At 70.1% G+C, this 113,346-nt stretch carries 105 protein-coding genes, 3 tRNA genes and 3 pseudogenes (1 of these 111 running past the window's edge); 54 read left to right on the forward strand and 57 right to left on the reverse strand.

Annotated elements, in window-relative coordinates:
* A protein-coding gene (locus JOD52_RS02890) for a DUF3073 domain-containing protein (RefSeq protein ID WP_017822233.1) crosses the window boundary here: on the reverse strand, positions 1–4 show its 5' end (the start). 203 nt of this gene lie to the left of the window's left edge; only the first 4 of its 207 coding nucleotides appear in the window; the start codon lies at positions 2–4; its stop codon lies off the left edge, out of view.
* Between the two features lie 432 nt (positions 5–436).
* Here JOD52_RS02890 and JOD52_RS02895 point away from each other — a divergent pair, with 432 nt between their 5' ends.
* The 3 genes from JOD52_RS02895 to JOD52_RS02905 all read left to right on the forward strand — a co-directional run bounded on the left by JOD52_RS02895 (position 437) and on the right by JOD52_RS02905 (position 2,148).
* Positions 437–652 carry a BldC family transcriptional regulator gene (locus JOD52_RS02895; protein WP_017822232.1) on the forward strand — a complete coding sequence of 72 codons (216 nt, stop codon included), beginning with the start codon at positions 437–439 and terminating at the stop codon, positions 650–652.
* Positions 649–1,581, forward strand: a complete 933-nt coding sequence (locus tag JOD52_RS02900; protein ID WP_204408743.1) for an alpha/beta hydrolase — start codon at positions 649–651, stop codon at positions 1,579–1,581. The genes JOD52_RS02895 and JOD52_RS02900 overlap by 4 nt, the downstream gene beginning before the upstream one ends.
* 72 nt (positions 1,582–1,653) lie before the next feature.
* Entirely contained in the window at positions 1,654–2,148 is a 495-nt protein-coding gene (locus JOD52_RS02905) for a hypothetical protein (protein ID WP_204408744.1), read from the forward strand.
* Here JOD52_RS02905 and JOD52_RS02910 read toward each other — a convergent pair.
* Positions 2,127–3,311: a lysylphosphatidylglycerol synthase domain-containing protein gene (locus tag JOD52_RS02910; RefSeq protein ID WP_204408745.1), complete on the reverse strand. Its 1,185-nt coding sequence runs from the start codon at positions 3,309–3,311 to the stop codon at positions 2,127–2,129. The genes JOD52_RS02905 and JOD52_RS02910 overlap by 22 nt on opposite strands.
* A gap of 61 nt (positions 3,312–3,372) precedes the next feature.
* Here JOD52_RS02910 and JOD52_RS02915 point away from each other — a divergent pair, with 61 nt between their 5' ends.
* Positions 3,373–3,708, forward strand: coding sequence for a hypothetical protein (locus tag JOD52_RS02915; protein WP_017822228.1), 336 nt, complete (start codon positions 3,373–3,375; stop codon positions 3,706–3,708).
* A 104-nt stretch (positions 3,709–3,812) separates the two neighbouring features.
* Positions 3,813–6,572, forward strand: a complete 2,760-nt coding sequence (locus JOD52_RS02920; protein WP_204408746.1) for a UvrD-helicase domain-containing protein — start codon at positions 3,813–3,815, stop codon at positions 6,570–6,572.
* 15 nt (positions 6,573–6,587) lie between these two features.
* Here the strand turns inward: JOD52_RS02920 and JOD52_RS02925 are convergent, their stop codons facing one another.
* Both JOD52_RS02925 and JOD52_RS02930 read right to left on the reverse strand, forming a co-directional pair.
* The gene (locus JOD52_RS02925; protein WP_017822226.1) at positions 6,588–7,019 is read right to left on the reverse strand and encodes a hypothetical protein; all 432 of its coding nucleotides are present in this window, start codon (positions 7,017–7,019) and stop codon (positions 6,588–6,590) included.
* A gap of 69 nt (positions 7,020–7,088) precedes the next feature.
* On the reverse strand, positions 7,089–7,541 hold the full coding sequence (locus JOD52_RS02930) for an anthrone oxygenase family protein (RefSeq protein WP_017822225.1): 453 nt from the start codon (positions 7,539–7,541) through the stop codon (positions 7,089–7,091).
* A gap of 128 nt (positions 7,542–7,669) precedes the next feature.
* On the opposite strand from JOD52_RS02930, the gene JOD52_RS02935 reads away from it, so the two are divergent.
* Entirely contained in the window at positions 7,670–8,218 is a 549-nt protein-coding gene (locus JOD52_RS02935) for a TetR/AcrR family transcriptional regulator (protein WP_204408747.1), read from the forward strand.
* A 50-nt stretch (positions 8,219–8,268) separates the two neighbouring features.
* On the opposite strand, the gene JOD52_RS02940 is transcribed toward JOD52_RS02935, so the two are convergent.
* The 4 genes from JOD52_RS02940 to JOD52_RS02955 form a co-directional block, all read right to left on the reverse strand.
* Positions 8,269–9,276 carry a GNAT family N-acetyltransferase gene (locus JOD52_RS02940; protein ID WP_204408748.1) on the reverse strand — a complete coding sequence of 336 codons (1,008 nt, stop codon included), beginning with the start codon at positions 9,274–9,276 and terminating at the stop codon, positions 8,269–8,271.
* Positions 9,277–9,328: 52 nt separating this feature from the next.
* On the reverse strand, positions 9,329–12,280 hold the full coding sequence (locus JOD52_RS02945; protein ID WP_204408749.1) for a multicopper oxidase domain-containing protein: 2,952 nt from the start codon (positions 12,278–12,280) through the stop codon (positions 9,329–9,331).
* Between the two features lie 252 nt (positions 12,281–12,532).
* Entirely contained in the window at positions 12,533–13,240 is a 708-nt protein-coding gene (locus JOD52_RS02950; protein WP_150108248.1) for an RDD family protein, read from the reverse strand.
* Positions 13,241–13,284: 44 nt separating this feature from the next.
* A complete protein-coding gene (locus JOD52_RS02955) occupies positions 13,285–13,560 on the reverse strand; it encodes a hypothetical protein (RefSeq protein ID WP_017822219.1) in 276 nt (91 codons plus the stop codon).
* A gap of 209 nt (positions 13,561–13,769) precedes the next feature.
* Here JOD52_RS02955 and sucC point away from each other — a divergent pair, with 209 nt between their 5' ends.
* The 6 genes from sucC to JOD52_RS02985 all read left to right on the forward strand — a co-directional run bounded on the left by sucC (position 13,770) and on the right by JOD52_RS02985 (position 19,719).
* A complete protein-coding gene (sucC, locus tag JOD52_RS02960; protein ID WP_204408750.1) occupies positions 13,770–14,939 on the forward strand; it encodes an ADP-forming succinate--CoA ligase subunit beta in 1,170 nt (389 codons plus the stop codon).
* A 9-nt stretch (positions 14,940–14,948) separates the two neighbouring features.
* On the forward strand, positions 14,949–15,836 hold the full coding sequence (sucD, locus tag JOD52_RS02965; RefSeq protein WP_017822217.1) for a succinate--CoA ligase subunit alpha: 888 nt from the start codon (positions 14,949–14,951) through the stop codon (positions 15,834–15,836).
* 153 nt (positions 15,837–15,989) lie between these two features.
* Positions 15,990–16,868 carry a CPBP family intramembrane glutamic endopeptidase gene (locus tag JOD52_RS02970; RefSeq protein WP_204408751.1) on the forward strand — a complete coding sequence of 293 codons (879 nt, stop codon included), beginning with the start codon at positions 15,990–15,992 and terminating at the stop codon, positions 16,866–16,868.
* A gap of 72 nt (positions 16,869–16,940) precedes the next feature.
* Positions 16,941–17,660, forward strand: a complete 720-nt coding sequence (locus JOD52_RS02975; RefSeq protein ID WP_017822215.1) for a metal-dependent transcriptional regulator — start codon at positions 16,941–16,943, stop codon at positions 17,658–17,660.
* A gap of 188 nt (positions 17,661–17,848) precedes the next feature.
* Positions 17,849–18,811, forward strand: a complete 963-nt coding sequence (locus JOD52_RS02980; RefSeq protein WP_204408752.1) for an NlpC/P60 family protein — start codon at positions 17,849–17,851, stop codon at positions 18,809–18,811.
* Between the two features lie 80 nt (positions 18,812–18,891).
* Positions 18,892–19,719: a hypothetical protein gene (locus tag JOD52_RS02985; RefSeq protein WP_017822213.1), complete on the forward strand. Its 828-nt coding sequence runs from the start codon at positions 18,892–18,894 to the stop codon at positions 19,717–19,719.
* A 16-nt stretch (positions 19,720–19,735) separates the two neighbouring features.
* Here JOD52_RS02985 and hutG read toward each other — a convergent pair whose 3' ends face one another.
* The gene (hutG, locus tag JOD52_RS02990) at positions 19,736–20,761 is read right to left on the reverse strand and encodes a formimidoylglutamase (RefSeq protein ID WP_017822212.1); all 1,026 of its coding nucleotides are present in this window, start codon (positions 20,759–20,761) and stop codon (positions 19,736–19,738) included.
* A 210-nt stretch (positions 20,762–20,971) separates the two neighbouring features.
* Between hutG and hutU the strand changes: the two genes are divergently transcribed.
* From hutU to hutH, 3 genes are read left to right on the forward strand one after another with little or no spacing between them, the layout of a single operon-like run.
* Entirely contained in the window at positions 20,972–22,753 is a 1,782-nt protein-coding gene (gene hutU / locus JOD52_RS02995; protein WP_204408753.1) for a urocanate hydratase, read from the forward strand.
* Positions 22,750–24,027 carry an amidohydrolase family protein gene (locus tag JOD52_RS03000; RefSeq protein ID WP_204408754.1) on the forward strand — a complete coding sequence of 426 codons (1,278 nt, stop codon included), beginning with the start codon at positions 22,750–22,752 and terminating at the stop codon, positions 24,025–24,027. The genes hutU and JOD52_RS03000 overlap by 4 nt, the downstream gene beginning before the upstream one ends.
* Positions 24,028–24,081: 54 nt before the next feature.
* Positions 24,082–25,665, forward strand: coding sequence for a histidine ammonia-lyase (gene hutH, locus JOD52_RS03005; RefSeq protein ID WP_204408755.1), 1,584 nt, complete (start codon positions 24,082–24,084; stop codon positions 25,663–25,665).
* Positions 25,666–25,714: 49 nt separating this feature from the next.
* Here hutH and JOD52_RS03010 read toward each other — a convergent pair whose 3' ends face one another.
* A complete protein-coding gene (locus JOD52_RS03010; protein WP_204408756.1) occupies positions 25,715–26,923 on the reverse strand; it encodes a pyridoxal-phosphate dependent enzyme in 1,209 nt (402 codons plus the stop codon).
* Between the two features lie 103 nt (positions 26,924–27,026).
* The gene (locus tag JOD52_RS03015; protein WP_204408757.1) at positions 27,027–27,833 is read right to left on the reverse strand and encodes a CPBP family glutamic-type intramembrane protease; all 807 of its coding nucleotides are present in this window, start codon (positions 27,831–27,833) and stop codon (positions 27,027–27,029) included.
* Positions 27,834–28,107: 274 nt separating this feature from the next.
* On the opposite strand from JOD52_RS03015, the gene JOD52_RS03020 reads away from it, so the two are divergent.
* Entirely contained in the window at positions 28,108–29,388 is a 1,281-nt protein-coding gene (locus JOD52_RS03020; RefSeq protein ID WP_204408758.1) for a histidine kinase, read from the forward strand.
* Positions 29,385–30,104 (forward strand): response regulator, encoded by a 720-nt coding sequence (locus JOD52_RS03025; protein ID WP_204408759.1) that lies wholly within the window; start codon positions 29,385–29,387, stop codon positions 30,102–30,104. The genes JOD52_RS03020 and JOD52_RS03025 overlap by 4 nt, the downstream gene beginning before the upstream one ends.
* On the opposite strand, the gene JOD52_RS03030 is transcribed toward JOD52_RS03025, so the two are convergent.
* The 6 genes from JOD52_RS03030 to JOD52_RS03055 form a co-directional block, all read right to left on the reverse strand.
* Complete coding sequence (locus JOD52_RS03030) at positions 30,061–30,951, reverse strand: putative RNA methyltransferase (RefSeq protein WP_204408760.1); 891 nt, start codon at positions 30,949–30,951, stop codon at positions 30,061–30,063. The genes JOD52_RS03025 and JOD52_RS03030 overlap by 44 nt on opposite strands.
* Before the next feature lie 19 nt (positions 30,952–30,970).
* Positions 30,971–31,303 (reverse strand): MBL fold metallo-hydrolase, encoded by a 333-nt coding sequence (locus JOD52_RS03035; RefSeq protein WP_204408761.1) that lies wholly within the window; start codon positions 31,301–31,303, stop codon positions 30,971–30,973.
* A gap of 171 nt (positions 31,304–31,474) precedes the next feature.
* Complete coding sequence (locus JOD52_RS03040) at positions 31,475–32,221, reverse strand: ATP-binding protein (RefSeq protein ID WP_338124028.1); 747 nt, start codon at positions 32,219–32,221, stop codon at positions 31,475–31,477.
* Positions 32,218–33,780, reverse strand: coding sequence for an IS21 family transposase (istA, locus tag JOD52_RS03045; protein ID WP_204408388.1), 1,563 nt, complete (start codon positions 33,778–33,780; stop codon positions 32,218–32,220). Before istA (JOD52_RS03045) ends, JOD52_RS03040 begins: the two co-directional genes overlap by 4 nt.
* A 159-nt stretch (positions 33,781–33,939) precedes the next feature.
* A complete protein-coding gene (locus JOD52_RS03050) occupies positions 33,940–34,257 on the reverse strand; it encodes an MBL fold metallo-hydrolase (RefSeq protein ID WP_204408762.1) in 318 nt (105 codons plus the stop codon).
* 125 nt (positions 34,258–34,382) lie between these two features.
* A complete protein-coding gene (locus JOD52_RS03055) occupies positions 34,383–36,746 on the reverse strand; it encodes an ATP-binding cassette domain-containing protein (protein WP_204411455.1) in 2,364 nt (787 codons plus the stop codon).
* 178 nt (positions 36,747–36,924) lie between these two features.
* Here JOD52_RS03055 and JOD52_RS03060 point away from each other — a divergent pair, with 178 nt between their 5' ends.
* Positions 36,925–38,367: a mycothione reductase gene (locus JOD52_RS03060; protein WP_017822206.1), complete on the forward strand. Its 1,443-nt coding sequence runs from the start codon at positions 36,925–36,927 to the stop codon at positions 38,365–38,367.
* Positions 38,368–38,456: 89 nt separating this feature from the next.
* Here the strand turns inward: JOD52_RS03060 and JOD52_RS03065 are convergent, their stop codons facing one another.
* Positions 38,457–40,268: an LCP family protein gene (locus JOD52_RS03065; protein WP_338124043.1), complete on the reverse strand. Its 1,812-nt coding sequence runs from the start codon at positions 40,266–40,268 to the stop codon at positions 38,457–38,459.
* Positions 40,269–40,762: 494 nt separating this feature from the next.
* Between JOD52_RS03065 and JOD52_RS03070 the strand changes: the two genes are divergently transcribed.
* Together JOD52_RS03070 and galE are read left to right on the forward strand one after the other, a co-directional pair.
* On the forward strand, positions 40,763–42,223 hold the full coding sequence (locus JOD52_RS03070) for a GuaB1 family IMP dehydrogenase-related protein (RefSeq protein WP_204408763.1): 1,461 nt from the start codon (positions 40,763–40,765) through the stop codon (positions 42,221–42,223).
* A gap of 17 nt (positions 42,224–42,240) precedes the next feature.
* Positions 42,241–43,206: a UDP-glucose 4-epimerase GalE gene (gene galE / locus JOD52_RS03075; protein ID WP_204408764.1), complete on the forward strand. Its 966-nt coding sequence runs from the start codon at positions 42,241–42,243 to the stop codon at positions 43,204–43,206.
* 14 nt (positions 43,207–43,220) lie between these two features.
* Here the strand turns inward: galE and ilvA are convergent, their stop codons facing one another.
* From ilvA to JOD52_RS03090, 3 genes are read right to left on the reverse strand one after another with little or no spacing between them, the layout of a single operon-like run.
* Positions 43,221–44,498: a threonine ammonia-lyase IlvA gene (ilvA, locus tag JOD52_RS03080; protein ID WP_204408765.1), complete on the reverse strand. Its 1,278-nt coding sequence runs from the start codon at positions 44,496–44,498 to the stop codon at positions 43,221–43,223.
* Positions 44,499–44,542: 44 nt separating this feature from the next.
* On the reverse strand, positions 44,543–45,037 hold the full coding sequence (ispF, locus tag JOD52_RS03085; protein ID WP_204408766.1) for a 2-C-methyl-D-erythritol 2,4-cyclodiphosphate synthase: 495 nt from the start codon (positions 45,035–45,037) through the stop codon (positions 44,543–44,545).
* Entirely contained in the window at positions 45,034–45,330 is a 297-nt protein-coding gene (locus JOD52_RS03090; RefSeq protein WP_204408767.1) for a PTS sugar transporter subunit IIB, read from the reverse strand. Before JOD52_RS03090 ends, ispF begins: the two co-directional genes overlap by 4 nt.
* 80 nt (positions 45,331–45,410) lie before the next feature.
* Here JOD52_RS03090 and JOD52_RS03095 point away from each other — a divergent pair, with 80 nt between their 5' ends.
* Together JOD52_RS03095 and JOD52_RS03100 are read left to right on the forward strand one after the other, a co-directional pair.
* A complete protein-coding gene (locus JOD52_RS03095; RefSeq protein WP_204408768.1) occupies positions 45,411–46,163 on the forward strand; it encodes a 2-C-methyl-D-erythritol 4-phosphate cytidylyltransferase in 753 nt (250 codons plus the stop codon).
* A 10-nt stretch (positions 46,164–46,173) separates the two neighbouring features.
* Positions 46,174–46,479, forward strand: coding sequence for a hypothetical protein (locus JOD52_RS03100; RefSeq protein WP_017822197.1), 306 nt, complete (start codon positions 46,174–46,176; stop codon positions 46,477–46,479).
* A gap of 43 nt (positions 46,480–46,522) precedes the next feature.
* Here the strand turns inward: JOD52_RS03100 and JOD52_RS03105 are convergent, their stop codons facing one another.
* Together JOD52_RS03105 and JOD52_RS03110 are read right to left on the reverse strand one after the other, a co-directional pair.
* On the reverse strand, positions 46,523–47,212 hold the full coding sequence (locus JOD52_RS03105) for an IspD/TarI family cytidylyltransferase (RefSeq protein ID WP_239551757.1): 690 nt from the start codon (positions 47,210–47,212) through the stop codon (positions 46,523–46,525).
* A gap of 53 nt (positions 47,213–47,265) precedes the next feature.
* Positions 47,266–47,748 (reverse strand): CarD family transcriptional regulator, encoded by a 483-nt coding sequence (locus tag JOD52_RS03110; RefSeq protein WP_017822195.1) that lies wholly within the window; start codon positions 47,746–47,748, stop codon positions 47,266–47,268.
* A gap of 224 nt (positions 47,749–47,972) precedes the next feature.
* Here JOD52_RS03110 and JOD52_RS03115 point away from each other — a divergent pair, with 224 nt between their 5' ends.
* The gene (locus JOD52_RS03115) at positions 47,973–48,482 is read left to right on the forward strand and encodes a hypothetical protein (RefSeq protein ID WP_017822194.1); all 510 of its coding nucleotides are present in this window, start codon (positions 47,973–47,975) and stop codon (positions 48,480–48,482) included.
* Between the two features lie 102 nt (positions 48,483–48,584).
* Here JOD52_RS03115 and JOD52_RS03120 read toward each other — a convergent pair.
* A pseudogene (locus tag JOD52_RS03120) lies at positions 48,585–48,971 on the reverse strand (winged helix-turn-helix domain-containing protein); the annotation flags it as partial.
* A gap of 163 nt (positions 48,972–49,134) precedes the next feature.
* Here JOD52_RS03120 and istA (JOD52_RS03125) point away from each other — a divergent pair.
* From istA (JOD52_RS03125) to JOD52_RS17420, 3 genes are read left to right on the forward strand one after another with little or no spacing between them, the layout of a single operon-like run.
* Positions 49,135–50,697: an IS21 family transposase gene (gene istA / locus JOD52_RS03125; protein ID WP_204408388.1), complete on the forward strand. Its 1,563-nt coding sequence runs from the start codon at positions 49,135–49,137 to the stop codon at positions 50,695–50,697.
* A complete protein-coding gene (locus JOD52_RS03130; protein WP_338124028.1) occupies positions 50,694–51,440 on the forward strand; it encodes an ATP-binding protein in 747 nt (248 codons plus the stop codon). Before istA (JOD52_RS03125) ends, JOD52_RS03130 begins: the two co-directional genes overlap by 4 nt.
* 4 nt (positions 51,441–51,444) lie before the next feature.
* On the forward strand, positions 51,445–51,567 hold the full coding sequence (locus tag JOD52_RS17420; protein WP_275579081.1) for a hypothetical protein: 123 nt from the start codon (positions 51,445–51,447) through the stop codon (positions 51,565–51,567).
* Here the strand turns inward: JOD52_RS17420 and JOD52_RS03135 are convergent.
* Together JOD52_RS03135 and JOD52_RS03140 are read right to left on the reverse strand one after the other, a co-directional pair.
* Positions 51,554–51,862: pseudogene (locus tag JOD52_RS03135) on the reverse strand (response regulator); the annotation flags it as partial. The gene JOD52_RS17420 and the pseudogene JOD52_RS03135 sit on opposite strands and share 14 nt — an antisense overlap.
* 1 nt (position 51,863) lies before the next feature.
* Positions 51,864–53,069 carry a sensor histidine kinase gene (locus tag JOD52_RS03140; RefSeq protein WP_204411462.1) on the reverse strand — a complete coding sequence of 402 codons (1,206 nt, stop codon included), beginning with the start codon at positions 53,067–53,069 and terminating at the stop codon, positions 51,864–51,866.
* Between the two features lie 182 nt (positions 53,070–53,251).
* Here JOD52_RS03140 and phoU point away from each other — a divergent pair, with 182 nt between their 5' ends.
* On the forward strand, positions 53,252–53,926 hold the full coding sequence (phoU, locus tag JOD52_RS03145; protein ID WP_017822191.1) for a phosphate signaling complex protein PhoU: 675 nt from the start codon (positions 53,252–53,254) through the stop codon (positions 53,924–53,926).
* A gap of 94 nt (positions 53,927–54,020) precedes the next feature.
* On the opposite strand, the gene JOD52_RS03150 is transcribed toward phoU, so the two are convergent.
* From JOD52_RS03150 to JOD52_RS03185, 8 genes are all read right to left on the reverse strand, one after another.
* Positions 54,021–54,386, reverse strand: coding sequence for a DUF4235 domain-containing protein (locus JOD52_RS03150; RefSeq protein ID WP_259804548.1), 366 nt, complete (start codon positions 54,384–54,386; stop codon positions 54,021–54,023).
* Between the two features lie 54 nt (positions 54,387–54,440).
* A complete protein-coding gene (locus tag JOD52_RS03155) occupies positions 54,441–55,490 on the reverse strand; it encodes an LCP family protein (RefSeq protein WP_017822189.1) in 1,050 nt (349 codons plus the stop codon).
* Positions 55,487–56,299, reverse strand: coding sequence for a tRNA (guanosine(46)-N7)-methyltransferase TrmB (gene trmB / locus JOD52_RS03160; protein ID WP_204408770.1), 813 nt, complete (start codon positions 56,297–56,299; stop codon positions 55,487–55,489). Before trmB ends, JOD52_RS03155 begins: the two co-directional genes overlap by 4 nt.
* Before the next feature lie 24 nt (positions 56,300–56,323).
* A complete protein-coding gene (locus JOD52_RS03165; RefSeq protein ID WP_204408771.1) occupies positions 56,324–56,749 on the reverse strand; it encodes a Rieske (2Fe-2S) protein in 426 nt (141 codons plus the stop codon).
* Between the two features lie 29 nt (positions 56,750–56,778).
* Positions 56,779–57,345: a peptide deformylase gene (gene def, locus JOD52_RS03170; protein WP_017822186.1), complete on the reverse strand. Its 567-nt coding sequence runs from the start codon at positions 57,343–57,345 to the stop codon at positions 56,779–56,781.
* Complete coding sequence (locus JOD52_RS03175) at positions 57,342–58,475, reverse strand: YhjD/YihY/BrkB family envelope integrity protein (RefSeq protein ID WP_204408772.1); 1,134 nt, start codon at positions 58,473–58,475, stop codon at positions 57,342–57,344. Before JOD52_RS03175 ends, def begins: the two co-directional genes overlap by 4 nt.
* Before the next feature lie 61 nt (positions 58,476–58,536).
* Positions 58,537–61,077: a glycoside hydrolase family 65 protein gene (locus JOD52_RS03180; protein ID WP_204408773.1), complete on the reverse strand. Its 2,541-nt coding sequence runs from the start codon at positions 61,075–61,077 to the stop codon at positions 58,537–58,539.
* The gene (locus JOD52_RS03185; RefSeq protein WP_204408774.1) at positions 61,074–61,811 is read right to left on the reverse strand and encodes an HAD-IA family hydrolase; all 738 of its coding nucleotides are present in this window, start codon (positions 61,809–61,811) and stop codon (positions 61,074–61,076) included. Before JOD52_RS03185 ends, JOD52_RS03180 begins: the two co-directional genes overlap by 4 nt.
* Before the next feature lie 131 nt (positions 61,812–61,942).
* Between JOD52_RS03185 and JOD52_RS03190 the strand changes: the two genes are divergently transcribed.
* Positions 61,943–62,593 carry an SRPBCC domain-containing protein gene (locus JOD52_RS03190; protein WP_017822182.1) on the forward strand — a complete coding sequence of 217 codons (651 nt, stop codon included), beginning with the start codon at positions 61,943–61,945 and terminating at the stop codon, positions 62,591–62,593.
* Between the two features lie 57 nt (positions 62,594–62,650).
* Here the strand turns inward: JOD52_RS03190 and JOD52_RS03195 are convergent, their stop codons facing one another.
* Complete coding sequence (locus JOD52_RS03195) at positions 62,651–63,271, reverse strand: NAD(P)H-binding protein (RefSeq protein WP_017822181.1); 621 nt, start codon at positions 63,269–63,271, stop codon at positions 62,651–62,653.
* A 114-nt stretch (positions 63,272–63,385) separates the two neighbouring features.
* Between JOD52_RS03195 and JOD52_RS03200 the strand changes: the two genes are divergently transcribed.
* Positions 63,386–64,861, forward strand: a complete 1,476-nt coding sequence (locus JOD52_RS03200; protein ID WP_204408775.1) for an MFS transporter — start codon at positions 63,386–63,388, stop codon at positions 64,859–64,861.
* Here the strand turns inward: JOD52_RS03200 and JOD52_RS03205 are convergent.
* Both JOD52_RS03205 and JOD52_RS03210 read right to left on the reverse strand, forming a co-directional pair.
* Positions 64,794–65,339 (reverse strand): CarD family transcriptional regulator, encoded by a 546-nt coding sequence (locus JOD52_RS03205; RefSeq protein ID WP_204408776.1) that lies wholly within the window; start codon positions 65,337–65,339, stop codon positions 64,794–64,796. The two genes, JOD52_RS03200 and JOD52_RS03205, sit on opposite strands and share 68 nt — an antisense overlap.
* Before the next feature lie 232 nt (positions 65,340–65,571).
* Positions 65,572–66,126 (reverse strand): CarD family transcriptional regulator, encoded by a 555-nt coding sequence (locus JOD52_RS03210; RefSeq protein ID WP_204408777.1) that lies wholly within the window; start codon positions 66,124–66,126, stop codon positions 65,572–65,574.
* Positions 66,127–66,489: 363 nt separating this feature from the next.
* On the opposite strand from JOD52_RS03210, the gene JOD52_RS03215 reads away from it, so the two are divergent.
* Together JOD52_RS03215 and JOD52_RS03220 are read left to right on the forward strand one after the other, a co-directional pair.
* Positions 66,490–67,167: an ABC transporter ATP-binding protein gene (locus JOD52_RS03215; RefSeq protein WP_239551760.1), complete on the forward strand. Its 678-nt coding sequence runs from the start codon at positions 66,490–66,492 to the stop codon at positions 67,165–67,167.
* Positions 67,164–68,717 (forward strand): hypothetical protein, encoded by a 1,554-nt coding sequence (locus JOD52_RS03220; protein WP_204408778.1) that lies wholly within the window; start codon positions 67,164–67,166, stop codon positions 68,715–68,717. The genes JOD52_RS03215 and JOD52_RS03220 overlap by 4 nt, the downstream gene beginning before the upstream one ends.
* A gap of 20 nt (positions 68,718–68,737) precedes the next feature.
* On the opposite strand, the gene JOD52_RS03225 is transcribed toward JOD52_RS03220, so the two are convergent.
* From JOD52_RS03225 to JOD52_RS03245, 5 genes are all read right to left on the reverse strand, one after another.
* A complete protein-coding gene (locus JOD52_RS03225) occupies positions 68,738–69,370 on the reverse strand; it encodes a M15 family metallopeptidase (protein WP_204408779.1) in 633 nt (210 codons plus the stop codon).
* A gap of 7 nt (positions 69,371–69,377) precedes the next feature.
* Positions 69,378–70,580: an aminotransferase-like domain-containing protein gene (locus JOD52_RS03230; protein WP_204408780.1), complete on the reverse strand. Its 1,203-nt coding sequence runs from the start codon at positions 70,578–70,580 to the stop codon at positions 69,378–69,380.
* Between the two features lie 73 nt (positions 70,581–70,653).
* Entirely contained in the window at positions 70,654–71,175 is a 522-nt protein-coding gene (locus tag JOD52_RS03235; RefSeq protein ID WP_017822173.1) for a methylated-DNA--[protein]-cysteine S-methyltransferase, read from the reverse strand.
* The gene (locus tag JOD52_RS03240) at positions 71,172–72,158 is read right to left on the reverse strand and encodes a DNA-3-methyladenine glycosylase family protein (protein ID WP_204408781.1); all 987 of its coding nucleotides are present in this window, start codon (positions 72,156–72,158) and stop codon (positions 71,172–71,174) included. The genes JOD52_RS03235 and JOD52_RS03240 overlap by 4 nt, the downstream gene beginning before the upstream one ends.
* Positions 72,159–72,514: 356 nt before the next feature.
* Positions 72,515–72,585, reverse strand: a tRNA-Gly gene (locus tag JOD52_RS03245).
* A 242-nt stretch (positions 72,586–72,827) separates the two neighbouring features.
* On the opposite strand from JOD52_RS03245, the gene JOD52_RS03250 reads away from it, so the two are divergent.
* The 4 genes from JOD52_RS03250 (at position 72,828) to JOD52_RS03265 (ending at position 75,943) form a co-directional block, all read left to right on the forward strand.
* Positions 72,828–72,901, forward strand: a tRNA-Pro gene (locus JOD52_RS03250).
* An 86-nt stretch (positions 72,902–72,987) separates the two neighbouring features.
* A complete protein-coding gene (gene tig / locus JOD52_RS03255) occupies positions 72,988–74,592 on the forward strand; it encodes a trigger factor (protein ID WP_204408782.1) in 1,605 nt (534 codons plus the stop codon).
* 228 nt (positions 74,593–74,820) lie between these two features.
* Complete coding sequence (locus tag JOD52_RS03260) at positions 74,821–75,192, forward strand: PadR family transcriptional regulator (RefSeq protein ID WP_204408783.1); 372 nt, start codon at positions 74,821–74,823, stop codon at positions 75,190–75,192.
* A gap of 43 nt (positions 75,193–75,235) precedes the next feature.
* Positions 75,236–75,943, forward strand: coding sequence for a DUF5808 domain-containing protein (locus JOD52_RS03265; RefSeq protein ID WP_338124044.1), 708 nt, complete (start codon positions 75,236–75,238; stop codon positions 75,941–75,943).
* A gap of 83 nt (positions 75,944–76,026) precedes the next feature.
* Here JOD52_RS03265 and JOD52_RS03270 read toward each other — a convergent pair whose 3' ends face one another.
* Together JOD52_RS03270 and JOD52_RS03275 are read right to left on the reverse strand one after the other, a co-directional pair.
* The gene (locus JOD52_RS03270) at positions 76,027–76,857 is read right to left on the reverse strand and encodes a C40 family peptidase (RefSeq protein ID WP_204408785.1); all 831 of its coding nucleotides are present in this window, start codon (positions 76,855–76,857) and stop codon (positions 76,027–76,029) included.
* A gap of 300 nt (positions 76,858–77,157) precedes the next feature.
* The gene (locus JOD52_RS03275) at positions 77,158–77,976 is read right to left on the reverse strand and encodes a DUF4184 family protein (protein ID WP_204408786.1); all 819 of its coding nucleotides are present in this window, start codon (positions 77,974–77,976) and stop codon (positions 77,158–77,160) included.
* A gap of 278 nt (positions 77,977–78,254) precedes the next feature.
* On the opposite strand from JOD52_RS03275, the gene JOD52_RS03280 reads away from it, so the two are divergent.
* From JOD52_RS03280 to nrfD, 7 genes and pseudogenes are all read left to right on the forward strand, one after another.
* Complete coding sequence (locus JOD52_RS03280) at positions 78,255–78,830, forward strand: ATP-dependent Clp protease proteolytic subunit (protein WP_204411466.1); 576 nt, start codon at positions 78,255–78,257, stop codon at positions 78,828–78,830.
* Between the two features lie 83 nt (positions 78,831–78,913).
* A complete protein-coding gene (locus tag JOD52_RS03285) occupies positions 78,914–79,564 on the forward strand; it encodes an ATP-dependent Clp protease proteolytic subunit (protein WP_204411468.1) in 651 nt (216 codons plus the stop codon).
* 147 nt (positions 79,565–79,711) lie between these two features.
* Positions 79,712–81,109 carry an ATP-dependent Clp protease ATP-binding subunit ClpX gene (clpX, locus tag JOD52_RS03290; RefSeq protein WP_204408787.1) on the forward strand — a complete coding sequence of 466 codons (1,398 nt, stop codon included), beginning with the start codon at positions 79,712–79,714 and terminating at the stop codon, positions 81,107–81,109.
* Positions 81,109–81,453 (forward strand): chorismate mutase, encoded by a 345-nt coding sequence (locus JOD52_RS03295; RefSeq protein ID WP_204408788.1) that lies wholly within the window; start codon positions 81,109–81,111, stop codon positions 81,451–81,453. Before clpX ends, JOD52_RS03295 begins: the two co-directional genes overlap by 1 nt.
* A gap of 152 nt (positions 81,454–81,605) precedes the next feature.
* Positions 81,606–84,779: pseudogene (fdnG, locus tag JOD52_RS03305) on the forward strand (formate dehydrogenase-N subunit alpha); the annotation flags it as partial.
* A gap of 119 nt (positions 84,780–84,898) precedes the next feature.
* A complete protein-coding gene (locus tag JOD52_RS03310; protein ID WP_017822160.1) occupies positions 84,899–85,900 on the forward strand; it encodes a 4Fe-4S dicluster domain-containing protein in 1,002 nt (333 codons plus the stop codon).
* A complete protein-coding gene (gene nrfD / locus JOD52_RS03315; protein ID WP_204408791.1) occupies positions 85,897–86,997 on the forward strand; it encodes an NrfD/PsrC family molybdoenzyme membrane anchor subunit in 1,101 nt (366 codons plus the stop codon). Before JOD52_RS03310 ends, nrfD begins: the two co-directional genes overlap by 4 nt.
* Before the next feature lie 176 nt (positions 86,998–87,173).
* On the opposite strand, the gene selD is transcribed toward nrfD, so the two are convergent.
* Positions 87,174–88,160, reverse strand: a complete 987-nt coding sequence (gene selD / locus JOD52_RS03320) for a selenide, water dikinase SelD (protein WP_204408792.1) — start codon at positions 88,158–88,160, stop codon at positions 87,174–87,176.
* Positions 88,161–88,309: 149 nt separating this feature from the next.
* Between selD and JOD52_RS03325 the strand changes: the two genes are divergently transcribed.
* Positions 88,310–88,786, forward strand: coding sequence for a hypothetical protein (locus tag JOD52_RS03325; protein WP_204408793.1), 477 nt, complete (start codon positions 88,310–88,312; stop codon positions 88,784–88,786).
* Positions 88,787–88,886: 100 nt separating this feature from the next.
* Here JOD52_RS03325 and JOD52_RS03330 read toward each other — a convergent pair whose 3' ends face one another.
* Positions 88,887–89,633, reverse strand: coding sequence for an ATP-binding protein (locus JOD52_RS03330; protein ID WP_338124028.1), 747 nt, complete (start codon positions 89,631–89,633; stop codon positions 88,887–88,889).
* Complete coding sequence (gene istA, locus JOD52_RS03335) at positions 89,630–91,192, reverse strand: IS21 family transposase (RefSeq protein ID WP_204408388.1); 1,563 nt, start codon at positions 91,190–91,192, stop codon at positions 89,630–89,632. Before istA (JOD52_RS03335) ends, JOD52_RS03330 begins: the two co-directional genes overlap by 4 nt.
* A 204-nt stretch (positions 91,193–91,396) precedes the next feature.
* Between istA (JOD52_RS03335) and JOD52_RS03340 the strand changes: the two genes are divergently transcribed.
* The 4 genes from JOD52_RS03340 to selB all read left to right on the forward strand — a co-directional run bounded on the left by JOD52_RS03340 (position 91,397) and on the right by selB (position 95,400).
* Entirely contained in the window at positions 91,397–92,026 is a 630-nt protein-coding gene (locus JOD52_RS03340; protein WP_239551764.1) for a WD40 repeat domain-containing protein, read from the forward strand.
* Positions 92,027–92,114: 88 nt separating this feature from the next.
* Positions 92,115–92,209, forward strand: a tRNA-Sec gene (locus JOD52_RS03345).
* A gap of 33 nt (positions 92,210–92,242) precedes the next feature.
* On the forward strand, positions 92,243–93,613 hold the full coding sequence (selA, locus tag JOD52_RS03350) for an L-seryl-tRNA(Sec) selenium transferase (protein WP_017822155.1): 1,371 nt from the start codon (positions 92,243–92,245) through the stop codon (positions 93,611–93,613).
* Entirely contained in the window at positions 93,613–95,400 is a 1,788-nt protein-coding gene (gene selB / locus JOD52_RS03355; RefSeq protein ID WP_204411469.1) for a selenocysteine-specific translation elongation factor, read from the forward strand. Before selA ends, selB begins: the two co-directional genes overlap by 1 nt.
* A 28-nt stretch (positions 95,401–95,428) precedes the next feature.
* On the opposite strand, the gene JOD52_RS03360 is transcribed toward selB, so the two are convergent.
* Positions 95,429–95,905: a hypothetical protein gene (locus JOD52_RS03360; protein WP_204408795.1), complete on the reverse strand. Its 477-nt coding sequence runs from the start codon at positions 95,903–95,905 to the stop codon at positions 95,429–95,431.
* Positions 95,906–95,988: 83 nt separating this feature from the next.
* Here JOD52_RS03360 and JOD52_RS03365 point away from each other — a divergent pair, with 83 nt between their 5' ends.
* Positions 95,989–97,215, forward strand: a complete 1,227-nt coding sequence (locus tag JOD52_RS03365) for a hypothetical protein (protein WP_204408796.1) — start codon at positions 95,989–95,991, stop codon at positions 97,213–97,215.
* Here JOD52_RS03365 and JOD52_RS03370 read toward each other — a convergent pair.
* Both JOD52_RS03370 and JOD52_RS03375 read right to left on the reverse strand, forming a co-directional pair.
* Positions 97,199–97,684, reverse strand: coding sequence for a hypothetical protein (locus JOD52_RS03370; RefSeq protein ID WP_017822152.1), 486 nt, complete (start codon positions 97,682–97,684; stop codon positions 97,199–97,201). The genes JOD52_RS03365 and JOD52_RS03370 overlap by 17 nt on opposite strands.
* 36 nt (positions 97,685–97,720) lie before the next feature.
* The gene (locus tag JOD52_RS03375; RefSeq protein WP_204408797.1) at positions 97,721–97,981 is read right to left on the reverse strand and encodes a hypothetical protein; all 261 of its coding nucleotides are present in this window, start codon (positions 97,979–97,981) and stop codon (positions 97,721–97,723) included.
* A 114-nt stretch (positions 97,982–98,095) separates the two neighbouring features.
* Here JOD52_RS03375 and istA (JOD52_RS03380) point away from each other — a divergent pair, with 114 nt between their 5' ends.
* On the forward strand, positions 98,096–99,658 hold the full coding sequence (gene istA, locus JOD52_RS03380) for an IS21 family transposase (RefSeq protein WP_204408388.1): 1,563 nt from the start codon (positions 98,096–98,098) through the stop codon (positions 99,656–99,658).
* Positions 99,655–100,401 (forward strand): ATP-binding protein, encoded by a 747-nt coding sequence (locus tag JOD52_RS03385; RefSeq protein WP_338124028.1) that lies wholly within the window; start codon positions 99,655–99,657, stop codon positions 100,399–100,401. Before istA (JOD52_RS03380) ends, JOD52_RS03385 begins: the two co-directional genes overlap by 4 nt.
* 458 nt (positions 100,402–100,859) lie before the next feature.
* On the opposite strand, the gene JOD52_RS03390 is transcribed toward JOD52_RS03385, so the two are convergent.
* The 7 genes from JOD52_RS03390 to JOD52_RS03420 all read right to left on the reverse strand — a co-directional run bounded on the left by JOD52_RS03390 (position 100,860) and on the right by JOD52_RS03420 (position 109,174).
* Positions 100,860–101,021 (reverse strand): hypothetical protein, encoded by a 162-nt coding sequence (locus tag JOD52_RS03390; RefSeq protein ID WP_204408798.1) that lies wholly within the window; start codon positions 101,019–101,021, stop codon positions 100,860–100,862.
* An 87-nt stretch (positions 101,022–101,108) separates the two neighbouring features.
* Entirely contained in the window at positions 101,109–103,811 is a 2,703-nt protein-coding gene (valS, locus tag JOD52_RS03395; protein WP_204408799.1) for a valine--tRNA ligase, read from the reverse strand.
* Between the two features lie 196 nt (positions 103,812–104,007).
* Positions 104,008–105,066 (reverse strand): lipoate-protein ligase LplAB, encoded by a 1,059-nt coding sequence (locus JOD52_RS03400; protein ID WP_017822148.1) that lies wholly within the window; start codon positions 105,064–105,066, stop codon positions 104,008–104,010.
* Positions 105,067–105,142: 76 nt separating this feature from the next.
* A complete protein-coding gene (locus tag JOD52_RS03405; RefSeq protein WP_017822147.1) occupies positions 105,143–106,465 on the reverse strand; it encodes a hypothetical protein in 1,323 nt (440 codons plus the stop codon).
* A gap of 87 nt (positions 106,466–106,552) precedes the next feature.
* Positions 106,553–107,554: an ABC transporter ATP-binding protein gene (locus tag JOD52_RS03410; RefSeq protein WP_017822146.1), complete on the reverse strand. Its 1,002-nt coding sequence runs from the start codon at positions 107,552–107,554 to the stop codon at positions 106,553–106,555.
* Entirely contained in the window at positions 107,551–108,351 is an 801-nt protein-coding gene (locus JOD52_RS03415; RefSeq protein WP_259849847.1) for an ABC-2 family transporter protein, read from the reverse strand. The genes JOD52_RS03410 and JOD52_RS03415 overlap by 4 nt, the downstream gene beginning before the upstream one ends.
* Positions 108,352–108,379: 28 nt before the next feature.
* The gene (locus JOD52_RS03420) at positions 108,380–109,174 is read right to left on the reverse strand and encodes an ABC-2 family transporter protein (protein ID WP_204408800.1); all 795 of its coding nucleotides are present in this window, start codon (positions 109,172–109,174) and stop codon (positions 108,380–108,382) included.
* A gap of 166 nt (positions 109,175–109,340) precedes the next feature.
* Between JOD52_RS03420 and JOD52_RS03425 the strand changes: the two genes are divergently transcribed.
* Genes JOD52_RS03425 through JOD52_RS03440 form a run of 4 tightly spaced genes read left to right on the forward strand, consistent with a single transcriptional unit; the run spans position 109,341 to position 113,274 of the window.
* Complete coding sequence (locus JOD52_RS03425; protein ID WP_017822143.1) at positions 109,341–110,135, forward strand: AraC family transcriptional regulator; 795 nt, start codon at positions 109,341–109,343, stop codon at positions 110,133–110,135.
* A 19-nt stretch (positions 110,136–110,154) separates the two neighbouring features.
* The gene (locus tag JOD52_RS03430) at positions 110,155–110,559 is read left to right on the forward strand and encodes a VOC family protein (RefSeq protein ID WP_204408801.1); all 405 of its coding nucleotides are present in this window, start codon (positions 110,155–110,157) and stop codon (positions 110,557–110,559) included.
* Between the two features lie 40 nt (positions 110,560–110,599).
* On the forward strand, positions 110,600–111,382 hold the full coding sequence (locus tag JOD52_RS03435; RefSeq protein WP_204408802.1) for an SDR family oxidoreductase: 783 nt from the start codon (positions 110,600–110,602) through the stop codon (positions 111,380–111,382).
* Positions 111,383–111,441: 59 nt separating this feature from the next.
* A complete protein-coding gene (locus tag JOD52_RS03440) occupies positions 111,442–113,274 on the forward strand; it encodes an ABC transporter ATP-binding protein (RefSeq protein ID WP_204408803.1) in 1,833 nt (610 codons plus the stop codon).
* Positions 113,275–113,346: the final 72 nt, after the last annotated feature.

Below are 113,346 nucleotides of genomic sequence, written 5' to 3' on the forward strand. Positions count from 1 at the left end.
CCATGGATCTGACCCCCTGTGCGTCGGAGCGGGCGTGTGCGCCCGGAAGATGGCATTGATTCGGAACCCAAGCGTACATGCATCGCTCCACCCCCGGCGACAGCCTTGAGGAGACGTTGCTGACGTTCGAGGTCACAGAGACATAACGGGGCGCGTCAGTGGGCCGCTCGCAGGGCGGTTCGCCTGTCCGGGCAGTAGGATTAAGGAGTTTTTTTGACACCCGTCCGCTGTTGCTGGAGTCCCGGCGCAGGTCAGGGCGGGTCGTTCTGGGAACAATGACAGAAATGACGGTGTCGCAGCGTGACGCAGAGGCGATGTACGCAGGAGTGCAAAGTTATGAGCGCTAGGCTCTTCCCCTGCGCGGCACGCGCCGCCATCGTCGACACGACGCAGCACCACACGGAACCATAGTGACAACTGAAAGGTCGCACGCCTGATGATCAGCACCGAGGAGCCGCAGTCTCCCGGGCCCGGAGCCACCGAACTTCTCACCCCCGCCGAGGTGGCGAAGCTCTTCCATGTCGACCCCAAGACGGTCACGCGGTGGGCGCAAGCCGGCAAGCTCACCTACCGCCGCACTCTCGGCGGTCATCGCCGCTACCCGCGTGACGAGGTCATGCGGCTGCTCCAGGAGAGCGCCGACGGCGAATGATCACTGATCCGGTTTTCGGGGAGGGATACGTCGCTCACCGGATCGACCTCGGCGTCGACGCCGAGGGCCCGGTGGCCGCGACCCTCGTCCACCGCCTCCCCGAAGCCCCGGACGCCACCCCGATCCTGGTGGGCCACGGCTGGTCCGACTACGTGCTGGACCGTGAGCTGCTGGACCATCTGGGTGCCCGTGGCCTGGATGTGTGGGGGCTGGACCTGCGCAAGCACGGTCGCAGCCTTCTCCCGCACCAGACCCCCACCGAGATCGACCACCTGAACCGGTACGACGAGGAGATCGGTGCCGCTCTGCGGATCATCGGTCGTGATCGCCCCCCGATCCTGCTGGCCCATTCCACCGGCGGCCTCACCGCCACTTTGTGGGCCCTGCGGCACCCCGGCACGGTCAAAGCGCTGGCCCTGAACTCGCCCTGGCTGGAGATGCACCTGGGGGCAGCGGTGCGCCGTCTGCTGAGCCGTCCGGTGAGCAGGATCGCCCGGCGTCTCCATGTCCGGCCGCTGCTTCCCCAGGGCAGTGACGGATACGCGCGTGCGCTGCACCGTGAGTTCGGGGGACTGTACGACTACGACCTGGCGCTCAAGCCGGCAGGGGGGCACCCTTTCCCTGCCGACACGTTCGCGGCGGTCATCGACGGGCAGAGTCGCCTCGAGGCCGCCGGGCCCCTGGCGATCCCGGTACTGGTGATGCACTCTGCGCGGTCGGCGTTCGGGGTGGGCTTCACCGAGGCGATGCGCCGCGCCGACTCCGTGCTGGATGTGCGTGCGATCGCCGAGGCTGCCGCGCACCTCGGTCCCGACGTGCGGATCGAGGCCATCGAGGGGGCCCGCCACGACGTGTTCCTCTCCGATGCCGATGCCCGCTACCGGGCCATCGAGGTGCTCGACGACTGGCTCGACCGCCTCCCTGCCTGACGGCATACGATGAGCGAGCGCCGGGAGGGGCGGGCTCATTGCCCTCGGGCGCGGATCTCGGGAAGGAGCCGGATGACGTCGGACCCCCGCGCACTGCGCGACTACGCCGACGCCCTGCGACGGGCGGCTGACCGTGTCACCCTCCTGCGCCTGCGCGTGTCCAATGCGATCCTCGAGGTCACCCGGTCCGACGATGAGGACGCCCGGCGCACCGCGGAGGACGTCCATGAGCGCTGGACCACCGAGGAGTACACCCGGCTGGGGCGCATCGCGACGGGGCTGCGCACGAGTGCCCGTCAGCTGGAGGAGCAGGCCACCTCCCTCGAGCGGACCTCTGGCCGGCGCATGGGCGGCTACGGCGGGGCAGGGTTCCTGGGGCGCGGTGACGAGGCCCGCTACCACGTGGTCGATGTCGCCCGTTTCGTGGGCACCCAGCACGGTGCCAGCATCGGCGGGGATCCCCTGGTGCCTCAGGCAGGCCGCCTCGAGACCAGTGGTGGATTCCTGCCGCACCCCTCGGACACTCTGGGGGCACCCACCCCTGATTACGAGGACGAGGCCGACTGAGCCTGCGTAGCGCTGCCCCGGCTCACGGAGAGGACGGCTGCGAGCCCACCCGCGACCAGGGGCACCACCAGGGTCGCCACCGCCAGCAGCAGCATCGATGTGGCCGCCGCCGCCGACCCCAGTCCGAGCGCCACCAGCGCAGCCGCGCCGACCGTCTCGCTCACACCGGCGCCACCGGGAGTGAGGGGCACCAGCGACAGCACCCGTCCCAGGGCGAAGAGCGCCACCGTCAGCAGCAGTGGCACCGAGCCGCCCACCGCCTCGATCGCGAGCACCAGAGCCAGCCACTGCAGCATGCGAGCTGCGGCCGTGGGCGCCACCAGTGACAGCGGCCGCTCGCGCAGGAGGCGCACCAGTGCATCGCGCTGCTCCAGGACGAAGGGCACGAAGGAGGCAGTTCCCCCGGGGGTGTCCTTGTCGGTGCCGCCCATCCCGGTGACGGCCGATGCCGTCTCCAGCAGGCCGGTGAGCACGGGCCTGCGCAGCAGCACGGCGAACAGCCCCAGGGCGATCACGCCCCCGGCCACGGCGGCCAGGGCCGCCCACAGCGCCGCCGCGGGCAGGTCGATGCGGGCAACACTGATCATCCCGGCCAGTACATAGGCGATCCCGCCCACCAGTGGCACCAGGACGGTGGTCACCACGGTCTCGATCAGCGAGGCGGTGAGGATGCCGGCGATCACCACGGACAGGCCCAGCCCGGTACGACGCAGTACCCACCCCAGCAGGCCCATGCCGAGCATGCCGCCGCCAGGGACGGCCAGTGCGAGGGCGCTGGACGCGGCGTGTCCGCGCAGTGCGGTGCCGTACCGGGAGCCCGGAACGGCCGTGCGCACGGTCCATGCCTCCAGGGCGAGAGCACCGAGGCCCAGCAGCAGCATGGCTGGGACCGCCCACGGCGGCAGCCCTCGCAAGGAATCGATGATCTGCGGCCAGGTGGTACCGGCCGCCCAGGGGAGAGCCCAGGCCAGCAGCGCGATCACCAGCAGCAGCGACAGGACGGACAGCACGATGCGCCTGGCCCCCAGGCGAGGTGGTCGATCCACGCTGAGATCGGGGGTGAGGGCCTGCCACGGCGGCGGAGCCGGGTGGTCGCTCATGGCGTCCGGATCGGTGCCGGGGGTCCGATCGCCGGGCTTCGACGGCTGGCCGGGCTGTGACATGGGGGGATTCTCGCACGTGGTGGGGAGGGTGTTCCCAGGGCGGGACACGTAGGATGCCGACATGTCGTTCGTATATTCCCTCATCATCGTCATCCACCTGCTCTGCTGGGCGATTGCCCTGGGCACCTGGATCGCAGCCGCCCGTACCCGCGAGCCGAACCCCGGTATGGCGCACGCTGCCGCCGGGGCCCTGGCCACGGGCCTGATCCTGGCCTCGATCATCTCCATCACCGGTGACCCGAACCATATGAAGCTCGGCGTCAAGGCGCTGATCGCGATCATCGTCACCGTGCTCGCCTTCATCGCCCGCAAGAAGGGCCCGCAGACCTCCTCGGCCGTCTGGTACGCGATCCCCGCCGCGATCGTGATCAACGTGGTGGTCGCCGTCCTGGTGTGACGTCATCGACGTTCCCTCGGCGGGGTCGGGTGAGTCCTGGCCCTGTCCACATCGGGCCCGGCAGCGCGTGCGCTGTCGGGCCCGACGCCTATCCTGGAGCCCTCATGAGCTCACTGTTCGACGACCTCTCGCTGCCCGATTCCTTCCGCCGCCTGGAAGGCGTGCGGGTCGATGCCGACCGCGCCGTCGACGGACCCCCGCACCAGGGCGCGCCCCTGCCCCCGAGCGAGCCTCCCTTCGACGAGGCCCCGCCCATGGAGTCCCCCTTCGACGAAGCACCCCCGCCCTATGACGAGGTACCCCCGCCGGAGGACGAACCTCCCTACGGCGATGCTCCCGTGCCGGGGTACGGCAGCACCGATCGCTACGCCCCTCCTGCTCGGCCCTGGGCGGCGTCGGATCCCCAGGCGCTGGCGTCCTTGGTCGAGGGGCTGAACCCGCCGCAGCGTGAGGCGGTGGAGCATCGCGGCAGCCCGCTGCTGATCGTCGCCGGTGCCGGTTCGGGCAAGACGAGGGTGCTCACCCGCCGCATCGCCCACCTGCTGGCCTCCGGGGAGGCGATGCCGGGGGAGATCCTGGCGATCACCTTCACCAACAAGGCCGCCGCCGAGATGCGCGAGCGGGTGGCCGAACTGGTGGGCCCCGCCGCGCGCAGCATGTGGGTCTCCACCTTCCACAGCGCCTGCGTGCGGATCCTGCGCCGTGACGCTGCGGCGGCCGGGCTGAAGAGCTCCTTCACCATCTACGACAGTGCCGACTCCTTGCGGCTGATCACCACGATCGCCAAGGACCTCGAGCTGGACACCAAGAAGAACGCACCCCGGGCCATCGCCTCGCGCGTCTCCTCGCTGAAGAACGACCTGATCGACCCGATCGACTTCGCCGATCAGGCCGAGAGCGCGAAGAACCCCTTCGAGAAGACCCTCTCGCGGATCTACACGAACTACACCGAGCGCCTGCGGCAGGCCAATGCCGTGGACTTCGACGACCTGATCGGGCTGACCGTCCAGCTGTTGCGGGAGAACCCTGCGATCCGCGAGGGCTACCGGCGGCGGTTCCGCCACGTGATGGTGGACGAGTACCAGGACACCAACCCCGCCCAGTACGCGCTGGTGCGGGAACTGGTGGGGGAGGACCCTTCCGCAGATCTCACCGTGGTGGGTGACTCGGACCAGTCCATCTATGCCTTCCGCGGCGCCACCATCCGCAACATCGTGGAGTTCGAGCAGGACTTCCCCTCCGCCCGCACCATCGTGCTGGAGCAGAACTACCGCTCCACCCAGTCGATCCTCACCGCCGCCAACGCCGTGATCGAGGAGAACCAGGGCCGGCGCAAGAAGAACCTGTGGACCGATCAGGGTGCGGGCGACAAGATCACCCTGTACGTGGCCGACGACGAGGCCTCCGAGGCCCGCTACATCGGCCGCCAGATCGACGCTCTGGTGGACGATGGCCGCACCGCCGGTGACATCGCGATCTTCTACCGCGCCAACGCGCAGTCCCGCGCGCTGGAGGATCAGCTGATCCGCATCGGCCTGCCGTACAAGGTGGTGGGCGGCACCCGCTTCTACGAGCGCCGCGAGATCAAGGACGCCATCGCCTACCTGCAGGTGCTGGCGAACCCGGCTGACGAGATCAACCTGCGCCGCATCCTCAACGTCCCCAAGCGTGGCATCGGCGACCGCGCCGAGGCCGCGATCGCGATGCTCGCCGAACGGGAGCGGATCAGCTTCGGCGAGGCACTGCGCCGCGCCGAGGAAGCCCCCGGTATCGCCACCCGCTCCCTGAACGCCGTGCGGTCCTTCGTGGTGATGCTCGAGGAGATGCAGGAACTGGCTCAGCGCGGGGACGGCCCGGCCGAGGTGCTCGAGGCGATCCTGCAGAAGTCCGGCTACTACGCGGAGCTGCAGGGCAGTGACGATCCGCAGGACGAGTCCCGCCTGGAGAACCTGGCCGAGCTGATCAGCGTGGCCTCCGAGTTCGAGGCACAGATGGAAGCGGTCGACGCCGCGGCCAGCGAGTTCGAGGACGAGGAGTCCGACGCGCCCGCCCCGTCGTCCGCCGCCCCCACCTCCGATGACGAGGAGGTGGCATCCGCGGAAGCGGTCCTGGTGGATGCTGACGGCACCGACGCCCCCGAGGGCTCGCTCATCGACCGGTTCCTGGAGAAGGTCTCCCTGGTGGCCGACGCCGACCAGATCCCCGGGGCCGAGGACCAGTTCGTCACCCTGATGACCCTGCACACCGCCAAGGGCCTGGAGTTCCCGGTGGTGTTCCTGACGGGCCTGGAGGACGGCACCTTCCCCCACCAGCGCACCTTCGGCGATCCGGAGCAGCTGGAGGAGGAACGGCGACTGGCGTACGTGGGCATCACCCGCGCCCGCGAGAAGCTGTACCTCACCCGCGCGCAGATGCGCGCCACCTGGGGAGCCCCGCAGTTCATGCCCGCCAGCCGGTTCCTCGACGAAGTGCCCGAGCAGGTGCTGGACGTGGCCCGCGCCGGATCCACCCTCGTCGGCGGAGGCTACGGGGGCGGCTACGGCTCCGGTGGCTACGGCTCAGGCCGCTCCGGGGGCTACGCCGGCACGTCCGGCTCGAGCCGGGGCCCGGCCTACAGTGGCGGCCCCGGGGGAGGCCGGAAGGACGTGAACCGGCCCAGCTTCGGCTCCGGCCGCACCCCCACGGACGTCGCCAAGATGCCGCAGCTGGTGGTGGGGGACCGCGTCACCCACGACACCTTCGGTATGGGCACCGTCACCGAGGTGGCCGGTCAGGGCGAGAAGACCCAGGTCGAGGTGCAGTTCCGTGCCCCGCACGGGAAGAAGCGCCTGCTGCTGCGGTACGCCCCGATCACCAAGCTGTGAGTCCAGGTCCGGAGCTCACCCTTCGCCGTTGCGCAGTCCCTGCGCCACCAGGGAGCCGCCCAGGGTGAGCAGGCCAGCGCCCAGCACGACGCCACCGGCGGTGATCAGGACCTTCAGCCCGTTCGGCTCGTTGACGTCCTTCCCGGCGGTGGACAGGAAGAAGCCGGCCGGCATCAGGACGGAGGAAGCGGGGATCGCCCACCGTCCGAAATGCGCTGGAAGGCCTCGCAGGCCGGCTGCCTCGGTGAGGACGATGCCCGCCAGCCCCAAGGTAACCAGTGCTCCGGCGTGCCCGTGTCCCGCGCGGGCATACAGCAGTTGCAGGGGGGTGCGGGGGATGTCCCCACGGCTGACTTCCAGGACGTAGTGACCTCCCGTCTCGATGCCGATGGCGGCGAGCAGGGAGATACCGGCGGCGAGGCGGGCGGGGCGGGACAGCGTGGTCATCGGATGGTTCCTTTTCGCGGGGCGGGGCAGGCGTGAGGGCAGCGGGCGTGGGTGGCGGGTGAGAGGGGGTCAGGTCGTGGTCGGAATGAGCTGGGATACGGCGGCGCAGGTGAGCGCAAAGCCGAGCAGCTGGAGTGACCCCCGCACGACCTGGTAGATGTCCCAGTGCCGGCGCTTGGCACGGAACTGCTCGGGAACCTCGGTCCCACGCAGCCGGGACGTCCACAGATTGATCGGAACATTGCCGAGGATCGTCACGACAAGGGCGACGGCCAGGACGACGGCAGCACTGACCAGCCAGCCACTGCCGTATGCCACGGCCCCCATGACGGCCAGGATCGGCGCTGCGGTCATGAGCAGGGGCATGACCCGGCCGAAGGTGCGCAGCAGCCCCTTCTCCATGGTCATCTGCTCCTCGATGGGCAGTCGGCGGATCACGGGGTGCATCAAGGTCGCGGATGCGAACTCGGCACAGCCCACGAAGCCGGTGATCAGAAGCGTGGCGAGAAGGGTCAGGTTCATGGCTTCCTTCGAGGTCAGGAGGCTTCCATGTGAGCGGCGCTCACATTGATGGACGGTATCCTCGGAATGTGAGCACTGTCAACACTTCCGCGAAGCCTGCCTACCACCACGGGAACCTCCGTGCCGAGATGATCCGCCTGGCCACGGAGATGTCCGCGCAGACCGGACTGGACTCGGTGAGCGTGCGAGAGGTCGCACGGCAGGCAGGGGTCTCTTCCTCAGCCGCGTACCGGCACTTCTCGAGCCGGGACGAACTGCTGGAGTGTGTACGACGAAACGTCCTCGAGGAGCTGTCGGAGCGCATGGCCCAGGAACTGGGCTCGGTCGCTGAGGCGGACCCTCGGCTCCGTGTGCGGGCCGCGGGCCGCGCCTATGTGGCATTCGCCGTCGAGGCCCCCCTGTTGTTCGGCAGTATGTCCAGCGGGTTTCCGGCGCCGGAGGGCCAATGGGACGGGACTCCCCTGGGAGATCTGTCGGCCCTGGTGCGCGATGCGGTGCCCGAGGCGGAAGGGGGTGCGGTGGAGGCGCGGTCTGTGGCCCTGTGGTCGCTGGTCCATGGCTTCGCGATCCTGTGCACCCAGGGAGGGCTGCGAGAGCTGGCACCGCGGCGCCGGGAGGAACTCCTCGAGGAGGTGCTGGCTCTGGGGGTCCGAGGACTGCGCAGTGACGGGGACTGAGCAGCGACTGTGGACCGCCCGCGCGGGCGGCGTGCTCTCCGCATCAGACGTCAGTTCTCGACGACCACTTCCACCTCGATGCCCTCGGGATCCTCGGCGTACCAGGCCACATGGTCCTCCCCGCCGGCATGTGGGTAGCGCTCGGCGAACAGCTCCCGCCAGCCGTGCTCGGCGGCCGTTCCACGCAGGGAGTCCAGCAGCTCGCGGCCCGGGCAGGTGAGCGCGAGGTGGTTCATCCCGGGGCGCATTCGGTCGGACCGGTCACCGATCACGTCGTCGGACTGCTCCAGGACGATGTAGGACCCGTCGCGGTGCCGCCAGATCCTGCTCAGCTCCCAGCCCTCGACTCGTTCGGCCTGCCAACCGAGGGTGGTCAGCAGCCAGTGCCAGGCCGGTTCGGTGGTCGCCAGATCCGCGGTCCACAGCTCCAGATGGTGCAGTCCGGAGGGATGGCCGTCCCTGGCCGGGGCGCTCGACTCGTGGTCGCGGCACTCCTGGTCGCGGTTATCCCTGTCGCGGATCTCCCGTTCCCAGATCGTCGTGGTCATCTCGGCCCCCTGCAGTGCACCCTGCGGCTGGTGCGGGTGCACCTCTGCGGTGGGGCGGTACCCCATCCGCTGCCAGAACGGGACGGCGACCTCCGCGTTCGTCGAGACGATGCCGGCCCGGACTAGTCGGAGCCCCGCGTGCAGCCGGACCTGGGCCAGCAGGGTCTCGTGGAGCAGTCGCCCCAGCCCGGCGCCCTGGGCGTCCTGGCGCACCAGCAGCAGGCCGATGTGCGCGGTGTCTGGCTCCGGCCAGCCGTGCAGCACGTAGGCCAGGGCCAGCAGGGAACCGGCGTCGTCGCACAGACCCAGGACCGTCTTGGCGCGGGGATCGAGCCCGGGCGGGACCGCGGTGAGCACGCCGGTCCCGTCGGTCGGTGCCACGTCGCGCGCCTGGGTCCGACGGGTGTAGTCCGGCGCCGCCTCGAGCAGTTCCTGGACCAGGGGAGCGTCCGGTCCCGTCAGCGGACGGAGTGTGAAGGGGCCGCTCACAGGCGGGGGAGCTGTCGGCATGCCGGGAGTGTACGGAACCGGAGTTCACGCGACGAGCGCGCGATCCCCGGAGTCAGGCCGTGACGCGGATCAGGGCCCGGGCCCCGCGCTCCATGTCGGCGAAGGAGTGGTTCACCGCGGTGTAGGTGCCGGGCTCATCGAACACCAGCTCCACGAATCCGCCCTGGGCGGCGCCGAGGTGCAGGGCCTGGGAACCTCCACCGGTCTCGTTGTCCGGGCGCAGCAGGTACTCGCCCTCGAAGAACACTGTGTCGAACACCCCGCCCACCACGTGGAAGGAGATCCCTCGGGAGGGCCCGGCGGCGAGCACCCAGATCCGCACACGCTCGCCGACCTTCGCCTCCAGCGGGGCGTGCACGTACTGGTTGGCGTGGCCGTTGAACACGGTCATGTCCGGCCGCTCGACGGCGATCTTGGCGGGGCTTACGGGGCGTGCGCCCTCGTGCATCGCCTCGTCGTACCCGGTAGCGCCCTCAGGCACCAGGTAATGCTCGGACTGCACCAGCACGTACTCACGATCAGCCGCAGCAAGGTCCTGCGGGGGCACGATCAGCACGCCGAGCATGCCGGCGGCCAGGTGCACCGTCATCGGCATGGTCGAGCAGTGGTAGAGCCACACCCCGGCGTACTCCGTGGTGATGGCGTACTCCAGGCGCTCACCGGGCGGGATCGTGCGCATCACCTCATCCGGCGCCACCCGGCCGGCGTGCAGGTCCAGGGAATGCCCCATGGTGCCGTTGTTCACCAGGTCCACGGTCAGGCGGGCGCCCAGCTCCGAGCGGATCACCGGCCCCACCACGGTGCCGTTGAACGTCATCGCGTCCATGGCGATCCCGGGCGCCACCTCCAGGGCCGCCTCGGTGATCTCCAGGGTGAGCCGCTGCTCCGGGCCGGCGCTCGGCGGCAGTGCGGCGTCGCGCACCGTGTACCCGGCACCGGGTGCTGCGGCGAGGTCCAGCGGCACACGGGTCAGCTCATCCACGCCGCCTGCCTGTCCGGCCCCGGGGCCCTGCTCGGCGGGGGAGGCTGCGCCGGTGGCTACCACCTGCAGGGTCATGCCCATCGCTCGGTGGCCGACGATAGAGCACCAGCCGGCCAGGTCATGGCCGATCACCCCGGCCTCCACAGTGGTGGACCCGCCCGGTTGGAGCCGCCCGGAGACAGTGCCGTCGGCCAGCACCAGATCGTGCACGTCGTGGGCGTCATCGTTGGACAGCTCGATGATCAGGGTGTTCCCGGCCGGCACCTCGATCACGTCGGGATGGAAGCGCATCTCTGACATGCCGATAGCCACCGTGGTGGTCTGCCCGGTGGGGGCCACCGAGCCTGTCCCGTCGCCCGGAGGCGTCGCGCCGGTCGTCCCGGATCCGGCGTCGTTCCCGTAGGAGCCGTAGGCGCGGTCCAGTGAGGAGCCGATCGCGGTCACTCCCAGCACCGAACCGGCGCCCAGCAGGGCCCCGGTCAGGGCACGACGGTCCAGTCCCGCTGGTGCCGCAGGGTTCGGGGCAGCGCCGACGGAGCGCGGGGCATCAGGCGCTGCGTCGAGATCGCTTCCCTCGGTCGGGGTAGCGGGAGCACGAGTCGGCATGCCAAGGGCAGTCGTACCCGAAGCAGGGGTGGCGTGCCCCTCCATCAGAGCCCGGCGCTCACGCACACTGGTGCGCACCGCGATCCCCATCAGCACCAGGAAGCTCAGCAGCGCCGCGAAGGCCAGCAGCGAGGTGAGCACCCGCGCCCAGGAGCCGAAGGCCCCGGCATCGGTGGTGCCGAGGGTGAGACCTGCGAACAGGGCGCCGCCGACGGCGTTCCCAGCATCGGCCAGCACGAACAGGGCCACCACCAGGTTGTAGACGACCACGCGGGGGAGGGCGGAGCGACTCATCGCGGCCAGTGACGTGCGCACCGCCCGGGGCCCGCCGCCCATGGTGACCGGCAGCAGATAGCTCATCGCCCCCAGCAGCACCTGCAGCAGGAATCCGGCCACGAACGGCACGGTGAGGGCCTGCACATCGGCGGCCACGAGGGAGCTGGTGAGCTGTTCATCGGCCGATCCGCGCCACATCGCGGCCAGGCCCAGCAGCCCGAGCACGAACCACACCATGCCCGAGCCGATCGAGAGGATCGGGAACCACGGCAGCTCGATGCGGTGCTGCTGGCGGGCAGAGCGCACCCCGGCCCGCACCAGCGTCACCGCCACCCAGGCGAAGGACCCGGCATAGATCAGGACGAAGGCGACCCCCAGGCTCACTGAGGCGATGAGGGCGGCGAGCGAGGCACCTACCACGCCCACTCCCATCCCCACCAATCCGCCGGCCGCCTTCCTCGTCGCGACCGGATCGGCCTTGGTGCGCAGCACCGTGGGCCACAGGGTCAGCAGCGTGCCGGTGACCGTGATCCCCACGAAGCCCAGGATGTTGAGGATCTGGTGGGCCAGCAGAAGCCTGCCCTGCCATGGCTCACCGAGGCTGAAGGCCATCAGCGCGCCGAGCACGGCGCCGGCCGGCAGCAGGCAGGCCGCCATCATGTAGGCGCGCACGGTGAAGGCGAAGCGGGGGGCGATGGCCGCCCGCACCTGCGCGCCCAGGGAGATCGCGTACCAGAGCATCGCAGCGGAGACCAGCAGCGCACCGACTACCACCAGCCAGGGCCACGACGGCAGCATCCCCGCGATCGTCGCCACCACACCGGCGGTGAGCAGGTGGCTGCGGATCACCTGGCGGGCCCGACTCTCCTCACCGAGCCTGGTCTTCAGCAGGGCCTCGGTGAAGTGCTGGCCCCACACCATGATCGAGGTGGTGATCAGCCCCAGGGTGACCATGTGCACCATCAGCCAGCGCGCCTGCGGCAACCACTGATGGATCAGCACCACGACCACCAGTGCCACCATCCACCAGGTCACCGGGCGGGAGGCCCGACGATGCCAGGAGCGACGCCCACCGCTTCGTGGATCGGGGCGCGCGGCCATCGGCGGGGACGAGGACGGGCGATCGGTCGCGTCGGGCATGGCCACCTCGAGGCACTGAGGTGAGTCGGCCCCGAAGGCGGGCCGGCTCACCGGGGACGCCGATCGGGGGAGCGGCGCGGGTCGGACTGCGGTCCCTGCAAGGCTAGACGCGGGATGCCCCGGCATACGCGGCGAGAATGCTGGATCAGTCGAACATCACGTCAGATAAAGGCAGCGTGTCAGAAACGCGGACTCCACGTAGAGGTGTTCCAGGTGCGGGGCAGCCGCGTCAGCCGCATCGGCGGGGCTGGCTCAGTGCTCGCGGCGCCGCTTCTGCGCCGGCTCGGCGTGGTGCTGCTCCTGCTGGTCCATCGCCGGGTCGTACTCCCGTGACCGATCATGGTCCCGGGGGCCGGCAGTCGCGGCATCGGCCTCCGGGCTCGGGTCCTTGCTGGTGGTGAATTGGGAGAACAGCGCCCATCCGAAGCGGAGCGCCACGATGATGCCCACCACGATCAGCACCGCGGTGAAGGGGATCTGCACCCCGGTACGGGTGACCACGAACCAGATGACGAACAGCGACAGGCCCACCAGCAACGCATCCCGGAAGGCGGCGGTGATGCGCCGACCCAGCTGGGCCTTCTTCATGCGGCGTTCGGCGACTGCGGCGTAGGCGGCGGCGTCCTTGCGAGCCCGCTCCCCGCTGCGGCGGATGGATTCGCGGCTGTCCCGTGTGCCCTCGCCCAGTGCGCGGCGCGCGGCGCGGGCGTAGTCGCCGCCGCTGAGCGTCCGGCCTCGCGGAGTCTCCTGGCGAGTGCGAGCACCGGGCGAACCAGAGGAACTGCTGCGCGAGCGGGGTGCTGACGAGCTGGAGTGCGGCCGCTCCGATGCCGAGCTGGAGCGCGACCGCTCCGACGACGAACCGGTTCCGCGACGATCCTGAGAGGCTCGTGAGGCGCTCTGCGCCTGCCGCTTCGCAGTGTTGCGGGCGGCCTTCGCGTAGGTCTTCCAGTCGGCCATCTTCTCTCCTCGGCCAGTGGGGGTCCGGTGGGGTACGGGGCGCTCTAGCGCCGCTCGTCCTCGCGCCAGCGGATGTCGCTGTCCCGGCGGGTCCGGTCGTCATACGAACGGTCCTGCTGGGAGCGGCGGCGGGCCGAGTGCTCGCCCCAGTAGGACAGCCCTACGTTCAGCGCGATGGTGATCACCACCGACAGGAAGAAGCTCGAGAAGGTGGAGCGCACTCCCACCAGGCGCAGGATGATGAACAGCACGAGGATCGCGACCACGCTGAACCCGAGGGTGTCACGGATGCGCTGGGTGAGACTTCGACGGCGAGGCACGGGCCCACTGTAGTGCCCCTGCCCGGGAGAGGATCGTCTTCCCGGGGCGCGATGAACTTCCACTCAAGGAGGTCACAGTGGTCATCCCGGGTGGGACTGAGGTCCTCGGAAGGCCCCGGAGGCGATACGCTGGGCCCGTTACCTGGGACGGCCCCGAGGCCGGAGCGCGGCCTGCCGTCCTCTGTCGATAACGAGAGGACCCCCAACCCGTGGACCTGTATGAGTACCAGGCCCGCGACCTCTTCGAGAAGCACGGCGTGCCCGTGCTCGGAGGAGTCGTCGCGGAGGACCCTGCCAGCGCCAGGGCTGCAGCGGAGCAGCTCGGCACCCCGGTGACCGTCGTCAAGGCCCAGGTCAAGGTGGGCGGGCGCGGTAAGGCCGGTGGCGTGAAGGTCGCCAAGTCCCCGGAGGAGGCCGAGCAGCACGCCTCCCAGATCCTCGGCATGGACATCAAGGGCCACACCGTGCACCGCGTGATGATCGCCGAGGGCGCCGACATCGCCGAGGAGTACTACTTCTCCCTCCTGCTGGATCGCACCAACCGCAACTACCTGGCCATGTGCTCGGTCGAGGGCGGCGTGGAGATCGAGCAGCTGGCCGTGGAGCGCCCCGAGGCCCTGGCTCGCGTGGCCGTGGACCCGAACGTGGGCATCGACGAGGCCAAGGCCAAGGAGATCGTCGAGACCGCCCGCTTCGACGCCGAGACCGCCGCCAAGGTGGCCCCGGTGCTGCAGAAGCTGTGGGACGTGTACCGCGAGGAGGACGCCACCCTGGTGGAGGTGAACCCCCTGGTCAAGACCGGTGCAGGTGACATCATCGCCCTGGACGGCAAGGTCACCCTGGACGACAACGCCGGCTACCGCCAGGAGGGCCACGGCGAGCTGGTCGACACCAAGACCGAGGACCCGCTGGAGGCCAAGGCCAAGGCGCTGGACCTCAACTACGTCAAGCTCGACGGCGAGGTCGGCATCATCGGCAACGGCGCGGGCCTGGTCATGTCCACCCTCGACGTGGTCGCCTACGCCGGCGAGAAGCACGGCGTGAAGCCCGCGAACTTCCTGGACATCGGCGGCGGTGCCTCCGCCGAGGTGATGGCCAACGGCCTGGACGTGATCCTCGGTGACGAGCAGGTCTCCGCCGTCTTCGTCAACGTCTTCGGCGGCATCACTGCCTGCGACGCGGTCGCCAACGGCATCGTCGGCGCGCTGAAGAAGCTCGGCGACTCCGCCACCAAGCCGCTGGTGGTGCGCCTCGACGGCAACAACGTCGAGGAGGGCCGCCGCATCCTGGCCGAGTTCGCCCACCCCCTCGTCACCCAGGCCGACACCATGGACGGCGGCGCCGCGAAGGTCGCCCAGCTCGCCGCCGAAGGAAAGTGAACCGCACCCATGTCTATCTTTCTCGATGAGAACAGCAAGGTCATCGTTCAGGGCATGACGGGCTCGGAGGGCATGAAGCACTCCCAGCGCATGCTCGACTCCGGCACCGCGATCGTGGGCGGGGTGAACCCCCGCAAGGCCGGCCAGTCCGTCTCCTTCGAGGGAGGCCACGAGGTCCCCGTCTTCGGCTCCGTGAAGGAGGCGATGGAGGCCACCGGCGCGAACGTGTCCGTGGTCTTCGTGCCGCCGAAGTTCGCCAAGGACGCCGCCATCGAAGCGATCGACGCCGAGATCCCGCTCCTGGTGATCATCACCGAGGGCATCCCGGTCAAGGACAGCGCGGAGTTCTTCAACTACTCCAAGGACAAGGGGACCACCCGCATCATCGGCCCGAACTGCCCCGGCGTGATCAGCCCCGGCAAGTCCAACGCGGGCATCACCCCGGCGAACATCACCGGTGCGGGCAAGCTGGGCCTGGTCTCCAAGTCCGGCACCCTGACCTACCAGATGATGTACGAGCTCTCGGACATCGGCTTCACCACCTGCATCGGCATCGGCGGTGACCCGATCATCGGCACCACCCACATCGACGCCCTGGAGGCGTTCGAGAACGATCCCGACACCGTCGGCGTGGTGATGATCGGCGAGATCGGCGGCGACGCGGAGGAGCGGGCCGCCGCGTACATCAAGGACAACATGACCAAGCCGGTGGTCGGCTACGTCGCGGGCTTCACCGCCCCCGAGGGCAAGACCATGGGCCACGCCGGTGCGATCGTGACCGGCTCGGCCGGTACCGCGCAGGCCAAGAAGGAGGCCCTCGAGGCCGCCGGCGTCAAGGTGGGCAAGACCCCCACCGAGACCGCCGATCTGATGCGGGAGATCGTCAAGGGTCTGTGACCCCTTCTCGCCGCTGAGCAGCGCGCCCCGGTCCTCCTCGGAGGGCCGGGGCGCTTCGCTGTGCATCGTGGGGCGCCGGCCCGATCACATCATCCTGCCGATCTCCTCCCGATGGAGGAGGCGCCATCGGCCACTGTGGTGGAGGCTCGTCCCATGAGCGCAGCAGCCGAGACCAGCAAGCCTGTCGCAGATCGCCCGTGGGCCCTGGCTGCACTGACCGCGATCATGCTGGGAGCGGTGGTGGCCACGACACTCCTGAACCCCCAGGGGCTGGTCGTCTCCCGTGACCCCGGGTACGAGGCACTCCCCGTGCCCCTGCTGCTGGTCCCGACCGTCGCGGTCATCGTCATGACGCTCGTCCTGCCGCGCGGTCGCGGCGGCTCCGCGGTGATCGTGCGTCTGCCGTCGGCGCTTCGCAGTGAGACCGCCGGGCTGCTCGCCCTCGCCGTTGGCTTCCCGCTTCTGGGCGCAGTGATGCCCACGCCCGAGGACTGGGTACTGCTGAAGGCGGTGATGTTCCTGATCGTGCCGGGAGCAGTGCTCGCGGTGCTCGGGAGACGCCGCGGCCCCTCGGTGCTGATCTCCCGCCCGGTGGTCCCCGTCGGGATCATCGTGCTGCCGGCCCTGCTGCTGGGCGTGCTGACGCAGGTCGGCCCCTTCTCCCCGGGCGCTCCGGCCACGTGGCCGCCGCTGGCGATCCTGCTGATCGGCGCGACGGCCACGGCGATCACCGCCGGGCTGGGGGAGGAGCTGATGTTCCGGCGCTTCCTGCAGACGCGACTGGAGGCCCTGGCAGGGCGGTGGACCGGCATCCTGGTGGCCTCCATCCTGTTCGGGCTGATGCACACCTTCTCCCACGGGGACGGGGCCCTTGGTGAGAACGCCGTGCGCGCGATCGCCATGAACGGCACGACAGGTCTTGCCCTGGGGCTGATGTGGTCTCGCTGGCGCCGGATATGGGTGTGCGTACTGGCCCATGTGCTGCTCAACGGCTTCGGCGTGCTCCTCCATCTGGCGGGCCTGATCGGCTGACCGGGGATCGCGTGCGCCGCCTGCTCGGTAGACTCCTAGGGCCGACAGCGGCGCGGGCGCGAAGGAGGGACCATGAGCGGCGATCTCATCGACACCACCGAGATGTACCTCAAGACGGTGTTCGAGCTGCGTGAGGCCGGTGTGGTGCCGATGCGTGCCCGGATCGCCGAGCGCCTCGGGCACTCCGGACCCACCGTGTCCCAGACGGTTGCACGCATGGAGCGCGACGGCCTGCTGCACCTCGATGCCGAGCGCCGCATCCGCCTCACCGACGAGGGCCGGCAGATCGCCACCGCCGTGATGCGAAAGCATCGCCTGGCCGAACGGCACCTCCTGGACGTGATCGGCCTGGACTTCGCCCTGGTGCACGAAGAGGCATGTCGCTGGGAGCACGTGATGAGCCTGGCGGTCGAGGAGCGCATCGCGCAGCAGCTCGAACCGCCCTACGTGGATCCCTACGGCAACCCGATCCCGGGGCTGCAGAGCCTGGGGATTGCCGAGACCGCGATCACGCCGGACGGTAAAGACCAGTCCAACGCACTGGAGACCCTCGCTGACGTCGCCACCGCTGGCGAGCACGTGCGAGTGCGACTGGAGAGGATCGGGGAGCGGGCCCAGAGCGACCCCGAGCTGCTGGGCGAACTTGCACGTCACGGCCTGTTTCCGGGGGCCGAGGCCCAGATGGGGGAGCAGGGTGGTTCTGCGGTCCTGCAGGTCGGGGATGGTGACCCGCTCTTGCTCGACGACATCACTGCTGGTCAGCTCCTTGTGACTCGGATCGCTGCGGGGTAAAGCCTCCGTCAAGGTCTCCCCCAGAAGCCGCCCGGACGGGCGACGGCCAGGGGTGCTCGCCCCTAAGGTCGTACTCGTGCCCGGCGACCTCGCCGGGCATGTCCCCCGGGAAGCCCCGCTGCGCACCGGATCAGGACTGCGAGCATCATCGAGCGCACAGGCGAGAGCCTCGGGGCTGGGAGCCACACGTGTCGAACACTGCGAAGAACACCCACCGGCGCCAGGTGCGCACGGTGACCCCCGCCGTGCGCGCAGGCCGCGCCGCCGCCGGCGCCGCCATGGCTGCCGGGATCCTGCTCGGTGGCGCGAGCGCCGCGGTTGCGGAGCCGGGCGCCGATGCCCCGGCACCCCAGGCCGATGCCGCTGCCGCGCCCGTGCTGCTGCCCGTGGCCGCCCCCGCCGTGGGCATCCCCGCGGCCGAGGCTGCCGAGGAGGCCGCTCCGTCGCTGGCCCCCGCCGCCGGCGCCATCTCCGTCACGCTCCCCGAGCCCGAGCCCGAGCCCGAGCCCGAGCCCGAGCCCGAGCCGGAGCCCGTTGTCGAGGAGGAGCAGGCCCAGGAGGAGCAGGCCGGGGAGCGCACTGACCGCTCCGAGAACTCTGATCGCAGCGAGCGTGAGGACCGCCAGGAGCGTCGCTCCGACGACGAGCGCTCCTCTCACTCGAACGACCGTTCCTCCCGCTCCGACGACGAGCGCTCCTCCCGCTCGAACGACCGTTCCTCCCGCTCCGACGACGAGCAAGGTGAGGAGTCCTCGCGCTCCGAGCAGGAGTCCGAGAAGAAGAAGGAGTCCTCGAACTCCGGTGTCTCCGCCGGCAAGGGCAGCTCCATCCTCGCCACCGCTCGCTCCGGCATCGGCACTCCCTACGTGTTCGGTGGTACCTCCCCGTCCGGCTGGGACTGCTCGGGCTTCGTGCAGTGGGTGTACGCGCAGCACGGCATCAGCCTGCCCCGCGGTGCTTCCGACCAGGCCGCCGCCGGCCGTGTGATCCCGCGCTCCGAGGCTCGCCCCGGCGACCTCGTGTACAAGCCCGGCCACATCGGCATCTACGCCGGTGGCAACCAGTTCGTGGATGCCGGCAACAGCCGCGTGGACACCACCGAGCGCAAGATCTACTCCGGGAACTGGACCTTCATCCGCGTCGGCGGCTGATCGACCTCTCCTGCACGGCCCTGCACCCTTTCTGGGTGTGGGGCCGCTCCCATTCCCGCCGGAACCGATAGCGTGAGCCTGTGCATGCAGTTCGAGATCTCCTGGCCGCCGCCCTGCTGCTGGTGGCCGCTGTGCTGGGAGCACTGTGGGTCCCGGCCTCCTGGGTGGAGCGCACCGTCATCGACCAGCAGGGCTTCCTGGCTGTCACCCAACCGCTGGCCGATGACCCGGACTTCCAGCGCACCCTCACCGACAGTGCCGTCGCCGAGATCCTCGGCGACGAACGGGTGCCGGACTGGGTCTCCGAACGCGTCACGCCCCTGGCGGAGGAACAGGCTGCGCGGATCACGGGCACGCAGCTCTACGGCTCCCTGTGGGACGTGACCATGCGGGAACTGCACGGTGCCCTGTTCGCCCCGGGCCCCTCGGACCTGGACGTGGACCTGGGGCCCGCGGTGGACAGCATCCTCACCGGCCTCGAGGACCATCTGCCCTTCGGGATCCAGGTCCCGCGGCCCGATGATGCCACCGTCACCCTGGCCACCATCCCGGATGTGCCATTGCTGACGAAGGCCTCCGGCCTCGCTCCGTGGGCGGATCGGCTGGGACCCATCGCTCTGCTCCTGGTGCTGGTGGCCCTCACCGTGGCCGCTCACCGGCGCGTGATCCTCACTCTGGCCGGGGTGGGAGGGATCCTCGCCGGGCTGGCGGTGTGGTGGCTCGCAGGATCGATCGAGACCGTGGTGCCGGACAGTGTGGACCAGGCAGTGTTCCTGGGTCCCGTGGTGCAGGTGTTCCAGGAGCGGTTCGCGGCCGAGGTGATGCCGCAGGGCGTGATCATGATGGGTGCCGGTGCCCTGGTGATGGCGGTCGGTCTGGTGCTGCTCGGCCTGCGCCGCACCGCCTGAGAGGGGCTGTCGCCGTTCAGCCCTGGGGCGTGGTCGCGTCCAGGTGCTCGCGCACCGCCAGGTCGATCAGCCGTGCTGCGGTGCGAGCGGTGCGGGAGTCGATGTCGAGGCCCGGGTTCAGCTCCACCACGTCCAGCAGGGTGAGCTTCCCCGTGCCGGCGGCCGCACGGACTGCCTCCACGATCATCGGCAGTGGCACGCCGAGCCCGGCCGGGGCGCTCACGCCCGGGGCGGTGGCCGCCGGCAGTACGTCCAGGTCGATCGTGAGATACAGGATGTCCAGCCCGCGCGTGAAGTCCTCCACGAACGCCCGCACCGCCTCAACGCCGCCGTCCAGGCATTCCAGGTCGGTCATCCACCGCACCCCGTGCTCGCGTGCTGCCGAGAACAGGGTGCCGGTGTTGTTGGCCTCGGAGATCCCCAGCACCGCATACTGCAGGGTCCGGCCGGCGGCTCGCTCCGCCTCGGCCATCTGGAGGAACGGCGTGCCGGAGGTGGAGCGGGGCTCTCGGCGCAGGTCGAAGTGGGCGTCGAGGTTCAGCACGCCCCAGCGTGGGAACGTGGCCGCGGTGGCGGGGGTGCGGTAGCCAGGGCTTCGGGCCTCCAGTGAGCGCACCAGCCCCAAGTAGCTCGCCCAGGCGGTCTCATGGCCTCCACCCAGCACCACGGTCAGGACGGACCCGGGTGCCCGGAGGGAGGTGGTGATGAGAGCAGCGGTATCACGATGCCCGGCTTCGAGGTCCTCGCCCAGGGTCACTGCGTCCCCGTGGTCGACCAGGTCCACTGATCCGTCGGCGATCAAGGGGTGCGGCACCAGAGGCGACAGGGCCGAACGCAGCGAGGCCGGACCGTCGGCTGCGCCCACGCGCCCCCCGTTGCGGCGCACGCCTTCATCGGAGCGGAAGCCGAGCACTGAGACGTGCGGGTCGTGGGCACCATCAGCGCCGTGCACCCGTTGGTGCCAGCGCGCGTGCTCGGGGCCGTCGCCGTCGGTGCGTCCGGTCCAGGCGTCCAGGTGCTCAGAGGCATTGGTGGGTCCCATGGTGGTCCTCCCGAGGGGGTGACGGGGTAGCAGTGCGGGCGAGTCGGTGAGCTGGCCCCATGGTGGCACCTCCGCACCGTACATACCTCCCCCGGCCCCCGTTCCCTGTCTGTCCGGTATCCCGGACAGGACCCCGTCGTCAGCTCTCGCCCCCCTCCCGCCTCCGTGCTGTGCTGGTGGGGTCCCACCGCTGCGACCCAGGAGCACCCGATGAGCCTTCCCGGCGCCCGCCCCGTCCGCGCACCCCGCGGCACCGACCTGACCGCGAAGAGCTGGCAGACCGAGGCCCCCCTGCGGATGCTCATGAACAACCTCGACCCCGAGGTGGCCGAGCGCCCGGACGACCTGGTTGTCTACGGCGGCACCGGCCGCGCCGCCCGCTCCTGGGAGGCCTTCGACGCGATCGTGGAGACCCTCACCGACCTCGAGGACGACGAGACCCTGCTGGTGCAGTCCGGCAAGCCCGTGGGTGTGCTGCGCACCAACCCCTGGGCCCCACGGGTGCTGCTGGCCAACTCCAACCTGGTGGGGGACTGGGCCACCTGGCCCGAGTTCCGCCGCTTGGAGGCCGCGGGCCTGATGATGTACGGACAGATGACCGCCGGCTCCTGGATCTACATCGCCACCCAGGGCATCCTCCAGGGCACCTACGAGACCTTCGCGGCGGTGGCCCGCAAGCGCTTCGACGGCACGCTGGCCGGCACGATCACCCTCACCGGCGGCTGCGGTGGCATGGGCGGCGCGCAGCCACTGGCGGTCACCCTCAACGGCGGGGTGTGCCTGATCGCCGACGTGGACCGCAGTCGCCTGGAGCGCCGGGTCTCCAAGCGCTACCTCGACGAGATCGCCGACGACCTCGACGACGCCGTGGCCCGCGCCAATGCCGCCCGCGAGGAGAAGCGCGCGGTGTCCGTCGGCATCGTCGGCAACGCCGCCGAGGTGTTCCCGGCACTGCTCGAGCGCCACCGCGCCGGCGAGATCACCATCGACGTGGTCACCGACCAGACCAGTGCCCACGACCCCCTGTCCTACCTGCCGCTCGAGGTGGACGTGGAGCACTGGCAGGCCGAGTCCGAGGCCGATGCCGAGGGCTTCACCAAGAAGTCCCGCGAGTCCATGGCCCGCCAGGTGCAGGCCATGGTGGAGTTCCAGGACGAGGGCGCCGAGGTGTTCGACTACGGCAACTCCATCCGCGACGAGGCCCGCCACGCCGGCTACGACCGCGCCTTCGCCTTCCCAGGCTTCGTCCCCGCCTACATCCGCCCCCTGTTCTGCGAGGGCCTGGGACCGTTCCGCTGGGTGGCACTGTCCGGCGATCCGCAGGACATCGCCGTCACCGACGCCGCGATGAAGGAGCTGTTCCCGAAGAACGAGCACCTGCACCGCTGGCTGGACGCCGCCGGTGAGCTGGTGGAGTTCGAGGGGCTGCCGGCCCGGATCTGCTGGCTGGGCTACGGGGAGCGCCAGCAGGCGGGGCTGCTGTTCAACGAACTGGTGCGCGAGGGCAAGGTGAAGGCCCCCATCGTGATCGGCCGCGACCACCTCGACTCCGGTTCGGTGGCCTCCCCGTACCGGGAGACCGAGGGCATGCTGGACGGCTCCGACGCCATCGCCGACTGGCCTTTGCTGAACGCCCTGACCGCCACCTCCTCCGGTGCCACCTGGGTGTCCATCCACCACGGCGGCGGCGTGGGCATCGGCCGCTCCATCCACGCCGGGCAGGTGGGCGTGGCCGACGGCACCGACCTGGCGGCCCAGAAGCTCGAGCGGCTGCTCACCAACGATCCCGCACTCGGCGTGATCCGCCACGTGGACGCCGGCTACTCCCGCGCTGCGGACGTGGCACGTGAGCGCGGGGTGCGGGTGCCGATGGAGCCCACCATCCGCGACAGCGGGGACCGGAATGACACCGTCGACGGCAGCACGACCGATGGCTGCACGGTCGACGGCAGCACGGTCGACGGCAGCACGGCTGACGGGACTGCCCAGTGACCGCCACCCTGCTCACCGGCATCTCCGAGCTGTGGACCCTGGACCCGGCGCTGGAGGACCCGCAGGCCCTGCCCGCAGGCGCCACCGAGGGGCAGGTGATCGCTGATGCCGCCCTGGTGATCGACTCTGGCCGCATCGCCTGGACCGGCCCTGGCGCCCAGGCCCCCGCGGCCGACGACCAGGTGGACCTGGGTGGCCGGGCCGTGCTTCCGGGCTGGGTGGACTCCCATACCCACCTCGTGTTCGCCGGGGACCGCTCCGGCGAGTTCGAGGCCAGGATGGCAGGGGAGTCCTACGCCGCCGGGGGCATCGCCGTGACCACCGATGCCACCCGAGCCGCCAGTGACGAGGAGCTGCTGGCGCTGCTGCGCAGGCGGATCGTCGAGGCCGCCCGCGGCGGCACCACCTGCCTGGAGACCAAGACCGGGTACGGCCTCACCGTGGACGAGGAGGCCCGGGCTGCCCGCCTGCTGGCCCAGCTCCATGCCGCCGGTGAGATCGACGAGATCACCTACCTCGGCGCGCACCTGGTGCCCGCGGAGTACCAGGGCCGGGCGCAGGAGTACGTGGACCTGGTGGCCGGTCCCATGCTCGAGGCGGTGCGCGATGCGGCGGGGCCGGCGCTGCGCTGGATCGACGTGTTCTGTGAGGACGGTGTCTTTGACCCCGAGCAGTCCGCCCGTGTGCTGCACGCCGGCATCGAGGCCGGCCTGGGCCTGCGGGTGCACGGCAACCAGCTGGGCCGCACCGGCGGCGCACAGCTGGCCTGTGAGCTGGGGGCGGCGAGCGTGGACCATCTGAACCACCTCGACCCCTCCGACATCGACGCCCTCGCCGGGACCGCGAGTCTGCCCGTCGCGCCCGGAGCGGCCCCCGGGCAGCTCTCGGTACAGCAGGGCCCCACCGTCGCGACCGTGCTGCCGGCCTGCGACCTCTCCACCCGCGCCCCGCTCGCACCTGCCAGGTCACTGCTCGACGCCGGGGCCCAGCTCGCAATCGCCTCGAACTGCAACCCCGGCACCAGCTACACCTCCTCGATGGCCTTCTGTGTGGCCACCGCCGTGCTGCAGATGCGCCTCACCCTGGCCGAGGCCGTCCGCGCTGCCACCCGGGGCGGGGCTCTGGCTCTGCGTCGCGACGACGTGGGCCACCTCGGCGTCGGCGCTCGGGCGGACCTGCACGTGCTGGACGCCCCCGCCGCCATCCACCTCGCCTACCGTCCCGGCATGCCGCTCACCCACGCGGTGTGGCGGCGCGGCAAGCAGATCCTCTGACCCGTCGGCGCCCCATTCGCCTCGTCGCTTCCCCACCCAGCCCCAGGAGCACCCATGACCTCCCAGCCCGCCTCCCGCACCGCCTCCTCCGTTGCCCGGCAGCCCGTCACCCTCGGCACCGACGGTCTCACCGCCGCCGACGTCCTGTCGGTCGCCCGCCACGGCGCACCTGTGGACCTCGACCCCGCTGCACGGGAGGAGGTGGCCCGGGTGCGCGCCCACGTCGACGCGCTCGCCGCACCCGGTCACGCCCCCGTGTACGGCGTCTCCACCGGCTTCGGGGCGCTCGCCGACACCGCCATCGAGCCAGTGATGCGCGGTGCCCTGCAGCGCTCGCTGATCCGCTCCCACGCCGCCGGCGCCGGCCCTGAGGTGGAGACCGAGGTGGTGCGCGCCCTGATGCTGCTGCGCGCCCGCACCCTCGCCTCCGGCCGCACCGGCGTGCGGCCCGTCGTGCTGGAGAACATGCTCGCGCTGCTGAACGCGCACATCACCCCGATCGTCCACGAGTACGGGTCCCTGGGCTGCTCCGGAGATCTCGCACCGCTGTCCCACTGCGCCCTGGTGCTGATGGGGGAGGGGCGAGCCCGGGACCGCGACGGCACCGAGCGCCCCGTGCGCGAGCTGCTCACCGAGGCCGGCATCGAACCGGTGGAGCTCGCCGAGAAGGAGGGACTGGCGCTGATCAACGGAACCGACGGGATGCTCGGAATGCTGCTGATGGCCATCGCGGACCTCGATGACCTGGTGCGCCTGGCCGACGTCACCTGCTCGCTGACCGTGCAGGGCTTGCGAGGCCGCGACGGCGTGTTCCGCCCCGAGCTGCACGCCCCGCTGCGCCCCCACCCGGGGCAGGAGGCCTCGGCCGCGAACATCCTCGCGCTGCTGGAGGGCTCCCCGATCATCGCCGACGTCGCCTCCGAGGGGTCCCGCGTGCAGGACGCCTACTCCCTGCGCTGCGCACCCCAGGTCGCCGGCGGCGTGCGCGACACCATCGACCACGCCCGCACCGTCGCCGACCGCGAACTGGCCGCCTCCATCGACAACCCCGTCGTGCTCGAGGACGGCACCGTCACCTCCAACGGCAACTTCCACGGCGCCCCCGTGGCCTACGTGCTGGACTTCCTGGCCGTGGTCGCCGCGGACCTCGCCTCCATCGCCGAGCGACGCACCGACCGGATGCTCGACAAAGCCCGCTCCCACGGCCTGCCGCCGTTCCTGGCGGATGACCCGGGGGTGGACTCCGGCTTCATGATCGCCCAGTACACGCAGGCCGCCCTGGTCTCGGAGATGAAGCGCCTGGCGATGCCCGCCAGCGTCGACTCCATCCCCTCCTCGGCGATGCAGGAGGACCACGTCTCCATGGGCTGGCACGCCGCCCGCAAGCTCCGCACCAGCGTGGAGAACCTGCGGCGGGTGCTCGCGATCGAACTGCTCACCGCCGCGCGTGCGGTGGACCTGCGTGCCCCGCTGGCGCCCTCCCCGGCGGGCCTCGCCGCGATCGCCGTGCTGCGCGAGACGGTGCCCGGACCCGGCCCGGACCGGTTCCTGGCCCCGGACATCGCCGAGGCCGAGGAGCGGCTCCGGGACGGCTCGGTGCTGGCCGCCGTCGAAGGGGTGGTGGGGCACCTGCGCTGAGCCCCGGCAACATGCACTGAGCTACGGGCCGTGGCGTCCGGTCCGGGTCTCAGCGCCCCTCGGTGCTCACCAGCACCACCCGGGAGGTGGGCCCCAGCTCCAGCGCCTCGGGCATCGTGAGCATCGCGGTGACGGCGGCGGCCGAGGCCGCACCGCAGGGTCCGGAGCGCACCCCGTCGGCCTGCAGGTCCTCGATCGCCTGGGCAGTCTCCGCATCGGTGACGCCGATCCCAGCGTCCAGGCCGTCCTTGATCGCCGGCCACGCCAGGTCGGAGAGGGTGCCGCAGTTCAGACCCGCCATCGTCGTCACCACGTCGGCCGGGACCATGACGGGTTCCCCGGCGGCGAGGGACGCTGTCGCGCAGGCGGCGCTGACCGGTTCCACTGCGAGCACGCGCGGGCCGTCGGCACGGGAGCGGGCATGAGTGAGCGCGGCCTGCAGCAGGGACCCCACCCCGGTGGGCACCACCAGCAGATCGCGCGAGGTGAGCGGACCGCCGGCAGTCCCATCGAGTGCGTCGTCGATCTCGGCGAACAGGGTGGCGTACCCCTCGTTGATCAGGGCCGGGATCTGCTCGTACCCGTCCCAGGCGGTGTCCTGGACCAGCAGTTCGCGCTCGCCGATGCTCGCGGTGGCCTCCCGTACGGCGTCGTCGTACACCCCGCCGTGCTCCACCAGCTCGGCACCCTCGGCGCGGATCGCCTCCAGGGCCGGGGCCCCCACCCCGTCGGGTGTGTAGATGCGGGCGTCAAGGCCCAGCAGACGGGCGAGGTGCGCGAGGGCCCGACCATGGTTGCCGTCGGTCGCGGTGACCAGGGTGAGACCGCTCCCGTCGGCCGCGTCCTGCAGTTCCTCCCAGGAACCGGCGGGCCTGCGCCCCACCGCGGCGGGAACCGCGTGGGCCACAGCCCAGGATGCCCCCAGGATCTTGAACGCCGGCAGACCGAGGCGGGCGGACTCGTCCTTGACCAGCACCTCGCCCACGCCCCAGCGCTGCGCGAGACCCGTGGCGGGCAGCAGTGGGGTGGACGCGTAGCCGGGCAGGGAGCGGTGGAAGGCCGCGGCAGGAGCGGCAGCCTCGCCTGCGGCACGAGTCGTGCCGGCGGTGCCGGTGGTGTCGGCGGTGCCAGTGGCTCCGGCAGCGTGCTGCGCGCTCCGCACTGCTGTGCCGCGTCGCGCCCATGGGCGGCCACCGGGGGACCCCGCCGCGGAGGTGCTCGGTGAGAGGGGGGTGCGGTCAGCGTCGTTGCTGGTCATCTGTCACTCCTGCGATGAGAGGGCCTGCCTGGACCATACGGTCACCGGTGCCCCGATGCCAGTCACGGTGCCCCGATGCCGGTCACGGGTGCGCCGCTGCCGGTCACGACCCGTAGGGGCCGTGCTCGCGCACCTCGTCCCAGCGCCGGCGGGGGATCAGCACGGCGATCACCACCCCGACCGCCGTGTGTGCCAGGCCGAACATCAGCCATACCGCGGGCCCATCGGCCGTCAGGCCCAGCAGCATCGTGACCGCCATCGCCAGGTGGAAGCCGCCGTGGATGCCGACCGCCGCCCACAAGGATCGCAGGGCGATGGCCAGGAACCCGGCGCTGATCGCGAAGCCGAACGGGAGCGCCAGGTACAGCAGCCGCTCGACCGCGTCCTGCTGGCCGCCGCTCGAAGCCAGGTGCGGGATGGTGAACACGACCGCCGCGATCAGCACCGCGAGCACGGGCCGCCGACGCAGGGTCTGCAGCAGGTAGCCGCGGAACAGCACCTCCTCACCGATGCCCTGCAGCAGGAAGGAGCGCACCAGGCTCACCGCGATCACCGTGAGGAGGGAGACGCCCGCCATCTGGGCGGCGAGCTCCTCGGGCAGCACCGAACGGCCGATGCCCAGTGCCTGCGCGGAGCCCTGGACCAGCAGGGCGATCACCTGAGCGATGCCGTACCCGGCAAGCAGCGCGAACAGAGCCCGCCTGCCCGGGCGCAGCCCCAGGGACCGGAACGGCCTGCGATCCACCCACCGCACCAGCGCCCAGGAGATCAGCACATACGCTGCCAGCACCACGGCCGCGTAGACCGTGAAGGCGAGGATCGGCGTCAGCCCTCGCCCCTCCATGATGTCGGCGAATCCCGGCACCAGCATCAGGACCAGACCGGCCGAGGCGGCGGGCAGGAACAGCACGCCGGGCACGGCGGCCCGCGCCCATGCCGGCAGGCGCGGATGGGTGGGGGACGGTGGCGAGGGGGACCGGGTCGAGGAAGTCGGGAGCGGGGGAGTCGAGTCGGAGCAGGGCGTGGGTTCAGTTCTGGTGTCCATGGCCTCGACGCTACGAACGGGGTTGCACGCCTCTCGCGGCCCTGCGGTCACGATCCCGGCGACCGCAGGATGACCCGCGGCACCGTGATCATGACCCCGGTCATGGGTCCGTGCCGCAGCGAGGCTCTACGGTGGGATCGTGCCCTCCGACATGCCTGATGCGCCCCTGATCCGGCGGATGCTGCCCCCGCTGCAGCTGGTCTCGCTGGCGTGCCTGGTGCTGGCGGCGGTCGGGGTGCTGGTGTCCGAGCCGCTGTGGTCGCCCGGCCAGCTGCAGGTCGCAGTGGTGTACGCAGGGATGGCACCGGTGATCGCCATGGCATGGTGGATGCGCGCACGCGCCGGGACTGCCCGACGCAGGGCGATCCTCAGCGCGGCGGTCGCGATCGGGCTGATCCCGGTGGCCGTGTCCGGATCGGTCGGCTTCACCATCCCCGTCCTGGTGCTGGGGGTGGCGCTGCTGGTCGTGGACGTCGGTCGCTCCGCAGGCGCGGTGGCAGCGGCGGCGGTCGTGATCACCGGGACCGTGCTGCACGGGATCGGGGAGACCGGCTGGGTGGTAGGCCTTCTCAACTCGGTGCCGATCGCCATCCTGCTGGGCTTCGGCATCGCCCTGGGAGAGCTGTTTCGGGCCTACCACCAGGCCCACCATCGTGACCTGCGTGCCATCGCCGAGCGGGACGAGGCACTGGACAGGCTCGAGAGCGCGCTCGCGCGGCTGCGTCGCACGGCGGAGATCGAGAAGGAGCTGCTGCTGGCCGACGAACGAGCCCGCTCCGCCCGGGACCTCCACGACGGTCTCGGCCACCGGTTGACGCTGATCTCCATGAGCCTGGAGTTCGCGGGACGTGCGAGGCAGAACGACCCCGAGGCGGCCTGGGCCGAGGTCGCAGGCGCCGATGCCACCGCGCGCGAAGCGCTCGCCGAGATGCGCACCTGGGTGCGGGCACTGAGCCCCGTGAGGGATCCGGATGCGACCGGCGTCGCCGCACTCGAGGCGATCGCCGAGTCCTTCCGCGGCACCGGGCTGGAGGTGGACGTGGATGCCGAGGGCGAGGAGCCCGAGCTCGGTCAGGACGCCTCCCTGCTGCTGTACCGCGCCGCTCAGGAAGGGCTGACCAACGCTCTGCGCCACAGCCGGGCCTCCCGGGTGAGGATCAGCGTGGGCATCGAGGGGCAGGACGTGGTGATGCGCATGATCAACGACATCGCGCCGTCCCTCGGCCATGGCGTCCCCGTGGGCGCGGCCACTGCGGGATTCGGTCTGCGCGGGCTCGCCGCCCGGGCCGAAGCACTGGGCGGGGGCGTGACCGCGGCTCGTGAGGGCGACAGGTTCGTGCTGTGCGTCCGCATCGATCGGGGGCGTGCCGCCGGTTTCGCCGATGGCATGGCCGCGCGGAGCGAGGAGGCGGCGCGATGAGCCCGACGGTGCGGATCGTCCTGGTCGACGACCAGCAGCTGCTGCGCAGAGGGATCGCGATGCTGCTGTCCACCGTGGACGGTATCGAGATCGTCGGCGAGGCGGCCGATGGGCGCGAGGCTCTCGCCGTCATCGCCCGCTTCACTCCCGACGTGGTCCTGGCCGATGTGCGCATGCCCGGCATGGACGGCATCGAGCTGGTGGCCCGCTGCGCCGCGGAGCACCCCGAGCTGCCGGTACTGCTGCTGACCACCTTCGACGGCGAACTGGTGGTGACGGGAGCGCTGGCCGCGGGGGCGGCCGGGTTCCTGCTCAAGGACACCTCCACCGATGCGCTGGCCGACGCGATCCGGTCCGTGGCCGACGGCGGGATGGTGATCGACCCCCGCGTCGCGCGCATCGCGATGCGTCGGACAGGGCCGGAACGCTCGCCGAACGGCGGCGGCGAAGGAAGCGGGGGCGCATCGGGCGGCGAGGGGTCGGGAGCCCTGGCGGTGCTCACCCGCACCGAGCGCCTGGTGGCCGAGCAGGTGGCCGAGGGACGCAGCAATTCCGAGATCGCCGCCGAGCTGGTGCTCGCGGAGGGGACCGTGAAGAACCATGTCTCCTCACTGCTGCGCAAGCTCGAGGCCCGGGACCGCACGGCGCTGGCCCTGAGCCTCTACAAGGCGCTCAACGCTCCGGCAGCACCCGATGGGAGCTCGCCACCACGCTGACGGTCACCGTCAGGTCCGACGGCACCGCGGCCTCGAGCTGCCCGGCATCGACGTGGCGGGCACTGGGCGTCATCCTCACCAGGTCACGGGCGGATGCCGCTGTCAGGTCCACCGGGTACCGCAGCTCCTCGGTGCGCTCCGTGCTGAACAGGGGATCCAGCACCCGGTGCAGGCGCTCCTCCTTGTGCGGGTCCAGGGAGACCATCCCGGGGACCACGTCACGCAGCTCGGTGAGGTGCCCCGGTGCGGGCCGCACCACCACCAGCACGCCCTCGGGCGTCAGCACCCGTGCGAACTCGGCCGGGTTTCGGGGGGCGAACACGTCCAGCAGCACCTCCACGCTGGCGTCCCGCAGGGGGAATGGTGAGAACACGTCCCAGCTGGCCGCGGCGGCACGTTCATGGGCGCGGGCCGCGAACCGCAGGGCACGCGTCGAGGTGTCCAGCCCCAGCCCTCGCGCCGAGGGCAGGCGCTCCAGCAGCCCCGCCAGGTAGTAGCCGGTGCCGCAGCCCACGTCCAGCACGGCGGGAGGAGCGCCCGCAGCACTGCGTGCCCCCACTTGGCTGCCCACCAGCTCGGTGATCAGGTCCCGGATCGGTGCGTAGGCGCCGCTGCCGAGGAACCTGTCCCGGGCCCGCGCCATCTCGTCGTCGTCCCCGCTGGTCGCTGCGGTGCCGGTGAGCAGGGAGGCGTAGCCTGCCCGCGCCACGTCGAAGGTGTGCCGCACTGGGCAGCGCAGGGAGCCGTCGGCCGGGGCCAGCTGCTCCCCGCAGCGGGGGCAGCGCAGCAGGTCCAGCACCGCCGTCAGGGCTGCGGGCAGGGCGCGGGGACCGGGGGGAGCAGGCATCGCTCCAGCGTACGCCCGGTTATGTCTGCTCCCACAGTCCCCGGTCGTGGCTGTTGATGATCCGCACCGAGGGATCGACGCGCACCAGGGCGGAGAGCCGGCGCTGCGTGCTGCGCAGGGCTGGTTCGTCGTGCGCCAGCAGGCCCTGCCGCAGCCGCACGTCCGGTCGCATCGATCTCTCCTGCAGAGAGAGGGCCGAGTGGAAGGCGTCCCCGGCATGCAGCAGCCAGCCGTTGCCGGTGGGGAGTGCCACCCCGGCATGACCGGCGGTGTGCCCGGGCAGTGGCACCAGCAGCATCCCGAGCGCCACCGCCGACAGGTCGACGCATCCCTCGAAGCCCTTCCAGCGCACGGCTCCGGGCCGGTGCGGTGTGATCCGGGGGCCGTGCGCCCACTGGGAGGGGCGGTACTGAGTATTCGTAGTCGTGGGAGCCACCGAATCTTGCTCTTGGGGACCGCCGATCGTGCCGACGGGGGCCAGTAGCCGCCGCGGTGGGGACCACTGGCTCCCGCCGGCATCGGGTCACTGGGGCAGTGCGGTGTGTTCTCGCATGTTCCTGTCGCCGGTGTCGATCCAGATTGTGTTGTGCACGATGCGGTCCATGATCGCATCGGCGTGGACTGCTCCACCGAGCCGGGCGTGCCAGTCCTTCTTCGGGTACTGGGTGCAGAACACGGTCGAGCCGGTGTCATAGCGGCGCTCGAGCAGTTCCAGCAGCATCGAACGCATTCCCTCGTCAGGATGGTCCAGCAGCCACTCGTCGATCACCAGCAGCGAGAACGTGGAGTACTTCCGCAGGAACTTCGTCTGGCCCTGCGGCTTGTCCTTTGCCAGGGCCCAGGCCTCTTCGAGGTCGGGCATTCGGATGTAGTGGGCTCGGAGCCGGTGCTGGCAGGCCTGCTTCGCCAGCGCGCAGCCGAGGTAGGACTTCCCTGAGCCGGTGAAGCCCTGGAAGACCACGTTCTGTTGCCGCTGGATGAAGGAGCAGGTTGCCAGTTGCGCGATCACGTTCCGGTTCAGTCCCCGTTCCTCGACCAGATCCAGCCGCCGCAGGTCCGCTCCGGGATAACGCAGCCCCGCCCGGCGGATCAGACCCTCGACCTTTCCATGATTGAAGATGGAATGCGCCTCGTCCACGATCAGCTGGAGCCGTTCCTGGAACGACATCCCCAGCACGTGAGCCTCATCCTGGGCATCGATCGCGTCCAGCAGCGCGGTCGCGCCCATCTCGCGCAGCTTCCGCTTCGTGTCGTTATCGATCACGCTCACCGGACACCTCCGGCGTAGTAGTCGGCGCCACGGACGTATCCGCCGTCTTCCGCGGGTTCCTCGCGGGGTGGACGCAGGGCGGCGACCTTGTCCTGCCCGGTGGCCAAGATCGGGTGCAGATGCGCATAGCGCGGTGAACGGACCCGTCCCGTCAGCGCGAGTGCGCAGGCCGCCTCGACCCGATCTACGGAGAAGCGGCGAGAGAGCCGTAGCACCGCCAACGCGGGATCCAGGCCCTGTTCCACGATCGGCACGGACTCGAAGATCCGCTGGATCACGATCACCGTGGCCGGCCCGACCCGATCTGCCCACGCCCGCACCCTCTGCGCGTCCCAGGCCTGGAAACGCTCGCCCGCAGGTAGGTCCGCGTCGTTGGTGCGGTACTCATTGCTCGCGGTCTCCGGGAGCAGCAGGTGACTGGTCAGTCGCTGGCTGCCCTGATAGATCTCCAGCGTCCGGGCCGTGATGCGCAGATCGACCTTCGCGCCGATGTGCGCGAACGGCGCGGAGTAGAAGTTCCGCGCGAACGTGACGTGCCCGTTCCTGCCCACTCGTCGTCCGTAGTGCCATGTCGAGATCTCGTAGGGCACCGCCGGCAGCGGCGTCAGCAGCGGCCGCTCCTCCGCGTCGAACACGCTGGCGCGGGATCCGGGCCGCTTCTGGAACGGCTCCGCGTTATAGGCCTCCATCCGCTGCCCGATGGCGGCTGCAAGTTCGGGCAGGGACGTGAATCGCTGATCCCGCAGCCCGGCGATGACCCAGGTCGCGACGTGCGCGACGGTGTTCTCCACGCTCGCCTTGTCTTTCGGTTTCCGCACCCTCCCCGGGAGCACCGCCGCCGAGTAATGCGCTGCCATCTCGCGATACGCATCGTTCAGGACGATCTCGCCCTCGCGGGGGTGCTTCACCACACCGGTCTTGAGGTTGTCCGGAACGATCCTCGGGACCGTCCCGCCCAGCGCCTCGAACATCGCTACGTGCGCTCGCAGCCAGGACTCCTGGCGCATATCCAGCGCCGGGAAGCAGAACGCGTAACGAGAAAAAGGCAGGCAGGCAACGAACAAGAACACCTTCGAGACCTCGCCGGTGACCGGATCGGCCAGCTCCATCGTGGGGCCGGACCAGTCGACCTCCACGCTCTGGCCGGCCTTGTGACCGACTCTCGAAGCGGCACCGGTGACCATGACGTGGTGCTGGTAGGTGCGGCAAAACCGGTCATACCCCATCGCCGGATCCCCAGCCGCCGTGGTCGCGTCGAAGTACTCGCCGTGCAACAGCTTCAGCGTCACGCCGACCCTGGCCATCTCTCGATGGACCTGTTCCCAGTCCGGCTGTGCGAACACGCTCTCGTGCTCGCCCCGGCCCGGGAACAACCGGGCATACACCTGCTCATCGGCGACGTCCGCGATATCGCCCCACCCGATCCCTGCAGCGTCAGCGGCCTCGAACACCGCCCTCACGGACTTGCGGGACATGCCCTGCGAGGACGAAATCGCTCGCCCCGACAGACCTTCTGCGCGCAGCTGGAGCACCAGCTTCGCCCTGATCTTCCGTACCATTCCAGATTGCTCCTTCCGCCGCGTGCCCTATACACACGGCGGAAGGAGCGTAGACAGAGCGGCCCCAACGACACCACTGGTGGTCCCGAACGACGCCACCGCTACGGCAGCGACGTGGCACCCGAACCCTCGATCAGCGGACCCCAGCGAGGCGAATATTCAGTACCGCTGGGCCTCCAGCAGTCCCTGTGGATGCTGGATGGCGCGCTGCTCGGCCGCGAGCAGATGGACCCGGGCGTGCGGCAGGTCCACGAGGCCACCAGCATGGTCGAGGTCGCCGTGGGTGAGCACCACGTCGGTGACCGCGGCGGGGTCCAGTCCCAGGGAGCGGATCCGGGCAACGGCGGTCTCCTCCGGGCGCAGGGCCGGCCGTAGCAGGTGCCGCACCGGGCCCAGCCGGGAAGGGGTCAGCACGTCCGCGCTGCCGAACCCGGTGTCCACCAGCACCAGGCGCCGCCCCACCTCGATCAGCAGCACATGGCACACCATCGACTCGCCCGGGGGGGCGCAGCGTGCCGCAGTTCAGGTGGTGGATGCGCATACCCCACTCTGGCACGGCCGGCATCGCTGCCGCCCGGCCACCGTGGCCCTGCTGCGGCGATTCAGCCTCCGACGTACTCGCGCAGGTGCTCGCCGGTCAGCGTCGAGGCATCGGCCACCAGCTGGGCGGGGGTGCCCTCGAACACGATGCGGCCGCCCTCGGCCCCGGCACCGGGACCCAGATCGATGATCCAGTCCGCGTGCGCCATCACGGCCTGATGATGCTCGATCACGATCACCGTCTTCCCGGAGTCCACCAGGCGGTCCAGCAGGCCCAGCAGCGCCTCCACATCGGCCAGGTGCAGTCCGGTGGTGGGCTCGTCCAGCACGTAGATCCCGCCCTTGTCGCCCATGTGGGTGGCGAGCTTCAGGCGCTGCCGCTCACCTCCGGAGAGGGTGGTCAGGGGCTGGCCGATGGTGAGATAGCCCAGGCCCACGTCGTCCATGTGGACCAGCAGCTTCGCGGCGGCCGGAACCTTCGCCTCGCCGGAGGAGAAGAACTCGCGGGCCTCGGCCACGCTCATCGCCAGCACCTCGGCGATGTCCTTGCCGCCCAGGTGGTACCCCAGCACCGCCGGCTGGAACCGCTTGCCCTCGCACTCCTCGCAGGGGGTGGCCACCGTCTCCATGAACCCCAGCTCGGTGTAGATCACCCCGGCGCCCTTGCATGCTGCGCACGCGCCCTCGGAGTTGTTGGAGAACAGGGCGGGCTTGACCCCGTTGGCCTTGGCGAAGGCCTTGCGGATCGGCTCCAGCAGCCCGGTGTACGTGGCGGGGTTGGAGCGGCGCGATCCGCGGATCGGAGCCTGGTCCACCACGATGACACCCGCGTCCTTCGGCATCGACCCGTGCACCAGGGAGCTCTTGCCGGAGCCGGCCACCCCGGTCACCACCGTCAGCACCCCCAGCGGGATATCGACCGACACGTCGCGCAGGTTGTGGCGGGTGGCCCCGCGGATCTCCAGGGCACCGGTGCGCTCGCGCACCTGCTCCTTCAGCTGCACGGTGCGGTCAAGGTGCTGCCCGGTGAGGGTGTCGGAGGCCCGCAGACCCACCAGGTCGCCCTCGTACTGGATCTGGCCGCCGTGGGCACCGGCGCGCGGACCCAGGTCCACCACGTGATCGGCGATCGCGATGGCCTCCGGCTTGTGCTCCACCACCAGCACCGTGTTGCCCTTGTCCCGCAGCTCCAGCAGCAGTCGGTTCATGTTGGCGATGTCGTGCGGGTGCAGGCCGATCGTGGGCTCATCGAACACGTAGGTGACGTCGGTCAGTGCCGAGCCGAGGTGTCGGATCATCCGGGTGCGCTGGGACTCACCGCCGGAGAGGGTGGAGGAGGGGCGATCCAGGGCCAGGTAGCCCAGACCGATCATCACGAAGGAGTCCAGCAGCGTCGAGAGGTTCTCCAGCAGGGGTGCGACCCCACGGGAGGAGTTCTGCTCGCGCAGCCGTCGTACCCAGTCGGCCAGGTCCGTGATCGGCATGGCACTGGCATCGGCGATCGAGATCCCGTCGATCCGCGAGGTGCGGGCGTGCTCGGCCAGGCGCGTCCCCTCGCACTCGGGGCAGGTGATGAAGGTGACCGCCCGATCCACGAAGGCCCGGATGTGGGGCTGCATCGCGTCGCGGTCCTTGGAGAGCATGGACTTCTGGATCTTGGGGATCAGACCCTCATAGGTCATGTTGGCCCCGTCGATCTTGACCTTCACCTGCTCCTTGTACAGGAAGTCGTGCAGCTGGCGCTTGGTGAAGGAGGCGATCGGCTTGTCCGCGGGGAAGAAGCCGGAGGCGGTGAACAGCTTCACGTACCAGCCGTCCGCGGTGTAGCCGGGCACCTTGAGGGCGCCGTCGGCCAGGGACTTGTCCTCGTCGTACAGCTCGGCCAGGTCCAGGTCCGTCACCTGCCCCATGCCCTCGCAGCGTGGGCACATGCCGCCCACGCGGGTGTAGCTGGCCTTCTCGGCAATGGTCCTGTCCCCGCGCTGGACGGTGATCGCTCCGGAGCCGGACACGCTGGGCACGTTGAAGGAGTACGCGCCGGGGCCGCCGATGTGCGGCTCGGCGAGCTTGGAGAACAGGGTGCGCAGGTGGGCGCCGGCATCGGTGATGGTGCCGACGGTGGAGCGCACGTTGGCACCCATCCGCTCCTGGTCCACGATGATCGCGGTGGTGAGCCCGTCCAGGGAGTCCACGTCGGGCCTGGCCAGGGTGGGCATGAACCCCTGCACGAAGCTGCTGTAGGTCTCGTTGATCATCCGCTGGGACTCGGCGGCGATGGTGCCGAACACCAGGGAGCTCTTCCCTGATCCGGACACCCCGGTGAACACTGCCAGGCGCCGCTTGGGCAGATCCAGGGACACGTCCTGCAGATTGTTCTCCCGTGCCCCGCGCACCCGGATCAGGTCATGGGCATCGGCGGGATGCACGTCCCCGGTGCGGTCGTCATCGGCGGCAGCCGGACGCGCGGAGGAGGCTGCGGTGGAGGGGGAGGTGCCCGAAGGGTGATTCACGGGGCAACTGTACGGTGTGGTCTCCGCCGCGGGGTAGGCCGCCGTCACACCGGGAATCTCCTCAGGCACGCATGCGCCCGCGTAGCCTGGGGCGGTGACCATCGACGCGCAGCACTTCGACATCGCCCTGATCGGCTCCGGTTCCGCCAACTCGTTCCCGGGCCCCGAGTTCGCCGGCCGCAGCATCGTCCAGATCGACCGTGGAGTCGGCCCCGCCCATGTGTTCGGCGGGACCTGCCTGAACCTGGGGTGCATCCCCACCAAGATGCTGGTGCACACCGCTGACCTCGCCCACGCCCCGGCCGAGTCCGCCCGCTTCGGTGTCACCTCGGCACTGCGCCACGTGGACTGGCCCGCGATCCGCGACCGCATCTTCGGCAGGCTCGATGCGATCAGCACCGGCGGTGAGCAGTACCGCGCCGATCACGTCGACAACCAGAACCTCACCCTGCTGCGCGGCACCGCTCGTTTCACCGGGCCCCGCGCCCTGGCCGTCACCCTCGCCGACGGCACCGAGCAGCACATCACCGCGAACACCATCGTGATCGGGGCCGGGTCCCGCCCCGCGTTCCCCCCGATCGACGGTATCGACCAGGCCCGCGCCCACACCTCCGACACGATCATGCGGATCCCGGAGCTGCCCTCCTCCCTCGCGATCCTCGGATCCGGGGTGGTAGCTGTGGAGATGGCGCACATCTTCGCCTCCCTCGGGGTGGAGGTCACCCTCATCGCACGCTCCGAGCGGGTGCTGCGGCAGGCCGACGCCGATGTCTCCGAGCGACTCACCCGGGTGCTGGATGAACGGCTGCACCTGATCACGGGCATGACCACCACTTCGGTGCGCCGCGACAGCGAGGGCGTGCTGCTGCGCGGCACCCGCGACGGCGCCGAGGTGGAGGTGCGGGCGCAGGAACTGCTGGTGGCCACCGGCCGCATCTCCAACGCCGACCTGCTCGATGTGGACGCCGCCGGCATCGACACCCACCCCGATGGCCGCATCGTGGTGGACCCGTACCAGCGGGTCCTCGGGGGCGGGGAGGTCCTGGAGGGGATCTGGGCGCTCGGCGATGTCTCCAGCGCCCACCAGCTCAAGCATGTCGCCAACCATGAGCAGAAGACCGTGCGCCACAACGTGCTGCACCCCGGGAGCATGCTCCGTTCGGACACCATGCCGATCCCCAGCGGCGTGTTCACCGACCCCCAGGTGGCGTGGGTGGGGATGGACGAACGCGCGGCCACCGCTCACGCCGAGGCGAGCGGACGCCAGATCCGCGTGGCCCGGCAGGACTACGCCGGCATCGCCTACGGCTGGGCCCTCGAGGACACCGACGGCTTCGCGAAGATCATCGTGGACGCGGAGACCACGGAGATCCTGGGTGCCCACATCATCGGCGTCGAGGCCACCACCCTGATCCAGCTGCTGATCCAGGCGATGAGCACCGGGCAGACGGCGCGGGACATCGCCACCACCCAGTACTGGATCCACCCGGCCATGCCCGAACTGATCGAGAACGCCCTGCTGCAGGTCACCGACTGATCATCGGCTGATCACCGGCAGGACGATCCCCGCCCCGACGGTACTGACAGGCCTACGGGACCGCGGGCCTACGGGACCGCGGGCGGGGTTCAGCCCGCGTCGTCGGCGCCCGGCAGGCACGACTTCAGCGGGTCCTGCTCGATCTCGGGGGCCTCGGTGGTGGGCTCCTCGGAGGGCTCCGCGCCGTCGGTGGACTGCTGCTCGGTGGGGTCGCTGGACGGCTCCTGCGAGGGTGTCTCCTCGGCGGGGGTCTCCTCCGTGGTCGGGTCATCCCCGGCCGAGTCCGTGCCCTGGTCCGAAGGGGCCTCACCGGTGGGTGCCGGATCGGTGGATCCTGCCTGGGTCTCGCCCTTGACCGACTCCGGCTCGGTCTGCTTCATCGAGTCCTCGATGGAGGCCTGCGTCCATGCCTTGAGGTAGTCCCAGTCGGCGTTGCCGCTGAAGGTGACGTCCTGCGTGATCGGGTACGAGGTGAACCCGGCGTCCTTGATGCGCAGCGCCAGCTCCACGAAGGCGTCGAGGCGGCGCACCGGGATGTCGGTCTGGATGTTCTCCTCGGTGGCGTTGACCAGCCCCGGCACGGACATCGCGAGCGTGGTGGGATCGGCCTCCTCGGCCACCGCGCGTACGATCCGCTGCTGACGGCACATGCGGTTGAAGTCGTCGGAGCCCTCGCGCGAGCGGGCATACCACAGGGCGTGGAAGCCGTCGAGTTTCTGCTCGCCGGGCTCGATGTACCCCTCGATCTTGGCCGCGCCACCACCGATGGGGATGCGACGCTCCACCACCAGGTCCACGCCTCCGATGGCGTTGACCAGGTCCTCGAAGCCCTGGAGGTTGACCATCGCGTAGTAGTCCATCTCCAGGCCCAGGGTCTCCTCGACCGCCCACCGGGTGGCGGTGAGACCGGGCTCCGGATCGCCGGGGAACAGGTCGGGTCGGTCCTCGGCCCAGCTCCACACCGCGTTGATCAGGTCCTGGTTCTGGCCGAAGTAGCGGAACCCGTCGGGGAACACCTCGGCGGCGGGGGTGTCCTCCGGGAAGCGCACGTGCTCGAGGTTGCGGGGGATGGAGAACAGAGCGGTGCGGCCGGTCTCGGTGTCGATCGAGGCCACCATGATGGTGTCCGGGCGGGTGCCGGTGCGGTCCGCGCCGGCGTCCTGTCCCAGCAGCATGATGTTCAACCGGCCCACCCCGGCCCACGGGTCCTTGCCCTCCTTGAGTCGGCCGGTCTCCGTGCCCTGGCCGAACACCGTCTCCAAGCCCAGCAGGCCCTGGGCCGCCCACAGCGACTGCACGCCGCGGCCGAAGGGCAGTGCCACGGCCACCACCATCAGGGCCGCCAGGGCGAAGGCGATGTACCGCTTCGCGCCTTCGAGGCGCTGTCGGGCGGTGTGGGCGAGGTTCGCCAGTACGATCTGGATCGCCCAGACCAGCCCCACCAGCGCGACAGCGACCATCAGGCCCACCAGCACGTTGCGGTTGGCGAGCAGCTTGAGGCCGCTGCGCACAGGGTCCCCGAACGCGAACCAGGCCCCGGCGGCGGCGGTACCCACCACGAGGGTGCCCAGCAGGACCCAGCCCACGCGTCTCAGCGTGGTGGTGAGCAGACCGGTGCCAGGGGCCAGGGACGTGAGGACGGTCCAGAAGGCCACCACGGGAAGGGAGCCCTCGGGCCGGTCGGCCGCGCGGGAGCCACGGCGCTCGTTCGCCGAACGGGTCGCCAGCGGGCGCTTGGAGGTCTTCTGGGCGGGCTGGTCGGTCGGGCGGGGGGCGGACGAGTAAGGGTCCGAGCTCGCGGGCGCGGGCGAGACGGGGTCCGTACTCGCTGCGGAGGCGGAGGCGGGCGACCAGGCATCGCGGTCCTCGTCGTCAGAGCCCGGTTCGTCGGCGGGTGCCACGGGACGTGCTGCTCGACGGCCGTGACGTGGCGGGCTCAGACGCTCCTCGGCTGCCGACGGTGAGGCGGCGGCTCCTGCCCGGTCCTGCTCGGGTCGTTCCTGCTCAGGCTGTTCCTGTGGTGGGTCGAGGGCCTCGGCGGGAGCCTCGACGAGCGGTTCGGCGCTGGGCTGTTCGGCCATGGCCGGGTTCCGGGGGGCCGCGGCGGGGCTCGGAGGGGTCGAGGGGCTACCCACCCAGGACTTCCGGGTGGAGCCGAAGGCGGCGTCACGATTGGCGCGCGCGACGTCGGGGGACAAGGAGGACTCGGCGGCCGACCGCCCGGAATCCTTGTACTTTCCGCCCCGACGGCGCCTGCGCCACGAGGTCGAGGACGGGTCCGTCATGCGCCCATCCTAGTTTCACGGCCAGGATCGGCCCACCCGCCGCGTGTGAGGGCCTCGTGGAGGTCTGTGAAGGAGCCCCTGGCGGCGCCGCCGCGCCTATCCTGGCTCCCATGCGCCTGCTCCACGAACCCGCCACCGACCTCACCTACGACGACTGCTTCTTCCTCCCGTCCCGCTCCGCGGTCACCTCACGCTTCGACGTGGACCTCGCCAGCGATGACGGCTCCGGCACCACCGTCCCGCTGGTCGCCGCCAACATGACGGCCGTCTCCGGGCGCCGCATGGCCGAGGTGATGGCGCGCCGCGGCGGGCTCGCGGTGCTCCCGCAGGACCTGCCGCCGGAGCGGATCGACTCCATCGTCCGCTCGGTGAAGGCGCGTGACCTGCTGGTGGACCACCCCCTGACCCTGGCCCCCAGCGGCACGCTGGGCCAGGCCGATGCCCTGCTGCCCAAGCGCCCCCACGGCATCGTGGTGGTGATCGACGAGGATCGCCGTCCGCTCGGGGTGATCTCGGCCCAGGAGATCGCCGGCCGTGACATGTTCGGCGCGGTGGGCGAGGTGGCCAGCACCGACGTGCTCACCCTGGGACCCGAGGAGCTCACCGCCGAACCCGCCGTGCTGCACGCATGCATCGCCGCCACCCACCACGACGCCGCCCTGGTGGTGGAGGCCGACGGCACACTGCGCGGCGTGCTCACCGCCACCGGTGTGCTGCGCTCCACCATCTACACCCCCGCCACCGATGACCAGGACCGCCTGCGCACCGCTGTTGCCCTCGGGATCAATGCCGACGTCGCCACCCGGGTGCAGGACCTGCTGGACGCCGAGGTCGACGTGATCGTCCTGGACACCGCCCACGGCCATCAGGACCGCATGATCGAGGCCCTGCGTGCGGCCCGCTCCGTCCTGGGGGACCGCGCCGACACCCCCGTGCGCCTGGTCGCCGGCAACATCGTCACCGCCGAGGGCACCCGCGAGCTGATCGAGGCCGGGGCCGACATCGTGAAGGTCGGCGTGGGCCCCGGCGCCATGTGCACCACCCGCATGATGACCGGGGTGGGCCGACCCCAGTTCTCCGCCGTGCTGGAGTGCGCCGCCGAGGCCCGCTCACTGGGTGGCCGGGTATGGGCCGACGGCGGCGTGCGCCACCCGCGAGACGTGGCCCTGGCCTTGGCGGCCGGCGCCTCCAACGTGATGATCGGGTCCTGGTTCGCCGGGACCTACGAGTCGCCCGGCCAGATGCGCACCGACGAGCGCGGCCGCCGCTACAAGGAGAACTTCGGCATGGCCTCCAAGCGGGCCGTCTCCAACCGCACCGCCCACGAGGACGCCTTCGCCCGCGCCCGCAAGTCCCTGTTCGAGGAGGGCATCTCCACCTCGCGCATGTACCTCGAGGACGGCGCCGGCGGGGTCGAGGACCTGCTGGACACCATCACCGCCGGGGTGCGGTCCTCCTGCACCTACGCCGGAGCGCTCAGCCTCGCCGAGTTCCGCGAGCGTGCGGTGATCGGCCTGCAGAGCGCCGCGGGATACGCGGAGGGACGACCGGTGGCGACGTCCTGGAGCTGAGCGACTAGGCTCAAACCATGACGACTCTCGTGATCGGTGGTGCCGGGTACATCGGATCGCACGTTGTGCGACTGCTTCTGGAGAGGGGGCAGCACGTGATCGTGGTGGACGACCTGTCCACCGGGTTCCGCGAGCGCACCGAGGGCGCCGAACTGGTGGAGCTGGACGTCACCAAGCCCGACGCGGTGGACAAGCTGGCCTTCCAGCTGCGAGCCTCCGGTGCCGACTCGGTGATCCACTTCGCCGCCCACAAGCAGGTGGGCGAGTCCGTGCAGAAGCCGGAGATGTACTGGCACGACAACATCGCGGGCCTGGCAAACGTGCTGGCAGCCTGCGCGAGCGCCGAGGTGCGCGACGTGGTGTTCTCCTCCTCGGCCGCCGTGTACGGGATGCCCGACGTGGACCTGGTCACCGAGGATCTCCAGCCGCAGCCCATCAACCCCTACGGCGCCACCAAGTACGTGGGGGAGTGGATGCTGGCCGATGCCGAGCGCGCCCACGACATGCGCACCGTGGCCCTGCGCTACTTCAACGTGGCCGGGGCCGGCTGGCCGGACCTCGCCGACACCCTGGTGATGAACCTGGTGCCGATCATCCTGGACGCCGTGGAGGCCGGCCGTGCACCCATCGTGTTCGGCACGGACTACGACACGCCCGACGGCACCTGCATCCGCGACTACGTGCACGTGCTGGACCTGGCCGACGCCCACATCGCCGCCCTGGACTACCTGCGCGGCGAGGAGCGCCCCCACCGGGTGTTCAACGTCGGCACCGGCACGGGATCCAGCGTGCTCGAGGTCATCGCAGCGGTGGGCCGCGCCCTGGGCAAGGAGCTCATCCCCGAGATGGGCGAGCGCCGCCCCGGTGATCCGGCGCGCCTGATCTGCTCCACCGAGCGGATCGAGAAGACCCTGGGCTGGTCCTCCAGCAAGGGCCTGGACGATATCGTCCGCTCCGCCGTGGAGGCCCGTCGGCAGGACTGAGACCCCGCCGCAGCTCAGGTGAGGTAACGGTAGATCGGGTCGCTGGGATCGATCCGCTCGATCCCCATGTTGGAGGCGGCCATCCGCGCCATCAGCGGCTCGAGGTCCTCCCGGTGCCCGATCTCCAGGCCCACCAGGGCGGGCCCCTCCTCGCGGTTGTTGCGCTTGATGTAGTCGAACAGCACGATGTCGTCGTCCGGACCCAGCACCTGGTCCAGGAACCGCCGCAGAGCGCCCGGCTCCTGCGCGAACGTCACCAGGAAGTAGTGCTTGAGCCCCTCGTGCACCATCGAGCGCTCGAGGATCTCGTGGTACCGCGACACGTCGTTGTTGCCACCGGAGACCACCACCAGCACATCGCCCTCGGCCTTCACGGTGCCGGTGGCGACAGCAGTGGCGGCCAGCGCGCCGGCCGGCTCGGCGATGATGCCGTCCACCTGGTACAGCGAGAGCATCTCGGTGCACACCGCGCCCTCCTCCACCGCCACCAGCTCCGGCTCGATGGCCTGCACCATCGCCAGGGGGCCCGCGCCCACCCGGCGCACCGCGGCACCGTCCACGAAGCGGTCCATCTCGTTCAGCGTGACCGGACGGCCGGCCCGTACGGCGGCGGCCATCGACACGGCACCGGCCGGTTCCACGCCCATGATCCGCACCGAGGGCGTGCGCTCGCGCAGCCAGGCACCGCAACCGGCCAGCAGCCCGCCGCCTCCCACCGGCAGCACCACGGTGGACGGCTCCCGGCCGTGCTCGGTGCGCAGCTGCTCGATCGCCTCGAGCGCCACGGTGCCCTGCCCCGCCATCACCACCGGATGGTCGAAGGGCGGCACCAGGGTGGCCCCGGTGCGCTCGGCGTCATCGGCCGCAGCTTCGGCGGCATCATCGAAGGTGTCCCCCACCAGCACCAGCTCCACCCAGGGCCCACCGAGAGCCACGATCCGGTCGCGCTTCTGCCGGGGTGTGGTGCCGGGGACGTAGATGCGGCCGTGGATCTCCTGGACGGAGCAGGCCTGGGCCACACCCTGGGCGTGGTTCCCCGCACTGGCGGCCGCCACTCCGGCGGAGCGGACGCCTGCAGGCAGGGAGTCCAGGAAGAGGTGAGCACCGCGCAGCTTGTAGGAGCGCACGGACTGGAGGTCCTCGCGCTTGAGCCACACCGGCACCCCGGCGAGGTCACTGAGGCGACGGCTCAGGTGCACAGGAGTGCGACGCAGGACGGAACGGAGCTTCTCCGCCGCGTCCTCCACGTCGGTGGCCCCCAGCCGGGGACGGGTGCTCTCGCCGTTGCTCAAGGGGCCTCCTGCGTCGTTCGGTTCTCCAAGGGGAAGGGCCGGGTTCAGGCCGGGTGGCCCGGGACCACGAGGGCCGTGGCGATGGAGGCGATGCCCTCGCCGCGACCGGTCAGTCCCAGTCGATCGGTGGTGGTGCCGGCCACGGAGACGGGGGCACCGGCGGCCTCGCTCATCCGCGCGCAGGCCTCCTCGCGCCGGGAGGACAGCCGGGGGCGGTTGCCGATCACCTGCACCGAGATGTTGCCGATCTCGAAACCTGCCTCGCGCACCAGGCGTGCGGCCTCCGCGAGCAGCGTGGAGCCGGACGCACCGGCCCACTGGGGCCGGTCGGTGCCGAAGTGGGTGCCCAGGTCGCCGATCCCGGCGGCCCCGAAGAGGGCATCGCAGGCGGCGTGGGAGGCGACATCGGCGTCGGAGTGCCCCACCAGTCCGCGCTCGCCCTCCCACAGCAGCCCGGCGATCCACAGTTCGCGGTCGCTGCCCTCGGGGGCCACGGCGTGCACATCGACCCCGGTGCCCACGCGCGGCAGCGCCGTCATGCGCGGTCCCCGGCGATGCGGTCCAGCTTCTCGTCGATGTCGAGATAGGCCTGCTCGGGTCGGGTGCCCAGCAGCAGCGGCATTCCGGAGACACGGGGGATCCCCAGGGCGTCCGGCAGATCCACGGTGGAGACCACCAGGTCGGCGGTGAAATCTGGGGAGAGCAGGTCCATCACGGTGGCTTGGACCACCCGCAGATGCGGGCCCCGGGGAGCCACGTGCTCGCGCACCTGTCTCGCGAGCAGGGCGGAGGTGGCGATCCCCGCGCCGCACACGATGGCGATGGTGAGCATGTCGACTCCTGGGAGAACTGGTGGGACAGGGCAGGACCTCGATTCTGACATGCTTCCGGGGCGGCGACTACGATGCCCAGGTGACCCATCCTCGCCGCCACCGCCGCCCGCACCTGCGGGGGAAGGCCGCCGGCATCGTGCTCGCCGGCGGTTCCGGCACTCGTGTGGGTGCCGGGATCAACAAGGCGTTCCTGCCGCTGTCCGGTCGCAGCATCGCCAGTTGGGGCATCAACACGCTCGCCTCCGTGGAGGGCGTGGGAACCCTCGTGATCGTGGTGCGACCAGAGGATCTCGAGCACGCCAGGTTCGTGGCCGAGAGGGAGACGCAGCACCACCTCGAGATCATCATCGGCGGCGACACCCGGCAGGAGTCGGAGCTGATGGCGCTGCGCCACCTGGCCGATCGAATCGACTCCGGTGCGGTGGACACGGTTCTGATCCACGACGCCGCCCGGCCACTGGTCTCCCACGGCCTGGCAGCTGCGGTGCTTCACGCCGCACGTGAGCACGGTGGCGCGGTCCCTGGCATCCCCGCCGCCGACGTGGCCCCGGTGGACGGCCCGGACCGCTTGGCCGAGGGTCGGTTCGATCCGTCCTCCCTGGTGCGGGTGCAGACCCCGCAGGGCTTCCGTGCCTCCACCATCCTGGACGCCTACGAGGCGGCCGCGCGGGACGGCTTCGTGGGCACCGACACCGCCTCCTGCGCCGAGGAGTACACGGACATCCCGGTAAGCTGGGTGCGGGGCGAGGAGACCAACTTCAAGATCACCTACGCGCAGGACCTCCTCCTGGCGCAGGACGTGGTGGCCGCGCTAGGTTTGAGGACCGGGTGAGGAGGGGATGATGGCCGTCCAGGAGAGCTTCCTGCGCTGCACTGCCTGCGAGCAGGAGGCGGAGCACCAGGTCGTCTATGCGGGCCGCTTCGTCTCCGAGATCCAGTGCACCGGCTGTGGTGCGGTGACGCGGCTGGATGTCAGCGAGGACTACCTTCCGGATCTGCGCCAGCGGATCTCCAGCAAGCCCGGTCGCCTGGTCCGGCGCCTGCGCACCGATCCGGGGGAACTGGCCTCCAGCCTCCCGGTGCGCACTCTGTCCAAGCCCGTCAGGATGCTGCAGGAGTTCCGTGCTGTCTGGCGCAGCCGCAGCTGAACCGCCCACCCACGGCTGAACCGCCCGCCCGCGACCGAACGCCTCAGTGACGGCGGGTGAGGCCGTGACGGTGGGAGGTGTCCCGGGCCAGCCCCAACGCGATCTGGGCCTGCCACAGCCCCAGGCGGTCCACCACGGCGAAACCGGCGTGAGAGCCGTGCACGGTGCGCACCCGGGCCCCGCAGGCCAGTGCGGCGAGTATCTCGTCGGCCTCGTCGTCGGTGGTGGAGGCCAGTGCCTGCTCGAGCACCTCTCGGCGCAGCAGCCGGGGGCTCTGCAGGCTCGCCAGGGTGGAGCGGTCCACGTTGCGCAGCCCGGAACCCGAGGTGAGCTTGACCGAGTCGGTCAGCGGGATCACCGGCACCACCGCGTCCACGGATTCGTCCGCGCCGGACAGCACGTCGGTGATCACCGATGCGGGGGTGAGGGCGCGTTCCGCGTCCAGCACCATCACGGCATGCTCCTGGATCGAGGACAGCACCGCAGTCAACGCCCTACGCCGACCGCCCTCGGCCCCGCGCACCTCGATGCGGGGGCCGAGCACTCGCCGCATGCGCGGCACGGCAGACTCCCGGGTCAGGACCAGCGGAGCCGGCAGGGAGAACTGGGAGAGCGTTGTCAGCAGGCGCTGAACCAGGCAACTGCCGCCCAGCTCAGCGAGGGCCGGGATCTCCCCACCGGTCCCTCGGGCCTGCGGAGGCGCCAGGGCGAGCACGATGGGACGTGGGCGCAACGGGAGGCTCTGGTTCATGCCTGGGGCCGGGGGATGCTCGGTGAGGTGCTCGCTCAGGAGGCGAGGACCTCGTCGAGGATCGACTCGGCGTTGCCCTCGTCGGTCTTCTCCGCGAGAGCGAGCTCGGAGACCAGGATCTGGCGAGCCTTGGCGAGCATGCGCTTCTCGCCGGCGGACAGGCCACGGTCCTGGTCGCGACGCCACAGGTCGCGCACCACTTCGGCCACCTTCTTCACATCGCCGGAGGCGAGCTTCTCCACGTTCGCCTTGTACCGGCGCGACCAGTTGGTGGGCTCCTCCGTGTACGGCTGGCGGAGCACCTCGAACACCTCGGCGAGCCCCTCCTTGTCCACCACGTCGCGCACACCGACCAGGTCGACGTTGTCCGCAGGGACCTCGATGGTCAGATCACCCTGGGCGACCTTCAGCTTCAGGTAGGTGCGCTCCTCGCCCTTGATGGTGCGGGTCTTCACCTCTTCGATGAGTGCGGCACCGTGGTGCGGGTAGACGACGGTCTCGCCGACGGCAAAATTCATGTGGCTGGTCCCCTTTCCGGAGAACAGTCTAGCAGGGGGAGGGTGTGCTATTATACGCGGTTTTTCCTGGTGGGTAACTTCCAGGGCGGCCCGCACTCATGCGCTGGCGCATGCGGCGCAGGGGGAGTGGCGTGGCCGGTGTCGCCTGCGGACGAGGGTCCTGACGCCTGTCAGGTGGGGTACCCTGACAGGGCCCTCCCCGAGGAACCGAACAGGAGCTCCACGTGCGTCGTCCCCGTCTCGCGCTCGCCGCCGCCGCGGTCGGCCTCGCCCTTTCCGCGTCCGGCTGCGCCTACCTCAACCCGGTGCAGACCCACGAGTTCTACCAGGCTGCCGACGGCACCAACGCGAACCTCGAGGAGTCGGGCCGGCTGATGGCGGGTGTGCGCAACGCGATCGTCGTCCTCCCGGAGGAGGGTGACCCCGTCCTGTTCGGCGCCGTCGCCAACTACACCACCGAGGAGATGACCGTCGAGCTCGAGGGCACCTCCGAGGGCACCGTGGTGTTCTCCGGCCGCGTCTCCGTGCCCGCCGGCGCCACCGTGAACCTCGGTGTGGGCGAGAACGCCCAGCAGGTCCCGATCGGTCAGATCGACGTCCCCGCCGGCGCGAACATGGCCCTCACCGTCACCGCCAACGGCCAGTCCACCGAGATCACGCTGCCGGTCACCGACACCTCGCTGGAGTACTACCGCGACGCTGTCGAGGGCGCCGGCGAGGGCGCGACCTCCTGATACACCCGTCCTCCGGCGGCGCCCCTGGTCGCCCGCCGGACGGCCGGCGCCGCCCGCGTCCAGCCAGCGGGCCCGCACTTCAGTGACTGGCGGTCCTGCCCCTCAGTGGGCGGTGGAGTCGAACTTGTAGCCCAGCCCTCGCACCGTCACCAGGTGCACGGGGTTCTTGGGATCATCCTCGATCTTGGCGCGCAGTCGCTTCACGTGGACGTCGAGGGTCTTGGTGTCGCCCACGTAGTTCGCGCCCCACACCCGGTCGATCAACTGGCCACGGGTCAGCACCCGGTCCACGTTGCGCAGCAGCATCTCCAGCAGCTCGAACTCCTTCAGGGGAAGCGCGACCTCCTGCCCGCGTACCTGCACCACATGGCGTTCCACGTCCATCATGATGTGGCCGGCGTGGAGGGTGGGGTCCTCCTGGCCGTCGGCCGAGTCCTGACCGCGCCGCAGCACCGCCTTGATGCGAGCCAGCAGCTCGCGGGAGGAGTAGTGAATATTCGCCTCGCTGGGGTCCGCTGATCGAGGGTTCGGGTGCCACGTCGCTGCCGTAGCGGTGGCGTCGTTCGGGACCACCAGTGGTGTCGTTGGGGCCGCTCTGTCTACGCTCCTTCCGCCGTGTGTATAGGGCACGCGGCGGAAGGAGCAATCTGGAATGGTACGGAAGATCAGGGCGAAGCTGGTGCTCCAGCTGCGCGCAGAAGGTCTGTCGGGGCGAGCGATTTCGTCCTCGCAGGGCATGTCCCGCAAGTCCGTGAGGGCGGTGTTCGAGGCCGCTGACGCTGCAGGGATCGGGTGGGGCGATATCGCGGACGTCGCCGATGAGCAGGTGTATGCCCGGTTGTTCCCGGGCCGGGGCGAGCACGAGAGCGTGTTCGCACAGCCGGACTGGGAACAGGTCCATCGAGAGATGGCCAGGGTCGGCGTGACGCTGAAGCTGTTGCACGGCGAGTACTTCGACGCGACCACGGCGGCTGGGGATCCGGCGATGGGGTATGACCGGTTTTGCCGCACCTACCAGCACCACGTCATGGTCACCGGTGCCGCTTCGAGAGTCGGTCACAAGGCCGGCCAGAGCGTGGAGGTCGACTGGTCCGGCCCCACGATGGAGCTGGCCGATCCGGTCACCGGCGAGGTCTCGAAGGTGTTCTTGTTCGTTGCCTGCCTGCCTTTTTCTCGTTACGCGTTCTGCTTCCCGGCGCTGGATATGCGCCAGGAGTCCTGGCTGCGAGCGCACGTAGCGATGTTCGAGGCGCTGGGCGGGACGGTCCCGAGGATCGTTCCGGACAACCTCAAGACCGGTGTGGTGAAGCACCCCCGCGAGGGCGAGATCGTCCTGAACGATGCGTATCGCGAGATGGCAGCGCATTACTCGGCGGCGGTGCTCCCGGGGAGGGTGCGGAAACCGAAAGACAAGGCGAGCGTGGAGAACACCGTCGCGCACGTCGCGACCTGGGTCATCGCCGGGCTGCGGGATCAGCGATTCACGTCCCTGCCCGAACTTGCAGCCGCCATCGGGCAGCGGATGGAGGCCTATAACGCGGAGCCGTTCCAGAAGCGGCCCGGATCCCGCGCCAGCGTGTTCGACGCGGAGGAGCGGCCGCTGCTGACGCCGCTGCCGGCGGTGCCCTACGAGATCTCGACATGGCACTACGGACGACGAGTGGGCAGGAACGGGCACGTCACGTTCGCGCGGAACTTCTACTCCGCGCCGTTCGCGCACATCGGCGCGAAGGTCGATCTGCGCATCACGGCCCGGACGCTGGAGATCTATCAGGGCAGCCAGCGACTGACCAGTCACCTGCTGCTCCCGGAGACCGCGAGCAATGAGTACCGCACCAACGACGCGGACCTACCTGCGGGCGAGCGTTTCCAGGCCTGGGACGCGCAGAGGGTGCGGGCGTGGGCAGATCGGGTCGGGCCGGCCACGGTGATCGTGATCCAGCGGATCTTCGAGTCCGTGCCGATCGTGGAACAGGGCCTGGATCCCGCGTTGGCGGTGCTACGGCTCTCTCGCCGCTTCTCCGTAGATCGGGTCGAGGCGGCCTGCGCACTCGCGCTGACGGGACGGGTCCGTTCACCGCGCTATGCGCATCTGCACCCGATCTTGGCCACCGGGCAGGACAAGGTCGCCGCCCTGCGTCCACCCCGCGAGGAACCCGCGGAAGACGGCGGATACGTCCGTGGCGCCGACTACTACGCCGGAGGTGTCCGGTGAGCGTGATCGATAACGACACGAAGCGGAAGCTGCGCGAGATGGGCGCGACCGCGCTGCTGGACGCGATCGATGCCCAGGATGAGGCTCACGTGCTGGGGATGTCGTTCCAGGAACGGCTCCAGCTGATCGTGGACGAGGCGCATTCCATCTTCAATCATGGAAAGGTCGAGGGTCTGATCCGCCGGGCGGGGCTGCGTTATCCCGGAGCGGACCTGCGGCGGCTGGATCTGGTCGAGGAACGGGGACTGAACCGGAACGTGATCGCGCAACTGGCAACCTGCTCCTTCATCCAGCGGCAACAGAACGTGGTCTTCCAGGGCTTCACCGGCTCAGGGAAGTCCTACCTCGGCTGCGCGCTGGCGAAGCAGGCCTGCCAGCACCGGCTCCGAGCCCACTACATCCGAATGCCCGACCTCGAAGAGGCCTGGGCCCTGGCAAAGGACAAGCCGCAGGGCCAGACGAAGTTCCTGCGGAAGTACTCCACGTTCTCGCTGCTGGTGATCGACGAGTGGCTGCTGGACCATCCTGACGAGGGAATGCGTTCGATGCTGCTGGAACTGCTCGAGCGCCGCTATGACACCGGCTCGACCGTGTTCTGCACCCAGTACCCGAAGAAGGACTGGCACGCCCGGCTCGGTGGAGCAGTCCACGCCGATGCGATCATGGACCGCATCGTGCACAACACAATCTGGATCGACACCGGCGACAGGAACATGCGAGAACACACCGCACTGCCCCAGTGACCCGATGCCGGCGGGAGCCAGTGGTCCCCACCGCGGCGGCTACTGGCCCCCGTCGGCACGATCGGCGGTCCCCAAGAGCAAGATTCGGTGGCTCCCACGACTACGAATACTCAGTAGGGCTTGGTGACGTAGTCGTCGGCGCCGAGCTCCAGGCCCAGCACCTTGTCGAACTCGTCGTCCTTGGCGGTGAGCATGATGACAGGCACGCTCGAGGTGCGGCGGATCTCGCGGCACACCTCGGTCCCGCTCATGCCCGGCAGCATCAGGTCCAGCAGCACCAGGTCGGCACCGTGGGCGGTGAAGATCCGCAGGCCGTCGGTGCCGTTATCGGCGACAGCGACCTCGTACCCCTCCTTGCGCAGGGTGTACGAGAGCGGGTCCGAGAAGGACTCCTCGTCCTCGACGATCAGTATCCTGGTCATCTCAACCTCCCACACCCGGATCGATGTCCGGTTCCGAAGTACGCGACGGATCACCGCCGACTGTCACTGCGCCGGTATGCCCCATCTCGGGGATTCGCAGGGTGAACGTGGATCCCTGCCCGGCCATCGACCAGGCAGTGACCTCGCCACCGTGATCGGTGGCGATGTGCTTGACGATAGCGAGCCCCAGACCGGACCCGCCGGTATCGCGGGACCGAGCGCGGTCCACCCGGAAGAAGCGTTCGAACACCCGCTCCAGGTTCTCCTTGGAGATGCCGATGCCCTGGTCCTTCACGGACAGCTCCACCATGCCCCCGTCGCGCCGCACCGATACGCCGATGCGCGTGTCGGCGTCGGAGTAGGTGATCGCGTTGGAGATCAGGTTGGACATCGCGGTGGTGAGCATCGCCGAGGAGCCGAAGACGCGCAGACCACTGGTGCCCCCCACGGCCACCTCGATCCGCGAGCCCAGGGCGAAGTTGCGGTTCAGGGCCACCGCCTCGGTGATCACGTCGTCCACCTCGACCGGCTGACCGTCGGTGAGTGCGGAGTTGCCCTGCACGCGGGACAGCTCGATGATCTCCTGCACCAGGTGCGAGAGGCGCCGCGTCTCGGTCTGCATGCGGCCGGCGAAGCGGCGCACGGCGTCCGGGTCCTCCGCGGCATCCTCCATGGTCTCGGCCAGCAGGGTGATCGCACCCACCGGGGTCTTCAGCTCGTGGGACACATTGGCCACGAAGTCGCGCCGGGTCTCCTCCACGCGCACCGCCCGGGTGAGGTCGTCGGCCAGCAGCAGCACGCCGTTCTCGCCGAGCGCCCCGATGCGCACATCGATCACTGCGTCGGAGTCCCCCTGGCTGGAACGGCGGATGGTGAGCCGCTCGTCGCGGTAGCCGCCGTTGCGGCCCACATCAGCGGCCAGCTCCATCAGCTCGGCATTGGCCAGGCGGGGGTAGTCGCCGCCGGTGGCGCGAACGATCCCGTAGGAGTAGGCCAGCGGTGAGGCCCTCAGCACATCGCCGCTGGAGTCCAGCACCACGTAGGCGGAGGACAGGATCGCGAGCACCTCGGCGGCGGGCTCGGGAACCACCGGCTCCGGGGCCTGGGCACGGGAGCGGTCCCGCCGCTCGGACCGGGCCAGTGCCAGCGCTGCCGCACAGCCGATCACCAGGCCGATGGTGCCGGCCAGGAGCAGGAGGATCGTCATGGGCACCAGACCAGAGTAGGACCTCGCGCAGGTAGGATCGGACATCAGCCCGGTGTCGGGCGACACGGAACTGAGGAGTTCACCTCGACTCCGCTTCTCGTTCACCGAGGAGCGACGAACGTTCATCCGCGGTCGCCACACTCGAGAGCTGACGACCCCTCCGACGGAAAAGAGAGTGCGACATGCGCGAGGCCTATCAGAGCGATCTGCGGCATCTCGTCGACGACCTGGTCGACATGGCATCGATGGTGGGCAGTGCCCTGGAGGACGCCACCGCCGCCCTGCTGGAGGGCGACCTGGGCCTGGCGGAGCGGGTGATCGCCGCTGATCCCCACATCGACGAGCGCCAGATCGACCTGGACTCCAAGACCGTGGAGCTGCTGGCCCGACAGTCCCCGGTGGCCACCGACCTGCGCTTGCTGGTGGCCTCGCTGCGCATGAGCTCCTCGCTCGAGCGCATGGGCGACCTGTGCGCCCACGTGGCCCTGGTGGCCCGCCGCAGCCACCCCGAGCTGGCCGTGCCCGAGCAGCACCGTGCCCAGATCCAGAAGATGTCGGACCTGGCAGCGGCCGCCCTGCGGGACGCCGCCGTGGTGATCACCGACCGTGACCTGGCCCTGGCCGCCCAGGTGGAGAAGAACGACGACGAGCTCGACGATCTCCAGCAGCAGATCGCCCGCGAGATCGGCAAGGGGCAGGACTACACCAACACCCAGATCGTGGACCTCACCCTGCTGATCCGCTTCTACGAGCGCCTCGGCGACCACGCCGTCTCACTCGTGCGACGGGTGGGCTTCCTGGTCACCGGTGATGCGGTGGACACCCTGCACCAGAGCACGGACGTGCCCGAGTTCTGAGCGGCCCACCTGGCTGACACGGAGAGAGGGTCCCGGTCGCTTCAGGAGACTGAAGCGACCGGGACCCTCCCTCATGTCGTACGAGCAGCCGGCCTCAGCCTCGGTTGGGACGCGGGCGGCGGCGCGTGAGGCGATCGGTGCCCTTTTTCGCGCCGCTCTGGGCGGCCGTGCGCAGACCCTGCAGCAGGATGCCGGAGACTACCGCCCACAGCATGCGCTTCCACCACGGGACGTCGTCCGCCGGGTTGCGGATCTCATCGATCTCCGCCTTGCTCAGGCCGTCCTTCTTGGCCTGCTTCACCCGCTTCTTGGTCTCCTTCTCGGAGTTGCGGGTGAACTGGTCGTCCGGCGGCTCCTCGCCGAACACGGCCCCCCATCCGGCGTCGGCGATCCGCCGACCGAGCCGGGCGGCGACGAAGCCTGACGCGGTCACGGCGATCTTCACGAGCGGGTTGGCCACGATGTCCTCCAAGTGGTGCGGGGTGGAAGGGGCTGGTCGGAGCACCCTTGTGGGTCAGTACTTGCCGGCGTTCTCAGCGTAGTAGGTGCCCATGTCGTCCTCGCGCAGGGCCTTGCGCAGCTTGTCCATCTCGCCCTCCTCGGTGGCCACCACGCTGGCGCCACCGCTGGTGGTGTACGGGCCGCCGTGGGGGACCGAGAGGAAGTACAGGTCGTTGCTGCGCACCGACCGCATCGACAGGCCCAGCTCCACCATGGCGGTCGCGGTCAGGTCCTCGTCGGTGGTGAGGTACGGGGAGATCTGCGCGACGGTGTCCCGCAGCTTCAAGGGGTCGCTGAGGGTGTCGGCACTGATCAGCTTGTCGGCGATGCCCAGCAGGACCGCCTGCTGGTTGCGGTTGCGCTGGAAGTCCCCGTCGGCGAACTGCTTGCGCTGGCGCACGAACACCAGCGCCTCCTCGCCGTTCATCTGCTGAGTGCCCTCGGTGAACTGATGGCCGTCCGCCTCGAAGCTCTGCGGCACCATCACCTCAATGCCGCCCAGGGAGTCCACCAGGCCCTCGATCCCGTCGAAGTCGATCAGGGCCACGTGCTCGATCGGCACCCCCACGTAGTTCTCCACCGTGGAGACCGCCAGGGGGACCCCGCCGAAGGCGAGTGCCGCGTTGATGCGGTCCTTGCCGTGGCCCGGGATGTCCACGTACAGGTCGCGGGGGAAGGACATGACGTACACGTCCTGGCCGTCCTCGCTGACGTGGACCAGCATCATCACGTCCGAGCGCTGACCCACCACGCCGGAGGCCGCTGCCTCCTCCTCGGAGCGCTTGTCCGAGCCCAGCAGCAGGAAGTTCCGTCCGGTGCCCTCGATCTGCTCGGGGCGCTCACCGTCGGAGGTGCTGCGGGTGATGGTCACCGTGTTGCGCTTCTCGTACGCGTCACGCACAGAGAGCAGGTAGCCACCCACCACCACACCAGCGGCGAGCACCAGGGCGCAGATCACGCCCAGGCCGATCAGGGCCATGCGTCGCGAGGAGCGCCTGCCCGGTTCGGGCTGATCGCCGTCCTCCCAGTCGGAGGGAAGCTGAACATCGTCGGACGCGTTCATCCGTTCTCGTCCTCCTGACGGTGGGGCGCCCGGGTGTAGGCAAGATCCCATACTAGACGGCCCGCGGCGTGGGCCTTGGACTCGAAGCTGGTGAGCACCCGCCCTTCGAAGCGCGGGGCCCAGCCCGTGGCGGGCAGGTCACCCGGTACCTCGTCACTGGTGGTCCCGTCAGGTCGTGGGCCGTCCGGGTGGAGGGAGGCGAAGCGGGGGTCCGCCTCCATCACGTGGTGCATGTGGGCGGCGTACTGCGCCCAGTCGGTGGCCAGGCGCAGTACGGCACCCTCGCGCATCAGCGGTGCCACCGCGTCGAGGAACGGAGGGTTCACCAGGCGTCGTTTGTGGTGCTTGGACTTGTGCCAGGGATCCGGGAAGAACACCCACAGCTCGGAGACGGACCCGGCGGGCAGCAGCTGGGGGAGGCTGCGCTGGGCGTCCAGCGGCAGCAGGCGCACGTTGCGCGGGGACCCGGCCCGTTCGATGCGGTCCAGGGTCTGTGCCAGTCCCGGGACGTACACCTCCACGGCCAGATGGTCCCGCTCAGGCGAGGCCTGTGCCGCGGCGGCGATGTTCTCGCCCTGGCCGCTGCCCACCTCCACCACCAGCTCCGCACGGCGGCCGAAGACCGACTCGAGCTCGAGCCTCGCACCGGCGGCTGGGATCGTGTCCCTCTCACCGCGCGGCAGGTCGATCACGTAGAGCTCGGACAGGCGGTCCCAGGCGTCCTGGCGGCTGCGGGTGAGGCGGGCGCCGCGGCGCACGAAGGAGACCACCTCGCGCTGGCGGCGGTGGGGGCCGGAATGGGGCGTCATCGCGGTGCGTAGCTGCTGCGCGGGTCAGGCGGTGCGCCGCACGTGGCCGTCCTCGACCACCACGGGTACCTCGGGCAGGTGGATCGTTGCCGGGCCCACCAGCACCTCACCGGTGGTGGCATCGAAGCGGGAGCCGTGACACGGGCAGTCCAGCTCGGTCTCCACCTCGCGCAGGGCGCAGCCGTTGTGGGTGCAGTACCCGGAGTACCCGGTGACCTCATCCCCGCTTCCGCGCACCAGCAGCACGAAGGGGTGGTCGCCGCCGAAGTTCACCAGGGTGCCGGTGTTCTCCGGCAGGTCGGCCAGGGGGATCGCGCCGTCCGCCGCACGCACCGGAGTGCCGTTGCCGAAGCCCTCGTCCTCAGGGGCGCAGCCCGCCACGGCGGTCACCCCGGCAGCGGAGACGGGGAGCATCAGGGCACGGCGACGGGAGAGGCAAGGACGGTCCATCGCTCCAGGATAGACACTCCGGCTCGTGCTCAGACGTCCTCGGCGCTGGTGAGTCGGGGATCCCACGTCAGCAGGCCCTTGCTGCGCCAGCCGCGGGCGGACACGGCGTCCAGGGCCTCCCGGCGGTGGGCGGGGGAGAGCCGCTCGATGTACAGCGATCCCTCCAGGTGGTCCACCTCGTGCTGCAGCGCACGAGCCAGCACCCCGCCCTCGTCCTCGACCACGACCGGCTCCCCGTCCAGATCGATGCCGTGCACGCGGGCGCCACGGTGACGGGCGGTGGGGAAGCCCTCGCCGGGCACCGAGAGGCACCCCTCGATGGTCTCCTCGTCCAGCTCCAGCCCACCGAAGCGCTCCAGGCGGGGGTTGATCACCACGCCACGGCGCAGCGTGTCGGAGGCGTCGGGGCAGGAGTACACGAACAGTCGCCAGCGGGACCCCACCTGGGGAGCGGCCAGGCCCGCCCCGTCGGCGGCGTCGTTGGTCTCGAACATGTCGGCCACCAGCTCCCGGATGTCCTCGGTGATCTCGCGGACCTTCCGGGTGCGCTGCTCGAGGGCACGATGGCCGATGATCGTGATGGGCCGCACGCTCATGCGTCCTGGTCTCCTTCTTCTCGGGGCGAGGTGAGGGGCTTCTCGGTCGGGCTCACCGCGAAGGGGCTGTCGGCCTCGACGATCCACCGGCTGCGTCGCCGGCGCAGCGGCTCACCGTCGCGCGCGGACCCGGCGACCGCTCGGCCGATCTCCTCGGCGGTGGCGGCATCGGCGGCCAGGAAGTCGAGGCTGTGGGTGGCGTGGGGGTCCAGTTCGATGACGTGCCAGGCAGGCAGACCGGCCGCGATCTGGCGTGCGCGCAGGAACTCGGCATCCAGTGCGGCCCCGGCGACGATCACGATGTTGCCCACCCACAGCATCAGCAGGATCGCGATCAGGCCGTTCAGTGCGGTGAGCACCTCGGCGAAGCGCGTGGCGTACACCATCAGCTGCCCCAGGGTGAGGGCGGAGCCGAAAAGCACCAGCACCGTCATCGTCGAGCCCAGGGTGATCAGGCGGTACCGGGGGAGCTTCACGTTGGGGAACAGGTAGTAGGCCATCGAGACCCCGATGATCAGGATGAACAGCAGGATCGGCCACTTGACGACGTTCCAGGTGTCGAAGGCGATCTGCGGCACCCCGATCAGCCCGCCCAGGCGCTGCGATGCCTCGCCGCCCACCGTGAGCATCCCGATGCACAGCAGCACCACCGCGATGATCAGCACCGTCTCCCCGAACACGATCGTGCGGAACCACAGGAACGGCCTGCCCTCCCGGGTGTCGTACACCCGGTGCATCGCACGGTGGAAGGCAGCGACGCCGTTGGAGGCCGAGAGCAGCGCCCCCAGGGTGCCCAGGGCCAGGCCCCACGCCCCGCCGTCGGTGGAGGCGACCGCCAGGATCGCCCCGGTGAACGGGCGCGGGTCCAGGGTCGGGAAGATCTCGGTGATCAGGGCGGAGACGGTGTGGATGGTCTGCGCCTGGACCCCGATCATCGACACCAGGGACACCATCGCCACCGCCCCAGGGAACACCGACAGCACGGTGTAGAACGTCATCGTGCCGGCCACGTCCCACACCTGGATGTCCAGCAGCCGCATCCGCACCCGGTGCAGCACGTACAGCACACTGAGCCGGGGGCGCCGGTAGTCGACGACGGGCCGGTCCGTGCGTCGTCGCGAGCCGCTCACCGGTGGCCTCCTGGGGGTGCGGGGAGTGCCCGGCCGCGACTGCCACGGGGGCAGCCGCGACTCAGACGGACTCGATGATGTCGTCGGGATCGGTGTGCACGGGGTACTCCCACGGGTCATCGGGATCCTTCGGCACGAAGGAGGTCACGATAGACCCATCGGCGCGCTCGTCGCCAAGTCCGCGCGGGGAGGCCAGCACGGCATCATCCAGGATCGGGCCCTGGTCCGCCAGCGCGACCGTGGCACCGTCCCGAGTGACGCGCGCGCTCTCGCCGCGCACCGTGACCTCGAGCTCCTCGCCCTCCTCGAGCACGAAGGAGATCTCCTCACGGGTGATCCGCACCCGGAACCGCGACTCCCGCACCGTCAGCGGGAAGGAGAGCTCCGGCCAGGACTCCGGCAGGCGCGGGTCGAAGGACAGCGCACCCTTCTCCTGGCGCATACCGCCGAAGCCGTGCACCAGGGCGTTCCAGACGCCGCCGGCCGATGCGATGTGCACACCGTCGGAGGTGTTGCCGTGCAGGTCGCCCAGGTCCACGAACAGGCCTGCCCGGAAGTAGTCCAGGGCGGCCTTCTGGTGCCCCACCTCGGCGGCCATGATCGACTGCACCACGGCCGAGAGGGAGGAGTCACCGGTGGTGATCGGGTCGTAGTACTCGAAGTCGGCACGCTTCTCCTCGGCGGTGAACTCAGCGCCGCGAAGGAACAGTGCGAGCACCACGTCGGCCTGCTTGAGCACCTGGAAGCGGTAGATCACCAGGGGGTGGTAGTGCAGCAGCAGGGGGAAGAACTCCTCGGGGGTGCTGGGGAGGTCCCACACCTCGCGCTCCAGGAAGCGGTCCTCCTGAAGGTGGATGCCCAGTGCCTCGTCCTTGGCGATGAACATGCCGTCGGCGCAGGCCTCCCACTGCTCCAGCTCCAACATGTCCAGCTCCAGCTCGGAGACCAGGGCCTCCAGGCCGGCTGGGTCCGCCTCGCGCAGCTCGCGCACCGCGCGGGCGGCTCGCCGCAGGTTGTAGCGGGCCATCACGTTGGTGAACATGTTGTTGTTGACCACGGTGGTGTACTCGTCCGGGCCGGTCACCCCGTGGATGTGGAAGCTGGCGTCGCCCTCGGCGGTGACCCGCCAGAAGCCGAGGTCGGACCACATCCGGGCCGTCTCCACGAGCACCCGCACCCCGTCGCGGTGCTGGAAGTCGAGATCGCCGGTGATATCGGTGTACATGGAGAAGGCGTAGGCCACGTCGGCATTGATGTGGTACTGCGCGGTGCCGGCCGCGTAGTAGGCCGAGGCCTCGTCGCCGTTGATGGTGCGCCAGGGGAACATGGCGCCGCGCTGGTTCAGCTCACGTGCGCGCTCCCTGGCCTTGGGCAGCAGGTTGGAACGGAAGCGCAGGGCGTTGCGGGCCCAGGTGGGGGAGGTGAAGATCAGGAACGGCACCACGTAGATCTCGGTGTCCCAGAAGTAGTGACCTTCGTACCCGGAGCCGGTGACGCCCTTGGCGGGGATCCCCCAGCCGTCGGATCGGGCGGAGGCCTGCGCCAGCTGGTAGAGGCACCACCGGGTGGCCTGCTGCTCGGCGGGACGTCCGGGCAGCTGCACGTCCGAGCGGCGCCAGAAGTCCTCCAGGTAGGCGCGCTGGTCCGCGTACTGCGGCGCGAATCCCTCGGTGCGGATCCGGTCCAGGGTGCGGCGGCAGCGGTCGAACAGCTCGCGGTGGGGGACCGACCGGGAGGAGTGGTAGGCCACGGCCTTGCGCACCGTGATGCTCTGCCCCTCATCCAGGTTCGCGTGGAACACGGCCCGACCCAGGTCCGGCATGGTGTCCAGCAGGCGCTCCACCTCCGCCTCCGACTCCACCTCGTGGTCCGCGCCGATGGCGAGGGTCATCCCGGAGTTGGCCACCCGGTAGCCCAGCAGCATGCGCTTCTCGCTGTGCCAGTCCTGCTGCGGCTCCAGCACCCGGTGGGTGAAGGCGGTGGTCTGGCGGGGGTCGTGCTTGTCGGTGATGGGGCCGGCGCTGTTGCCGAACTCGTCCACGGAGTCCTGCCGGTTCACGATCTGGGAGGAGATCGCCACCGGCGCGGAGCCGTCCAGCATCGTCACCTCCATCTCCATCAGCGCCAGGTGACGCTGCTCGAAGGAGACCATGCGGCTGGAGCGCACCCGCACGTGCTTGCCGGCGGGGGTGCGCCATATCAGGTCACGCCGCAGCACGCCCTCGCGGAAGTCGATCCAGCGCTCGTACTCCACCATGTCCGCGATCGACAGCAGCAGGGGCTCATCGTCCACGTACAGCTTGATGGTGCTGCAGTCGGGCACCGAGATCATGGTCTGGCCCACCTTGGCGAGGCCATAGGCGGACTCGGCGTGGTTGATCCGCCAAGTCTCGTGGAAGCCGTTGAGGAAGGTGCCGTGGGCCTTGACATCGCGCCCCTCCTCGGGGGTGCCGCGCATGCCCATGAACCCGTTGGCGGTGGCGAACAGGGTCTCCAGCAGGCCCAGGTCCGCCCCGGGGCGGGACTCCACCAGCCGCCACTCGTCCAGCGGCAGGTGGGCGCGGTCGACGGGGTCCTCGGGGACGGAGCGCAGGCGGGTCATGTCAGTTCCTCCAGGTCCTGCACCACGAGGGTGGCGCCCGCCTCGGTGAGGGTGTCGGCACCCACGCCCCGGTCCACGCCGATCACGGCGCCGAAGTTGCCGGCAGCGCCGGCGCGCACACCGGAGACGGCGTCCTCGTAGACCACCGAGTCGGTGGTGGCCACCCCCAGCAGGGCGGCGGCGTGCTCGAAGGTGTCGGGGGCGGGCTTGCCGGGTAGGCCCTCGGCGGCGGCGACGTTCCCGTCGACCACGAACTCGAAGCGGTCGCGCAGGCCCGCACCGCGCAGCACCTCCTCCGCGTTGCGGGAGGAGGAGACGACGGCAAGGCGGGCACCTGCGGGCAGGGAGTCGAGGTAGGCGACGGTGCCGGGGTAGGGGGTCACCCCCTCGGTGCGGATCAGCGTGAGCACCAGATCGTTCTTGCGGTTGCCCAGGCCGCGCACGGTCTCGGAGCCGGGGACCTGGTCGCCGGGGTCGGTGTCCTCGCCCTCGGGCAGCTCGATGTCGCGGGAGGTGAGGAAGGTGCGCACGCCGTCGTAGCGGGGCCGGCCGTCCACGTGCGCGAAGTAGTCGGCGTCGGTGTAGGGCTCGGTGATGCCGCGGGAGGTGAGGAACTCACTGAACATCCGGGCCCAGGCCCGCATGTGCACCTCGGCGGTGGGGGTGATAACCCCGTCCAGGTCGAAGAGGTGGGCGGTGAAGTCGGCAGGTTGGAAGCGCGTCGTGTCGTTCACGGTTTCCACTGTACGGGGCAGGACGGTCCGTACGTGGCACGTCGGTCCGCGGTCCGATACGCTTCGGATCGTCCGCCCCCGCGCGCGTGCGCCGGTGCGGAGCAGTGCAGTACAGGCCTCCCGAGGAGAAGATGACTGTCACGGAGTCGCTGCCGTACGTCGAGGCGGTGCGTCGCCGGCTCGAGATCGAGGAGCACGGCGTGCATGTGCGCACCGCCCTCACCCTGACCACCAACCTGTCGCTCGCCCCTGCCCAGCTGTGGCCCCTGCTGGTGGACCGGGCCGAGCTGGCGCAGTGGTACGGGCAGCTGTCCGGCGCACTGGTGGAGGGCGGCCGCTACCGCCTCGCCGACGGCGCCCACGGCCAGGTGCTTGAACTGGTCGAGCCCCACAAGGTCTCGTTGACCTGCGAGAAGGACGGCTCCGCCGATCCTGTTCAGGTGCGGTTGGACCCCGAGGACGACGGCACCACCAGCCTGCGCCTGACCTGCACCACCCTGATCGAGCGTGAACGGTTCGACCGCTACGGTCCCGGTGCTGCAGCGATCCACTGGGAGATCGCGCTGATGGCGCTGGCCGCCCACGCCGATGGGTGGCGCGCCTGCGTCACCGTGCCCGTCCCTGCGCCCACCCGGGAGTGGTTGGAGAGCGCGGAAGGCATCGCCCACCTGCAGGCCTGGTCGGTGCGCTGGGCGGCTGAGGCGATCGCCGCCGGGGTGGACGAGTCCTCGGCGCGCCGCGGGGAGCTCGCGACCGCCCAGGCCTTCCTCAAGGCCCACTGATCCCGTGGGATGGACTGACCCTGCCAGGAGCGCCGATCCCGCGCAGCGCGCCGGACCTCAGACGGTGACGGTCAGCACCCGCGGCTCGGAGCCCACCGTGAGCGCCTGGTCCACGAGCGCCCGTGCAAGGTCCTCCCGGGGCAGGGCGCGGCTCCCCTCGTCGTGCCGGGTACCCACCGACTGCTCCCGGGTGCCCAGCAGGTCCGTGGGGCGGCCCGCTCGCAGCACCGTCCAGTCCAGGCCGCTGCCGGCCAGGAGCCGCTCGAGCCGGCGCAGGTCCTGCAGGCCACCGTGGTGCAGCCGCCTGCGCAGGGGGCCCAGCACGCGCGCCGGGTCCGCCAGCTCGATGCTCGAGACCGCCACCAGGCGCTCCACCCCGGCCGCGCGCATGGCCCGCACCGCCGCGATCGCCGCGTCGGTGGCCTGCATCGTGGGATCGGCCACCAGCTGCGGGGTCAGTGCCAGCACCACGGCGTCGGCGCCCTGCACCGCCGGTTCCAGATCGTCCTGGCTGCCCGCCTCCGCCCGCAGCACCTCGAACTCGGGGGAGAGCCGAGGGACCCGCTGGGGAAGGGGAGCGGTGCCACGCACACTGAGGCCACGTACCAGGGCCTCGCGCACCACCGCCTCGCCCAGCAGGTCATCGGCTCCGATCACAGTGAGGGTCTTGAACGCCATCGGGCCAATGTAACGGGCGCAGGGCCCGGTCCGCCGCGAGGACGGAAGCGCCGACCGCCGGATCCGCTGGGGATTCCGTTTGCCGGGCCCCGGGCGGGGTGGGAGACTCGACCAGTGTCCGCAGCCCCGCCCCCGCCGCTGGACGGCGAGGGGCGCACGGTCTCCCAGGTGATCCGGTCCCTGGCCCCCTCCATCTACATACCCACTCTGCTGCAGTTCATCGGGGTGGCCGCACTGATGCCGGTGATCACCCTGCTGGCGCTCGAGCTGGGATTCGCCACGGCACAGGCCGCCTCCCTCACGGTGGTGTTCGGCCTGGCGGCCTTCCTGGGGCCCATCCCCGCAGGGCGCCTGATCGGGAGGATCGGTGCCCGCGCGGCACTCGTGGCCACGGGGCTGCTGCTGGTGATCGCGAGCATGGCAGGCTACGCCGTGCTCACCCCGGCACTGGCCGACGATGTCGAGGCCGGGGCAGGTGCCCGGACGATGCTGATCGGCGTGCTGGTGATGATGGCCGCCTGTTCCCAGGTGTGGATGCTGGGCAGGCAGTCCTTCCTCGGCTCCGCACTGCCGCCGTCCATGCGTGCCCGGGGCATGACCATGTTCGGTGGCATGATCCGGGTGGGACAGGTGATCGGACCGCTCGCCGGAGCAGTGGTGCTGGCCGCCGGGTCACTGACCGGAGTGTTCGTGCTGAACGCCGCGATGACCCTGGCCGCGACGGTGATGGTGGCGGTGTTCCTGCCTGCGGGCGAGGTGCGCGCAGCACCGGTGCGCAGGCACCACCGCGAGCACGTGGGCCGCAGCCCGGCCCGCATCCGCCTCACCCGGGCGGTGCTGGCCCGGATGCTGATCGTGGGCCTGGGCATCATGCCGGTGATGATCGCCCGGGTGAACAACCCCGTGATCATCCCCCTGCTGGGCGCAGGGCTGGGGCTGGACGCGTTCTGGATCTCGATCGTGTTCGGCATCTCCGCGGTGGTGGACATCGCACTGGTGGTCCCCGCCGGCGTGCTGATGGACCGGTACGGCAGGGCCGCTGTGGCAGTTCCCTGCGCCACGATCATGGGGCTGGGATACCTTGCCCTGGCCCTTGCCACCGGGGGCGCCGCCGGCCACGGATTCACCCCGGCCCTGCTGGCACTGCTTCTGCCCGCGATGGTGATCGCGCTGGGCAACGGCCTGGGCTCCGGGATCGTGATGACCTTGGGCATCGACGTGTCCCCGGTGCACGGCCGCACCCGCTACCTGTCCTGGTGGAACACCCTGGTGGGAGCTGGTCGCCTGGTAGCACCGCTGCTGGTGGCCGGGATCGTGGTGGTGGCTCCGGTGGGCGCTGCTTCCGCGACCATCGGAGTGCTGTGCCTGGGGGGTGCGGCGCACCTGGGACGGGTGCTGCCGCGCACCACCCCGCGCGGCTGCAGACAAGCCCCTCGTCCCGACCGGCGGGCACGAACTGATAGGTACGAACTGACAGGCACGAGCCCCTCCGGGCCGTCCACCCGGACGGCCCGCAGCCCCCTCACGCGGCCTGAGCGTGCTCCGGCAGGGCCGCCGCGACCATCAGATCGCGTGCCTCGTCCAGGGTGATGCGGCGGGCGATGGAGATCTCTGCCGCCAGGGGAGCGAGGACCGAGCGCAGCAGGCGGCGCTCTGCGAGGCTCTTGGGGACCGAGCCGGACTCCCGGAGGATCTGCCGTACCACGCCCACCCGTTCGCTGAGAGCCCGGGACTGCACCCGCATCTCCAACTGCTTCATGCGCCGGGCCCAGGTCTCCTTGCGGGCCGGAGGCGGCGGCGAGGGCTGGGCGAGCTGGTCGAGGATCGACATGATCTGGTCTTCCTCGAGCAGGTTACGCAGCCCCACGTCCTCGGAGCGACCCAGGGGGACGGAGATCCGCATGGACTCCCCGATGACCTCGAGCTCGACGTACTCGGTGGACGTCCCACGGACCCTGCGGGTGCGGGTGGAGAGCACGCGCACCGGTCCGTGGAACGGGTGGGTGAGCACCGAGCCTGCTCGCGGGGCGCGGGCAGGGGCGGGGGTGGTGGCAGCAGCTGTGGGCACGGAGAACCTCCTCGACGGGACGAACGCTCCGCCGGCACTCCGGCTGCGGTGTCCGGGGCGGCTCAGCTTCCTGCGGTGCGGTCAGGATCGATCGGCGTGACGGAAGGAAGTGGCGCGAATGTCTGTCGGCCTGCGTGGTCAGGTCGACGGCACTTGTGACGGAGCGTGACCACCATCTCATGTTTCTGACGCGAAATCTAGGGGCTGACACTTCCGAGCGTCATGGGTGGCTTCACGCCGCGTGCGGACGCCCCGGCAGTGCCGCATCGATCAGCAGTTCGCGTGCGGCCTCGGGGCTGATGCCGCGGGCGATGGAGATCTCGGAGGCCAGGGGGGAGATGGCGGAGCGCAGCAGGTCGCGCAGTGCCAGGCTCGAGGGGATCTCCCCGGACTCCCGCAGGATCTGCCGCACTACGCACACCCGTTCGGTGAGCGAGCCCGACTGCAGCTGCATGTGCAGCTCCTTCATCCGATGGGCCCAGGAGTCCTTGTCCTGACGATCGGTCTCGGGTCCGGCCAGCATCTCGAGGATGTCGCAGATCTGGTCCTCCTCCAGCAGGTCCCGCAGGCCCACGTCCTCGGCGCGCTCCATCGGCACGGAGATGCGCATCGCCCCTTCGACGACCTCGAGGTCCACGTAGTCCTTCGCCGTGCCGCGCACCTGACGGGTGGTCGTGGCGACCACCCGGACCGGCCCGTGGACGGGATGGGTGATCACATCACCCACCACCGGGGTGCGGTCGCGGTACGTGGAGCGGGGGGTGATGGGGGTGTCGACTGCGGTCACGGGGAACCTCCTGGCGATCGTGCGCCCCGTCCGGCACCGGGCCCGGGGATCCCGGGACCACGGCGACCGGCCACCCGCGAAGTCCCGCGCCGAAGGGGCGGGGAGTACGCAGAGCGGATCGGTTCGAATGCCCGCCACCTGCAGGAACAGGCGCGCGACACTTACGGTGAGGCACCACCATTGTCTCATGCGGGCCGCGCATGTCCCGGCTGTGATCCCCGCCCCACCGGTGCGGGGCATCCGCTCGCAGCGGCTGTGGGGCACCCGCTCGCAGCAGCGCCGGGCAGGTTCGTCGACCATGGATCGAGGCCCCATCGACGAAGGTAGGTCCCTTTCCCGGCCCGCGTGCGATGGAATGGGCCCATGTTGAGTCCGCGCAGCCAGCCCGCCGACCCTGTCGCCGGGTCCGATCCCCCCGCTGTCCAGTTCGACGGCATCGGCGTGGTGCGTGACGAGGCGGTGCTGCTGCTGGAGGCCACCGGCTCCGTGGATACCGGAGGGATCCTCGCGGTCACCGGTCCGAACGGGGCCGGGAAGACCACGCTGCTGCGCACCGTCGCCGGGATCCTGGAGCCCACCTCCGGGCAGGTGCGGGTCAACGGCCGCGTGCCGGACGATCGCGACTGTGCGTTCCGCCGCAGTCTCGCCGCGCTGATCGGCCCACCGCAGACGGCCCGCGACCTCACCATCGCCGAGCACCTGCAGTTCATCGCCGCCACCTGGGGAGCCCGTGCCGGGCAGGCCCGGGAGCAGGCAGGCGAACTGCTGGCCGAACTGGACATCGCCCAGCTGGGCTCCCGCTACCCCCACGAGCTCTCCAGCGGGCAGACCCAGCTCGCCTCGATCGCGCTGACCCTGGCCCGTCCCTTCGACGTGCTGGTGCTGGACGAGCCCGAGCAGCGCCTGGACCCCGACCGGTTGGGACTGGTGATCGCCGCCCTGCAGCGCCGAACGCACGAGGGTGCGGCGCTGATGATCGCCAGCCACAGCCCTCGCCTGGTTGACGAACTGGCCACCGACGTGCTGGAGATCGACTGGTGAGCGCTCCGGCAGATCATTCCGACCTGCACCGGGAACAGGCGTCGATGGGCGCCATCCGGGAGATCTGGGCCTCCCGCCGAGGTGCCCGCACCCGCGCGGACGTCGCCTATCTGGTGTACCTGGTGGTGCTCAGCATCGCCATCCTGGTGGTGCCCGTCCTGCGGGCGATCGGGGCGGGGATGGCCAGACCGGACGTTGTGCCGGTTCTGCTCGCCGGTACCGCGCCGCAGGTGGTCACCGCCGTCGCCCTAGTCGCTGCCGGTGCGCTGGTGCTGACAGGCGCAACCCGCGGTCCCGCCCTGCTGGCTCCTTTCTTCACCGCCACCCTCGCAGCCGGCCCTCTGCGCCGCCGCGCGGTGCTGTGGCGTCCCTTCGCCCGTGCCCTGCTGGTGCCGGTGCTGGGACTGGTCACTGCGGCGGTGTTGATCGGCACCACGCTGGTCACCGTGGATCGGGCCGGGCTCGCAGGGGCCGGATGGTTCGCACTGGCTGCCGCGGGGTCGGGCCTGCTGCTCGGCGCGGCCTGGCTGCTGGGGGAACTGCTGCCGGGCACCTGGCGCCGCCTCCTCGCGATCGCCCTGCCACTGCTCGGGCTGGCGCTCGCTGCCCTCCCCGTGCCGGTCGGCCCCGGGGCCGCGTACCCGTTGGCAGGCGCGAGGGCGATGCCCTGGGCGATCGGCCTGACGCTCGCCGGGATCATCGCCGTCGCTGCGTGTATCCCTCTGCTGGACCGCCTGCGCGGGGAGGTGCTGCTGGAGCAGGCCGTGCGCTGGGAGGCCGCGACCACCACGGCCACCACCGGTGACCTGACCGGTGCCGCCGGAGCGTTCCGGGCGCGGGCCAGCACCGGCCGTCGCCTGCCTGTGATCGGCGGGGGACCGCTGCCGCTGGTCTACGCACGACGCGACGCGATCGCCTGGCTGCGCACCCCGGAGCGCACGGTGATCGGTCTGATCGGCGCCATCGGAGCGGCTGCGGCACTCGGGTGGGGGGTGCTCGCCACCGGGCCGCTGGCCTGGATGGCGATGGCCACCGGGATACTGGGGCTGTGGATGGCCAGCAGCGCACTCACCGACGGCATCCGCCATGCCGTGCACACCCTAGGCGCGCCCCCGCTGCTGGGTCAGACCGCCGCTGCACAGGCTCTCCTGCACTCCCTTGCGCCAATGCTGCTGCTGGCTGTCGTCGGCGGGCTCGGCGGGGCAGCGGTGGCACTGGGAACGACAGGGGCGGAGCAGGTGGGGCTGCTGCGTGCCGTTCTCGTCCCGGTGGCGCTCGCCCCGGTCCTGGTGGCACTGCGCGTGCACGCCGCGGCCAAGGGGCCGATGCCGCTGAAGCTCGCCACCCCGATACCCACCGCACAGGGTGACCTCTCCGTGATCCCCATGCTCACCTGGCAGTCCGACGCGATCCTGCTGGTACTCCTGGCCGGCGGCGTGCTCGTGCTCGCGTCCTGGCTGGGGCCACTGTGGATCGCAGGCGCCGTTGCGCTGCTGGTGCTCGGCATCGTGTGGCTCACCCGCTCCCGGTTCCGGGATCTGCGCGACTGAGCCGGCTCCCGCGGCTGTTCTCAGAGCGGTGCGTAGAGCGCGGACGGGGACACCGCCCGCGCGGCCCAGATGCGGTCCCCGTAGGACCAGTGCCACCACTCGGGCTCGTAGTTCACGAAGCCGGCCGTGTGCATGGCCTCAGCCAGGATCTGCCGTGACCGCCGGGCGCCCGGTGAGATGTTCTCGGCGGCCATGTAGCAGGCCCCCGCGCTGTCCTCCGGCGACTGGTTCACAGGCGTGCCCATGTCCACCTCGAGGCCGTTCTCGGTGAGGGTCAGATCGACGGCGGCACCGCACGGATGCGGGGCGACCTCGACCGGGGAGATGTACTGGCTGGCCTGGATGTACGCTGCTTGTGCGTCCAGCGTCGGGTCGGCCGCCATCAGATGTTCCAGGTGCTCGGTGAAGTAGCTCTCCTGGAGCCCCATCGGGCGGTAGCCCTCGATGAACAGCAGATCGAATCCATCGGGCAGTGCTCGACGAGCGGTCAGCAGGCGCTCGGCCACGCCTTGGCGCACCCGGCGCCACGCGCCTTCCGGGTCGGCCTTGCGATCGTCGATGGTCAGGTCGGGGACGTCCGCGAGATCGACCAACGGTTCGCCGGTGTCCACCACCAGTATCTTCAGCAGGCGAGGGTCCGAGAGCAGCAGCACGGCCTCACTATAGGTGGGCCGACCTTCCGGCGATGACCTCGCCCAGGCGCTGGATGGCGTCGCCGATGACCTCGGGGGAGTGGGTCACGAAGCTCAGACGCATGGTGGAGCGGTCCGGGTCGCTCGCGAAGAACGACCAGCCCGGCAGGTACGCCACGCCGGCATCGACGGCCTCGGCCAGCATGTCCTGGGCGTCGTAGCCCTCCCCGAGCGCCGCCCACAGGAACATCCCGCCATCAGGATGGGTGATCCGCGCATCGGCGGGCAGCAGGGGAGTGAGCGCGGCCGCCATCGCGTCGCGGCGCTCCCGGTGCACCGCACTGACCTGCTTCACATGGGCATCGAGATCTGCGGTGTCGAGGTACCGGGCCACCGTCAGCTGGTCCACCACGGAGGACTGCATGGAGATCGCGGCCTTCGCGACGGCGAGGGTGTCCAGGATCGGGCCCTCGGCGCGCATCCAGCCGATCCGCACCCCGGGGGCCATCAGCTTGCTCATCGAGTTCAGCAGCAGGGTGCGCTCGCTCATCCCCGGCAGTGAGGCGATCGGTGCCCAGGTGGCGCCGGTGAAGGTGAGCTCCCCGTAGGGGTCGTCCTCCACCAGCGGGGTGTCGGTGCGCAGCAGTACCTCGGCCACCGCCTGCCGGCGCTCCACCGGCATGGTGCGTCCGGTGGGGTTCTGGAAAGTGGGGATCAGGTACACGAACCGCGGGTGGTGGGTGCGGATGGCGTGCTCCAGAGCGTCCGGCACCACGCCGTGCTCGTCGGTCTCCACCCCGATCATGTGGGCGCCGTGCACGGCGAAGGCCTGCACCGCCGCGAGGTAGGTCGGAGATTCCACCAGCACCACGTCGCCCGGTTCCAGCATCGCCTGCGCGATCACGAACAGGCCCTCCTGGGAACCGGAGGTGACCCGGATCTGCGAGGCATCGGTGGGGACGGTGCGGGAGAGCCTGCGGGCGGCCTGCTCGCGCAGTTCCTTCTCGCCCTCGCTCACCCCGTACTGGAGGGCGCGGGTGCCCTGGTGAGTGAGCACCCAGTCGTAGGCCCCCTTGATGGGGGCCAGGTCGAACAGCTGCGGATCCGGGATGCCCCCGGCGAAGGAGACCACGTTCTCCCGGGCGGCGAGGGAGAAGATGTCCTTCAGCGGCGAGGACTCCATGCCCGCATAGCGGGCGGCGACGGGGAAGCGGAACGGCTGGGCGGTCATCGAACCATCGTGCCACGCGACGCACCCGCCGGGCAGCAGGCCCTCGGACCACCGGTGCTCGGCGTTCCATCCCTCAGCTCAGCAGCACGCCCTCCAGCCGCAGCAGCGCCTCCTTCGTCTGCGTACCGCCCGCGTAGCCGGTGAGGTCACCGCTGGAGGCCAGCACCCGATGGCACGGCACCACGATCGACAGGGGGTTGGCGCCCACGGCGGCACCGACGGCCTGCGCGGCCCGGGGGCTGTCCAGCGCCTCGGCGATCTTCCCGTACGTGGTGGTGGCGCCGTAGGGGATCGTCTGCAGCTGCTCCCACACCCGATGCTGGAACGGCGTGCCCACCGGTGCCAGCGGCAGGTCGAAACCGGTGCGCTCGCCGGCCAGATACGCCAGCAGCTGGGAGGCGGCCGCATCCAGCACGGAGTGCTCCTGCGGAGCCTCCTCGCCGAGGCGGGCCACTACGGGGAAGTGCTTCTGCGCCTCCCGCCACACGCCGATCAGGGCGTCGTCCCCGGCGGCCAGCACGTAGGTGCCCAGCGGGGTGTCAATGCGGCGATGGCGGATGGTGGCCATCGGCGGGGTGGTGCCGTGAGCGGTCATGGTGCGTCCTTCACAGGTGGGGCGGCTGATCGTCGCCTGCGGGGCGGCGGTCGGAGGGTCGAGTTGTGCAGCCACAGGTGCAGGGAAGCGTAGCTGCGCCAGGGTGATGCCGCCTGCAATGCCGCGAACAGGGAGCCGTGGTCATCGGCGATCCCGAGGTCGCGGGCGGCACCCAGCAGGGCCACGTCCCTGGCAGGGTGGGAGTCGGTGGCGCGGGCGGCGCGCAGCAGCACGTAGTCCGCGGTCCATGGCCCCACGCCGGGCAGGGCCAGCAGCTGGGCGCGCAGAGTGTCGATCGGCTGGCCCGTGTCGATGTCCACGGTCAGCGCGGCGACCAGGGCCCGTCGGCGGGCCCCTGGCCCGCGGAACCAGGCATCGGCGGTCCGGGCAGCATCGGCCGGGAGCACCGGCAGGCGCGTGACCGATCCGGTGCGCAGGCCCTCCGGCAGTGCCTGGCCGGCCAGGTCGGTGGCCCGGGTGATCTGATCGCGTGCCTGTGCGGTGGTGATCTGCTGGCCGACGATCGCCCACATCAGTGCTTCGGTGATGTTCGCGGTTCCGGGCAGGCGCACACCGGGGCGTTGCGCGACCAGGGGTGCCGGCTGCGGCACAGCGGCGGCCAGGTGGTGATCGATGCCCACGGGATCGGCGTCGAGATCGAGCAGCCGCCGCGTCAGTGCCACGGCTGCGGGATGGTCCCGCAGGTCCGCCAGGCGCAGGACGAGCGGGAGCGCCCCGGCGGCGCCGAGATCCACCTCGAGCACGGCCGGTCCGTGGGGGAGGCGCACCGCGCGGGTCCACACGAGGCCCTCCATGCTCTCCACCGCGGGCACTGCCCGGTGGGCGAACCAGGAGGCCAGTCCCTCACCGTCGAAGGGTCGGCCCACAGGCAGCTCGACGTGCACCGGCGCTGCACCCTTCGCAGTGTCGGCGCCCGCTGTCGCGGAGGCAGCGGGACGCTGATCATCCGTGAGCTCATGCATGTGTCCAGTGAACCGCTCCCACGGGGCGGTTGTCACTGGCTAGCGCACTGAGCCGCGGGGTGGGTCAGCGCCGATAGGCTCCAGCCGTGGCCTCGCAGTCGATCCCCTCCTACGCCGATCCGGTTCCCTCCGGCATGTCGATGGCGCAGGCGCTCATCGACCTGGTCGCGCGGCCGACCCGTGCGTTGAGCGGTGCTCAGTCGTCCGTGCCCTTTGGGTCCCAGATCCTCGAGCCCCAGGCCAGCAGACCACAGGGCACGGCCGTGGCGAGCAGGATGGACCCCGCGATCCAGTTTTCGGTGACAGATACGGAGAACCGCGACGGTCAGGTGACCGTCGCGGCTCAAAGAATTCGGAGCGGGCGACGGGAATCGAACCCGCGTAATCAGTTTGGAAGACTGAGGCTCTACCATTGAGCTACGCCCGCGTGACCAGGAGTGATACAGCTTCTGGGCCCGTATCGGACCGTTCTGCGCCATACCCGGTCAGGTGGTGACCCGTTCCCGTCCGGAGTGGCTCCGCGCGGTGGGGATCGCAGACCATTGAACCAGATCGCGGGCCCGGGATCACGCCCGGCGGGCCCCTGTGGGGCATGCATCTGCTCACAGGGGTGTCGGGCGGGCACAGCGCCCACAGCCGCGAGCGGGTAATATTCGGTGGGTTGCCCTCCGGGGTGTAGCTCAGCTTGGTAGAGCACCCGCTTTGGGAGCGGGAAGCCGCAGGTTCAAATCCTGTCACCCCGACTCCGCCGCAGGGTCGCTGCACCACCTGCGCCCCGTGGCGTGCACGTAGACCACCCGAACGACTCATCCACAGGGAGACCTGACCAGTGAAGACCGCGTCCGAGAAGCTCAGCCCCACCCGGGTCAAGCTCACCGTCGAGGTGCCCTTCGACGAGCTGAAGCCCGCCGTCGAGGCAGCCACCAAGAAGATCGCCGACCAGGTTCAGATCCCGGGCTTCCGCAAGGGCAAGGTTCCCACCCGCCTCGTGGAGCAGCGCTTCGGCCGTCCCGCGATCATGCAGGAGGCCGTGAACGAGGCCCTGCCCGAGCTGTACCAGAAGGCCGCTGCCGAGGTGGAGCTCAAGCCCGTCGGCCGCCCCGAGGTCGAGGTCAACGAGGTCCCGGGCCTGGACGGCTCCGAGGACGGCAACCTCGTGTTCGTCGTCGAGCAGGACGTGCGCCCCGAGTTCGAGCTGCCGGAGTTCTCCTCCGTCGAGGTCGAGATCGAGGAGCCCTCGGTCGATGACGACGCCGTCGAGGTGCGCCTGACCGAGCTGCGCGAGCGCTTCGGCACCTTGGTGGGCGTGGACCGTCCCGCCGAGGACGGCGACTTCGTGTCCCTGGACATGCTGGCCACCATCGACGACGAGGAGATCGAGTCCGTCGAGGGCGTCTCCTACCAGATCGGCCAGGGCAACATGCTCGAGGGCCTGGATGAGGCCCTGGAGGGCCTGTCCGCCGGGGAGACCACCACCTTCACCAGCGAGCTCGCCGGTGGTGAGCACGCCGGCCAGGAGGCGCTGATCAAGGTGACCGCTCAGTCCGTCAAGGTGCGCGAGCTGCCCGAGGCCGACGACGAATTTGCCGAGATGGCCTCCGAGTTCGACACCATCGACGAGCTCAAGGACGACCTGCGCAAGCAGGCCGCCGCCGATGCCGAGGGCAACCGCGTGGCCCTGGCCCGCAACGCCCTGCTCGAGAAGCTCCTCGAGGACATCGAGATCGCGGTGCCCGAGCAGCTGGTGGAGGACGAGATCCTCACCCACCTGCAGAACGAGGGCAAGGAGGCGGGCGACCCGCACGGCGAGGAGATCCGCGAGGACACCGTCAAGGCGATCCGCGCCCAGTTCCTGCTGGACGAGATCAACGCGACCCGCGAGGTCCAGGTCGGCCAGGACGACCTGATGAACTACATGACCCAGCTGTCGGCCCAGTACGGCATCGAGTCCAACCAGCTCCTGCAGATGCTGGCCCAGTCCGGCCAGCTCGAGCAGATCTTCGCCGAGGTGCAGCGCTCCAAGGCCCTGGACGTCGCCCTCGCGGACGTCACCGTCAAGAACGAGAAGGGCGATGTGCTCGACCTGGGTCTGACCAAGGCAGAGGAGTCCGAGGACGACTCCGAGGACGCTGAGGAGAAGCCGGCCAAGAAGGCGCCCGCGAAGAAGGCTCCGGCCAAGACCGCCGCTGCCAAGAAGGCGGAGGCTGCTGAGGAGTCCGAGGACGCTGAGGAGAAGCCCGCGAAGAAGGCTCCCGCGAAGAAGGCTCCGGCCAAGACCGCCGCTGCCAAGAAGGCGGAGGCTGCTGAGGAGTCCGAGGACGCTGAGGAGAAGCCCGCGAAGAAGGCTCCCGCGAAGAAGGCGCCTGCGAAGAAGGCTCCGGCGAAGAAGGCTCCGGCCAAGAAGGCCGACGAGGACGCCTCCACCGAGAAGTGAGCTCCTGACCCGGCCACGTGCCGGGTGTGAGTGACGAACGGGCCGTCATCCCCAACGGGGGTGGCGGCCCGTTCGCATTGATGGATCCGTTCACTCCGGCTTCTTGGGGCCCATCCGGGAGGCGAGCATCTGCCCGCCCAGCAGGGCCGGGCCGGTCGCAGTCACCGGCCCGGCCCTACTATGATGCATAGCCAAGTAGTTGGTTCAGCCGACTAGGTGTCGGCGTGAATGAATCGGGAGGTCGGTGGGGTCATGGCAACGTCTCAACTGCGCAAGGGAGTCCTCGACCTGGTGGTGCTCTCCAGCCTGGCTGCCGCACCTGCCTACGGGGGTGCCTTGCTGGAGCGTCTTGCACGCCACGAGGCGCTCGAAGTGGTCGCGGGCACCCTGTATCCGCTGCTCGCGAGGCTGCGGCGGGCGGGACTGCTCGATGCCCATTGGGAGGAGTCGCCCAGCGGTCCGCCGCGCAAGGTCTACACGGTGACCCCCGAGGGTCGGCGACGGCTGGGGGAGCTGAAACAGGAGTGGCGATCACTGCAGGGCGCCGTGGAGCACCTGGTCGCGGGTGCAGAGGGAGTGGGATCACAGGGACAGGAGTGACGAGATGAGAGGCAGGACCATGATTAAGGGGAGGGCATCGTCGGTGAGCCGGCTGTTCGGGCGAGGGCCCGATGGGGTCCGACGCGTGCTCGGTGTCCCCCTGGACCTCCGCGGGCTGACGGAGCCGCACGCGCGCCTGCGCGCCTTCGAGCCGGAGAACCCGTCCTTGCTCGTACCGCGTGCCGTCGGCGTGGGCTGGGATCTGAACATCGGTGCGGTCGCTGCGAAGCTCGGCCTGATCCGACCGGACGACTCGTTGCCGGACCTCGAGCAGCACATCCCGGATCGGGTCTCGACAATGCTCACCATGGCGCCCCTGGGCGGGGCCGCCGTGGTGGCGTCTCTGGGTGCACTGGTCGGCAGGAGCGAAAGCTCGCTGCCGTCGAACTGGAGCCTGACCTTCCGCCCCAGCAGCTGGGTCAGTGCCCCGCGCGCGGTAGCAGTCCCGGTGGTGCTGTCCGTTGCCGCCGGTGCATGGGCCGCGGCGGAATCGTTGCGGCACCGGGGCGGCGCGAGGCCCCAAGGGCCGGAGGTGACCGCTTCTGCCCAGGTGCTGGGCCTGCAGACCATGTCGGCCGTGCTGATCATGGCGTCCAAGCGAGCGGCCGAGCAGCCCGAGCGGCGCTCACTGCTAGCGCTCGGCGGGCTCATCGCCTTCCCGGCGGTCAGCACCGCAGTCCTGGTGGGGACGGTGCGCGCGGCCCTGTCGGATCTGGACCGGTCGTTGCGCCAGGACGGCCGTCGGGCCTGACCGGTCCGCCGCGCCGGAACAGCGGCAGGCCCGGCTCCCGTGGTGGGAGCCGGGCCTGCCGGCGTGTGATCAGTGGCTGAGGATCAGCGGTAGGTCACGAAGGTGGGGTTGCCCCAGATCCCGCGCTCGGTGACGCGGTACTTGGAGCCGGAGGCGTCGATGACCTGGCCGTTGCCGGCGTAGATGCCGATGTGGCCGGGCCAGGACACGATGTCACCGGGCTGGGCCTGGGACTGGGAGATGGTGCGGCCACCGTTGGTGATCTGGCTGGAGGTGCGACCGTTCAGGTTCAGGCCGGAGCCCTGGTAGGCGTAGGTGACCAGGCCGGAGCAGTCGAAGCCGGCGCTGGGGGAGGAGCCGCCCCAGGTGTAGCCGGTGCCCACGACGGAGCGAGCCCGCTCCACGATCGAGCTGGTGGAGGCGGAGCTGGACTTCTTGGCGGGGGCGGAGGTGCCGCTGGAGGGCATGGACACGCCGCCGTTGAGGGCGCCACGGGTCTGGGGGCCCACCACGCCGTCGACCAGCAGGCCGTTGCTGCGCTGGAAGTCCTTGACCGCCGCGTGGGTGCGGGGGCCGAACTTGCCGTCCACGGCGATGTTCGCGCCGTTCTGGTTCAGACCGCTCTGCAGATCGGCGACATTGCCACCGCGCGAGCCCCAGCGGAGCTTCTCGGTGGTGTTGAGCACCACGGTGGGTGCCGCGGCCTCGGGGGCTGCCGGGGCGACGGCCGGAGCGGTCACGGGGGCGGCGGGGGCCGGGGCGGGGGCGGCCTGCGCGGTGCCGCCGACGAAGGCGGAGCCGACGAGGACGGTGCCCAGGACAGCGGCACCACCCATGCCACGGGCGGCCACACGGGCGTTGCTGACGGGGGTGGTGGCGCGGCCGACGGCGCGGTGGGTGTTGTGCTTGGCCATGGTGTGCGTTTCGTTCCTTCCAGCCTCTGGCGGGTGCCGAGGGTGTCTGTTCTGTTCTGCGTCCCGAGCGCCGGGGTCGGCGCCGGATGGGCTCGTCGGTCCGGGGGACCGGGCCCGAATCCTTGCGGGCTCCAGGCGGTGAGACCACCGTAGGAGGACGGAACAGCTGCGGTCAGCCCGCTTGGATGAGCCGGGTAGCGGTCTTGACGAGAGCTTTGCCAGAGGGCGGGAGGACGTGACCCTACTCGGGGAGCACTTGACGGTCTCGGGAGGTCGAGGGGTGGTGCGATGCGGCTCGGGTCACCTCGGACGCGACGGGCGCAGGCCCTCCACCGCGGCGGAGATCGCCGATCCCAGCAGCAGGCCGGCCAGCACGGTCATCACGCCACGCGTGGCAGCCACGAACGCAGCCCGTGAGAGGGAGTCGGTCGCTACCTTCGCCGCGTCGGCCACCGCGATCACCATCGCAAGCATCACGAGGGCCTGCACCGTGCGCCGGGCGGCTTGTGATGTCGCGGGTCGGGGGAGCGGGCGAGAGCGGAGCACGATCCATCCGCACCACAGGGCGATGCCCAGCAGCCCGCCGACCCCGGCCGAGTACTGCACCCAGGAGGTGCCCAGCAGCCCTGCGTGCGTCTCGGCCAGCCACGGGATGTTCTGGGTGCCCCAGCGGCCCGGATGGGTGAACTCGTCGATCCCCACGTGCGTGATCACCCCGAGCATCACGCCGAGCGCGGCGAGCGACCAGCGGCGGGCGGCGTCGAGCGGGGCTGACGGGCTCGACCTGCCGGAGCGGCGCAGGGAGGTGGCTTCCGGTCCTGGGGCCACGGCCGGCACCCGCTCGCGCAGGGGAGAGGGCAGCGAGTCGAAGAAGGGCGCCCGCACCAGCTGGACCCAGATCCCCCAGAGGATCATGCCGATCAGGAGGTCGGCGGTGACGATGCCCGGCAGCGAATGGGTGAAGAAGTAGCCCTCGGACCCCAGGTGTCCAGGCAGGCCCACGGACGTCGCCCACAGCGGCAGGTCCGGTGCCACTGCTCCGGCCGCGAGGGCGGACAGCGGCAGCCCGAGGCGCCGCAGCGGCGCGGCGAACAGAGGGTGCGCGAGGGTGTAGGGCATGGGGCAAGTCTCAGGCGGTGGGCGAGTCGAGGGCGACCTCGAACGCCGATCGGCTCCGCATCTCCACGCGATCTCCCCAGCGTCGGTGCCCCGGTGGCCCGGTGGGATCTCCGGACCCGGTGGCTCATCGGGCCCCAGTGCGCCTGCGGCGAACAGGATGCCGCTTCGTCGCACCCAGCGCCTAGAGTCGTGTCATCGCCGATCCCATCACGAAGGAGACACCTGTGACCTCCACACCCCATCTCGAATCGCCCCGCGGCGCGGCCGGTGACACCCCCATGGGCCTCGACGACAACGTCTACCAGCGGCTGCTGCGCGAGCGCATCGTGTGGCTCGGCTCCGAGGTGCGTGACGAGAACTCCAACGCGATCTGCGCCAAGATGCTGCTGCTGGCCGCGGAGGATCCCACCAAGGACATCTACCTCTACATCAACAGCCCAGGCGGCTCCATCACCGCCGGTATGGCCATCTACGACACCATGCAGTACATCCAGCCCGACGTGGTGACCGTGGGCATGGGCATGGCGGCCTCGATGGGGCAGTTCCTGCTCTCCTCGGGCACCAAGGGCAAGCGGTTCATCACCCCGCACGCCCGGGTGCTGATGCACCAGCCGTTGGGCGGCCTGGGCGGCACCGCCAGCGAGATCAAGATCCAGGCCGATCTGATCCTGTCGATGAAGAAGCAGATGGCCGAGATCACCGCAGAGCAGACCGGCAAGAGCGTCGAGCAGATCATCGCCGACGGCGACCGCGACCACTGGTTCACCGCGCCGGAGGCCCTGGAGTACGGCTTCGTCGACAAGATCGTCGAGCGGGCGCACGACGTCACGGGCGGCGGCGGCACCGAGGACTGACCCCTCTCGCCCCTGCCTCGCCTGACCCCGAACCCTTCACGCTAGGAGAACCCGTGACCTTCGATCCCCGCAATCCCGCTGCGATGCCCTTCGCCCAGGCCGGCACGATGCCCAGCTCCCGGTACGTGCTGCCCCAGTACGAGGAGCGCACCGCCTACGGCTTCAAGCGCCAGGACCCGTACACCAAGCTGTTCGAGGACCGCATCATCTTCCTGGGCGTCCAGGTGGACGACGCCTCCGCCGACGACGTTATGGCCCAGCTGCTGGTCCTGGAGTCCCAGGACCCGGACCGCGACATCACGCTGTACATCAACAGCCCCGGCGGCTCGTTCACCGCGCTGACCGCCATCTACGACACCATGCAGTACATCAAGCCCGAGGTCACCACGGTGTGCCTGGGCCAGGCCGCCTCTGCGGCCGCCGTGCTGCTGGCTGCGGGTGCTCCCGGCAAGCGCCTGGCGCTGCCCAACGCCCGCATCCTCATCCACCAGCCGGCCATGGGCGGCCAGGGCGGCGGTCAGGCCTCGGACATCGAGATCCAGGCCAACGAGATCCTGCGCATGCGCGAGTGGCTCGAGGAGACCCTCGCCCACCACTCCGGTCGCGACAAGGAGCAGATCAGCCGCGACATCGAGCGCGACAAGATCCTCACTGCCCGTGACGCACTCGCGTACGGCCTGGTGGACCAGGTGCTCGAGTCCCGCAAGGAATCGCGGCCCCAGATCTCCCGCTGATCCCACAGGCGCTCACGACGACCCGGCCCCTCACCTCCCCGGTGGGGGGCCGGTTGCGCGGTAGCGTGGTGCCGTGCGCGTCCGGGGTGGCCGCACTGCACGGCCGACGGGTTCCTCCCGTTGGCGGTCCGACGAAAGGAGACGGACATGGCGCGCTCGACCGAGAGTGCCGACGTGTTCAAGTGCTCGTTCTGCGGAAAGTCGCAGAAGCAGGTGGAGCGCCTGATCTCGGGCCCGGGGGTGTACATCTGCGAGGAGTGCATCGAGCTGTGCAACGAGATCATCGCCGAGGAGATCCAGGCGGCACAGCCCGCTGAGACCGAGCAGGCCGCCCTGCCCGTGCCCCAGGAGATCTTCGACTTCCTGGAGGAGTACGTGGTGGGCCAGGAGCCCGCCAAGCGGGCCCTGGCGGTGGCCGTCTACAACCACTACAAGCGGGTGCGCGCCCAGGAGGCGAAGCAGTCCACTGCTGCGACCTCGGGCCGATCCGGGCCTGCCGCCAAGGCGGGGGCCGCGCGCAAGGCGGGCTCCATCGGCCCCGCCTCGGAGGACGAGGAGAGCACGGCCTCCGAGACGCAGGACGACATCGAGGTCGCCAAGTCCAACGTGCTGATCGTGGGACCCACCGGGTGCGGGAAGACCTACCTGGCCCAGACCCTCGCCAAGATGCTCGACGTGCCCTTCGCCATGGCCGATGCCACGGCGCTGACGGAGGCCGGCTACGTGGGCGAGGACGTGGAGAACATCCTGCTGAAACTGCTGCAGGCCGCCGATTACGACGTGGAGCGGGCCCAGCGGGGCATTATCTACATCGACGAGGTCGACAAGATCGGGCGCAAAGCCGAGAACCCCTCGATCACCCGCGACGTCTCCGGCGAGGGCGTCCAGCAGGCACTGCTGAAGATACTTGAGGGCACCGTCGCGGCGGTGCCGCCCCAGGGCGGGCGCAAGCACCCCCACCAGGAGTTCATCCAGATCGACACCACCAACGTGCTGTTCATCGTGGCCGGCGCCTTCGCCGGCATCGAGGACATCATCGGTTCCCGCATCGGCAAGCGCGGCATCGGGTTCGGGGCCGAGCTGCACACGCCGCTGGAGCAGGAGCAGATCTACGCCAAGCTGGTCCCGGAGGATCTGCTGAAGTTCGGGCTGATCCCCGAGTTCATCGGCCGCCTTCCCGTGATCACCAGCGTCGCCGACCTCGATCGCGACGCGCTGATCCGGATCCTCACCGAGCCGCGCAACGCCCTGGTGCGCCAGTTCCAGAAGATGTTCGCCCTGGACGGTGTGGAGCTCGACTTCGAGCGCAGCGCTCTGGAGGCGATCGCGGACCGTGCGATCGACCGCGGCACCGGCGCGCGTGGTCTGCGGGCCATCATGGAGGACGCACTGCAGCCGGTCATGTTCGAGGTCCCCTCCCGCGATGACATCACCAAGGTGGTGATCACCGAGGGTGTGATCACGGACGGCCGAGCCCCGATGATGCTCTCGGGCAAGGACGTCGAGAGGCAGTCCCAGCAGGATCGTGGGGAGAAGAGCGCCTGATGTCCGCACCGATGCAGGGTGCAGGCCCGGAGGATCACGCGGCACGCGCCCGTGAGCTGCTTCTGGATGAGCGCCGCAGTATCGACAATATCGACGCCGCTCTGGTGAACCTGTTGGCAGAACGCTTCCGGCACACCCAGAAGGTGGGACTGCTGAAGGCTGAGCACGGTCTGCCTCCGGCTGATCCGGACCGTGAGGAGCGCCAGGTGGAGCGCTTGCGCGCGATGGCGCATGAGGCCGGGTTGGACCCCGTGTTCGCCGAGGCGTTCCTGCGCTTCATCGTCACCGAGGTGATCCGGCATCACGAGCGGATCCGCGAGGACGTCACGACCGACGACGCCTGAGTCCGGCGGGTGCCCGACTCCGCCGGTTGACAGCAGGGGTTGACCAGCACGAGCTGATTTCCGTACCGGCCGCCTTGCGGAATTGCCGGTGACCTTCGGGTCTTTTCGCAGTCCAGAGGCACTTTTTCAGTGGCCGGTGCTATGGTGGGCGCATGTCTCAGACCACTTTCCTCGACTGGCCGGTGATCCGCCAGCTGCGAGGCGCGGACAAGACCGGGCGCGGCGCGTCCGTCATGTCGGAGAAGACCAGGAACACCACCCCCCGCACCGCCACGGCCGACGGCGTCGCCCAGAGCGTGTGCCCGTACTGCGCCGTCGGCTGCGGTCAGCGCGTCTTCCACAAGGACGGCCGGGTGATCCAGATCGAGGGCGATCCGGACTCGCCGGTCTCGCGTGGCCGCCTGTGCCCCAAGGGCGCTGCCAGTGAGCAGCTGGCCAACTCCACCCTGCGGCAGACCAAGATCAAGTACCGGCCCCCGCACGCCACCGAGTGGCAGGACCTCGATGCCGAGGTCGCGATGGACATGATCGCCGACCGCTTCATCGAGGCCCGTCGCAACCACTGGGAGGACGTCGACGAGCAGGGCCGTGCGGTGCGCCGCACCATGGGCATCGCCAGCCTGGGCGGTGCCACCATCGACAACGAGGAGAACTACCTCCTCAAGAAGTTCTTCACCGCCGCCGGCGCGATCCAGATGGAGAACCAGGCCCGCATATGACACTCGTCCACGGTTCCCAGTCTGGGAGCCTCGTTCGGACGTGGCGGCGCCACGCAGTACCTGCAGGACATGGCCAACGCTGACTGCATCGTCATCGAGGGCTCGAACATGGCCGAGGCTCACCCGGTGGGGTTCCAGTGGGTGATGGAGGCCAAGAAGCGCGGCGCGAAGGTGATCCACGTGGATCCCCGGTTCACCCGCACCTCCGCCAATGCGGACAAGCACATCCCGATCCGTTCGGGCAGCGACATCGTGCTGCTGGGCGGCGTGATCCGGTACGTGCTGGAGAACGACCTCTGGTTCGAGGAGTACGTCAAGACCTTCACCAACGCCTCCACGATCATCCGCGAGGAGTTCGAGGACACCGAGGATCTCGACGGCCTGTTCTCCGGGTACGACCCGGAGACCGGCACCTATGACAACCAGTCGTGGGCCTACCAGGGCGAGAAGGACATGCTCCAGCGGGGCCTGCCCGATCGCGACGAGACGCTGCAGCACCCGCGCACGGTGTTCCAGATCCTCAAGCGCCACTACGCCCGGTACACCCCGGAGATGGTGGAGGCCACCTGCGGCATCGCCGCGGAGGACTTCGAGTACCTGGTCAGGGCGATCACGGAGAACTCCGGCCGTGAACGCACCACCTGCTTCGCCTACGCGCTGGGCTGGACCCAGCACCAGGGCGGCCCGCAGATGATCCGCACCGCGGCGGTGCTGCAGCTGCTGATGGGCAATGTGGGTCGTCCCGGCAGCGGCATCATGGCGCTGCGCGGTCACGCCACCATCCAGGGCTCCACCGACATCCCCACGCTCTACCACATCCTGCCCGGCTACCTGCCGATGGCGAAGGTGGGCCAGGACTCCTTCGCGGAGTACGCGCGGGCCATCGGGAAGAAGGAGCAGAAGGGCTTCTGGGCCAACGCCGACATCTACGCCATCAACCTGCTGAAGGCGTGGTGGGGCGATGCTGCGACGGCCGAGAACGAGTGGGCCTACCACTACCTGCCCAAGCTCACCGGTGCGCACGGCACCTACCAGACCCTCATGCGCATGCTCGAGGGCGGGGTCGACGGGTTCTTCCTGTTCGGGCAGAACCCCGCGGTGGGCTCGGCCAACGGCCGCATGCAGCGCCAGGGGCTGGCGAAGCTGAAGTGGCTGGTGGTGCGTGACTTCTACATGATCGAGTCGGCCACCTTCTGGAAGGACTCCGCCGAGATCGAGTCGGGGGAGACCCGCACCGAGGACATCGGCACCGAGGTGTTCTTCATGCCGGCCGCCAACCACACCGAGAAGGCCGGGTCGTTCACGCAGACCCAGCGCATGGTGCAGTGGCGCGACAAGGCGGTGGATGCGCCGGGTGATGCCATCAGCGAGCTGGAGTTCGCGTACGAGCTGGGCAAGCGCGTGCGGGAGAAGCTGAAGGACTCCACCGACCCGCGGGACCGGCCGATCCTCGATCTCACCTGGGACTACCCGGTGGACGAGCACGGTGAGCCGGACGCCGAGGCGGTGCTGGCCGAGATCAACGGCCGCCACATCGCTGGTGAGAAGGCCGGGGAGCCGCTGAAGGCCTTCGGTGAGATGAAGGACGACGGCACCACCATCGGTGGCTGCTGGATCTACGCCGGTGTGTACGCCGACGGGATCAACCAGGCCCGCCGCCGCAAGCCCGGCACGGAGCAGCCGCAGGCCGCCCTGGAGTGGGGCTGGGTATGGCCGGCCAACCGTCGCATCCTGTACAACCGTGCCTCCGCGGACGCCCAGGGCAAGCCCTGGAGCGAGCGCAAGAAGCACGTGTGGTGGGACGAGGAGCAGGGCAAGTGGACCGGGCTGGACGTCCCCGACTTCCCGCCCACCAAGCGTCCTGACGATCCCGGCGATCCCTCCAAGGGCGGGGCCGCCGCCCTGTCCGGCACGGACGCGTTCATCATGCAGTCCGATGGTCGTGCCTGGCTGTTCGCGCCCACCGGCATGGTGGACGGCCCGCTGCCCACGCACTACGAGGGGCCGGAGTCGAACGTCAAGAACCCGCTGTACTCGCAGCAGTCCAACCCCACCCGGGTGACGTTCACCAGCAAGGACAATCTGTCCTCGCCGGGCGCTTCCGCCCCGGGCGGCGAGGTGTACCCGTACGTGTTCACCACGTACCGGATCACCGAGCACCACACGGCCGGTGGCATGAGCCGGTTCCTGCCGTACCTGGCGGAGCTGCAGCCGGAGCTGTACTGCGAGGTGTCGCCGGAGCTGGCCGAGGAACTGGGGCTGGAGCCGTACGGCTGGGCCACCATCATCTCGGCGCGCTCCGCCATCGAGGCGAAGGTGCTGGTGACCGAGCGGATGACACCGCTGCGGATCGGTGACCGGATCGTGCACCAGATCGGCCTGCCGTTCCACTGGGCCCGTGGCAAGGAAGCGGTCGTCTCCGGTGACGGCGTGAACGACCTGATCGCCATGAACCTGGACGCCAACGTGCAGATCCAGAACAGCAAGAACAACGCCTGTGCGATCCGCCCGGGTCGCCGGCCCCACGGGGCCGAGCTGCGGGCGCTGGTGCAGGAGTACCGCGACCGGGCCGGGCTGGTCCCGGCAGAGGATGCGCACGTCGACGGTGCCCTGGGCGCCCCCGGCGAGGGACCGGCCGACGGCTTCTCGCCGCACGAGGTGCGCGGGCCCGAGGAGGCCACCGCTGTCCCGGACGGCACCCCGTCGATGAAGGAGATGAAGAACCGATGAGCCTGCTCGCCGGGCCTGCCGGCCCCGCCGCATCCACCGGATGGGGTCACGATCATCCCCGCAAGGGCTTCTTCACCGACACCTCGATCTGCATCGGCTGCAAGGCCTGCGAGGTGGCGTGCAAGGAGTGGAACCGCAACCCCGTGGACGGCAACCTGGAGATCCTGGGTTCCAGCTACGACAACACCGGCGCGCTGGGTGCAAATACCTGGCGTCACGTCGCGTTCGTCGAGCAAGGCCAGGACCGCATCGAGGAAGCCAGGGAGTCGGGCCGCAAGCTCGTCGGTCTCGGCATGCCGACGATCGGGCCGAAGCCCGGTCGCCGGCGCGGCGACCTGCCCTCCGGTGACTTGGACGGTGTGGACACCACCCCGCCGGACACCCCGGAGTTCCGCTGGCTGATGAGCTCGGACGTGTGCAAGCACTGCACCAACGCGGGCTGCCTGGACGTGTGCCCCACCGGTGCTATCTTCCGCTCCGAGTTCGGCTCCGTCGTGGTCCAGGAGGACATCTGCAACGGCTGCGGTACCTGTGTGGGCGCCTGCCCCTTCGGTGTGATCGAGCGTCGCGACGACGGCACGGTCTCGGCCCGGGTGGAGCACGACGGGGAGGTGCCCGGCATGGGCACCGCCAAGAAGTGCACCCTGTGCTACGACCGGTTGGTGGACGGCGAGCAGCCGGCCTGCTCGGCCACCTGCCCCACCACCTCCATCAAGTTCGGCGACCATGACGACCTGGTGGACGATGCCCAGGAGCGCCTGCACCAGCTGCATGACCGCGGCATGACCGAGGCCCGCCTGTACGGGGCGAACCCCAAGGACGGCGTCGGTGGCATCGGCTCGGTGTTCCTGCTGCTGGACGAGCCCGAGGTGTACGGCCTGCCGCCGGACCCCCAGGTCTCCACCAAGTACCTGCCGCAGATGTACCTCAAGGCCGGGATCGCCGCGGCCGGGATGATCGCGGCCACCGCCCTGGCGTTCGTGGGAGGCAAGAAGTGAGCATCTCCGAGTTCGACTCCGATCGTCCGCCGCTGCAGCCCCGCAAGGCCCGCTTCGCGGGCGGGGGGCGCCGTCGCCGCAAGCCGGCCGGTCAGGTGGGGGCCGACGGCTCCCGCGGGATGGCCCTGGTGGACGACGTCCAGTTCGATTCGTACTACGGCCGCCAGGTGGTCAAGGCACCGCCGTGGCGGGGCCCCATCGCCGTCTACCTGTTCCTGGGTGGCCTGGCGGGTGGCTCCTCGCTGCTGGCATTCGGTGGTCAGCTGACCAATCGCCCGGCACTGCGGCGCAACGGCCGCCTGCTGGCGCTGGGCGCGGTGGGCGTGGGCACCCTCTCGCTGATCGAGGACCTGGGCCGCCCGGAGCGCTTCCTGAACATGATGCGCACCGTGAAGATCTCCTCCCCGATGAGCCTTGGCACCTGGATCCTGGCCAGCTTCGGCACCATCTCCGGTGTGCTGGGCGCGGTCGAGGTGGACCGTCTCACGGGGGAGAAGGTGCCGCTGGGCGCGCTTCGTCCCCTGCTGAAGGGCATGGAGGGGCCGGCATCCATCGGGCAGGTCGCCCTGGGCCCGGGCCTGGCTGCGTACACCGGTGCCCTGCTGGGTGACACCGCGGTTCCCACGTGGTCCGCGGGCCGCCACCACATGTCCTATCTCTTCGCCTCCTCCGCCTCGCTGGCCTCGGGTGGCGCGGCGATGATCACGTCCCCGGTGGACCAGGCCCGTCCTGCCCGTGTCCTGGCAGCGGCAGGCGTGGTCGGTGATGTGCTCAGCATGAGGGCGATGAAGGAGTCCATGCATCCGCTCGAGGCGGAGCCGCTGGAGGAGGGAAAGCCCGGTCAGATGCTGGAGTGGGCCGAGCGCCTCGCCATCGGCGGCGGCGTGCTTGCGGTCCTCGGCGGCCGCAGCCGCGCTCTGTCCGTCATCGGCGGTGCTGCACTCGTGGCGGCCTCGGCCCTCACCCGGTTCGGCGTTCTCGAGGCCGGCCTGGAGTCCGTGAAGGATCCGCGCCGCGTCATCGAGCCGCAGAAGGCACGCCTGGCTGCCCGGCGTGCGGCCGGCATCAACGACGACTCGATCACCACCAGCCTCTGAGCTGAGGCCCGTACCGCCGCCCCACCCCCAGCGGCGCATGAGGGCGGTACGACCAGAAGGACGTTTCCGTTCCACAGATCGCGATCTGTGGAACGGAAACGTCCTTCTCGCGTGCTGGGGGCCGGCTCAGCGTACGCGGATGGCCCGTCGGGCCGGCCCTGGTGCAGGTGCTTCGCTCAGCGCACGTCGATGCCGGAACCGGCGACGGTCTCACCGATCACCGGGTAGCCCGGCACCTCACCGACGACCAGCAGGCCACCGGAGGTCTGTGCATCGGCCAGCAGCAGCAGGTCCTCCTCGGTGATGCCTGAGCCGGCCCGGACGGAGTCCCGCACCCAGTCCAGGTTGCGGCGGGTGCCGCCGGAGATGTAGCCGTCGCGCAGGGCCTCGGCGGCGCCGTCGATCAGTGGCACCGCGGCGCGGTCGATCACCGCTCCCACACCGGAAGCGCGCATCATCTTGTAGAGGTGGCCCAGCAGCCCGAAACCGGTGACATCGGTGGCGGCCTTCGCACCGGCATCGAGGGCAGCGATCGAGGCGTCCCGGTTCAGGGCGGTCATGGTGTCGATGGCGGCCTGGGACACCTCACCGGTGGTCTTCTGCCGGTTGTTCAGCAGCCCCACACCGAGCGGCTTGGTGAGGGTAAGGGGCAGGCCGGCCTCTGCGGCGTCGTTGCGCAGAAGGCGGCCGGGGTGGGCGGTGCCGGTGACCGCCATGCCGTACTTGGGTTCAGGATCGTCCACGGAGTGGCCGCCGATCACGGGCACCCCGGCTTCCTGGGCGACGGCGAGACCACCGCGCAGCACCTCCCGCAGCAGGTCGAAGGGGAGCACGTCACGCGGCCAGCCGACCAGGTTGATCGCTACCACCGGGGTGCCGCCCATGGCGTAGATGTCGGAGAGGGCATTGGCGGCGGCGATACGGCCCCAGTCGAAGGGATCGTCCACCACCGGGGTGAAGAAGTCGGCGGTGGACAGCACCGCGAGGCCGTCCTGCACGCGGACCGCGGCGGCGTCGTCACCGTCGTCCAGGCCCACGATCACCGAGTCGAACTGCTGCCCGGCCAGTGCCGAGACGGCCTCCTCCAGTTCGCCCGGCGGGATCTTGCAGGCGCACCCTCCGCCGTGGGCCATCGTCGTCAACCGGGGCATCTCAGCAGTCATGCGCTCAGTCTAGGCTGGCTGTCGAGGGGGCGGCAGGGACGCCGTGCCTGGTCAGTCCGGTGCGGCATGCGGGGACAGCGAAGGGGAGAGCGATGGAACAGCACGGAGTTGGTCGGCGCTCGATGCTGCTGCGTGGGGGAGTGCTCGTGATGGCCGCTGCCTCGGGCTGTTCACGGATCGGGGACCTGGGGAAGCGCCTGACAGGGCACCCTGAGGCCCGGTCGCTGCGGCCCAGCCAATGCCTGCTGCCGGCGGACGTCGACCTCGAGGCCGAAGCGGCGCAGCTTCGCCAGCGCAAGAAGGAGCTCGATGAGCTCCACGGCGTGGTCTACGACGTTCAACCCTGGGAGCCTGATGGCGACATGCGTTTCACGGTCTCGACGCTGGCAGTCTCTCCGGACGGGACCCGGATTATGGCGCATGAGTCGCGGGACCGCTCGCACCTCGGCCTCGCCGAGGAGTACGGCACCATCACCTGGGACAGCGCCACCGGCGAGGTGCTCGGCCGCACCCGGATGAGCAGCGGGGACATCGCCTGGCACCCCACCGACGACCGTCTTGCGGTGATCGGCGAGGTTGCTGTGGACCTCACCGATCCGGCCGGTGAACCCAGTGAGTATTCGTAGTCGTGGGAGCCACCGAATCTTGCTCTTGGGGACCGCCGATCGTGCCGACGGGGGCCAGTAGCCGCCGCGGTGGGGACCACTGGCTCCCGCCGGCATCGGGTCACTGGGGCAGTGCGGTGTGTTCTCGCATGTTCCTGTCGCCGGTGTCGATCCAGATTGTGTTGTGCACGATGCGGTCCATGATCGCATCGGCGTGGACTGCTCCACCGAGCCGGGCGTGCCAGTCCTTCTTCGGGTACTGGGTGCAGAACACGGTCGAGCCGGTGTCATAGCGGCGCTCGAGCAGTTCCAGCAGCATCGAACGCATTCCCTCGTCAGGATGGTCCAGCAGCCACTCGTCGATCACCAGCAGCGAGAACGTGGAGTACTTCCGCAGGAACTTCGTCTGGCCCTGCGGCTTGTCCTTTGCCAGGGCCCAGGCCTCTTCGAGGTCGGGCATTCGGATGTAGTGGGCTCGGAGCCGGTGCTGGCAGGCCTGCTTCGCCAGCGCGCAGCCGAGGTAGGACTTCCCTGAGCCGGTGAAGCCCTGGAAGACCACGTTCTGTTGCCGCTGGATGAAGGAGCAGGTTGCCAGTTGCGCGATCACGTTCCGGTTCAGTCCCCGTTCCTCGACCAGATCCAGCCGCCGCAGGTCCGCTCCGGGATAACGCAGCCCCGCCCGGCGGATCAGACCCTCGACCTTTCCATGATTGAAGATGGAATGCGCCTCGTCCACGATCAGCTGGAGCCGTTCCTGGAACGACATCCCCAGCACGTGAGCCTCATCCTGGGCATCGATCGCGTCCAGCAGCGCGGTCGCGCCCATCTCGCGCAGCTTCCGCTTCGTGTCGTTATCGATCACGCTCACCGGACACCTCCGGCGTAGTAGTCGGCGCCACGGACGTATCCGCCGTCTTCCGCGGGTTCCTCGCGGGGTGGACGCAGGGCGGCGACCTTGTCCTGCCCGGTGGCCAAGATCGGGTGCAGATGCGCATAGCGCGGTGAACGGACCCGTCCCGTCAGCGCGAGTGCGCAGGCCGCCTCGACCCGATCTACGGAGAAGCGGCGAGAGAGCCGTAGCACCGCCAACGCGGGATCCAGGCCCTGTTCCACGATCGGCACGGACTCGAAGATCCGCTGGATCACGATCACCGTGGCCGGCCCGACCCGATCTGCCCACGCCCGCACCCTCTGCGCGTCCCAGGCCTGGAAACGCTCGCCCGCAGGTAGGTCCGCGTCGTTGGTGCGGTACTCATTGCTCGCGGTCTCCGGGAGCAGCAGGTGACTGGTCAGTCGCTGGCTGCCCTGATAGATCTCCAGCGTCCGGGCCGTGATGCGCAGATCGACCTTCGCGCCGATGTGCGCGAACGGCGCGGAGTAGAAGTTCCGCGCGAACGTGACGTGCCCGTTCCTGCCCACTCGTCGTCCGTAGTGCCATGTCGAGATCTCGTAGGGCACCGCCGGCAGCGGCGTCAGCAGCGGCCGCTCCTCCGCGTCGAACACGCTGGCGCGGGATCCGGGCCGCTTCTGGAACGGCTCCGCGTTATAGGCCTCCATCCGCTGCCCGATGGCGGCTGCAAGTTCGGGCAGGGACGTGAATCGCTGATCCCGCAGCCCGGCGATGACCCAGGTCGCGACGTGCGCGACGGTGTTCTCCACGCTCGCCTTGTCTTTCGGTTTCCGCACCCTCCCCGGGAGCACCGCCGCCGAGTAATGCGCTGCCATCTCGCGATACGCATCGTTCAGGACGATCTCGCCCTCGCGGGGGTGCTTCACCACACCGGTCTTGAGGTTGTCCGGAACGATCCTCGGGACCGTCCCGCCCAGCGCCTCGAACATCGCTACGTGCGCTCGCAGCCAGGACTCCTGGCGCATATCCAGCGCCGGGAAGCAGAACGCGTAACGAGAAAAAGGCAGGCAGGCAACGAACAAGAACACCTTCGAGACCTCGCCGGTGACCGGATCGGCCAGCTCCATCGTGGGGCCGGACCAGTCGACCTCCACGCTCTGGCCGGCCTTGTGACCGACTCTCGAAGCGGCACCGGTGACCATGACGTGGTGCTGGTAGGTGCGGCAAAACCGGTCATACCCCATCGCCGGATCCCCAGCCGCCGTGGTCGCGTCGAAGTACTCGCCGTGCAACAGCTTCAGCGTCACGCCGACCCTGGCCATCTCTCGATGGACCTGTTCCCAGTCCGGCTGTGCGAACACGCTCTCGTGCTCGCCCCGGCCCGGGAACAACCGGGCATACACCTGCTCATCGGCGACGTCCGCGATATCGCCCCACCCGATCCCTGCAGCGTCAGCGGCCTCGAACACCGCCCTCACGGACTTGCGGGACATGCCCTGCGAGGACGAAATCGCTCGCCCCGACAGACCTTCTGCGCGCAGCTGGAGCACCAGCTTCGCCCTGATCTTCCGTACCATTCCAGATTGCTCCTTCCGCCGCGTGCCCTATACACACGGCGGAAGGAGCGTAGACAGAGCGGCCCCAACGACACCACTGGTGGTCCCGAACGACGCCACCGCTACGGCAGCGACGTGGCACCCGAACCCTCGATCAGCGGACCCCAGCGAGGCGAATATTCACCCAGCACGCACCTGCTGGGGCACTGGATCGGCGAGGAGTGGATGGGCGCTGTGATCAACCAGGTGCGGTTCTCCCCGGACGGCACCCAGTTGGTCACCTGCGGACTGGATCGAACACTGCGCCTGTGGAGCACGACGGAGGGAACCTGTGACCCCGGTGAGGTGGTGGAGCTCGGGGACATGGATACCTGGTACCTGTCCTATTCCCCGACAGGTGACCAGCTCGTGGTGGCGGGGGGCGAAGGGCCGTTCCACCGGTACGACCCGGGCTCGGGGACGCGGATCGGTGTTCACGCCGAGGGCGTCGAATTCCTGGACGAGCCCGTCTACGAACCGGAAGGCACCCTGCTGGCGGGAATTGGGGACGGCACTGTTCTGGTGGTCGCGCCCGACGGGTCGGAGAGCACGATCCCAGAACCGGTGGAGGGCTACAGTCTCGCTGGGGCCGCTGCGTCGGCCGATGGCCGCCTCGCGGTGGTGTCCAACCGCGGGGACCTGGTGGCTCTGTGGGACCGGCACACCGGCACGGTCCAGGAGCTGCCCGGCGGCCCGGAGGAGACCGTACGGCTCACCTGGGCACCGGATGGGAAGGTGCTGTACGCGCTCTCGCTCCGTGAAGGGATCCTCGCCTGGGACGGCGAGAGCTGGAAGGCCTTCGACCTCCCCGACTGACCCAGGTCACCCGAGCCCCGATTGCCTGGCCGACGCTGCCGGGCCCTTGTCCTCAATGCTGTCCCCGCGACCTGGTACTTTAGTTAGTGGAGGCGTACGTGTCCTGGTGGGCGCCCCGGTCTTCAAAACCGGTGAGACCGAGCATCTCGGTCTGGCGGGTTCGATTCCCGTCCGCCTCCGCCAGCATGCCCCCGTGCCGCGACGAGGAGGTCCACGATGAGCACCGAGGACCCGCGCCGGCGGATCCCCCGTACCGATCAGCTGCTGGCCCACCCCCGGGTGCAGGCCGCCGGGGAGGCCATGAGCGAGCGCGTGGTGCGGGACATCGTCAGTGCCGCACAGGACCGCGCCCGACGCGGTGACATCACCCCCGAGCAGGTGCTGGAGGAGATCCTGGCGGCCGTGGGGGAGCGGCCCGCTGCCTCCCTGCGCCCGGTGCTGAACGCGACCGGCGTCATCGTCCACACCAACCTCGGCCGGGCACCGCTGTCCGAGGCGGCCCGTCGTGCCCTCGCCGATGCCGCCGGGTACACCGACGTCGAGTTCGACCTCGCCACCGGCGCCCGCTCCCGCCGCGGCGCCGGAGCCCGGGCGGCCCTGCTGGCCGCCTGCCCTGAGGCCGAGGACGCGCTGGTGGTCAACAACGGTGCCGCCGCCCTGGTGCTGGCCACCACTGCCCTCGCCGGCACGGGTGAGGTGGTGCTCAGCCGCGGGGAGATGATCGAGATCGGCGCCGGGTTCCGCCTGCCGGACCTGATCGCCTCCACCGGGGCGCGCCTGTGCGAGGTGGGCACCACCAACCGCACCCACCTGGGCGATTACACCGACGCATTCGGCGATTCCACCGGGTGCGTGCTCTCCATCCACACCAGCAACTACCGGGTCATCGGCTTCACCAGCACCGTGCCGATCTGCGAGCTCGCCCCCGCCTGCCACCAGGTAGGCCTGCCCCTGGTGGCGGACCTGGGGAGCGGTCTCCTGGAACCCGAGTCCTTGCTGCCCGGTGAGCCCGATGCCCGCACAGCGCTGCGTGACGGTGCCGACCTGGTGATCACCAGTGGTGACAAGCTGCTGGGCGGCCCCCAGGCCGGGATCCTGCTGGGGCGCCGCGAGGTCATTGCCCGCCTGGCCCGCCACCCCCTGGCCCGTGCGGTGCGCGCCGACAAGCTGGCCCTGGCAGCGGTGGAGGCCACCCTCACCGGCCCCGTCCCACCCGTCCTCGCCGCCCTGCGCACCGACGCCGATGAGCTGCGTGAGCGCACGATGCGGATGGCAGAGCGCCTGGACGCCCCGGTGGTGGAGCACGACGGCCGCGTGGGCGGCGGCGGGGGTGCGGAAGTGCCGCTGCCCGGCTGGGCGATCTCCCTGGACGAGCAGCTCGCCGCCCCCCTGCGCACCGGCGATCCGTCCGTCGTGGGCACCGTGCGGGACGGCGCCTGCCTGCTGGACCTGCGCTGCGTGCCCGAGGAGGAGGACGACGCGCTCGTCGCCGCCGTGCTCGCCGCGAGGAAGCGCACGGCACGCATCGATCCGGCTGCCGACACCGAGCGCGCAGTGGCTCCGGGCACTGAGGAGGACGCACGATGATGCAGGTCATCGCCACCGCCGGCCATGTCGACCACGGCAAGTCCACCCTGATCCGCGCGCTGACCGGCATCGAACCGGACCGCTGGGCGGAGGAGAAGCGTCGCGGCCTCACCATCGATCTCGGCTTCGCCTGGACCGCCCTGCCCTCGGGCCGCGGGGTCTCCTTCGTGGACGTCCCCGGCCACGAACGGTTCCTCGGGAACATGCTGGCGGGCCTGGGACCGGCCCCCATCGTGTGCTTCGTGGTGGCGGCCGATGAGGGCTGGCAGGCCCAGTCCGATGACCACCGTGACGCCATCGCGGCCCTCGGTATCGATCAGGGCGTCATCGCCATCACCCGCGCTGATCTCGCACCCGAACGAGTGGACCAGGTGATCTCCCAGGTGCGCGCCGAACTGGCCGGCACCGGCCTGGCGGACGTGCCTGCCGTCCCCGTCTCCGCCGTCACCGGTGAAGGACTGGACGAGCTGCGGAGCGCTCTGGACGAGGCGGTCGCCGCCGCACGGCAGCCGTCGGCCACCGACCGGGTGCGGCTGTGGGTGGACCGCTCCTTCACCATCTCGGGTGCGGGTACCGTGGTCACCGGCACCCTCGCCGCCGGCACCCTGACGGTGGGCGATCGTCTGCAGCTGCACGGTGCGGAACGAAGCGGCGGCATGGCGGTGCGGGGGCTGCAGAGCCGCGGTGGCCCGGTGGACCAGCTGGGGCCGGTGAGTCGGGCCGCGGTGAACCTGCGCGGCATCGACCAGGAGCAGATTTCTCGTGGCGATGTGCTGCTCACGCCCGATGCCTGGGAGCTCACCGATCAGCTCGACGTGCGCGGTTTGACCGGCAACGCCCTGGGCGATGCCCCGGAGGAGCTCACCGCGCATGTGGGCACCGCCGCTGTCACGGCCCGGGTGCGCCCCCTGGGGGCCGAGCATGCGCGCCTCACCCTGGACCGCGCCCTGCCGCTCGCGGTGGGGGACCGCCTGGTGCTGCGCGGCAGCGGTTCCCGCGCCGTGTACGCCGGGGTGCAGGTGCTGGACGTCGACCCTCCTGCGCTGGACCGGCGCGGCGACGGTGCCCGGCGCGCCGATGCTCTCGCGCAGCTGCCGCTTTCCGGGGATGTCGCGGTGGAGGTGCGGCGTCGTGGTGCGATCCGCGCGCAGCTGCTCGAGCGGCGCGGTATCGAGGTCCCCGATCCGCTGCCCACGGGGATCCAACCGGTGGGCCAGTGGCTGGTGGACGCCGAGGCCCTGGCAGGCTGGACCGAGCAGCTGCGCGAGGCCGTCGCTGCCCATGCCCGCGCCAACCCGCTGGCAGCGGGCCTGCCCGCCAAGTCCGCACTGGACTCCCTGCGACTGCCCGACGAATCACTGCTCGATCCGGTGGTGCGCGCAGCCGATCTGGAGCACGCCGACGGGCGACTGCGCGACCCCCGCAGCACGCAGGGTCTCGGTGCGGCCGAGGCAGGAGTCGTGGCTCTCGAGCAGCGTCTGGGTGAGAAGCCGTTCCAGGCCCCGGAGGCCGAGGACCTCGCCGCCTGGCACCTGGGGCCCAAGGAGCTGGCGGCCGCAGAGCGGCTGGGGAGGATCCTGCGCCTGCCGGACTCGGTGGTGCTGCTGCCCACTGCGCCGGCCCTGGCGATGCGAGAACTGGCGGGGCTGCCGCAGCCGTTCACCACCAGTCAGGCCCGTCAGGCGCTCGAGACCACCCGAAGGGTGGCGATCCCGCTGCTGGAGCACCTGGACTCACGAGGCTGGACCCGCCGGGTGGATGCGGGCCACCGGAAGATCGTGCGCTGAGGTTCGCGGTGCCGGCGCGCCGCCCGGCTCAACGCTGCTGAGCCAACCAGTACCGGTGAGCCTCGACCAGGGTTTTCCTGGTGGCGGTCTGATCGGAGAGACCGGCCACGGCCATCGGTGAGGTGGGGGACTCCCATAGGGCGATGACCTCCACCTGGCTGCCGTCACGCAGCTGCGCGATCGCGACAGTGCGCGGCGCCCGCCCGGGAGGCGGCACCAGCCGGTGCAGCTGATCCCAGCGCAGCGAGTGCGCAGGGCCGGTGAAGCCCTGCCAGGTGAATCCGTCCCCGTCGATCCGGAGCCCGCTGCGCAGGGCGGCACGTAGGAGGAACAGGCCGGCACCGATCCCCATCAGGGCGGGGATGAAGAGCAGCAGTGGCCACATGGACTCCAGCACGATCGACAGCGCCACGGCAGCGATCGCCACAGCGACCCCCATCAGCGCTACCAAGGGCCCGACGACGACATTGATGCGCGCGGAGGCACTGCGGATGGTCTTGTTCACCGGAAGCTCCTGTTGCCTCGCATACGCTCCACCCTATGGGGAGTTGTCCCCATAGGCACGAGCCCTCCACCCCCGTAAGGTGAATGTCGTTGATCGGTGAACGGGGAGGCAGGACCATATCAGGGTTCTACGGTGGGGACACAGAGCAGATGCGAGCGCAGGCGCAGGCCTGCGAACTGGGCTCTCAGCGCATTCAGGACGTCACCGACGCGCTGGGCGTGGTAATTGATTCCGTACCCTGGTTCGGGCCGGACGCGATCGCGCTGCGCACCCTCTGGCATGGGACCGTGAAGCCCGGCATGATCGCCAAGGCGGAGGACATCCGCGCCAAGGGCGGCGAGCTCGACCAGCACGCGACGGAGCAGGATACGGCCTCCGGTACGGGTGGCGGGGCCGGCGGGGGCGCCGGTGCCGGTGGCGATGAAGGCGGGGGCGGCAGGGACGAGTACAGGCCCGGCGAGGAGACGTACCGGTACGGCGACGGCCTGGATTATGGCGACCTGGCCACCCGCGCCGGCGACGAGCGCCCGATCGGTCAGCACGGGGACGGCATCGGAGCGAAGACCCCGCCCTTCGAGGGAGACTGGGGATCCGCATCGGCTGAGGCCGGTGGGAGCTACTCCGGAGGTGCCCACACCACCACTGATCAGCACGGCAACGTCACCGCATCAGCAGGCGGGCGCGCCCAGGCCAGCGCAGGGGCCGAGGGCACCTTCCATGGCCCTGGTGGGGGGATGGCCGAGGCCTCAGCAGAGCTCGGCATCACCGGATACGGGGAGGCCGGCGCTACCTTCGGGCCCGACGGTGGAAGTGCAGGTGCCGCGATCGGCGCCGGTGCGTACGCCAACGCTGATGGATCGATCTACTTCGGCGGCATCGAGGCCGAGGGCAAGGCTGAGGCATTCGCTGGTGCCGAAGCACACGCCAATGCTTATTCGGGCTTGGTGCGCAACGATGACGGGCATGTCAACGGCATTGCTGCGGGCTTCGACGCGGGTGCGTTCGCCGGGGCCAAGGCCGAGGCCGAGTTCAAGATGGGTGCCCCGGGCGGATGGTTCTCCTCCGAGGTGAAGGCCGGCGTTGAGACCGGCGGGTCCATCGGCGCGGAGGCCGGCTACGAGTTCTCCACCGACAGGATCTCGTTCCGTCTGGGTGGTGCGCTGGCGCCGGGTGCAGGCGGATCGGCCGCAGGGGAGTTCTCCTTCCACCCCAACAACTTCGTCAACCCCTTCACCCCCGGGGACTACGACCCGGACGACGGCATCAGTGATCTCAAGGACTGGACCTCGGGGATCAGTCCCTGGTGGTGAGACCGGCGGCCCACTGCTGGTGCGCCTGGGAAACCAGCTGACCGCGCTCAAGGTAACCGCGTGACGCCCAGCGGCGATGGGTCTCACTGTTCTGAGGTTTCGAGATCGCCTTGACGTGCTCCACCGAGCCGTCGCGCAGCACCAGCTGCACGCAGGTCCCAGGATGGTCATCACCGGGGACCTGCACCTGCTGCACCTGGTCCCAGGGGATGAAGCGCCGTGCGCCGAGGGCAGGTGTCCAGGCAAGGCCGCGCTCGTCCAGGACTGCACCGCTGCGGAACCCCATCACCAGAAGCAGTGCGCCGATGATGAGGAACACGGCAGCACCGAGCAGTCCCCACAGCAGAGCGGTGTTCCCCGAGACGACGGTGCCGATGACGAAACCGGTGGTGGCCAGCACTGCAGCGACGACGAAGACGGCTCCCACGATGAACATCACGGTGCTGCCGCCGGAGCGCAGTTTCTTCATGGTCGAGCCCTCTCTTCGATGGTGAACACGTCGATGCTATCGACCATCCCGTCCGAACCCCCGATCACCGAGTCCTGTGGTGAGCCGACCAGCCTCATGGGCCGAGGTCAGGGCGTACGCCGTCTCCTGGTAGTGCGCATCGGCGTAGTTGCTTGCCCGTGCCAGGGTCATGGTGAGCGCGCTCACCGGGAGGACCCGCCCGTCCAACAGGTGCAGGGTCACCGTGTTCGGGCCACGGGCGGTGGTGGGTGAATATTCGCCTCGCTGGGGTCCGCTGATCGAGGGTTCGGGTGCCACGTCGCTGCCGTAGCGGTGGCGTCGTTCGGGACCACCAGTGGTGTCGTTGGGGCCGCTCTGTCTACGCTCCTTCCGCCGTGTGTATAGGGCACGCGGCGGAAGGAGCAATCTGGAATGGTACGGAAGATCAGGGCGAAGCTGGTGCTCCAGCTGCGCGCAGAAGGTCTGTCGGGGCGAGCGATTTCGTCCTCGCAGGGCATGTCCCGCAAGTCCGTGAGGGCGGTGTTCGAGGCCGCTGACGCTGCAGGGATCGGGTGGGGCGATATCGCGGACGTCGCCGATGAGCAGGTGTATGCCCGGTTGTTCCCGGGCCGGGGCGAGCACGAGAGCGTGTTCGCACAGCCGGACTGGGAACAGGTCCATCGAGAGATGGCCAGGGTCGGCGTGACGCTGAAGCTGTTGCACGGCGAGTACTTCGACGCGACCACGGCGGCTGGGGATCCGGCGATGGGGTATGACCGGTTTTGCCGCACCTACCAGCACCACGTCATGGTCACCGGTGCCGCTTCGAGAGTCGGTCACAAGGCCGGCCAGAGCGTGGAGGTCGACTGGTCCGGCCCCACGATGGAGCTGGCCGATCCGGTCACCGGCGAGGTCTCGAAGGTGTTCTTGTTCGTTGCCTGCCTGCCTTTTTCTCGTTACGCGTTCTGCTTCCCGGCGCTGGATATGCGCCAGGAGTCCTGGCTGCGAGCGCACGTAGCGATGTTCGAGGCGCTGGGCGGGACGGTCCCGAGGATCGTTCCGGACAACCTCAAGACCGGTGTGGTGAAGCACCCCCGCGAGGGCGAGATCGTCCTGAACGATGCGTATCGCGAGATGGCAGCGCATTACTCGGCGGCGGTGCTCCCGGGGAGGGTGCGGAAACCGAAAGACAAGGCGAGCGTGGAGAACACCGTCGCGCACGTCGCGACCTGGGTCATCGCCGGGCTGCGGGATCAGCGATTCACGTCCCTGCCCGAACTTGCAGCCGCCATCGGGCAGCGGATGGAGGCCTATAACGCGGAGCCGTTCCAGAAGCGGCCCGGATCCCGCGCCAGCGTGTTCGACGCGGAGGAGCGGCCGCTGCTGACGCCGCTGCCGGCGGTGCCCTACGAGATCTCGACATGGCACTACGGACGACGAGTGGGCAGGAACGGGCACGTCACGTTCGCGCGGAACTTCTACTCCGCGCCGTTCGCGCACATCGGCGCGAAGGTCGATCTGCGCATCACGGCCCGGACGCTGGAGATCTATCAGGGCAGCCAGCGACTGACCAGTCACCTGCTGCTCCCGGAGACCGCGAGCAATGAGTACCGCACCAACGACGCGGACCTACCTGCGGGCGAGCGTTTCCAGGCCTGGGACGCGCAGAGGGTGCGGGCGTGGGCAGATCGGGTCGGGCCGGCCACGGTGATCGTGATCCAGCGGATCTTCGAGTCCGTGCCGATCGTGGAACAGGGCCTGGATCCCGCGTTGGCGGTGCTACGGCTCTCTCGCCGCTTCTCCGTAGATCGGGTCGAGGCGGCCTGCGCACTCGCGCTGACGGGACGGGTCCGTTCACCGCGCTATGCGCATCTGCACCCGATCTTGGCCACCGGGCAGGACAAGGTCGCCGCCCTGCGTCCACCCCGCGAGGAACCCGCGGAAGACGGCGGATACGTCCGTGGCGCCGACTACTACGCCGGAGGTGTCCGGTGAGCGTGATCGATAACGACACGAAGCGGAAGCTGCGCGAGATGGGCGCGACCGCGCTGCTGGACGCGATCGATGCCCAGGATGAGGCTCACGTGCTGGGGATGTCGTTCCAGGAACGGCTCCAGCTGATCGTGGACGAGGCGCATTCCATCTTCAATCATGGAAAGGTCGAGGGTCTGATCCGCCGGGCGGGGCTGCGTTATCCCGGAGCGGACCTGCGGCGGCTGGATCTGGTCGAGGAACGGGGACTGAACCGGAACGTGATCGCGCAACTGGCAACCTGCTCCTTCATCCAGCGGCAACAGAACGTGGTCTTCCAGGGCTTCACCGGCTCAGGGAAGTCCTACCTCGGCTGCGCGCTGGCGAAGCAGGCCTGCCAGCACCGGCTCCGAGCCCACTACATCCGAATGCCCGACCTCGAAGAGGCCTGGGCCCTGGCAAAGGACAAGCCGCAGGGCCAGACGAAGTTCCTGCGGAAGTACTCCACGTTCTCGCTGCTGGTGATCGACGAGTGGCTGCTGGACCATCCTGACGAGGGAATGCGTTCGATGCTGCTGGAACTGCTCGAGCGCCGCTATGACACCGGCTCGACCGTGTTCTGCACCCAGTACCCGAAGAAGGACTGGCACGCCCGGCTCGGTGGAGCAGTCCACGCCGATGCGATCATGGACCGCATCGTGCACAACACAATCTGGATCGACACCGGCGACAGGAACATGCGAGAACACACCGCACTGCCCCAGTGACCCGATGCCGGCGGGAGCCAGTGGTCCCCACCGCGGCGGCTACTGGCCCCCGTCGGCACGATCGGCGGTCCCCAAGAGCAAGATTCGGTGGCTCCCACGACTACGAATACTCAGTGGGAACGTCAACGTGACGGATCTGGGCGAACGGCACGGTCGTCGCCCCCTCGAACAGGGGGGACCATGTGACCTGGTCCGGACTGATCTCGATCCGCCGTCGCGTCCCCACCAGCCACAGCCCGGCCCTGCCAGCAGCGCGACCGGCAGTCCCAGCAGCAGCGGGATCGCGCTGGGGCTGCGTGTGAGGGCGAAGCCGAGTACGGGGACGATCCCGAATACGACAGCCCCGATCACGAGCACTCCTGCCCCGATCCAGCGGATCCTGGTGGTCTTCCCGGGCGGGAAGACCAGAGGTGGCATGGTTGTGCTCCTCGTTCTGCTAGCGCTGGGTGGCGCTTGGATCATGGCATCTGCCGGGAGCCCAGCCAGTGCTGGTGCGCCGACTGCAGGATCGCTCCTGCTCGCTGGTACCAGGGGGAGATCCCGGTGCCGAAGTCGGACGGCTGCTGCTTCCGCAGCGACGTGACCAGGACGGTGCGCCCGTCGTCCAGCAGCAGCGCCACCGTGTCCCCGGGCTCGTGCTCACCGGGGACCAGTACCCGGGCGATCTGCTCCCAGGGGACCTGGGCGCGGGCACCGAACCCCTCGGCTCAGCCCGCGTTGCGGGGCTGCTTGACCGGCGGTTCGCCCAGCTCGACGTCCTCAGCTGTCACGGCCTCGACATCCCCACCGGTCACGGTGAGGCCTTCGATGCGACCCAGGGCCTCCAGGTCCGAGCGGGCCGCTTCCAGGTGTGCGGTCGCCGCCTCCGGGGCCACCAGGGTGACCTGCAGGATCGGGGTCTTCTGGGACACCTTCGCGTCGGACTTGATGCGGCGCACCGCGATCACCGCCTGCGCGAGCGACTCCAGCAGGGCGGGCTCGGCGCCACCCGAGGCCTCGCGCAGCGGGGCGGCCTCCGGCCAGGGCTGCGTGTGCACGCTGCCCTCGCGCCACCAGGACCACACCTCCTCGGTGGCGAACACGATCACCGGGGCGAACAGCCGCAGCAGCACCTCCAGGGCGATCGCCAGGGCCGCACGGGCAGACGCCGCGGCCTGCTCCCCGGCCTGCCCGTGGGCACGCTCCTTGACCAGCTCGATGTAGTCGTCGCAGAACATCCAGAAGAACGGCTCCACCACGTTCAGCGAGCGCGCGTAGTCCATGTCGTCGAAGGCGACCGTGGACTGCTCCACCACCTCGGCCAGGCGGGCCAGCAGGGCGCGGTCCAGCGGCTCGGTCACGGCCGACGGGTCCGCGGCGAGGCGACCGGCCGGATCGGCCGGGGCCGGGCCGAAGCCGAGGGCGAACTTGGAGGCGTTGAGGATCTTGATCGCCAGGCGGCGACCGACCTTCATCTGCCCCTCGTCGAAGGCGGTGTCCACACCCTGGCGGGCACTGCCGGCCCAGTAGCGCACCCCGTCGGAGCCGTGCTGCTGCAGCAGGCCGATGGGGGTGACCACATTGCCCTTGGACTTGGACATCTTCTTGCGGTCCGGGTCCAGGATCCAGCCGTTGATGGAGGCGTGGGTCCACGGCAGGGAGTCCTGCTGCAGGTGGGAGCGGACGATGGTGGAGAACAGCCAGGTGCGGATGATGTCGTGCCCCTGGGGGCGCAGGTCCATCGGGTACACCTTGGCGAACAGGTCCTCGTCGTGGCCCCACCCGCCGGCCAGCTGCGGGGTCAGCGAGCTGGTGGCCCAGGTGTCCAGGATGTCCGGGTCGGCGGTGAAGCCGCCGGGCTGGTCGCGCTGGGACTCCTCGAAGCCGTCCGGCACGTCGATCGTGGGGTCGATCGGCAGGGACTGAACCGGCGGGGTGAGCACCTGCTCGTAGTCGGTCTCGCCGTGCTCATTGACCGCGTACCAGATCGGGAAGGGCACCCCGAAGAAGCGCTGGCGGGAGATCAGCCAGTCGCCGATCAGGCCCTCCACCCAGTTGCGGTAGCGGGACTCCATGTGGGCGGGGTGCCAGGTCAGCTCGCGGCCCCGCTCGATCAGGCGGGAGCGCAGGCCGTCCTCGGTGTGGTCGCGACCACCGTTGGCCAGGTACCACTGGCGGCTGGTCACGTACTCCAGCGGCTTGTCGCCGTTCTCGTAGAACTTCACCGGGTGGGAGATCTTCTTGGGCTCGCCCACCAGGTCACCGGTCTCGGTGAGCATCTCCACCACGCGCTTCTGGGCGCTGAACACGGTGAGCCCCGCGAGCTCGGTGTAGCGGGCGGCGCCCTCCTCGGTGGTGATCCAGGGGGCGTCGGCCACGAAGCGGCCGTCGCGGCCGATCACCGAGCGGGTGGGCAGGTCCAGCTCGCGCCACCAGATCACGTCGGTGGAGTCGCCGAAGGTGCAGATCATGGCGATGCCCGCACCCTTGTCGGCCTGGGCCAGGGGGTGGGGGTTCACCGGCAGCTCCACCCCGAACAGGGGAGAGGTGACGGTGGTGCCGAACAGGTGCTGGTAGCGCTCGTCGTCGGGGTGGGCCACCAGGGACACGCACGCCGGCAGCAGCTCGGGACGCGTGGTCTCGATGAACACCTTCTCGCCTGAGCCATCGGTACGGGTGAAGCCGATGCGGTGGTAGGCGCCGTCGCGGTCGCGGTCCTCCTGCTCGGCCTGCGCCACGGCGGTGCGGTAGGTGACGTCCCACATAGTGGGGGCCTCGGCCTGGTAGGCCTGGCCGGCCTGCAGGTTCTCTAAGAACGCCTGCTGGCTCACGGCGCGGGAACGGGAGTCGATGGTCTGGTACGAGTAATCCCAGTCCACCGAGAGGCCCAGGGTGCGGAACACCTCCTCGAAGGACTTCTCATCGATCTCGGTGAGCTTCTCGCACAGCTCGATGAAGTTGCGGCGGGAGATCGGCAGCTGGTTGGCGGCCTTGGACGACTTGTTGTCGCCGCCCTCCTGCGGGGGAGTGAAGTCGGGGTCGTACGGCAGCGACGGATCGCAGCGCACCCCGTAGTAGTTCTGCACCCGGCGCTCGGTGGGCAGGCCGTTGTCGTCCCAGCCCAGCGGGTAGAAGCAGTTCTTGCCGCGCATGCGCTGGTAGCGCACGATCATGTCGGCCTGGGAGTAGCCGAACACGTGGCCGATGTGCAGGGAGCCGGATGCGGTGGGCGGCGGGGTGTCCACGCTGAACACCTGATCGCGGGTGGTGTCGCGGTCGAAGGCGTAGTCCTGGCGCTCGCTCCATACGCCGTCCCACTTGGTCTCCAGACCCTCCAGGGAGGGGCGGTCGGGGACGGTGGATCCGGTGGTGGATCCGGGGAGGGCGTGGCCGGTGGTGCCGGCGTCCGGGCGCGCAGAGGTATCGGTCATGGGCGCCATTGTTCCAGGATGCGGGCGAGGGTGCACGACGGGGGCGGTGTCGGTGCGGTCACGCCGCCGCTGCCCGCGCCCCCATGCGCAGCCACCATCCCCCCTTGCCCTCGTCTATCGGGCGCCTCGGTGCGGATTCCTGGGATATGGGGGCGTGGATGCCAGGAAACTGCACCGAGGTGCGAGGGAGCCGTGCTCACGGCACGCGGGCGGTCCACTCCTCGGTGCCGAACTTCGTCTCCACCAGCTCGCGGGCACGGGCCAGCTCGGCATCGGTGTAGGTGGCAGGGCGGGTGTCATAGTGGCCGCGGAAATGGTCCAGGAACCCGTCGATGATCTGCTCACGGGCCAGGCCCGTCTGGGAGCGCATCGGGTCCACCCGCTTGTTGGCGCTGCGGGTGCCCTTGTCCGAGAGCTTCTCGCGGCCGATGCGCAGCACCTCGCCCATCTTGTCGGCGTCGATGTCGTAGGCCATGGTCACGTGGTGCAGCAGCACGCCGCCGGCGAAGCGACGCTGCGCGGCACCGCCGATCTTGCCCTGCTCGGAGGCGATGTCGTTAAGCGGCACGTACCGGGCCTTCACCCCGATCTCGGCAAGGGCGCCCATCACCCAGTCGTCCAGGTACGCGTAGGCCTGCTCGAAGCTGAGCCCCTCCACCAGGGAGGTGGGCACCACCAGGGAGTAGGTGAGGCAGTTGCCGGGCTCCATGAACATGGCCCCACCGCCGGTGATGCGACGCACCACCCCGATGCCGTGCTTTCGCGCGCCCTCGGCGTCGATCTCGTTGCGCAGCGACTGGTAGGAGCCGATCACCACCAGCGGTGAGTCCCAGTCCCAGATGCGGAACAGGGGCGGGCGGCGGCCGGCGGCCACCTCCAGCGGCAGCACCTCGTCCAGGGCCACGTGCATCACCGGTTCCATCACCGCCGGTTCGAACACGTCGAAGGTGAGCTCGTCCCAGCTGCTGGCATGACCGAGCGCTCGTCGCACCGCGATCGCGACGGCCTCGGCGTCGAAGCCGATCATCTGCACGGGCTCCGGCCGGGCGTCCAGGCGCGCGGTGATCGCGGCGCCCAGCTCGGCGGCGGTCGCCTCCACCGGCATCCCCACCAGGGCGGCGTTGATGTCCTCCAGGGCGTCGTCGGGCTCCAGGAAGAAATCGCCGAACACGTGGACGGAGGCGATCTTCTCGTCACTGGCCTCGACGTCGACGGAGACTAGCTTGCCTCCGCGCACCTTGAACTCTCCGCGCAATGGAACTCCTCGAATAGATCGGGCGCCGCTGCCGATCGGTGACAGGGGCGCGATGGTGGTGGCCGGGACGGCCGGGTCAGGGCTTGGTGGCCAGGGACAGCAGGGCCCCGTGCACGGCAGTGACCAGGTCCTCAGCGGTGTCCCCCTTGGCGGCCTGGATGATGTAGGTGCGGCCGTCGAACTCACGGGTCACCCGCGGCAGCAGGGTCGTCCAGTTCTTCGATCGTCCCACCGAGACCAGGAACGTGCCCGCCCGCGGATCGCCCTCGCGGTGCAGGCGCACCGCCAGTGCATCCGGCTCGAGATCGGGCTGACGGCGCGGCACCAGTGGGAACCCGGCAGCGGCCAACATCTGCGGGTCGAACACATCCCACAGCAGGGCGCGGGCCTCCTCCATCGCGTGCGAGGCGGGCTCCCCGATGAACTCGGGCACCGACGGCGCGTACGTCGGGTCGTCGTGGCGGCGCTCGCCGGAGGCGATGCCGCGCAGGCGCCGCTCCGCCCGGCCACGGCTCTCCTCGTCGGGGAGGGCACCGATGTTCAACGGGTGGGACCGATGCGGGCGAGTGCCCACCAGCCACACCGGTGAGCCCTCCTCGACCGCGTCGAACTCCACCCCGAGCCCTGTGCCGCTGGCCCCCACCTGCAACCAGGCTCCGCGGCCGCGGCGGCTGGTGGAGAACCGCACCGGACGGCCGTACAGCTCGGCGGCCACCAGGCGCAGGGTGTCCAGGTGCGAGCGGAACTCCTTGACCACGTCCTGATCGAGCAGGATCCGCGGAGAGACCGCCCGGTACACCGAGGTGGCCGGGGCGTCCTCCCCGAACTCACCGATCAGGCGCCAGAAGTCGGCTCGCTTGGAGTCCTTCTTCACCAGACGCTTGGCCAGGGCCGCCCAGGTGGTGCGGATCAGGTGCTCGTCCTTGACGTCCAGGGAGCTCTTGCGGTGCTTGGGCAGCAGCAGCACGAGGCGGCTCGCCGGCGTGGGCAGCGCAGCCAGCGCAGCGGTGACGGCGCCGGCCTCGATCGTGCCGTCCACGATCACCTTGATCGCGATGCGGTCCTCGGCCCCGGAGGTCAGCGGCGCCTCGAGGTCGAACAGATCGCTACCGGAACGCGAGGAGGTGCGGAACGCGGTGGCCGGTGCGTCAATCCCGGCGATCACCTGGCAGAAGGCCTTGCGGGCCTTCGGGTCGCGCAGCAGGTACTCCAGCAGATAGCGGGCCATCTCCTCACGCTTGGTGCGCTTGCCCGGGCCGTTCTCGGCAGGTGCACTGCCGTTGGATGCTGCTGATCCGGTGGCTGCTGCGGGACCGGAGGCACCACCGGCAGCGGCACGCTGGGACATGTCGAACGCGTAGGAGATCATGCGTCCGGTGGACAGGTTCGAGGCGGCCACGGCGTGCTCCTTCTGTCGGGTGGGCGCGGGCGCGCCACCTGCTCACTCTACGGAACTGGGCCCCGGCAGGGCAGGTCCGATCCCCGATCAGCGGCCCTGCGCGTAGATCTGCCGCACCAGATCCTCGATGGCGGGCTCGGCGAGGGACAGGTCCCGCACCTCGGCCTGCGCGCTGATCGCCGCCAGCAGGGCCGGGACGGTCAGCTGGCTGCCGTGGAAGCGGATCCGGTGACGGATCCCCTCGGCCTCCACGGTGCCCGGTTCGGCCCCGACCGGAAGGTCCAAGCGTGCCCGGGGCTCGGCGAGGTCCACCACCAGTTCACGGGGTGCGCCCAGGCTCTCGCGGAACCCGGCCAACGGCCCGTCGTAGGCGATGGAACCGGAGCCCAGCACCACGATCCGTTCGCACAGCCGCTCCACATCGCTCATGTCGTGCGTGGTCAGGAACAAGGTGGTGCCGCGCTCGGCACGGTCCTCACGCAGGAAGCGTCGCAGCCCCTCCTTGGAGACCATGTCGAGCCCGATCGTCGGCTCGTCCAGGATCACCAGCGCGGGGGAGTGCAGCAGCGCCGCGGCCACCTCGCCGCGCATCCGCTGGCCCAGGGACAGCTGCCGCACCGGCTGGTCCAGGAACGGTGCCAGGTCCAGGCCGTCGACCAGCCGGGCAAGGCGTGCGTCGCGCTGGGCGTCGGTGAGGCGGTGCATCGCCGCGAGGATCCGGTAGGAGTCGCGCAGCGGCAGGTCCCACCACAGTTGGGAGCGCTGCCCGAACACCACCCCGATCTCCCGGGCAAGCTGCCTCCGCTCCGGTACCGGCCGCCTGCCGAGCACCCGCACCTGCCCGCTCGTGGGCTGCAGGATCCCGGTCATCATCTTGATGGTGGTGGACTTGCCGGCGCCGTTGGCGCCCACGAACCCGACCGCCTCGCCGCGCTGCACGGTGAGGGTCACGTCGTCCACCGCCCGCACCACACGCTTGCGGCGCAGTCGGGATCCCTCGGCCTTGGTGCGCACCACGTAGTCGCGCCGCAGCTCCTCGAGCACGACCGCGGGGTCGTCGGGGTCGTCGGGGGTGGGGTCGGTGCTCATCCGCCTGCTCCTGTGTACTTGCGGACCCCCGCACGCCACAGCAGGGCGGCGACGGTCCAGGTGAGGATCGCGGCCGGTACACCCATCCAGCCGGTCCACTGCGGTAGCAGCGTCGGCCCGGGCAGGTCCAGCAGCACGAGGGTGGGGGCGTAGGCGACCAGCGTCGCCGGGATCACGAAGGTGAAGAACGCGCGCATCGGCAGCGCGAACACGGCACTGGGGGTGGTGGCCACGTAGTTGCCGCCATAGGTGAAGGCGTTGGCGAACTCGCGACCGTCGATCAGCCAGAACTGCATCGCCCCGGCCATCGTCAGCAGCGCACCGAAGATCGCGGCGCCGGCCAGTGGTGCGATCACCGCGAGTGCCACCGTGGCGGGGGTGGGGGAGAAGCCGGCGATGCCGAGGGCCACCACGTACATTCCAAGGCCCACTACGATCCGGCCCAGGCGCCGCAGCGAGAGGTCCAGGCTGGAGATCTGCAGCAGCATCGGCACCGGCCGGATCAGCAGGGTCTCCAGCTTCCCGGAGCGGATGTAGGTGGAGAGCCCGTCGATCTCGCCCAGCAGCAGATCAGCGATGCCGAAGGCCAGGGCCCCCAGCCCGTACACCACCGCCACCTGCGGCAGGGTCATCCCGCCGAGGGTGCCCACGTTCGCCAGGATCACCCACAGCTCCAGGAACTCCACCGCCACGATCAGCACCTGCCCGGCCAGGTCCGAGACGAAGCTGGTGCGGTAGGCGGCCTGGGAGCGGATCCGGGAGCCGTACAGGGTGCGCACCATGTGTGCAGTGGACACCGGCCGGTCCGCTCGGGGGGTCGAGGTCTCAGCCACCCTGCACCTCCACCGACCGCACCCCGGCGCGCAGCATCAGCACCGCGGCACCAGCGAGTACCGCCACCCAGCCCACCTGGATCCCGATCAGCGGCAGCGCATCGAGAGGGGAGAGGCGACCGGAGAGGGTGTCGATCGGGGTCTGGATCATGGAGGGGAACGGGGTGGCACGGGCGATGGTCAGCAGCCAGTCCGGGAACCACACGATGGGGATCAGGAAACCCGAGAGCAGGTTCATCACTGCCATGTACACGGTGGTCAGGCCCCTCGTCTCGATCAGCCAGAACGCGGCCAGGTTCACCATCATGTCCGCCAGGAACGCCACCGTGATCGCGAGCAGCACCGCCGACGCCCCCAGCAGGTAGGAGAAGGGCTCAGAGGGCAGCGCGATCCCGGTGACCAGGGCGCCGATCAGCATCGGCGGGATCCCGCGGGCCAGCAGCAGGAACCCGGAGCGGCCCAGCTTCGCGGCGTAGAACTGGCCCAGCAGGTCCACGGGGCGCAGCAGGTCGATCGCCACATCGCCCTGCCGTATCCGCAAGGCGAGCTCGCGGGTGCCGAACACCTCGATGGGGGCCAGCAGCGCCTGACCCAGCCACACGTAGGTGGCGGCCTGCAGGGCGTCGTAGCCGTTCAGCTCGCCGCCCGCGGAGCCGATCGCGGCCAGCATGATCGAGGCGCGGATGAAGCCGAAGATCGTATTGGTGAACACGCCGGCGGCGGTGGCCACCCGGTACGTGGAGTACTGCCGGAACGACGCGGCGGCGATCCTCCGGTATGCGAGCACCGGGCGAGCCTAGTGGCCGGTGGGAGCGGGGACAAGGACGACCAGGGGGAGGCTGCTGTCGGGGGCAGGTCCGGATCAGCGCCGGGGCAGCTCCGGATCAGCGCCGGGTCAGCACTGGATCAGCGCCACCCGGGGACCGCCGGGTCCCGTCGACTAGCGTGGGGCCATGCCGTCCTACGTGCATCGCGTGCCGGAGGGGCTCGCACCGTACGTCCGCTCGTGTATCGGGTACGACTACCGGCTCGATCCGGACGCCACCCACCACGGGCTGCCCTCCCGCGGGATCACCGTGATCATCGCCTTCGAGGAGCCACTGGACTGCGCCTGGCTGGATGATGCCGAGCGCGGTCGTTTCGACACGCTCCTGGCCGGACTGCACACCAGCCCTTCCCTGATCCGCACCCACGGCCACCAGCACGGGATCCAGCTGGCGCTCACCCCTCGCGGGGTCCGCGCGCTGTTCGGTGCACCTGCCGGGGCCTTCGCCCGGGCGCTGGTGGACGGGGACGAGGACGACCGGATCCCCTCCTCCCTCCAGCGCAGGCTCCAGGACCTGCCCTGGCGGGAACGGTTCACCCTGCTGGACCAGTACCTGCTGGGCAGGGTCGACACGGGACGAGCCGGTGTGCGCCCGGAGCTCGCGCGGGCGTGGTCCCTGCTGGGCACAGGGCCCACCGTGCCCAGGGTCGAGCAGGTGGCCCGGGAAGTCGGCCTCTCCCGCCGGCAGCTGCTGATCGCCTTCCGCGACGAGTACGGGGTGACTCCCACCGAGGCCCGCCGCCTCGCCCGCTTCGAGGTGGCGCAGCACCTGCTGCGAGACGGGCTGGCAGCGGCCGACGTCGCGGCCCGAGCGGGATACGCCGATCAGCCCCACATGAACCGGGAATGGCGGGCGCTCGCCGCGATGACCCCCGCAGGCACGCTCGAGGACTTCCCCGTCGTCCAAGACGAGGCGCCCTGACCGCGCGCATGCTGGCCCCATGACGACACCACAGCTCTACCACTGCCTCCGCTACACCGACCCCGACCGTGCCATCGCCTTCCTCACGGCCCTCGGGTTCACCGAGAAGCTCCTCGTGCGGGACCCCGAGGACCCCGGGATCATCCACCACGCCCAGTTCCAGTGGCGCGACCACGGTGGCCTGATGTTCGGATCCGTCCGCGGCGACGAGGAGGAGACCGCCCCGTGGTTCCGGCCCGGGACATCTGTGTGCAGCCTCGTCGTCGGCTCCGACGAGGAGGTCGACGAGACGGTGCGCCGCGGGATCGAGGCCGGCGGTCGCCTCGTCGACCCCCCGAGCAACCCTCCCCACGGCGGCCGCACCGCCGCCATCCTCGACCACGACGGGAACTACTGGAACATCGACTCCTACCCCGGGGCGTGACACCGAGGCCGAGCGGCCGCCCCCGCGTACCCTGGAAGGCATGAATGCCACCGCCACCTCCCCGAACCGCCGGCTCACCGCCGTGGTCACCGGTGCCTCCTCCGGCATCGGGCGTGCCACCGCCGCCCGCCTCGTGGCCGACGGCTGGCGGGTGCTGGCCGTCGCCCGCCGCCAGGAGAAGCTCGATGCACTCGCCGAGGAGACCGGCTGCGAGGTGCTGAGCGTGGATGTCACCGACGACGACTCCGTAGCCCGCCTCGCCGAGCGATCCCGGGAGCTGTTCGGCGGCGAGCTGAACGCCGTGGTCCACGTGGCCGGCGGCGCCCTCGGCGTCGACCAGGTCGCCGAGGCGGACCTTTCCAAGTGGCAGGGCATGTACGACATGAACGTGCTCGGCGCCCTGCGGGTCACCCGCGCCCTGCTGCCGGCCGTGCGGGCCAGCGGCCGCGGCGACGTGCTTTTCGTGACCTCCGTGGCCGCCCACGAGGCCTACCCGGGCGGTTCCGGCTACAACGCCGCCAAGGCGGGGGAGCACATGCTGGCCCGCGCCCTGCGCCTGGAGCTGAACGGCGAGAAGGTGCGCGTCATCGAGATCGCGCCGGGTATGGTGCGCACCGAGGAGTTCTCCCTGACCCGCCTGGGCGACAAGGACGCCGCGGACAAGGTGTACGACGGGGTCGAGCAGCCGCTGACCGCCGAGGACTGCGCCGATGTCATCTCCTACGCCCTGAACGCCCCGCACCACGTGAACCTGGACCTGGTCACCGTGCGCCCCCTCGCCCAGGCCGCCGCCCACGCCGTGGCCCGCGGGAAGGGCGTGTGACGACCGCTGGCCCCGGCGGCGGAGGCCGCGGAGGCGGTGGCGGGGGCGGACACCACGGGATGCCTGAGATCACCCTGCCGCCCGGGCAGAAGCCCGACACCCGCCGGGTGATGCGACTGTTCCGCCCCTACCGGCGCACCATCGCCGCCGTGCTGGTGCTGATCGCCGTCGGCGCCGCCGCCGGGGTGGTCTCCCCGTTCCTGGTGCGGGAGATCGTGGACGTTGCCCTGCCCGAGCAGCGCCTGGACCTGCTGGCCTGGTGCGTGGGCGGACTGATCGCGGTCACCGTGGTCTCCAGCGCCCTCGGTATCACCCAGGCCATGCTCTCCACCCGCGTGGGGCAGGCCGTCATGCACGACCTGCGGGTCGCCGTGTACGGGCACCTGCAGCGGATGGGCCTGGGGTTCTTCACCCGTACTCGCACCGGGGAGATCCAGTCCCGGATCTTCTCCGACATCGGCTCCATGCAGGCCGTGGTCACCAACGTGATGACCCAGATCGTCTCCAGTGCCGCCGGGATCGTGATGGCCCTGGTGGCGATGGTGGCCCTGGACTGGCGCCTGACCCTGTTCTCCCTGGTCTCCCTGCCGTTCGCGGTGTGGATGAACCGGCGCGTGGGCAGGCGCCGCCGAGAGATCGTCAAGGCCCGGCAGGAGAAGGCCGCCGACCTCTCCGCCGGGATCCAGGAGTCGCTGTCCGTCTCCGGGATCCTGCTGGGTACCACCATGGGCCGCACCCGGGCACTGACCGAGACCTTCGCGACCGACTCCCGGGGCCTGGCTGACCTGGAGATCCGCTCCGAGATGGCCGGCCGCTGGCACATGGCGGTGTTCACCACCCTGATGGCGATCTTCCCGGCGCTCACCTACCTGCTGGGCGGGTACCTGCTGTTCACGGCCGACGAGCCCGGCACCCTGGGCGGCGTGGGCGGCACCGGCGTCACCATCGGCACCCTGGTCGCCTTCATCTCCCTGCAGACCGGCCTGTTCCCCCAGGTGAACGGCCTGCTTCGGGTGGCCACCCAGGTCAACAGCTCGCTGGCCCTGTTCACCCGCGTGTTCGAGTACCTGGACGCCCCCATCACCATCGACGACGCCCCCGGTGCCCGCGCACTGGACCCCGCCCAGGTGCGCGGTGAGATCCGCTTCGAGCAGGTGGACTTCACCTACCCCGGGGCCGATGAGCCCACCCTGCACGGCATCGACCTGGTGGTCCCCGCCGGCAAGCACACCGCCCTGGTGGGCGCCACCGGCTCCGGCAAGACCTCCACCGGCTACCTGATGGCCCGCCTGTACGACCCCACCGGCGGCCGCATCACCCTGGACGGCCACGACCTGCGGGAGATCACCATGGAGTCCCTCGCCGCATGCCTGGGCGTGGTCACCCAGGAGACGTACCTGCTGCACGCCACCATCGCGGAGAACCTGCGCTTCGCCCGGCCCGACGCCACCGACGAGGACCTGATCGCGGCCTGTCGGATCGCCCAGATCCACGATCACATCGCAGCCCTGCCCGAGGGGTACGCCACCGTGGTGGGGGAGCGCGGCTACCGCTTCTCCGGTGGGGAGAAGCAGCGCCTGGCCCTGGCCCGCACGATCCTGAGGGACCCGCCGGTGCTGCTGCTGGACGAGGCCACCTCCGCCCTGGACGTCGCCACCGAGCGCGCCATGAGCGGGGCGCTGGATGCGGTGGCGCGAGGCCGCACCACCGTCTCGATCGCCCACCGCCTCTCCACCGTGCGCCATGCCGATCAGATCGTGGTGCTGGACCACGGGCGCATCGTGGAGCGCGGCACCTACGACGAGCTCATCGCCGCAGGCGGGGCCTTCGCGCGCCTGGCCGCCCAGGACGCCCGCGAAGCGCAGGAACCATCGAACCTGAAGGGGATTTGACCGGGCTTTGCCGTATGGGGAAGCCATGGGCCCACCCCATACCAAAGTCAGGGACGACTACACCCAGGGCGG

The organism is Brachybacterium muris (assembly GCF_016907455.1).
GTDB classification, from domain to species: Bacteria; Actinomycetota; Actinomycetes; order Actinomycetales; family Dermabacteraceae; genus Brachybacterium; species Brachybacterium muris.

Excerpts from the sequence above, each read along its gene's own strand:
- JOD52_RS02895 (WP_017822232.1), top strand. The coding sequence starts at position 437 with ATGATCAGCACCGAGGAGCCGCAGTCTCCCGGGCCCGGAGCCACCGAA.
- JOD52_RS02900 (WP_204408743.1), top strand. The coding sequence starts at position 649 with ATGATCACTGATCCGGTTTTCGGGGAGGGATACGTCGCTCACCGGATC.
- JOD52_RS02905 (WP_204408744.1), top strand. The coding sequence starts at position 1,654 with ATGACGTCGGACCCCCGCGCACTGCGCGACTACGCCGACGCCCTGCGA.
- JOD52_RS02910 (WP_204408745.1), bottom strand. The coding sequence starts at position 3,311 with ATGTCACAGCCCGGCCAGCCGTCGAAGCCCGGCGATCGGACCCCCGGC.
- JOD52_RS02915 (WP_017822228.1), top strand. The coding sequence starts at position 3,373 with ATGTCGTTCGTATATTCCCTCATCATCGTCATCCACCTGCTCTGCTGG.
- JOD52_RS02920 (WP_204408746.1), top strand. The coding sequence starts at position 3,813 with ATGAGCTCACTGTTCGACGACCTCTCGCTGCCCGATTCCTTCCGCCGC.
- JOD52_RS02925 (WP_017822226.1), bottom strand. The coding sequence starts at position 7,019 with ATGACCACGCTGTCCCGCCCCGCCCGCCTCGCCGCCGGTATCTCCCTG.
- JOD52_RS02930 (WP_017822225.1), bottom strand. The coding sequence starts at position 7,541 with ATGAACCTGACCCTTCTCGCCACGCTTCTGATCACCGGCTTCGTGGGC.
- JOD52_RS02935 (WP_204408747.1), top strand. The coding sequence starts at position 7,670 with ATGATCCGCCTGGCCACGGAGATGTCCGCGCAGACCGGACTGGACTCG.
- JOD52_RS02940 (WP_204408748.1), bottom strand. The coding sequence starts at position 9,276 with ATGCCGACAGCTCCCCCGCCTGTGAGCGGCCCCTTCACACTCCGTCCG.
- JOD52_RS02945 (WP_204408749.1), bottom strand. The coding sequence starts at position 12,280 with ATGCCCGACGCGACCGATCGCCCGTCCTCGTCCCCGCCGATGGCCGCG.
- JOD52_RS02950 (WP_150108248.1), bottom strand. The coding sequence starts at position 13,240 with ATGGCCGACTGGAAGACCTACGCGAAGGCCGCCCGCAACACTGCGAAG.
- sucD (WP_017822217.1), top strand. The coding sequence starts at position 14,949 with ATGTCTATCTTTCTCGATGAGAACAGCAAGGTCATCGTTCAGGGCATG.
- JOD52_RS02970 (WP_204408751.1), top strand. The coding sequence starts at position 15,990 with ATGAGCGCAGCAGCCGAGACCAGCAAGCCTGTCGCAGATCGCCCGTGG.
- JOD52_RS02975 (WP_017822215.1), top strand. The coding sequence starts at position 16,941 with ATGAGCGGCGATCTCATCGACACCACCGAGATGTACCTCAAGACGGTG.
- hutG (WP_017822212.1), bottom strand. The coding sequence starts at position 20,761 with ATGGGACCCACCAATGCCTCTGAGCACCTGGACGCCTGGACCGGACGC.
- hutU (WP_204408753.1), top strand. The coding sequence starts at position 20,972 with ATGAGCCTTCCCGGCGCCCGCCCCGTCCGCGCACCCCGCGGCACCGAC.
- hutH (WP_204408755.1), top strand. The coding sequence starts at position 24,082 with ATGACCTCCCAGCCCGCCTCCCGCACCGCCTCCTCCGTTGCCCGGCAG.
- JOD52_RS03010 (WP_204408756.1), bottom strand. The coding sequence starts at position 26,923 with ATGACCAGCAACGACGCTGACCGCACCCCCCTCTCACCGAGCACCTCC.
- JOD52_RS03025 (WP_204408759.1), top strand. The coding sequence starts at position 29,385 with ATGAGCCCGACGGTGCGGATCGTCCTGGTCGACGACCAGCAGCTGCTG.
- JOD52_RS03030 (WP_204408760.1), bottom strand. The coding sequence starts at position 30,951 with ATGCCTGCTCCCCCCGGTCCCCGCGCCCTGCCCGCAGCCCTGACGGCG.
- istA (WP_204408388.1), bottom strand. The coding sequence starts at position 33,780 with ATGGTACGGAAGATCAGGGCGAAGCTGGTGCTCCAGCTGCGCGCAGAA.
- JOD52_RS03070 (WP_204408763.1), top strand. The coding sequence starts at position 40,763 with ATGCGCCTGCTCCACGAACCCGCCACCGACCTCACCTACGACGACTGC.
- galE (WP_204408764.1), top strand. The coding sequence starts at position 42,241 with ATGACGACTCTCGTGATCGGTGGTGCCGGGTACATCGGATCGCACGTT.
- ispF (WP_204408766.1), bottom strand. The coding sequence starts at position 45,037 with ATGACGGCGCTGCCGCGCGTGGGCACCGGGGTCGATGTGCACGCCGTG.
- JOD52_RS03090 (WP_204408767.1), bottom strand. The coding sequence starts at position 45,330 with ATGCTCACCATCGCCATCGTGTGCGGCGCGGGGATCGCCACCTCCGCC.
- JOD52_RS03100 (WP_017822197.1), top strand. The coding sequence starts at position 46,174 with ATGGCCGTCCAGGAGAGCTTCCTGCGCTGCACTGCCTGCGAGCAGGAG.
- JOD52_RS03110 (WP_017822195.1), bottom strand. The coding sequence starts at position 47,748 with ATGAATTTTGCCGTCGGCGAGACCGTCGTCTACCCGCACCACGGTGCC.
- istA (WP_204408388.1), top strand. The coding sequence starts at position 49,135 with ATGGTACGGAAGATCAGGGCGAAGCTGGTGCTCCAGCTGCGCGCAGAA.
- JOD52_RS17420 (WP_275579081.1), top strand. The coding sequence starts at position 51,445 with ATGCCGGCGGGAGCCAGTGGTCCCCACCGCGGCGGCTACTGGCCCCCG.
- JOD52_RS03140 (WP_204411462.1), bottom strand. The coding sequence starts at position 53,069 with ATGACGATCCTCCTGCTCCTGGCCGGCACCATCGGCCTGGTGATCGGC.
- phoU (WP_017822191.1), top strand. The coding sequence starts at position 53,252 with ATGCGCGAGGCCTATCAGAGCGATCTGCGGCATCTCGTCGACGACCTG.
- JOD52_RS03155 (WP_017822189.1), bottom strand. The coding sequence starts at position 55,490 with ATGAACGCGTCCGACGATGTTCAGCTTCCCTCCGACTGGGAGGACGGC.
- trmB (WP_204408770.1), bottom strand. The coding sequence starts at position 56,299 with ATGACGCCCCATTCCGGCCCCCACCGCCGCCAGCGCGAGGTGGTCTCC.
- JOD52_RS03165 (WP_204408771.1), bottom strand. The coding sequence starts at position 56,749 with ATGGACCGTCCTTGCCTCTCCCGTCGCCGTGCCCTGATGCTCCCCGTC.
- def (WP_017822186.1), bottom strand. The coding sequence starts at position 57,345 with ATGAGCGTGCGGCCCATCACGATCATCGGCCATCGTGCCCTCGAGCAG.
- JOD52_RS03180 (WP_204408773.1), bottom strand. The coding sequence starts at position 61,077 with ATGACCCGCCTGCGCTCCGTCCCCGAGGACCCCGTCGACCGCGCCCAC.
- JOD52_RS03190 (WP_017822182.1), top strand. The coding sequence starts at position 61,943 with ATGACTGTCACGGAGTCGCTGCCGTACGTCGAGGCGGTGCGTCGCCGG.
- JOD52_RS03195 (WP_017822181.1), bottom strand. The coding sequence starts at position 63,271 with ATGGCGTTCAAGACCCTCACTGTGATCGGAGCCGATGACCTGCTGGGC.
- JOD52_RS03215 (WP_239551760.1), top strand. The coding sequence starts at position 66,490 with ATGTTGAGTCCGCGCAGCCAGCCCGCCGACCCTGTCGCCGGGTCCGAT.
- JOD52_RS03230 (WP_204408780.1), bottom strand. The coding sequence starts at position 70,580 with ATGACCGCCCAGCCGTTCCGCTTCCCCGTCGCCGCCCGCTATGCGGGC.
- JOD52_RS03235 (WP_017822173.1), bottom strand. The coding sequence starts at position 71,175 with ATGACCGCTCACGGCACCACCCCGCCGATGGCCACCATCCGCCATCGC.
- JOD52_RS03240 (WP_204408781.1), bottom strand. The coding sequence starts at position 72,158 with ATGCATGAGCTCACGGATGATCAGCGTCCCGCTGCCTCCGCGACAGCG.
- JOD52_RS03260 (WP_204408783.1), top strand. The coding sequence starts at position 74,821 with ATGAATCGGGAGGTCGGTGGGGTCATGGCAACGTCTCAACTGCGCAAG.
- JOD52_RS03270 (WP_204408785.1), bottom strand. The coding sequence starts at position 76,857 with ATGGCCAAGCACAACACCCACCGCGCCGTCGGCCGCGCCACCACCCCC.
- JOD52_RS03275 (WP_204408786.1), bottom strand. The coding sequence starts at position 77,976 with ATGCCCTACACCCTCGCGCACCCTCTGTTCGCCGCGCCGCTGCGGCGC.
- JOD52_RS03280 (WP_204411466.1), top strand. The coding sequence starts at position 78,255 with ATGGGCCTCGACGACAACGTCTACCAGCGGCTGCTGCGCGAGCGCATC.
- JOD52_RS03285 (WP_204411468.1), top strand. The coding sequence starts at position 78,914 with ATGCCCTTCGCCCAGGCCGGCACGATGCCCAGCTCCCGGTACGTGCTG.
- clpX (WP_204408787.1), top strand. The coding sequence starts at position 79,712 with ATGGCGCGCTCGACCGAGAGTGCCGACGTGTTCAAGTGCTCGTTCTGC.
- JOD52_RS03295 (WP_204408788.1), top strand. The coding sequence starts at position 81,109 with ATGTCCGCACCGATGCAGGGTGCAGGCCCGGAGGATCACGCGGCACGC.
- JOD52_RS03310 (WP_017822160.1), top strand. The coding sequence starts at position 84,899 with ATGAGCCTGCTCGCCGGGCCTGCCGGCCCCGCCGCATCCACCGGATGG.
- selD (WP_204408792.1), bottom strand. The coding sequence starts at position 88,160 with ATGACTGCTGAGATGCCCCGGTTGACGACGATGGCCCACGGCGGAGGG.
- JOD52_RS03325 (WP_204408793.1), top strand. The coding sequence starts at position 88,310 with ATGGCCGCTGCCTCGGGCTGTTCACGGATCGGGGACCTGGGGAAGCGC.
- istA (WP_204408388.1), bottom strand. The coding sequence starts at position 91,192 with ATGGTACGGAAGATCAGGGCGAAGCTGGTGCTCCAGCTGCGCGCAGAA.
- JOD52_RS03340 (WP_239551764.1), top strand. The coding sequence starts at position 91,397 with ATGGGCGCTGTGATCAACCAGGTGCGGTTCTCCCCGGACGGCACCCAG.
- selA (WP_017822155.1), top strand. The coding sequence starts at position 92,243 with ATGAGCACCGAGGACCCGCGCCGGCGGATCCCCCGTACCGATCAGCTG.
- selB (WP_204411469.1), top strand. The coding sequence starts at position 93,613 with ATGCAGGTCATCGCCACCGCCGGCCATGTCGACCACGGCAAGTCCACC.
- JOD52_RS03365 (WP_204408796.1), top strand. The coding sequence starts at position 95,989 with ATGTCGTTGATCGGTGAACGGGGAGGCAGGACCATATCAGGGTTCTAC.
- JOD52_RS03370 (WP_017822152.1), bottom strand. The coding sequence starts at position 97,684 with ATGAAGAAACTGCGCTCCGGCGGCAGCACCGTGATGTTCATCGTGGGA.
- istA (WP_204408388.1), top strand. The coding sequence starts at position 98,096 with ATGGTACGGAAGATCAGGGCGAAGCTGGTGCTCCAGCTGCGCGCAGAA.
- valS (WP_204408799.1), bottom strand. The coding sequence starts at position 103,811 with ATGACCGATACCTCTGCGCGCCCGGACGCCGGCACCACCGGCCACGCC.
- JOD52_RS03410 (WP_017822146.1), bottom strand. The coding sequence starts at position 107,554 with ATGAGCACCGACCCCACCCCCGACGACCCCGACGACCCCGCGGTCGTG.
- JOD52_RS03425 (WP_017822143.1), top strand. The coding sequence starts at position 109,341 with ATGCCGTCCTACGTGCATCGCGTGCCGGAGGGGCTCGCACCGTACGTC.
- JOD52_RS03430 (WP_204408801.1), top strand. The coding sequence starts at position 110,155 with ATGACGACACCACAGCTCTACCACTGCCTCCGCTACACCGACCCCGAC.
- JOD52_RS03435 (WP_204408802.1), top strand. The coding sequence starts at position 110,600 with ATGAATGCCACCGCCACCTCCCCGAACCGCCGGCTCACCGCCGTGGTC.
- JOD52_RS03440 (WP_204408803.1), top strand. The coding sequence starts at position 111,442 with ATGCCTGAGATCACCCTGCCGCCCGGGCAGAAGCCCGACACCCGCCGG.